The following is a 113027-nucleotide window of genomic DNA, read 5'->3' as shown; positions in this document are numbered from 1 at the left end:
CAAAGGGTTTTGTGGTAGAAAATAAGGGAATGGGGTGCCCAACCAGGACCGGGCCCCTTGTAAACGGCTAGCCCGGCCCGCAGTTGCTGTGCCATACCGCGCCACCCAACAAAAAATTTCTGCTTGATTGCTAATTTTTTAACCGCTACCAAGGCCATCCACGCGCATTTTTTGCCCCCCTACCATTGCCAATTCAAAAAAACCGTGCACCTTTGCAATCCCAAACGGGAAAAGCCCTTGGGAGATTAGCTCAGCTGGTTCAGAGCATCTGCCTTACAAGCAGAGGGTCACTGGTTCGAACCCAGTATCTCCCACCCTTGATTAATAGCCACTTAGATGTAAGTCTGAGTGGCTGTTTTGCTTTTGGTGCATACAAGACGTTAACTGGTTTTTATCCTGTCGCCGGATTCATAGCAACTCTTTCAAGCGAGTTCGAGCCTCGTTTCCCGCTCATTCAGGTTCAGCCACTTGGCCGCAAGGCTGTTCTGTTTTTAGTTTAAACGCCGGTTTAAACAAGTTGCTGGCTTCTCATCATCTATCAGCCATAGTTGTCGTTTATCATTTAAGTTCTTCCCCGTGAAACTGGCATTGTCTATGGGGAAATATGCCGCGGGTAGTCAGCAAGCGGTACAGAGTAGGTGCAGCCAATAGGTACGAGGTCAGCCAGTAATGAGAATAGCGCTGTCTCCAATTAGGCGCAATTTGCGCTGGCCCTAGCCGCCTGGCGAAGTAGCACGGCCAGTTGGTAACGTAGTCTGCTTGGTAGCTTGTCAGCATGAAGTTGCCCACTTCCCCTTTGCAGCTAGTAAGCCACTACTTCCAGCGTGGCTACTTCCCTTTGAACGCGCAGGAAGCGGAGGCACTGGCTGCGTACTGTACGAGGCGTCAAATCAAGCGCCGACAGCTGCTCCTGCAAACCGGGGAAATATGCCGGCACGTGTACTTCGTGGTAGCCGGCTGCCTGCGGCTGTACGCCGTCGATACGGGCGGCAAGGCGCACAACCTGCAATTTGCCGTTGAAAATGAGTGGCTAAGCGACCTTGCCAGCTTCTATGCCGAGCAGCCTAGTGGGGTATTTATTGAAGCGCTGGAGTCAACGAGCGTGCTGCAAATCAGCCACGACGACTTGCTCGACCTGTTTGTGCGCTTCCACAAGTTTGACCGCAACTTCCGCATCCTTATCGAGCGCCAGTACCTGCAGCTGCAAGACCGGTTGCTGCAAAGTATCAGCACCCCGGCCGAGGCCCGCTACCGGGCTTTCCTTGCGCAATACCCCCACTGGGCCGCCCGGCTTCCTAACACCCAAATTGCGGCTTACTTGGGCATTACCCCGGAGTTTTTAAGTAAGATTCGCCGTGACCAGGCCAGCGCGCACCGCCGCCAGCCCTAATCCAGCGCAAGGCTATTCCTTAAGCTAGGTTAAGGGTCCTGAGCTGACCAGAACCGGACCTTTGCAGCTTGTTACTGCAAGCGCAATGAACCGGCTACTCCTCTTTTTTTTGCTACTGACCACGGCGGCCTTCGGCCAGCAGCGGCCCCCGCTGCCTCAGCCCGTGCGAGCCTTTGGGCAAGCTGCGCCCTCGCCCCCCGGCGAAACCCAGTACGGCAACAACCCCCAGGCCGGGCACTACGTGCAAGCCGGCGACGCGAAAATCTACTACGAGGTGTACGGGCAGGGCCGCCCCTTTCTGGTGTTGCACGGTGCCCTGTTCGGCTCAACCTACGAGCTGCACCAGTTGCTCGACAGCCTGCGGTTGCGCTACCAGGTCATTGCCGTTTCGACCCGCGGCTACGGCAAGTCGGAATTGGGCCATTCGCCCATCACGTTCGAGCAGAAAGTGGACGATGTGCTGGCCGTGCTTAACGCCGTAACCCGCGACAGCGCCGTCATCTTTGGCTTTAGCGACGGGGGCCACACCGGCTTCAAGCTGGCTAGCCTGCACCCCGAGCGCGTGCGTAAGCTCATCACCCTAGGGGCGGGCGAGCTATACCCCGGCATGCGCCAATTCGACTTCGACGTGCAGCACGCCCTGCTTCTGGATACGGCCTACTTCCGGCAGCAGCGGGCGCTGATGCCCGAGCCGCAGCGCCTAGGCGAGCTATTCGCCAAAACGGGCGCTTTTTACACCCTGCTGACCATCGATAAAACCATGTTTGGGGCCATCCGCTGCCCGGTACTGGTAATGGCCGGCGACCGCGACTAGGGCATGAGTGTCCCGCACGCCTATCACACCAGCCAACTGATTCGCCGCAGCCAGCTAGCTATTATTCCTAACGCGCCGCACCCGGCCTTCCTGGTCAATTTTCCGGCCATATGGGCCGACATGGTGCCCTTTCTCAAGTGATAAGCCAATGTACGCCTTGCTGCTGAGTTGCCTCGCTGTCCTGGCTAATGGCCGGCCGCCGGTCGCGGCGGCGCAGGCCCTCGATAAAGCCACCTATGCTCGCCTACTGGGCGGGTAGTCACTGCAGACCCTGCCCACTGTTGCCTTGCAAATTTGCTTTTGACCCAGCTTTATTCTTCGTAATTATGAAAGCTGCCGTTTTGTTGTGCCCCGGCGCAGCCACCGATTTTCACTTGGAAGAGCGTCCCGTGCCCACGCCCCAGGTTGGGCAGGTCTTGGTGCGCGTGCGAGCATTCGGACTGAATCGTTCGGAGCTGATGACCCGCAAAGGGCTGTCGCCCGGCGTGCAGTTTCCGCGCGTGCTGGGCATTGAATGCGTGGGGGAAGTGGTGGCGGACCCCTCGGGCGACTACCTGCCCGGCCAGCAGGTAGCGGCCCTCATGGGCGGACTGGGCCGCGATTACGACGGTAGCTACGCCGAGTACGCACTGGTACCGAAACGCATTCTCTATCCCTTCCACAGCCAGCTGCCCTGGGCCCAGCTCGGGGCCATTCCGGAAATGTTCCAGACCGTGTACGGCTCCTTGCACCTAGCGCTGAAAATTCAGGCTAGCGAAACGCTCCTGATTCGCGGCGGCACCTCGTCGGTGGGGCTGCTGGCGGCGCAGCTGGCCCAACAAGCCGGCCTGACGGTGCTGGCTACTACCCGCCAGGCCGCCAAAGCCGAACTGCTCCGGGCCAGCGGCGCGGCGCACGTGCTGCTCGACGGCGGCCAGGTGCACGACCAGGTGCGGGCGCTTTACCCGGCGGGCGTAGACAAAATGCTGGAGCTGGTAGGCACCCCCACGCTCCGCGATTCCCTGACCTGCCTCAAGCCCGGCGGGCTGGGCTGCATGACGGGCATGCTCTCGGAAAGCTGGTCGCTGCCCGACTTCGCCCCAATGGAGTTTATTCCGGCCACAGTGGGCCTGACTATCTACGACAGCGGGCAGGTCACGGCCCCAGCGGCGGCTATGCAGGACTTCATCAAATCAGTTGAAGCAGGACGGGTGCAGCTGCGCATTGGCCGGGTATTCCCACTGGCCGAAATTGGGCTAGCGCACCAACTGATAGAAGCCAACGCGGCCGGCGGCAAAATTGTCGTGACGACGTGAAGCATCTGGTTTCAGGTTTCTATTCTGCCAAGCAGAACGGCTGCTTTGCTGATGCCGGTTAGCCCCTGACTGAGAAGCTAAGTGGTGCTCGGTCAACTACTTTATTATCTCAGAGGCTGTTTAGAAAGTAGGCGCTTATCCCCTAAACCGTCATGCTGAGCTTGCCGAAGCATCTCTACCGCTTACTCAGACGGCGTGGTAGAGATGCTTCGGCAAGCTCAGCATGACAGACAACTACACTTGCATGACTTTCTAAATAGCTTCATAGCTTCTCAATTGCTTGATTGTTATAGTAAATGGTTTGATTCTTTTTTTCAAGTAGAGCCTAGAGAGCAGGAATTTTGCGGTGCAGCCAGTACCTGACCGCTTGGCGAGCAGCTTGGCCTCGGGCCTGACTAGCAAGAATGCTGACACTGACCGGCTGGTAGGGTGCTTACCCATTTTACCAGCAACCCCCCACATGAATGGCTTTCGAATTTGCCAGCTTGATACCACGGCTGGCGCGGTACCAACGTACAGCCGCCGCGATTTTTACACGGTGTGTCTGCTGACCAGCCCGTACTACTGGCCGCAAGCCGACCAGCAAACCAAGCTGGACGGGACGGGCCGTGCCTGCTCATCGGCAATCCGGCCGGGGCGGGGCTAGCCACCGGCGCGGCAACCCACCACGCGGGCTACGCCTGCCGCTTTACCGAGGCGTTTTTCAAGGCGCGCAGTCCGGTCGTTAATTCGGCGCAGTGGGCGCTGCTCAGTAATCCTGCGCCGCGCGTCTTCGCGCTCGGCCGCGAGCAGGCCGCGTACCTGAATGACCTGTTTGCTAAGATGCTGGTCGAGCAGCAGGCGACTTATATATTCAAGCAGGAGCTGCTCGGCGCTTATCTCAACCTGGTGCTGCACGAGGCCATGCGGCTGCGCACGTCCACCCGCCTCTTCCATTATTACTGCCGGCTGGTCGGTACGCAGTGCGAGCTGCGCATGGCGCGGCGATGCTGAAACCGCCAATGTCATCAAAGCCCCGCCGGGGGTACACTAGCACGGGGCCACGCCGGGGCAGGCCATGACGCCCGTGGCCCTGGTGCCCAACGCCCGGCAGGGCGCGGCAGTCTGGCTGCAGCCTGTAACCGAGCCGCAGTACCGCGGCTTGAATTGAATAGTTGAGCTAACGCACGAACGGCAGCCGGCCGCGCGGCCCTGGCCCACCTAAAGGTGTTTGAATTGTATACTAATCCGTTTGATTCTCTTTTTCTGGCTGAGTTAGGCAAGCGGACCTTTGTGCCGGTAAATGGCCGCACTTGGTACCGCGCCCCGACGCGCTGCCTACCGGCCCTAGGCTGCCTTTCGCCACGCGAGCGTTCCCGCGCCGGCGGGTAGCAGTCGGGTACTACCAGCAAACTCTTTTTCTCAAGTAAGCAGCATGCAGACGGTTGAATTGAACAACGGCGTGAAAATGCCCATTCTGGGCTTTGGCGTATTCCAGGTGCCCGACCCCACTGAGTGCGAGTCCAGCGTGCTGGCAGCTATCAAGGCCGGCTACCGGCTCATCGACACGGCGGCCTCGTACATGAACGAGGAGGCCGTGGGCCGGGCTATCAAGGCCAGCGGCGTACCGCGCGAAGAGCTGTTTATCACCACCAAGCTCTGGGTGCAGGATGCCAGCTACGAAGGGGCTAGGCAGGCGTTTGAGACTTCGCTGCGTAAGCTGAACCTCGACTATCTCGACCTCTACCTCATCCACCAGCCCTACGGCGACGTGCACGGCGCGTGGCGGGCGATGGAGGAGCTGTACCACGCCGGCCGCATCAAGGCCATCGGGGTGAGCAACTTCCCGCCCGACCGCCTGATGGATTTCTTGGTGCAGCACGAGGTGAAGCCGGCCGTGAATCAGGTCGAGACCCACCCCTTTCATCAGCAGGTGGCCGAGCAGCAGTTTATGATGGACAACGGGGTGCAGATTGAGGCCTGGGGGCCGTTTGCCGAAGGCAAGAACGACCTGTTCCACAACGAGGTGCTCAGCGGCATCGCGGGCAAGTACCACAGATCGGTGGCGCAGGTGGTACTGCGCTGGCTTACGCAGCGCGGGGTGGTGGCTATTCCCAAGTCGGTGAAGCCTGAGCGCATGGCCGAGAATTTCAACAGCCTGGACTTCGAATTAAGCCCGGAGGACATGCAGGCGATTGGCAAGCTCGACACCAAAGCCAGCCTCTTCTTCGACCACCGCGACCCCCACATGGTGAAGTGGATTAGCGAGCGCAAGATTCACGACTAGCCCGTACTGGCGGGGGAACGGCGGTTTTTTCACCCTGTTCGATACCTCCTTTGGCACCCTTTGCGTAGCACCTTTATGCAGCCCCAAGCAACTTCGCCGGCACCAGCCAAGGCCATCAGCTCCCACCAGGAAATCACCGCTCAGGAGCTGAAGCTTAGCGGTTTCAAGGCATATGAGGTGGACACGGCCGCTGGCCCAAGTCACCCCTACCGGCGCCGCGACTTCTACAAAGTAGCCTTGGTGACCAGCCACTGCACGGTGCACTACGCCGACCGCAGCATCGAGCTGAACGGCACGTGCCTGATGTTTGCCAACCCGCACATTCCTTATGCTATTGAACTGCACGAGCCGCGGCTGATGGGCTACTCCTGCCTGTTCACCGAGGCCTACATGCGCGAGAACGACCGCTCGGAAAGCTTGCAGCAGTCACCGCTGTTCAAGGTAGGGGGCACACCGATTTTTCACCTTAGCGCCGAGCAGACAGCCTACGCCAAGGGCATCTTCCAAAAAATTCTGGCTGAGCAAAGCACCGACTACTTGTACAAGGGCGACTTGATTCGCACCTACCTGCAACTACTCATTCACGAGGCGCTGCGGATGCAGCCTACGGAAAGCTTCGTGCAGCATAAGAATGCCTCGTCGCGCATAACGTCTCTGTTTCAGGAGCTGCTGGAGCGGCAGTTTCCGATTGAAAGCCCCGACCAGGCCATGCAGCTCAAGACGGCGCAGGACTTCGCCGGCCAGCTGGCCATGCACGTCAACCACCTGAACCGGGCCGTGAAGGAGGCTACCGGCAAGCCCACCACGGCGCACATTGCCGAGCGGGTCATCGGCGAAGCCAAGGCCCTGCTGCACCACACCTCGTGGACGACGGCCGAAATTGCCCATAGTCTAGGATTCGAGTACCCCACCTATTTCAACAGCTTCTTCAAGAAGCATACCGGCACCACGCCGCTAGCCTTCCGGCGCGACACCTAATGGGATTAGATGGCCGTTCGTTATAAAGCGTTTTTTACTAATAAGTTACAGTGGTGTAGCACTCGCCCACCGGGCGGCCTTTCGCTTCTCCTATTTTTCCGTTATGCAGTCTGACTCACTCCCCGCGGCGAATACGCCCCAGCCGGCCGACGACTCGCGCCGCTCGTTTATGAAGCAGGCCGGGGGCATCCTGGGCTTCGCGCTGGCCGTGCCGCTGGCTGGCCCGGCCGAGGCACTGGCGGCCCGCACCCAGGTGGCCGCCGGGCCGGGCAGCGTGACGCTGCGCCTCAACGGCCAGCCCACGACCCTGACGCTGGAACCCCGCACCACCCTGCTCGACGCGCTGCGCGAGCACCTGGATTTGACCGGCACCAAGAAGGGCTGCGACCACGGACAGTGCGGGGCCTGCACCGTGCACGTGGATGGCCGCCGCACGCTGGCTTGCCTGACGCTGGCCGTGGCCGCACAGGGCAAGGAAATTACGACCATCGAGGGCCTGGCCACCGGTAGCGAACTACACCCCATGCAGGCGGCTTTCCTTAAGCACGACGGCTTCCAGTGCGGCTACTGCACGCCCGGCCAGATTATGAGCGCCGTGGCCTGCGTGAAGGAGGGCCACGCCAGCACCGACGACCAGTGCCGCGAATGGATGAGCGGCAACCTCTGCCGCTGCGGCGCTTACCCCAACATCCTGGCCGCCGTGCGCGAGGTAGCCAGTCAATCTGCTAAAGGATAAGGCCATGAACGATTTTAGTTACGTGCAGGCCGCCTCGGCGAAAGAAGCGACCACCTTGCACAAAGACACTCCGGCCGCCGCCTACTACGCCGGCGGCACCACCCTGCTGGATTTGATGAAGTCCAACCTGGCCGCCCCGCCGCAGCTTATCGACATCAACCCCCTGCCGCTGGCCACCATCGAGCAGACGAGCGAGGGCTTGCGCATCGGGGCGCTGGCGCGGATGAGCGATGTGGGCGAGCACCCGCTGGTGGTGCAGGGCTACCCGGCCGTGTCGCAGTCGCTGCTGCTGGCCGCCTCGCCGCAGCTGCGCAACATGGCTAGCATCGGTGGCAACCTCTTGCAGCGCACCCGCTGCGGCTACTTCCGCGACGCGGCTTTCCCGTGTAATAAGCGCGTGCCGGGCTCGGGCTGCCCAGCCATCGCCGGCGATAACCATAACCTAGCCATCCTAGGAGTAAGTGAGAGTTGCATTGCCAACGCCTACCCCGGCGACCTGGCGGTAGCGCTGGCCGCGCTCGATGCGGTGCTGACGCTGGAAAACCAAAAGGGTAAGCAGCGCCGCGTGCCTATCACCGAGTTTTACCTGCTACCGGGCAAGACCCCGCAGAAGGAAACGGTGTTGGAGCCGGGCGAATTAATTGTGGCCGTGACGATTCCGGCCGCTGCTCACGCCCGCCAGTCCACTTACTTGAAGGTGCGTGAGCGGGCCAGCTACGCCTACGCCCTGGCCTCGGCCGCCGTGGGGCTCGACGTGCAGGGCGGTACCATCCGCGCCGCCCGGGTGGCGCTGGGGGGCGTGGGCGCGCAGCCCTGGCGCTCGCGCGAGGCGGAAAAGGTTCTGGTGGGCCAACCCGCCAGCGAGGCCACGTTCCGCGCTGCCGCGGCGGCGGCGCTGCGTGGGGCGCGGCCCCAAAGCGAAAATGCCTACAAGGTGGAGCTGGCGCAGAATACGCTGGTGCGGGCCTTACAGCAGGTAGCGGCCTAGGGCCAGGGGCTGCCACTTTCCTATCTCTACCAGCAAGCGCAAGCAATCAGCATGGATACTGAAACGCAATTCTCCGATACCATTCCCCAGCCCGGCGTAGTGGGCCAGCCGCTGAGCCGCGTCGATGGCTGGGCCAAAGTGACCGGCCAGGCTAAGTATTCGGCTGAGTACAACCGGCTGCCGGGTCTGAGCTACGCCCTCATTGTGGGTAGCGACGTAGCCAAGGGCCGCGTGACCAGTATTGACGCCGGCGCCGCCCAGCGGCAGCCGGGTGTACTGGCCATTTTCACGCACCAGAATTTGCCCAAGCTGGCCAAGTCGCCCAACAACCCCGACGACCGGAGGGCCCTGGCCTCGTCGGGCATGAGCTTCTTCCCGCTGGAATCCGACCAGGTGTACTACGCCGGGCAGCCGGTGGCCGTAGTAGTGGCCGACACGCTGGAGCACGCCCAGGCCGCCGCCGCGCTGCTGCGTGTCAGCATCGCGCCCGAGGTGCCCGTGTCCTCCTATGAGGCCAAGAACGCCGAGCTGTACGTGCCAAAAACCATTCGGGGCTACGCGCCGGGCGTGACCAAGCGCGGCGAGGCGCAGGCGGCCTTTGCCAGCGCCCCGGTGCAGCTTACGGCCACCTACGTCCACGCCACTACCCACCACAACCCGATGGAGCCGGGCGCGACCACCGCTCACTGGGAAGCGCCCGACCGCCTCACCGTGTACGATACCACGCAGGGCGTGTCGGAAACGCAGAAGACGCTGGCCGCCATGCTGGGGCTGGCCCAGGACCAGGTGCGCGTCATTACCAAGTACCTGGGGGGTGGCTTCGGCTGCAAGGCCTGGGTGTGGCCCCACGTGGTGCTGGCCCCGCTGCTGGCCAAGGCCGTGGGCCGGCCCGTGAAACTGGTGCTCACCCGCCCGCAGCAGTTCACGGGCATGGGGCTGCGCGAGGAGCAGACGCAGACCCTGAAGCTGGGCGCTACCCGCGAGGGCAAACTGCTGGCGCTGGTGCACGAGAAAACGTCCACTACCTCGCCCTGGGAGGACTGGGCCGAAACCAACGGGCGCATCATCAACATGCTCTACGCCTGTCCCACCTTCGAGGGCACCTACCGCCTGGCCCATGCCAACGTGATGACGCCCACTTCGACCCGCGCCCCCGGCGACATGCCCGGCTCGTTCGCCATCGAATGCTCGATGGACGATTTGGCGGCGCAGTTGAACCTAGACCCCATTCAGCTGCGCCTGCTTAACTACGCCGAGGTGGACCCCACCACCGGCCACGCCTGGAGCAGCAAGAGCCTGAAGGAATGCTACGCCCGCGGGGCCGAGCTGTTCGGCTGGAACCGGCGCAACCCCAAGGCCGGTCAGACTCGCGAGGGCCACCTGCTGGTGGGCTACGGCATGGCCACGGCCAGCTACCCCGTGCACGGCTCGCAGGGCACGGCCCGCGTGCGCCTCTACGCCGACGGCCACGCCGTGGTGCAGGCCGGGGCCACCGACCTGGGCACCGGCACCTACACCATCAATACGCAGGTGGCGGCCGATGCCCTAGGGTTGCCGATGCAGAACATCCGCTTCGAGCTGGGTGACACCAACCTGCCCACCACGCAGTGGTCGGGCGGCTCCACGGCCGCCGGGCGGGTGTCGTCGTCGGTGTACCTGGCGTGCCAGGAGGTGTGGCAGAAGCTCCTCAAGGTGGCCGTTATTGACAAGAAGTCGCCACTTTACGGGGCGAAGCCCGAAGATGTGGCCGTGGAAAAGGGCCGCTTGCAGCTCAAAGCCAACCCGGCCAAGGGCGAGGGCTACGCCGACATCATGCAGCGCGCCAGCCTGAGCGACGTGGAGGGCAGCGCCCTCGGGAAGTACGGCGCGGGCTACGAGGCCCCCAAAGCCACGGCCAACGCCAACATGAACAAGAAGGAGGATGCCGCCCCGCATTCGATGCACGCCTTCGGGGCGCACTTTTGCGAGGTGCACGTGGACCCCGAATTGGGCACCGTGCGCGTCACGCGCTGGGTGAGCGTGATGAGCGCCGGCCGCATCCTCAACCCCAAGACGGCCCGCTCGCAAGTCATTGGGGGCAGCATCTTCGGCATCGGCGCGGCCCTGATGGAGCAGACTGTGCGCGACCCGCACCTGGCCCGCTACACCAACGCCACGCTGGCCGACTACCACGTGTGCACCAACGCCGACATCCCGAACATGACGGTGGACTTCATCGACGAGCACGACCCCTACGTGAACGCGATGGGCGTGAAGGGCATCGGCGAAATCTCCATCGTGGGCGTGACGGCGGCCGTGGCCAACGCCGTGTACCACGCCACCGGCAAGCGGGTGCGTTCCCTGCCCATGACCCCGGCTAGGGTGCTGGCCACCCTGCACGAACCGGCCTAGCGCGGTGGCTTTCGCTATAGCTACTTTCCAACCTGACCCGTTAACAGCCCTAAATCCGGCAGGAACAATTCCTTTCTAACTCTCAAACATGGAAAAGCGACAATTAGGCACCAGCGGCCTGGAAGTATCGGCCCTTGGCCTGGGCTGCATGGGCCTGAGCTTCGGCCTGGGTCCGGGCGTGCCCCTCGAAGAAGCCATCCGCCTAATCCGGGCGGCCTACGAACAGGGCGTGACGTTCTTCGATACGGCGGAGGCCTACGGCGAACTCAACGAAACAATGGTGGGCCAGGCGTTGGCCCCGATGCGCGATAAAGTGATTATTGCCACCAAGTTCGGCTTCAAAGATGGTAAGCCTCAGCTGGGTATGGACAGCCGCCCCGAGCGCATCCGGGCCGTTGTGGAGCAGTCGCTCCAGCGCCTGCGCACCGACTACATTGACCTGTTCTACCAGCACCGGGTAGACCCCAACGTGCCGATGGCCGACGTAGCCGGGGCCGTGAAAGACCTGATTGCCGAGGGCAAGGTGCGGTACTTCGGCCTCTCTGAAGCCGGGGCTACGGCCATTCGCCAAGCCCACGCCGTGCAGCCCGTCACGGCCCTGCAAAGCGAGTACTCGCTGTGGTGGCGCGAGCCGGAGCAGAGCGTGCTGCCCACGCTCGAAGAATTAGGCATTGGCTTCGTGCCCTTTAGCCCCCTAGGTAAGGGGTTTCTGACGGGTAAGATTGACGAGCATACGGAGTTCAGTCAAAACGACTTTCGCAACACGGTGCCCCGTTTCTCGCCCGAAGCCCGCCAGGCCAACAAGGCGCTGGTGGAACTGCTCGGCACCATCGCCGCCAGCAAGCAGGCCACGCCGGCCCAGATTGCGCTGGCTTGGCTGCTGGCCCAGAAGCCCTGGATTGTGCCCATCCCCGGCACCAGCAAGCTGCATCGCCTGGCAGAGAACATCGGTGGGGCCGCCGTGCAGCTCACCCCCGACGATTTGCACCGCATCGAGCAGGCGCTGGCCCAGGTGGAAATCCAGGGTGCCCGCTACTCGGCGCAGGCGCAGCAAGCTATCAATCGCTAGCGGTTGCTGGCTATTCAGCGTAGCTTTGGGGGTAGTCCACTACCCGCGAAACTACGCTGAGTGCGCACGGGCTGGGGCAGCAGGTTGGCTAAGCAATTACTTCTTGCTTAGTACTTTATCCTGCCGACAGCCCCAGCCCAAGCGGCGACCACTCCTGCAAACGAACATCTTGCTGCCCCATTCCTATGCGACCTGATACCGTACTACGCCTGGCCCTGGGATTGGGAGTTGTGGGCATGCTCGCAGCCCTTGGCAGCCAAGCTCAAACTGAGCACTCAACCCCCAGCCCTATTTTTACGAAGGGCCAACCGGGACCGGCGGCCAACTTCACAGGCCACGCCTGGGTGCAGGGGCTAGTGGGCAAGGCGGATAAATATTCCTGCGGGGCCGGCAGCGTGCAGTTTGCGCCGGGAGCCCGCACCCACTGGCACACTCACCCCGCCGGGCAAATCTTACTGGTGGTGGAGGGCACGGGCCACTACCAGGAAAAAGGCCAGCCCCTGCGCTTGCTGCACAAGGGCGATGTCATCAAGGCCCCGGCCGGTGTAGAGCACTGGCACGGCGCCGCACTCAAGTCCGCCATGACCCACGTCGCCATCAACCCCGACCTCGCGGCGGTGCCCGTGATTTGGGGCCGGGCCGTGACGGAGGCCGAGTACCTCGGCCAGCGGTAGGCGCCCCTCAGGTCGCAGCCCAGCGTCGCTGAAACCCTGGTCGCAGCCAGTTACTAACTACCATTACGCCATGACCATCAGCCCGCTGTTTTCCAAGGCGCTGCTCGTGGCGCTAACTACTTGCCTTGCTATGACTACTCACGCGCACACGCCGCTGGCTGAAACTCTCTCGGCCCGGCAGCAAGCCCTTGTGTCAATTGCGGCACTCACGGCTAAAGGCGACCTGCCCCACCTGCACGACGCCCTGGCTCAAGGACTTGACGCGGGTCTGACCGTGAATGAAGAGAAGGAAGAGCTAGTGCACCTGTACGCCTACTGCGGCTTCCCGCGCAGCATCAACGGTCTGAATATCCTGCTGAAGGTGCTGGACGAGCGTCAGGCACAAGGCAAGAAAGACGTTATCGGCAAGGCCGCCTCACCCATCACCAGCACTGCACCCAAGTACGAGCGGGGTAAAAAGGTATTGGAGCAGCTGACGGGCCGGCCTGAAAAAGAGCCTAAAACCGGCTACGGTGCCTTTAGCCCCGAAATCGACCGCTTTCTGAAAGAGCACCTCTTCGCCGACATTTTTGAGCGCGATGTGCTCACCTATCAAGAGCGGGAACTAGTTACTATCGCGGCGCTCGTGAGCCTGGGCGGGGTAGAACCCATGCTACAGGGTCACCTAGATATTGGCCTGCACACCGGTCTCACAGCCACACAGTTGCAGCAGCTGATGCGCGTGATGGAAGCTGCCGTTGGCAAGCAAGAGGCCGACGCGGGTCGCGCCGTGCTGACGAAAATGCTCGCTACCAAGCCGAAGTAGCAGCGGTCAACAAGTTAAGTTAGGCAGCCTAAACCCTAGTGTTGCGGCGGCTGGCTGTTAGCAGCCAGCTTCACGGGCCGGGCCAGGTGCGAGAAGGTGAGCGAACCCATTTTCCACTTGCCGTTTTCCTTCACGTACACTTCCGTCACCATGAAGGGGTTAACGACCTCGCGCCCCCCCACCACGGCCACCAGGTCGATGTCGTTGAGCAGGATGGCGGTCGCGCCGAAGAAATTCACGGCCGCGCCGTACACCTCGGCCTTCTTGTACCAAATCATACCGCCTTTGATGGTCGTCAGCTCCTGGTTTTTGCCCCAGCTGCCGCCCATGTGCACGAACACGCAGTTTTCAGCAAACAGCCCGCCGAGCGCCTCCACGTTTTTGTCGGCCATCCAGGTCCACTTCGTTTTCGAGATGGTTAGCAGTTCCTGTTCGTCCTTGGTTGCGGAGGCGGGAACAGCATCGGGCAATTTGGCTTGCGCGTGGGCCAGGTGCATGGTGACCAGGAAGAACCCTAGGAACAATAGATGTTTCATAATTAGCAGAAAATTAGCCTGTTATTAGGCAGGGCAGACAGCCGTGAACAGCTAGTTGCCGCCGGCGTACTCCTGCGGGGTTACCCGCTTAAACCAGACAGTTTTACCCAGTTGGGTTGGAGTCGTGGCCAGGTAGGCAAAGGTGCTCGTGGGAGCGGCACCGTGCCAATGCTCTACCCCAGGCTGACACTTAATAATCTCTCCTTTGTGCACCGTTTGCCGAGGTTTACCCCGTTCCTGGTAGTAACCCACGCCTTCCGTAATCAGCAAAATTTGCCCACCTGGATGCGCATGCCAGTCTAATTTGGCACCGGGAGCAAACGTGGCCATCGCAATGCTGTACGTGAAGACGTTATCCGGCGCGCTGAGTTCTTTGAGCCAAACCGTTCCGGTGTGATTATCGGTGGTGGCTACTTCCCCCTTCGGAAAAATGGGCGCTTCTTGCGCGGCCACCTGCTTGGTTAGCGCAAGCAAGAATAGAAAAATGACAGGTAGCTGTTTCATGTTTTCTGCTTAATTGACAAGCCGGGTTGGCTTAGTGTAGATTGCCCGTTGTAACGGCTTTTTCAATTACGTCCAGGCGAGCCTTCCGCGGGTCAGCTTCGCCAACGGCCGTGCCATCGGTGCGGATTTCGAGCAGCCCGTTTTTGCTAGCGTCATAGGCGGGCCAGTTTGGCAAGCCCTTGCCATTGGGATTGCCGGTTTTGGCGAAGTTGGCCCAGTAGCTATTCAGTAGCTTGCCAACCTCCTGGTCCTTAGGTGCTACGGTAGCACCGTTGGGGCTACCCAGGTTGTCGAACACGTAGGCGATTTCGGAGGCGTGAGCCGCGCCGTACCGCATCCGCTGCTGCATGGCGGGCGAGACGTAGGAGAACAGGTAGAGGTAGGCTGGTGCGCCCTTGGCGACGAAGGCCCGCGCCGTCATCCGGGCCGGCTCGGCCCATACCTTGTCAGTGTTGACCAGCGTGAGCATCCTGGCAAGCTCCGCGTTGCCGTCCGGGTCATACACCGCGGCAGCCTCACTTTTCAGGCTGCCAAACAGCGCCAGCAGCTGCTCCTTGGACGTGGCGTTCACGAAGCCCGTCGGCACCTCCGCGCTGTTCGACCCGATAAGGAGCGGCACCTTCGCCTGCCGACCGGCCTGGTAGGCGCTCTGCGCCGTTTCCACTACCAGCTTCCCGTCGAGAATTGGCCCCGAGAGCGTAACCGCCCCCCCCGGCCCGTCGCTCTCCTGGCCGCCATCCACGATGTCGGCCACTGGCAAGGCCCGCAGCCGGGCCAGCGCCGCCGCGTCGGTGCCCTCGATGTGGTGCTTGCGGGTGAAATTCATGCCGATGGTTTCGGCCGACACGGGGTAGTACGGGTCGGCATTGTCTTTCTGCAGCGGCCGCCCCGTCAGCACGCCATCGCGGCCCCCACCCGATTCGCTGATGGCCTTGTGAAACAAGCCTTTCGCCGCCGGGATGGTGAGCAGCGAATGCACCGAAACGCCCCCGGCCGATTCCCCGAAAATGGTCACGTTGCCGGGGTCCCCACCAAAGGCGGCGATGTTTTGCTGCACCCAGCGCAGGGCGGCAAGCTGGTCCATATAGGCGTAGTTGCCCTTCGGCTCTTCCGGGTGCTCCTGGCTAAGGGCCGGAAACGCAAAAAAGCCTAGCCGCCCTACCCGGTAGTTGAAGTTGACCAGGATAACCCCCTGCTGGGCGAAGTGCTCGCCCGCGTAGCCAGGCGACGCGCCGCTCCCAAACACGAAGGCCCCGCCGTAAATCCAAACCATGACGGGCAGCTTCGCGCCCGGCTTGGTGCCGGCCGGGGCCCAAAGGTTAAGGTACAGGCAATCCTCGGACGACGTTTTGGCGATGGGGTTCGCGCCGGGCGGAAAACCAGCCTGCGCGCAGTCGGCCCCGAACTGGCTGGCATCGCGCACGCCCACCCAGGGCTTGGCCGGCTGGGGAGGCCGCCAGCGCAACTCACCCACCGGCGGCGCGGCAAACGGAATACCCTTGAAGCTGGCTACGGCACCAGCCGTCACCCCGCGCACGGGGCCAGCGGCCGTGCGCACGGTAGGCCCGGCCGCCGCCGCTTGCCGCGCCGTTGGCTGCGCGTGCAGGGAACAGGCAAGGAGAGCGGCTGCGGCTAGTAGTCTCACGGGTGGGGCTGGTAAGTAATGATGATAGGTGAAGGGTAGGCAGCAAGAAATTCGATACCAGCAAAACCGTTGCTGGCGAGCTGGTTGCGGGGGTAAGAGCGGCGGATTATTTTGGGCCGGCCCAGCCCAGCGGGCACCTACCGAGACTGCTGCCCCCGGCCCGTCTGCGTGCCCTTGTCCGGTGCGGGTAGCGCCCTGGGTGGGCAAAGTTCAGGCAGGGTAGCGCGGCTGAAAAATGCTAATCAAACAGGTTAGTATACTATCCAAACAATTGCGCCAGCATCTCGGGGCCAGGGGGCCAGTGGGATTACCCCTGCTTTTCTGCCAGCCGAGCGAGTAGCCCTGCGGCCTTTACCGGCCCAGCCAGTCCTTGAAATCCAGTACCCGGTCGCCGCTCACGAATACTTCGTGGCGCGGGGCGGGCCGCAGCTCCAGCTTGAGGCGGCCGGCGCTGTAGGCGTGCACGCTGGTGATGGCCGGCAGGCCCACCAGGTACTGCCGGCTCACGCGGAAGAACTGCCGGGGATTGAGCAGTTGGGTGAGCTTATCAAGGCTGTACTCCAGCGGCAGCGCCGGCCCGGTCTGGGGGGCCAGGAACGTGACCTTGCTTTCGGAGAAGAAGTAGGCGATGTCACCCACCTCGATGCTGCGCAGCTTGCTGCCCGCGCTTACCAGAAAACGGTCGCGGTAAGCCGGCTCGGCGGGACGGGCCACGAGCTGGAGCAGCGCTGCCAGGTCGGGGGGCGGGGTGGCCAGTTGCTGCCGCAGGACGCGGTAGCGGTCCAGCGCCGCCGCCAGCTCCTCGTACCGGATGGGCTTGAGCAGGTAGTCAATGCTATTGACCTTGAAAGCCTGCACCATGTACTCGTCGTAGGCCGTGGTGAAAATGACGGGCGGGCGCACTGCTACCTGCTCGAAGATGCGAAAGCCCACGTCGTCGCCTAGGTGAATGTCGAGCAGCAGCAAGTCGGGCACCGGGTTGGTTTGCAGCCAGGCCACGGCCCGCGCCACCGAGGGCAGCCGGTCGAGCACCTGCAGGGTGGGGTCGTAGCGCAACAGCTGGCTTTCGAGGCGGCGGGCGCTCAGGTTTTCGTCTTCGATAATCAGCACTCTCATGGCAGCAGGGGCAGGCGCACCACAAACTCGCCGGCCTCCTCGACCAGGCGCACGGGCAGCGGGGTGACGAGGCGGTAGCGCTTTTGAATATTGAGCAGCCCGAGGCCTGTAGAAGCCAGGGCCGGGGCGGGTCGCCGGCGTAGAGTGTTGCGTACCACCAGCTCCCCGTCCTCGCAGGCGATGTGCACGCGCAGCGGCTGCTCGCTCGACATCTGGTTGTGCTTCACCGCGTTCTCTACCAGCAGCTGCAGGGTCAGCGGGGGCAGGTGCCGGGCCCGGCTGGCGGCGGGCACCTCCACGGCCAGCTCAAACTGCTCCTCGAAGCGAATCTTCAGCAGAAAAGCGTAGGCCTCGATAAACTTCAGCTCGGTGGCCAGCGGCACCAGGTCGTGGTCCTTTTGCTCCAGCACGTAGCGGTAGGCCTGAGCCAGCTGCTCCACAAACTGCTCGGACAAGTCGGCATCTAGGTGCACGAGCGAGGTGAGGATGCTGAGGCTGTTGAAGAGGAAGTGTGGGTTCACCTGGTTTTTCAGGGCCGCGAGCTGCGCCTGTAAGTTCTCGGTTTCGAGCTGCTCGGTGCGGCGGTGAAAGTCGCGCGCCCGCAGCAGGGCCCGGCTGGTGGCCAGCAGGTAGAACGTGGCGAGCATCAATTGCAAAAAGAAGCTCTTGTTAGCCCGGTGAAACAGCGCCAAAAAATCGGGACCGGGCAAGGTACCGGGCGGCAGCTCGGGAAACAGGGGCAGTACGTGGTTGAGCAAACCCAGAATACTGCCCAGCGCCACCAGAAAGGCCACGGCCAGCACCAGCGAAAACCCTAGGGTCAGCAGCAGGGCCGGCAGCTTCAGCTCCAGCAGAAAATCCTCTCCGAACCAGCGCAGCAGCCGGCTCTGGAGCCACTCGGCCGCGTAGAGCCAGCCGAAAAGCAGTCCCATCCCCACGCCAAGGGCCACGAATAGCAAGGGCAGATTGCGCCAAAGGGAGGCCCAGCTGTGGTACCAGTCGTCGAGGTAGAGCAGGATGGGCAGGTAGAGCAAACTCAGGCTGAGCGTGAGCCGCCATTTCTGGCGGCGGCTCAGGAAATCGGTCACCACCGGGAAGGCAGACGCGGGCATAGTCAGAACAAGAAGAAAGGCAGGCGCGAAGCGCTCGTCCCAATCCCGGCGCGCGGCTTCAGCTAACCGCCAGGAGTTTATCGAGCGTGATGGGCAACTCGCGCACGCGCCGGCCGGTGGCGTTGAACACAGCGTTGGCCACGGCGGCCGCGAAGCCAATCAGGGCAATCTCGCCCATGCCCTTGGCTCCCATCGGGTTGAGCAGGTAATCGGGCTTGTCGATGGTGATGGTTTCAATCTCCGGCACGTCGGCGTGTACGGCCACGTGGTAGTCAGCCAGGTTGTTGTTGACGTAGCGCCCGAAGCGGTGGTCGAGTACGGCTTCCTCGGTGAGGGCCATGCCGATGCCGCCGGCTACCCCGCCAATCATCTGGCTGGCGGCCGTCTTGGGGCTGATGATGCGCCCGGAATCGGCCACGCTCACGGTCTTGGTCACGCGCACCACGCCCGTGCGCGGGTTCACCCGCACCCGCACGAAGTGCACGGAGTAGGAGTAAAAGGAGTATTTCTGCTGCTCCGGCCCGCCCTTCGACTCGGTTGTCTTGTCGATGCTAGCCAGCTGGTTCTGGCGCAGCAGTTCGGCCACGGCCACCTGCGTGGCCAGCTTGGCTTCCACGAACAGCTGCCCGTCGGCTAGGGCCAATTCCTCGGCCTGGTGGCCTGCCAGCGGCGCGCCGGGGCGGGTAGCCAGCTCCACCAGCGTTTGCTTTACGGCCGAGCAGGTATCGAACACGGCCGAGCCCACGGTGGACACTATCGCCGAGCCGCCCTGCGTGGGGGCGGGCGGCAGCGACGTGTCGCCGTACTGCACCTTGATGCGGTCGAGCGGCACGCCCAGCACGTTGTGGGCGATGATGGTCAGCGCCGTGCCGGTGCCGGGCCCGATGTCGGTGACGGCGCTTTGCACCAGCAGCGACCCGTCGGCTTGCAGCACCACCCGCACGGTGGCCTGCCAGCGCATGGCGTTGAAGGTGCCCGTGCTCATGCCGTAGCCCACCAGCCACTCGCCCTCGCGCTGGCTGCCCGGCGTAGCCGGGCGGTTGCGCCAGCCAATGGCCGCGGCCCCGCGCTCGTAGGCCTCGCGCAGGTTCTTGCTGGAGTAGGGCCGGTTGTGCTCGGGGTCGGTTTCCGAGTAGTTGCGCAGGCGAAACTCCAGCGGGTCGAGGTGCAGCTTGTGGGCCATCTCGTCCATGGCCGACTCCAGGGCAAAGGCCCCGGTAGCCTCGCCCGGCCCGCGCATCCAGATGGGCACGCCCCGGTCGAGGCGCACGAGGCGGTAGCGGGTCTGCATGCTGGGGCAGGCGTAGAGAAACTTGCTCATGTTCACGGTGCCCTCCGTGAAGTCCTCGTAGGTGGCCGTCTCGGCCGTGGCCTCGTGCACGAGCCCCACGAGCTTGCCCGTGGCATCGGCTCCCATGCGGATGGTTTGCCGCGTGTGGGGCCGGTAGCCGACCAGCTGAAACATCTGGCTGCGGGTCATCACCAGCTTCACCGGCCGGCCCAGCTGGCGGGCGATGGCCACCACGGCCGTTTCCTGGGGCCAGGTGCGCAGGCCCATGCCGAAGCCGCCGCCCATGAACTCAGTGTGCACCTTCACATTGCGCGGGTCAAGCTTAAAGGCCTGGGCCATGGCCCGCTGGGTGGCGTTCACGCCCTGCGTCTTGGCGTAGAGGAGCAGGCTGGTGGGGCTGGTCCACTGGGCCAGGATGCCGTGCATCTCCATCGGGTTATGCACCTCGGTGGGGACGACGTAGTCGGCTTCGAGCACCACGGGCGCGGTCTTGTAGGCCTCGGCCTGCCCGCGCGAGTAGTCCTTCATCCACGGTATGCTGGGCGCGATGGCCGCCGCCAGATGCTTGTTCAGGTCGGTCTTGGGCGTTTGCCGGGTGTAGGTGGCCTTGACCAGCGAGGCGGCGTAGGTGGCCCGCTCGAAGGTATCGGCCACGACCATCGCAATCGGCTGCCCGTCGAAGAGAATCTTGGTGCCGCGCAGGATGCGGTAGGTTTCGGCCGTGGGCTGGGGCGGTGGCCCATCGGCCTGCCCGCCCACGGGCGCGTCCCAGCCCGGAATGGCGGGCATGTTGAGGTGGGTGAACACGCCGAGCACGCCCGGCGCGGCCGCCGCCCGCTTGGTATCGAGCTGGTCGAGGGTGCCGCGGGCGATTGTGCTGCCCACGATGACGCAGTAGGCCGTGCGCGGCAGGGCAAACTCGGCGAAGTACTTAGCCGAGCCGGTGACTTTCTGCCGCCCGTCCACCCGGTCCACGGGCTGGTTCTTGGGATTAATGTCCATAAGAATTAAGCGGGGGTAGTGGCCAGGGTGAGGGCCTCCACGAGGGAGTTGGGGGCCAGCGTGAGCTTGAAGTCGTTTTCGCCGTAGCCCTTGGCCCCTTTCATGGCCAGCGTGGCGGCCTGCTGAAACGTGGCCAGCGTGGCGGGCTTGCCGCGCAGAAACTGCTCGGCCTCAAACAAGCGCCAGGGCTTGTGGGCCACGCCGCCCATGGCTAGCCGGGCCTGCCGGATGGTAGTGCCTTCCAGTTGCAGCCCCGCCGCCACCGACACCAGGGCGAAGGCGTAGGAGGCCCGGTCGCGCACCTTCAGGTAGGTCGAGTGCGCGGCCAGCTCATTGGCGGGCACTTCCACGGCCGTAATCAGCTCGTCGGCCCCGAGGGTCGTGTCCTGGCGCGGGTTGTCGCCGGGCAGGCGGTGAAAGTCGCGGAAGGCAATCCGGCGCTCCCCTTTCGGCCCCACCACCACCACGGTAGCTTCCAGGGCGGCCAGCGCCACGCACATGTCGCTGGGGTGCACGGCAATGCACTTGGGCGCGGCCACGCCCGCATCGGCCCCGAAAATGGCGTGCATGCGGTTGTAGCCCCCTAGGGCCCCGCAGCCGGTGGGACCGTTGGGCTGGCCCTTGTCAGGGCCGGCCTGCACGGGCACGCGCTTGTTGCAGGGCAAAGAGGTATCGTAGAAATAAGCACAGCGGGTGCGTTGCAGCATGTTGCCGCCTACCGTGGCCATGTTGCGCAGCTGGGCCGAGGCCCCGGCGTTCAGGGCCTGGGAGAGCAGCGGAAACTGCCGGCGCACCAGCTCGTGGTCGGCCACGGTCGAGTTCTTGGCCAGCGCTCCGATGCGCAGCCCCGTCGGGGTCGCCTCGATGGCGGTGAGCGGCAGGCGGGTGATGTCCACGAGCTTTTCGGGCACCACCACGCCGCGCTTGAGCAAGTCCACCAGGTTGGTGCCCCCGGCCAGGAAGTAGCTGCCGGGCTGCTGGGTGCGGGCCGCCACGGCGGCCGGCGGGGTCGTGACCCGCGCGTAGGAGAAGGGGTTCATACTTTCTGACCGCTGGCTTTGACATCCAAAATGGCCGCCACGATGTTGGCGTAGGCCCCGCAGCGGCAGATATTGCCGCTCATGTACTCGCGCACCTGCTCGGGGGTGTCGGCGTGGCCTTCGCGCACGCAGGCCACGGCGCTCATTATCTGGCCCGGCGTGCAGTAGCCGCACTGGAAGCCGTCGTGCCTGAGAAAAGCCTCCTGCATGCAGTGCAGCTTGTCCTCGCTGCCCAGGCCCTCGATGGTCGTTACCTCGCGCCCCTCGGTGGTGAGGGCCAGCGTCAGGCAGGCGTTCACTCGCTGCCCGTCCACGTGCACAGTGCAGGCCCCGCACTGGCCGTGGTCGCAGCCCTTCTTGGTGCCGGTCAGCCCCAACTGCTCGCGCAGCAAATCCAGCAGCGTCACGCGCGGCTCCACGCTCAGCTGCTGGGCCTGGCCGTTGATGCGCACCTGCAGCGGCAGCTGCTCGAAGGCGGCGGCCAGGCGCTCGTCGAGGCTGTGGTCGATGGCCGTGAGTGCCACCGGCGGGGTGAGCGCCAGCGCGGCCAGGGCCGAGGAGTGCTTGAGGAAAGCGCGCCGGGAAGGGTCGGGCTGGCCCGGCTCCGGGAGCGGCTGGGATTCGTCACGCATAGATAAGAGTGGTTAAGCAAGAGTAAGTTACGGCGGGCCGTTGGTGACTCGTCTCACAATTCCTGGCGGGTGGGGCGGAAGATAATCTCGTTGATGTCCACGTCCGCGGGCTGGCTGCTGGCGGGAGGTATTCTGCTGGCGGTCAGCTCCTGAATGCGGGCCCACGTGGTTCGGCGGCTTTCTTCCAGCTCTGCCGCGCTTAGCGCCGGCGGCTCATCCTGGTCCAGTTGCCGTTGCCACTGCTCCAGCACGTGCCTCGACTGGTTTGGCGGCAGCTTGCCTGCGAAATAGCAGTCCAATAAGCTTTCAAACTCCGCTTTGGTAAGCATCTAGGCAGGGCTACGTAACTGTACCGAGGAACAAGGCGGCCAAGACTACTGCCCGTATCCTGGTAGTAGTGAGCCATGTGCGAAGGTCAGCGTATGGCTAGGGCCTGCCTAATAATCTTGGTTGAATGCCCAATTCGAGCAGATGAGTAGCCGTATAGCGTGACGAATCCGACAGCCTGCTGTTAATTACTCCGAACCTGCCCAGTCGGGTTCTCAATTAATTTGAGGTGGTCCGGTTAAGTGGGAGAATTTAGAATAGTATTTTTAAGTTGTTGAAGGTAAAAAGATTGTGGGGTTTAATAGGCGAGCGCCGAGTGCCGGCGCTCGTGGTTGTAGTAATCAAAATAAGTGGCCACGCTATGCTGCGCGTCGGTCAGGTCGCGGAACACGGGCCACTCGCGGGACCCTAATTCCTCCGTCTTCAGCCGTGACCACAGGCTCTTGGCTTGCGCATTGTCGAGGCATTCGTCGCGCCGACCTGGTGGGCGTAGGCAGTCGTGCTGGTCGAGCAGGGCGCGGTAGGCGTTGGCGCAGTACTGCCCGCCCTGATGGGAGTGAACGAGCAGGCCGGATGGCGGGTCAGCAGGGCTTGGCGTAAGGCGCTAGTGACCAACCCTTCGGGTATAGCGTCGAGTACCTGCCAGCCCACCATCGCTGCCCCAGACTTGATTAGGGTAGCTTGGCTTGGACTGGTTGAGCAGCCGGTTCGGAGCACAGCGCAGCCCGTGGGTCGAGTCGGTCGTGCGCGGGGTATTGAGTGCGGGGCTAAATAGCCCGCAGCCCGTGGCAGCGAATGGCTGAGCGCAGGCGCTGACGGCCTATGCGGTAGCCCTGAGCCTGCAACTCGACCCGCAACCGGCGCGTGCCGTAGCAGCGCTTGTATTGTCCAAAGGCTTCTGGCAGGGCCTATTTCCACGGCTCAGCCACCGGCTGCGTCAAGGCCGGGCGCTGCTGCTTGCGCCAGGTATAATAGCGGGCCGATGACACGTTCAGTATCCGGCAAAGCAGCTTGACGGAGTAGCCACTGCGCTGTTGATCAATAAACTGCCAGCAGCTCATCGAGTTGGCGGAATCGAAAATATGGTGATGGCTTTTTTAAAATTTCTAGCTCCTGTTCTAGCCGCCGGTTGGTGGCCCACAGCTAGCGCACCTCAGCCGCCTCCGTAGGGTCGGCCGGCAGCGGGACCTGGGCTTAGCGTTGTCACTGGTAGATATGCTTGGGGTCGATGTTTAAGGCCCGGGCGGCCGCCTGGGTAGAGCTGCTCTCGCGGGCCAAGTGCAAGGCTTCGGCTTTAAAGGCCTCGTCGTATTTGCGCCACTTGTTTAGTTTGTCCATGAGGGGAAATTACCACCCTAAACTCTCTTGTCTACCTGGACCACCTCAGTGTACATCCTCTTCCATCCATTATTCCTACGACTAGCTTAATGCAAACTACCCTTGCTTTACATAGCCATTTCATTCATTGAAGCTAAAATAGAATAGTACTATTTTTTAACTCGCAAATACGCTGCGAATCGCTAAAAACAGGTTTTTGCAACCTTTTGAAAAAGGTGTTGCAAAAAGACGCTAATTTCCGCGATTTCCCTGGCGGAAATAGCAAAGTCGTAGCCCAAAAAACGTCGCATTTAGCGTCTTTTTATAATTCCGAAGACGCTAATTAGCAAATATTGACTTTGTTCAAAAAACTTGATTCTACGACAGTGTTATCGAAGGAAACAGGACTAATGAATTGGCTATGCAGTGTGCCACATGAGGCAAAAAATCCTCCGCACTGCGCTTGTAATGCGCAGCTTTCGCAGGCCGGCAGATAGATGTTCTTCCAATCAGAAATGGAGCGGCGGGCGAAGGGCCACAGTACTTGGGACAATACGCATAGCTGCTGATTATAAATAGATACATGCAACCGATGAGCAGCCAAGAAATTTACAGCTTCGGTCAGCTCGTTAGCATAGTTAGCTGGGTCGAGCCAGAGCTTGGAGCGGTTGTGCGGGGTATAACCTATATTTTCTAGTCCCACGAACGTCACATGTTCAACGAAGGGAAAGTTGCGGTAGATAAAGCGAGCTAACTTGCTTAAGCGTAATATCGTAAGTTGATGTAGAGCTACTCTAATCTTTATTCGTTGGCCCACGGCTGCTAGCTCATGCAGCCCGCGCACGGTTTGGTCGAAGGCCCCGCGTGCCTGTAATACATAGTCGTGCAGTGAGGCGTGGTCGGCATAAAGCGGAATGCCTAGCATCAGCTGGTCGAGACCTAACGCACCCAGTCGTTCGGCAAAAGCTCGCCAGGCGAAGCTGCGCCCATTGGTAAGGCAGTGCAGGTCAGTGTAAGGCAGGTAGTGTTGGCACAGGCTCAGCAGTTCAGAGAATCTTTCCCCCAGCAGCGTTGGCTCGCCGCCAGTGATACCCAACGCAGGGCAACTAGTTGGAATCAGCAGAATGACTTGGCGGTAAAGGTCAAGCAAGTATCCTGTATCGTCTCGGTCCTTGGATGGCTGCGAGCACATCAGGCAGTTGCTGTTACAGCGCTCGGTGGCCAGCAAGAAGTTTTAGGGTGAATCAGCCCGGTACTGATGCGTGAGTTGTCCAGCGGGTGTAATGGACACTACGTCGCCCGCAACCAGCTGTACGGCATCAAGTACGTGCGTTAGGCCCGGCCCCGTCCAGTGGGCGGGCAACGTAGGGTTAGCCGTAATAATGCCAGCGTAGGGCAAAGTAGCTTGGTACTCAAGCCTAAAGCACAGGCCATTGCGGCCGCGCCTTAACTGGTGTGCAGCAGCGGAGCCTTGGCCTCGGTGAACATGCGCCCGGCCAGGTGGACGGAGGTAGTCTTGCCGATTTACTCGCGCACGGTGCAGTTTAGGTGGCTGAGCTGGTTGGCACAAAGGATGCTGACACATACCGAAGCTATCTAAATCAAGTCCGCGCACCACCTCGTGCAATCGGTGGCTATCAGACTTTAGTTTCGGAATACCATCCGTGGCATTGGGGTAAAGTAAGACCCTAGGCCCTACATTAGCGAGGCTTTCTACCAATGCGCACTATGGCTGCTACTCCTCTCAAAATCGGCTCCTACGCCGGCCTCGCGGCGGCTCTTTTTGGCCTCGCTTCCTACCGGTTCTATGAGCGCCAAGCTGCGCAGGAGCCGCCCACCAAAGAGCAGGTGCTGGTGGGCACCATCGTGCAGGGCCTCTCGCAGGCGCACTACCAGCCCGAGCGACTCGACGATGCCTTTAGCAAGCGCGTGTTTGACCTCTCGCTCAAGCGCCTGGACTACCGCAAGAAGTTTCTGCTGCAACCCGACGTAACCCGGCTGGCCCAGCTGCAAACCGATATTGACGACGAAACCAAGCGCGGCACCCACGAGTTTCTGGACCTCAGCACCAAGCTGCTGGCCGAGCGCACCAAGCAGGTGCAGGCCCTCACGCGCGAGCTGCTGGCCCAGCCCTTTACTTTCGACGCCGACGAAACTATCCAGACGGACTTCGAGCAGGCCTCTTTTGCGGCTACTGCCGCCGAGCAGCGCGAGCAGTGGCGCAAGCTGCTGAAGTACGAAACCCTGGTGCGCGTGGCCGAGCTGCTGGACGAGCAGGACAAGCGCCGCGACCGAGCCCGCGTGGCTAGCCTGCACCACCTGCCCCCGCCCGCCGCGCCCGCCGACCGCACCGTGGCCCAGCTGGAAGTGGCCGCCCGCCAGCGCGTGCGCGCCTACTACGACGAGCAGTTTGCCGACCAGCCCAACGCCGAGGAAGTGCTGGCGCGCTACGCCAACACGCTGGCCAACACCTACGACCCGCACACCGACTACCTGGCGCCCCAGCGCAAAGAAGACTTCGACTACCAACTGACGGGCCGCATGGACGGCATCGGGGCCCTGCTGCACGAGCGCGACGGGCTGATTTACATTGAGGACATCGTGCCCGGCTCGGCTGCCTACCGGCAGGGCGAGTTGAAGAAGGGCGACGCTATTTTGCGCGTAGCCCAGGGCGCCGCCGAGCCGGTGAGCATCGAGGGCTGGCACGCTAATAAGGCCGTGACCCTCATTCGGGGCAAGAAGGGCACCGAGGTGCGCCTAACGGTGAAAAAAACGGATGGCTCGACCAAGGTGGTGGCCCTAACCCGCGACGTGGTGGTGAACGAGGCCACCTACGCCCAGTCGGCAGTGATAAATGACCCGAGCGGCCTCAAAATCGGCTACCTCCGCCTGCCGGTATTCTACGCCGACTTCAACGGCGAAGGCGGGCGCTCATCGGCCGCCGACGTGCAGAAGGAGTTGGCCAAGCTCACGGCCGAGGGCGTGCAGGGCATTGTGTTCGACCTGCGCGAAAACGGGGGCGGCTCGCTGCGCGACGCCGTGGAAATGGCGGGCTTATTCTTGCCCAGCGGGCCGGTGGTGCAGGTGCACGACAGCCGCGGCACCACCACCGTGCTCAACGACCGCGACCCTAGGGTGCAGTACGCCGGCCCGCTGGTGGTGCTGGTGAACAAGCATAGCGCCTCGGCCTCCGAGATTGTGGCCGCCGCCATTCAGGACTACAAGCGGGGGCTGATTATGGGCACGACCAGCACCTACGGCAAGGGCACGGTGCAGCGCATCATCGACCTGGATGCCACGCTGCCGGCCACTTTGGGCGCCTACAAGCCCCTAGGGTCGCTGAAGTTCACGATGCAGAAGTTTTACCGCGTCACGGGCAGCTCGACGCAGTTCAAGGGCGTGGCGTCCGATATTGTGCTGCCCGACGTGGCCTCGTACCTGGATGAGGGGGAGAAAGACGCCGACTACCCGCTGAAGTGGGACGAGATTAAGTCGGCCAGCTACCACCCCTGGGACAACCAGCCGGACTACGCCAAGCTCGAAGCTAACAGCAAGGCCCGCGTGGCCGCCAACCCCAGCCTGCAGCAGCTGGCGGCCATTGTGCAGCGCCTGCGCAAGCGCCAAGCCGAAACTGTGGTGCCGCTGCAGCTAGCCAAGTACCGCGCCTGGCAGCGGCAGCTGCAAGCCGAGTCGGACAAGTACGAGGCACTGCAAGCCACAGCGAAGCCCTTAAACTTTAGCCAATTAGCAGCTGACCGCCAAGCCCTGCAAAACGATTCGGCGCTGACCAAGCGGGCTATGCGCTTCACCAGGGGGCTCGACAAAGACCTGACCCTGGGCGAGGCCGTGGCCGTGCTCAAGGACGAGCAATAAGCTTGCTGGGTTCCACTGACCGGCCAGTGGGGCCCTAGGCCCCGCGCGGCCAGTGAGCTGGTAGGCTACGATTTATCTTTTCAGCCGTAGCTGGCGCGCAGCCAGGCCGCCGGGGCTGCGCGCTGGCACCCACTTTTCTTTCTTGTCCGCTATGCTCTTGCTTGCCCGCCTAGGCCTTGCTTTTTGGCTGCTTGCAGCCCTAGGGATGGGTTTGCCGGCGCGGGCGCAAAAGCTACCGGCCCTCGGCCGCGTGCCGGGCGCCCAGCCGCGCAACGTGGTGTTTATTCTGACGGACGACCATCGGTATGATTTTATGGGCTTTACGGGCAAGCTGCCCTGGCTAAAAACCCCCAACCTGGACCGCCTCTACCAGGGCGGGGCGCACCTAAAAAACGCGTTCGTCACCACGTCGCTCTGCTCGCCCAGCCGGGCTTCCATCCTGACGGGGCAGTACTCGCACGTGCACAAGGTAGTGGACAACCTAGCGCCCGTAGCGCCCAACACCATCTTCTTTCCGCAATACCTGCAGCGGGCGGGCTACCAGACGGCTTTCCTGGGCAAGTGGCACATGGGCGAGGAGGACGACGCCCCCCGCCCCGGCTTCAACCACTGGGAGAGCTTTAAAGGCCAGGGCGAATACTACAACCCGACGCTGAACATCAACGGCCGGCGCGTGGCTTATCAAGACTCTACTTACATCACGGACCTGCTGACCGAGCACGCGCTGGGCTGGCTCAAGGGCCGCGACAAGCGCAAGCCGTTCTTCTTGTACTTGTCGCACAAGGCGGTGCACTCGCCCCTAGCCCCCGCCCGGCGCCACAAGGGCCGCTACCGCTACCAGCCCTACCCCCTGCCGCCCACGTACTACCAAACGCTGGCCGACGACTACAAGGCCCTCGGCTGGCCCGAATGGGTGAAGCAGCAGCGCTACAGCTGGCACGGGGTAGACTACCCCTACCACGAGCACATCAGTATCGAGCAGCTAGTGCAGACCTACTGCGAAACCCTGCTGGGCGTGGACGACAGCGTGGGGGCGGTGCTGGACTACCTCCAGCAAGAAGGCCTGGATAAGAATACGCTGGTTATCTACATGGGTGACAATGGCTTTGCCTTCGGCGAGCACGGCCTGATTGACAAGCGGCAGTTCTACGAAGAGTCGGTGAAGGTACCGCTGCTGGCCTATTGCCCCGCGCTGTTTGCGGGCGGGCAAACCATCACCAAACTGGTGCAGAACACCGACATTGCCCCGACCGTGCTGGCCGCCGCGGGCTTGCAAGCCCCGGCCTATATGCCCGGCCGCTCGCTGCTGCCTTTGCTGCGCAACCCGAACGTGGCCTGGCGGGACAAGATTTTTTACGAGTACTACTGGGAGTATGACTTTCCGATGACCCCCACCGTTTTTGGCGTGCGCACCGACCAGTACAAGTACATTCGCTACCAAGGCATTTGGGACACCAACGAGCTGTACGACATTCAGAAGGACCCTAACGAAACCACCAACCTTATCAGCCGGCCGGAATACGCGGAGCGAACGCAACAGATGGCCAATTACTTGTATGACTGGCTGGAGCAGACGGGTGGCATGGCCATTCCACTCAAGCGCACCGTGAAGCAGCCTTTCGGCGACTATCGCCACCCCTACAATGACTAAAGCCGCCCGCGCTACCCGCGCCGGGCGGCCTATTACCCATGAGCCGCGCGGTTAATACATTGGTAATGCAGGGATTGCGGAACCTGCCGTTGCTGGCGCTGGTGGCCTGCTCGCCCGGCACGCCCCCCGCCGCGGGGGTCATGGCCCAGGCCACCGCGGCCCCTAGGGCGGCGAATGGGGCTTGCTGCGCGAAGCTGCCGGCTCGCTTCGCAGTGGCGCCTGCGGGCTCGCACGTAAAAAGAGCCGGGCCGCCGGCCGCTGGGGCAGCTTCGCACGCGGGCATGGTGTGGGTGCCGGGCGGCACCTTTGCCATGGGCGCGGCCGACCGCCTGGGCCGGCCCGACGAGTACCCGCGCCACCAGGTTGCCGTGGGTGGCTTCTGGATGGATGCCACGGAGGTGACGAACGTCGAGTTTGCCCGCTTTGTGGCGGCGACGGGCTACGTGACGACGGCCGAAAAGACGCCCGACTGGGAGGTGCTGAAGCAGCAGCTGCCGCCCGGCACCCCTAGGCCCGCCGATAGCCTGTTGGTAGCGGCCTCCCTGGTATTTGCGCCGCCGGCCGGGGCCGTGCCGCTCGACGATGCCAGCCAGTGGTGGCGCTGGCAGCCGGGCGCTAGCTGGCGGCACCCCACCGGGCCGGGCAGCAGCCTGCGGGGCCGCGAGCACTACCCGGTAGTGCAGGTGTCGTGGGACGATGCGCGGGCCTACGCCCGCTGGGCCGGCAAGCGCCTGCCCACCGAGGCCGAGTGGGAATGCGCCGCCCGCGCCGGCCGGCCGGGCCAGCCCTACACCTGGGGCAGCGAGCCCATCGACCAGGGCCAGCCCAAGGCCAATACCTGGCAGGGCCACTTCCCCAACCAGAACACCACCTGGGATAAGTTTGCGCGGCTGGCGCCCGTCAAGTCGTTCGCCGCCAATGGCTACGGCCTCTACGACCTGGCCGGCAACGTGTGGGAGTGGTGCGCCGACTGGTACCGGCCCGACTACTACCAGCAGCTGAGCGGCCGGGTGGCCCGCCACCCGGCCGGCCCCGCCACCAGCTTCGACCCGCAGGAGCCCGCCACGCCCAAGCGGGTGGTGCGCGGCGGCTCGTTTCTGTGCGCGGCCGCCTACTGCGCGGGCTACCGCGTGTCGGCGCGCATGAAATCGGCCCCCGATACGGGCTTGGAAAACACCGGCTTCCGCTGCGTGGCCGATGCGCCCCAGTAAAGCGCCCTAGGGGGGGTGGAGGACGCGCAAGTGGGTGCGGGGCCGCCAGCCCCGGCCCGGCTGCTAGTACCAGCGGGGCGGTTGCCGGCGCTGGCGGCGCGCGCGAAAAAAGCAATTGGCCACCGAGGTTGTTTAGGTTGCTCGCAGCGGCACGAGGCCGCGGCGCCAACTTTATACTTCACGCCAGATGAACATTGGAATTATTGGGGCGGGCCACATTGGCAGCGCTCTGGCTACCCGGCTCACCAGCCTGGGCCACACAGTATACATTGCCAACTCGCGCGGGCCCGAGACGCTGGGCGACGTGGCTCAGAAAACGGGGGCTAAGCCCGTTACGGCCACGGAAGCCGCCCGCCACGGCGAGCTTATCGTGGTGACCATTCCGCTGAAAAATATCCCCGACCTACCCAAAGACCTATTCAACGGCGTGCCCGCCAGCGTGCCGGTGGTAGACACTAGCAACTACTACCCCTTGCTGCGCGACGGCCGGATACTCGAGCTGGAAAGCGGCGACCTAACCGAGAGCGAGTGGGTGCAGCAGCACCTAGGCCGGCCGGTGGTGAAAGTGTTTAACAATATCTACGCCGCGCACCTCGAAAAATTGGGCCAGCCCGTCGGCACGCCCGGCCGCATTGCCCTGCCCGTGGCCAGTGACGACGAGGCTGCCAAGCGCCAAGTGATGGCCCTAGTCGAGGAGTTGGGCTTCGACGCCGTGGAAGATGGCAGCCTGCGCGAGTCGTGGCGGCAGCAGCCCGGCACGCCGTGCTACGGCGCCGACCTGTCTGAACCGGAATTGCGCGAGCAACTGCGCAGCCTGGGCCACGAGCGCACCCCCGAGCAGCGCGCGCAGTTTGCGGCCAACCACGCGGCCCAAGAAAAGGCCATAATGAAGCAGGCGCAGTCGTAAGCTACGAGGATAATAATAGGGTGGTCAGGCTGCGCAAGCGCAGCCTGACCACCCTTACCTTTCTAACTGCGTTAGTTGCCCTAGGCCGTGGGGCCGCTGCTAGCAAGCGGAGGCATTAGTTATTGTTGTTGGGCGCCCGGAAGGTGTAGTACACGCCCACGGTAAAGAGGTTACCCAGCGTGTTGGCGTTGAGCCCGAAATTAGTAGTGGTTATTTTATTGTCGGTACCCTTCTCTTTGGAGGTGGAACTCTGGTAACCAAAGGTGCCAAACGAACCCACTACCGTCAGGCGCTTGGTGAGGCCGTAGCCAAAGCCGGCGTTGATATTGGCGCCAAAATCGAGCGTGCTAGATTCAGTAGTGACGGGGGTAACTCTACCAACGGTTTCTATGGTGCTGTTGCCGGGCAATAGCGACACGTTCACGCCCACAAAAGGACGAAAATTGCCTTCCCCAAAGAAGTAGCGGCTGTAAACCGTGCCGCCGTAGCGATTAATCGTGGTGCTGAGCGTAGTGCCGATTACCGTGGCGTTCGGGTTTTCCTGCTTCGAGCCGCTGAAGGTAAAGCCAACCCCAAACTGCACCTGATTGGTGAAAAAGGTGCCCACCTCGGGCGAGAAGCTGTAGTTGTTGAGCTTGCTGGTGGTAGCGCTCGTGCCGCTGTTGTTGGCGGTGGTGGTAGTCGAGTTAAAACCCGCCTGGCCGCCAACATAAAAGGAACCCTGCTGAGCCTGGGCCGCCAAAGCCCCTAGGGCAAGCGCCGCCGTAAGGAAAATGTGTTTCATAAAAAGCTGAAGATGTGGCAATACAACTGAATTATTTCAACTGGAACGCCGCACCTTTACGCGAATGGCACCCCCTGCGTTGGGCTGCTAGTGGCTGCCCCCATCCGGCGGCCAGCCAGCTAGGGGTGCCTGCCCCCTGCCCCACCCCGCCAACTCCCTGGCTATACGCCGGCTAGCTATTTCCTCGGCTGGCTAGCCTCGCTTAAACCTACCGCGACCAGCAGCAACCAACTGCGCTGCTCTAGGGTCAGTGCTTGCTTACGGGCGTCGTCCAGCAAGGCTAGCAGTCCATCTACAATGCTGCTTTCGGCGCAACCGAGCTGGGGAGGCGCGACAACATCACCTCGAAGGTGTAGTGGCTGAAAGCGGCATCGTTGGGAATGTAGTTTATTGCTGATGTCCTCGCCGCGCTTGGCGTAGTCCTGCACCCGGATTTCGCGCAAGTCGTAGGTTTGCTGAAAGTAAGCCGGGTTCTGGTCGCCCTCTGCCCCGTCGACCACAAAGCCATCACCTGGCTATCAAACGAGTTCTTGCTATAGCGCGAGGCCGCGCCCAGCACGTCGGCGCTCAACAGGTCGAGCTACCCGCTAATGACGGCGTGTATGGCGTAGTTGTAGTACACATGGGCGCCCCCGCCGGCGTTTCAAACTGCAGTACGGCCACCGTTTTGTCGGACGGCCCGTCGTAGTTGGGGCTTTCCCGCCAGCGGGGCGTTTGGGGGGCCATTAAGTTGCGGTTGGCGTTGGACTACGCCACGCCCGTGCCGTAGCCCATGCGGGCGGGTTGCAGCCGCTGCTAGGCCAGCTTCACCACCGCTACTACTGGGTCGGCCAGGCTGGCGTAGCGTACGCAGGGCGCGCTGTGTGAGTGGGTGGCCGTGAGCAAAAGGCTGGTGGCCGGAATCTTCAGCTCCCGCTCGACGCGGCTGCTCACGCTTTGCCACAGCGCCTCCAGAATGGCAATGACATCGACCGACACCAACGCCACGGTGGCCGCGCCGTTGCGCACCACAATGGCCCGCGCGTAGAGCGGGTCCAGCACGCCCGTGAAACTCGAGGGTCGCTCGGTTGCTGAGGGGGTAGCCTCGACCTTGGCGGCGCCCACGCGCAGCGCCCGGGCCGGGCTGGCCTGGGCCCAGCTGCCGGGCCTAGGGCCAGCCAGCAGCAGTGAGACAAAAACCAAAAAGTGTTTCATACAAAGGAGGTTACGCGGGGCGGCACCACCCGGCGGCGGGTCTAAAAGCAGTTGACTTTGCCCCACCAGCGGCCTAGGGCGGCTGGGGCCGCAAGCGGTGGTAAGGCCGGAAGTGGGTAGCTTTACCGACCTCCCCGCGCCGACGCCGGGCGTTGCGGGGCTGCCTGGTGGTCCTGGTGGCGGCGGCCGGTTATTGTGGTGGTCTTTTTTGCCTTTCCTTATGCGCTCTCTTTCCCTGACCTGCCGGCGCGCGGCCCTACTGCTGGGCCTGGCCGGCGCCATCTTGCTGGCCCCTACTACCGCCGCCGCCCAGGCGTTTGCCAAAGGCGCCGACGTGGGCTGGCTGCAGCAGATGGAAGCTACCGGCTACGTGTTTCGCAACGGGCAGGGCCAGCCCCAGGACTGCTTTTCGCTGCTCAAAGCCCGCGGCATCAACTCGATACGGCTGCGCGTATTCGTCAACCCATCGGCCGATAAAACTAGCGGGCACTGCAGCCCCGCCGAGGTGGTAGCCATGGCCAAGCGCGCCACCGACCTGGGCTTCCGAGTGATGATTGACTTTCACTACAGCGACACCTGGGCCGACCCTGGCAAGCAAGCCAAGCCCGCCACCTGGGCTAGCCATTCCTTCGCGCAGCTGCTGACCGATGTGTACGACCACACCTTCAGCACGATGACGGCCCTGAAAGCCAGCGGCGTGACGCCCGAGTGGGTGCAGGTGGGCAACGAGATTCCGGGCGGGATGCTCTGGCCCGAGGGCAGCACTAAAAATCCGGCGCAGCTCGCCCAGCTTATTACCAAGGGCTACGAGGCCGTGAAGGCCGTGAGCCCCACCTCGAAGGTGATAGTGCACCTCGACCGGGGCAACGACAACGCGCTGTACCGCAACTTCTTCGACACGCTGACCAAGAACGGCGGCCGGTTCGACGTCATTGGCATGTCGTACTACCCCTACTGGCTCAAGCAGGATTACACCGCCTCCATCGCCAACCTACGCGCCAACCTGCTCGATATGGTGAGCCGCTACCCCGGCAAGGAGGTAGTGGTAGCCGAAGTGGGCGGCGACTACACGCTGGTGCAAAACACCTACGACCTGCTGGCCGCCACGCTGCAAGCCGTGCGGGCCGTGCCCCAGGGCAAGGGCCTGGGCGTGTTTTACTGGGAGCCGGAAGGCGCCAAAAGCTGGAGCGGCTACCAGCTCAGCGCCTGGACCGACGACGGCCAGCCCTCGCCCGCCCTGCGGGCCTTTCTGGAGGAGGAGCCGGCTAAGCCAGCCCCCACCGTGCCGGCCAAAAAGCCCGCGCCCGGCACCCGTAAAAAGCCCGTCCGGTAGGTGCGCTAGCGGCGCGCACGGCCCTAGGGGCGGTTGCGGGCGCAGGCTTGCAGGAGCTACTGCCAGCTTACCACCAGCGGGGCGGCCAGGCGGCGGGCAAAGTCGGCCAGGTAGGCATCCCAGGCGGCGGCCGAGGCGAACTGCCCGCTTTTCTGCCAGCCAAAGCCGGCGTAGAAGATAACGGTGCCTTGCTCTGGCTTGGTGACCATGTACAGCTGATTGCTGTCCTTCTCGGGGCTGCGGTGGTCTTGGTAGTCAAGCAGGTAGCTGGGGGCCACTACCACGCCGGTGCCCAGGTTCGAGTCGTCGGTGGGCTCCCAATAGCGAAACCAGCCGGCGGCGCGGTCGGCCCGCACCTGGCCCTTGGCCTCGTGCAGCGTCAGGCCGATGGTGCAGTTGGGCAAGGGCTTATCGGCGGCCAGGTACTCCTCGTAGCGCGTCAGGTTCGAGCCCAGGTCGAGGCTGATAACTTTCTTTTCCGTCACGGTCTGGCCGGCCGCGGGCCAGGGCGCGTAGCTCAGCTCAAACACCGTGCGGATGGGCCCTAGGGCCCGGATTTTGTAGCTGCTGAAGTTGCGCGACACGTAGAGCTTTCCCCCTGCGAGCACACCGGTGCCGCCGGTGCCGCGGCTGCTGCCCACGTGGTAGGGGTCGTGCCCCTCGCCCTGGTCGGTGTGGTAGGCAAAGGGCTTCTCGTACTGGTGGCGCCCGTACCAGCGGTCGATAATGGGGTAAGGCACGCGCTTCAGCCAGCAGTCCATGCCGCTGCTTAGGGTGCCGGCGGGGTCTTTCTTGTCGTACAACTCCTGCGCATTAGGGCCGTAGGTGCGGAACGCCACCCGGTCGTTTTCCCAGGCAAAGTCGTCGGTGCGCTCGGGCACGAAGCGGGCGTAGGTGGTGAGCGGGGCCGGCGGCATATCGCCCAGGCCGGGCCCTAGGGTAAAGGTTTTGGTGCCCTTGGCCGGCAGGGCGGTTTGAAACAGCAGCTCGTCGGGCTGGCCGTTACCGTCGCTGTCCAGCAGCTGGCTCACCAGCACGGCCTGGGTGGCCGCGTCGCGCACGCGCAGGCTGGTGGCATCGAGGCCGCGCACGGCCGCCGGCAGCTGGGCCAGCGGCAAACTCACGGTTTCGGCGGGGCGCGCCTGCCCTAGGGGGTTGCGCACCGTAATGGTAGCCGTGGGGGTTGGCGCGGGCGCCAGGCCCAGCCCTAGGGTAGCCAGCGCGCCAAGCAGCAGGAGTTTCATAGGGGCATGTAAGATGTCAAAAGCTTATAGTATCAAGAGGGGCGGTCATGCTCATCTGGCGTCCGCTTGTCGAAGCATCTCTACCGTGTCGCCTGACGAAGCGATAGAGATGCTTCGACAAGCTCAGCATGACCGCCCTTTTATGCTGTTTGCTAGCCCTTAGCGCAAGTCGGCCAGGGCCACGGCGTCCATGTCGGTGTACTCTAGGTTTTCGCCGGCCATGCCCCAGATGAAGGCGTAGGCGCTGGTGCCGCAGCCAGTGTGGATGGACCACGGCGGCGACAGAATAGCCTGCTCGTTGCTCACCCACAGCGGGCGGGTTTCGTGGGGCTCGCCCAGCATGTGCAGCACCCGCTGGCCGGCCGGCAGGTTGAAGTAGAGGTAGGCCTCCATGCGCCGGTCGTGTACGTGGCTGGGCATGGTGTTCCACACCGAGCCGGGCTTGAGCTGGGTGAGGCCCATCACGAGCTGGCAGCTAGGCAGGCCCTCGCTGAAAATGTACTTGTAGATGGTGCGCTCGTTGGCGGTTTCGCGGGCGCCCATCTCCACGGGCGTGGCCTCGGCCTGGGTGCGGCGGGCGGTGGGGTACTCCTTGTGAGCGGGGGCCGACAGCAGGTAGAATTTGGCCGGGTTGGCGGCGTCGAGGCTCTCGAAGCTCACCTGCTGGCTGCCGCGGCCCACGTACAGGCAGTCCTGCGGGCCTAGCTCCCAGCCTTGCCCATCTACCACCACGCGGCCGGGCCCGCCCACGTTCAGGGCGCCCAGCTCGCGGCGCTCCAGGAAGTACTGGGCCTTGAGGCTATCGGGGCAGGGCAGGGCCAGGGGCGCGGCGACGGGCTGCGCGCCACCCACTATCATGCGGTCGTAATGGGTGTAAGTCAGCTCGATGGCGCCGGGCGTGAAGATATTTTCAATCAGGAAATGCTGGCGCAGGCCCGCTGTATCCAGCTGGGCAGTCTCGCGCGGGCCAATGGCAAATCGGTTCTTCATAAATCGCAGATTTAACGGATTTAACGGATTTCGCGGATACGCTGCTTCGCAGCTGGCTACGCGAATGACTTTTAGCTACGAATAGCTAGTAACTCGTTGACTATTAATCACTAGTCACTAATCACTATTACCGCCCCAGCCAGCCGCCGTCTACCAGTAGGATGGTGCCGTGCACGTAGGCGCTGGCTTCGGAAGCTAGGAAAACGACGGGGCCTTGGAAGTCGGCGGGCTCGCCCCAGCGGCCGGCCGGAATGCGGCCCAGGATGCTGGCGGCGCGGTCGGCATCCTGGCGCAGGGCCTCGGTGTTATCGGTAGCGATGTAGCCGGGGGCGATGCCGTTCACGTTTACGCCTTTACCGGCCCACTCGTTGGCCAGCGCCTTCACCACCGAGCCGATGGCGCCTTTGCTGGCGGCGTAGCCCGGCACGTTGATGCCCCCCTGAAACGTGAGCAGCGAGGCCGTGAAAATAATTTTGCCGCTGCCCTGCGCAAGCATTCGCCCCCCTAGGGCCCGCGCCAGCCGAAAGGGTGCGTCGAGGTTGATGGCCAGCACGTTGTCCCAGTCCGCGTCGGAGTGCTCGGCGGTCGGCGCCCGCCGAATGGTGCCGGCGTTGTTTACCAGGATGTCGATGCGGGCGAAGTCGGCCAGCACCTGGGTGGTAAAGGCGTCGGCGCTGGCGCGGTCAGCAAAGTCGGCCTGGTAGGCGTGAAACTGCCGGCCCAGCGCCCGCACCAGCCGGCCGGTTTCGCCGCCGTCGGGGGCCAGGCTGGCCGATACGCCGATGATGTCGGCGCCGGCCTCGGCCAGTCCCAGGGCCATGCCCTGCCCAATGCCGCGGTTGCAGCCCGTTACCAGCGCCGTTTTGCCGCTGAGGTCGAAAAGTGAAGGCATATTTTAGGGTGGTGTATTTAGTAGAGAATCAAAAGGTGGTCATGCTCATCTGGCGTCCGCTTGCCGAAGCATCTCTCCCGCGCCGCCTCGCATCGTTCAACGACGTGGTAGAGATGCTTCGGCTGCGCTCAGCATGACGTTCTATTAACTCAATCATTAGTTAGTTACAGCGCATGGTCGAGGTGCACCTCCTGGCCCGACCAGAGGCGGCGGGCGGTCCAGTCCTGGGCGGGCTCTTGCCAGAAGGCGTGGCCGGCGGGCAGCCCTAGGGGCAGAAAGGCGGTGGTGCAGAGGTAAAGGCTGCCCGTCGAAATATAATTTTCGCCAATGCCCGGCTGGTGGCCGCAGAGCCCGATTTGGAGCCAGCCGCGCGCGTCGAACGTGCCGGGTGCCTCCAGCGTGCGCCGGATGACGGCTGCCAGGGCCGCGCGCGCCTGCCCGGCCGGCAGGCCCTCGGGCAGCAGCCCCTGCAAAGCGCACTGCGCCAAGTGCTGAAACGCGCCGCAGCGGTAGGCCAGCGAGCGGCCGAAAGCGGCAAACGAGCCGTCGGGCGCCACCAGCCGCTCCTGCACCTGGGCGTAGCGCCGGGCGCGGGCCTTCAGGGTGTCGAGCAGCTCTTGGCGCTCCTTGCCGGCCGCTGCCAGCGTGCCCACCACGTCGAGCAGCATGGGCTGAATGACGTAGCTGTTGTAGTAGTCCCAGTGGTACTGCGGGCCGTCGCCGTAGGTGCCGTCGCCCACGTACCAGGCCTGGTGCTCCTTGATGGCGTAGTCCATCCGCATGAGGTCGCCGCTACCGGTAAACTTGAGCAGCGCCGCTTCGATGATGGCGCTGAACAGCAGCCAGTTGCTAAACACGGGCTTGATGACGCGGGTGCTTTGCAGGGCCGCTACCAGCTGCTGCTGGGCGGCGGCGGGCAGCTTCTCCCACAGCTGGGTGGGCGCCCGCAGCAGCGCGTGGGCCAGGAAGGCGGCATCGACCACCGGCTGCCCGCCCTGGGTGAAGTTGAGGAAATCGGGCGACTGCGGGTTGACGGCACTGGCAATGGCCTGGCGGGCCTGCTGGGCGGCTTCGGCCTGGCGCGCGGTTTCGTTGGCGGGGGCGTCGGCCAGCTCCAGCCAGGGGGCCAGGCCAGCCAGCGTGCGCCCTAGGGCTTCGAGGTGCGTCACGGCGCGGCGGCCCTCCTGCTGGCCGGGGGCGGCCTCCACGGGCAGGTCGGCCCGCAGGCGGCCGGCGGCGGCGCTGGTCAGCACCGGCCGGGCCACGCGCAGCAGCTGGCTTAGCCAGTAGGCGCGGTCGGTGGCGGGGGCTTTGGGCGGCGCGGGGGGCCTAGGGGCCGCCGAAGCCGCCAAGCCAGGTGCTACCCAACTGGCTAGCCCCGGCAGCGCCAGCGCAGCCCGGCCTAAGAAGGAGCGGCGTATCATGGGCGGCGAATGCTAGCGCGTGGCTTTGAGCTTGATAACCTCGGAGCCAGCCAGCAGGTAGGCGCCGGTGCCGTACACCTCCCAGCTATCGGCTGAGAAGTCGCGGCGCGGGTCGGCGCCGATGGGCTGCACCCAGCCCACGCGCCCTTCCGCATTCACGCAGCCGTTGAGGGCCACCCAGGCCTTTTGCACGGGCGGCAGGTAGGTGGCCGGGTCAAGCAGGCCCTGGTTGAGTCCCCAGGCCAAGGCGTAGCAATCGAAGCCCGAGCCGCTGGCCTCGCCGCCGGGGTAGGCGGCCGGGTCGAGCAGGCTGGCGCGCCACAGCCCATCGGGCTGCTGCAGCTGGATGAGGCGGGCGGCCATTTCCTTAAACAGGCTCACGTAGAACGGCCGCGTAGGGTGGCCTTTTGGCATCTCTTGCAACAGCTGCACCAGCCCGCCCATCACCCAGCCGTTGCCGCGGCTCCAAAACACGCGCTCGCCGTTGCTTTCCTTCTTGCCCTCGCCGGCTTCGCTGAGTAGGTACGAGGCATCGCGGGCAAACAGGTGCTGCTGGTGGTTGAAGAGGCGCCGGTAGGTTTGGGCGTAGAGCGTGTCGTTGAGCACCAGCAGCTGCGGCTGGTTGGCAATAGCGGCGGCTTTCGCCAGCACCGGCGGGCCCATAAATAGGGCGTCGCACCACCACCAGGTGATGCCGTGCTGCTGCACCTCGGGGCCGGGCGTGGTGCGCAGCTTATCCAGTACGGCCAGCGTGGGCACTATCATGCGCTGGTCGTGCTTGAGGCGGTAGAGGTTGAGGTAGGTTTGGCAGATGGCGATGTCGTCGGCGTGGTCGTAGCGCTGGTCGGGCTGCCAGTGCGTGCGCTGCCCTAGGGCCATGAGCGAGTCCAGAATCAGCTTTGACTTAGTGGTTTGGTAGGCCGCGAACACCCCGGAGTAGAAGGCGCCGTTGGTCCAGTCGGTGGGCTTGTGCTTGGGGTGGGCCAGCTGCCACTGGGTGGCTTTCAGCAGTTGGGCCTTGATGAAAGCGGGCTTGAACTGCGCCTGCTCGGCGGCCGAAAGCGGGGCTTGGGCCGAGGCCAGGCGGGCGGTGAGCAACAGGCCGCCGAGCAGCCAAGCGTTCCGGAGGGTACGGAGCATACCAAAACGAAGGTGGGTGGGAAAACCGGCGGCCGCCCCCTAGGGGCTTCGCCGCTGCAATAGTAGGGCCGCCCAGCGCTTGGCAGCGGGGGCGTTTTCGGGAAGAACGGGGGGCTTTTTATCGGGTGCGGGGCCTAGGGCGAAGCAGGCAGCAAATCCAAGTTGCTAAATCTGAAATACATAAACACCTAAAAAGCACGTCATGCTGAGCTTGCCGAAGCATCTCTACCGCTTACTCAGACGGCGTGGTAGAGATGCTTCGGCAAGCTCAGCATGACGTTCTTTTTACTTTATTCCCTTTTCAGCTCTCTTCCCTACTCCACCTCCGAGGTGGCCTGGGCGGCGCGGTGCTGCTTGGCGTAGTCGGAAGGCGTGGTGCCGTAGAGCTTCTGGAACACCTGGCGGAAGTACTTGGCGTTTTCGATGCCCACCTCGAAAGCCACTTCCGACACCCGCAGCTGCGACTGGGCTAGCAGTTGGGCCGCCCGCTTCAGGCGCACGTCGCGGATGAACTCGACCGCCGTTTGGCCGGTGAGGCTTTTTACGCGGCGGTAGAAGACCGAGCTGCTCATGGCCAGCTCGCGCACCAGCACCTGTACGCTGAAATCGGTATCGCTGAGGTGTTGCTCCACCACGGCCATGGCTTTTTCGAGGAACTCGCGGTCGGCGTCGGCCACCACTATTTCGGTGGGCTGCAGCAGGATGCGACGCTGGTAGAACTCGTGCAGCTTGCGGCAGTTGCGCAGCAGGGCGTCGGCCTTGGCGTGCAGCAGCGTGGGGTTAAAGGGCTTGCTTACGTAGTCGTCGGCGCCCAGCCCCAGGCCCTCCAGCTCGTGGGTTTCGGCCGTGCGGGCCGTGAGCAGCAGCAGCGGAATGTGGCTGGTTTTGGGGTGCTGCTTGAGGCGCTGGCACAGCTCCAGGCCATCGGAACGCGGCATCATCACGTCCGAGATAATGAGGTCGGGCAGCTGGGCCAGGGCCGCGTTCCAGCCCACGGCGCCGTCCTCGGCCGTCAGCACCTCGTAGTCGGCCGCGAACAGCTCGCGCAGGTACTCGCGCACCTCGTCGTGGTCTTCCACCACCAGCAGGCGCGGGCGGCCCCCGGCGCGGCTGGCGCTGTCGCTGGCTTCGGCTTCGGGCAGCTCAGCTTCTTCGGCTGGCAGCGCTGCTTGGGCCCCTAGGGCCGCGGCAGCGGGCGCAGCCTCGGCGGGCAACAGGTCTTCGGCGTGTAGGTGCTGCTGGCCGAAGGGCAGGCGCAGCTCGAAGGTGGTGCCCTGCCCGAGGGTACTCGTGACGGTGAGTTGGCCGCCGTGGCGTTGGGCAAACTGCCGGGCCAGCGACAGCCCAATGCCGGTGCCCATCATGCGGAGCGTGGTGGTGTGCGAGGCCTGGTAGTAGGGGTCGAAGATGCGGCCCAGCTCGCCGGGGCTGATGCCCACGCCGGTATCGGCCACCGTGATGCGCAAGTAGTTGCCCGTCAGCTCGTCGGGGGCGTACACGGCGTTGCCGCCGGGGCTGCCCACCACGGTGGCCGCCAGCTCCACGCGTCCGCCATCGGGGGTGTACTTGAAGGCGTTGGAGAGCAGGTTGGTGAGGATAATTTCCAGCTTGCCCTGGTCGAAGAACAGCCCCACCGGCTCGGCGGGCAGGTCGAGCACGTAGCGAATGTGCCGCGCCTCGGCCTTGAGCTGGAAGGCGGCGTACTGCTCGGCCAAAAAGGCGCCCGCGTCGCGGTAGCCGGCGCGCAGCGGCACGTTGCCGGTCTCCACCTTGCGGAAGTCGAGTAGCTGGTTCACCAGCTCCAGCAGCTTGCTGGCCTGGCGGTGCACCAGCTGCATCTTGCCCGGCAGGTTGGGTACCGGTCCGGGGCTGCTCATTATCTCCTCCACCGGCCCTAGGATGAGGGTGAGCGGGGTGCGCAGCTCGTGGCTGATGTTGGTGAAGAAGCCCAGCTTGAGGTTGGTCAGCTCCTTCTCCTTCTCGGTCTGGAATTGCTCCAGTACCAGCTTGTTTTTCAGCGCCTGCTGGCTGATTTCGAAGCGGCGGTAGAGGGCCACCAGCGCCAGCAGCCCGAGGGCGTAGAGGCCGTAGGCCCAGCCGGTTTTGTACCACGGCGCCAGCACCTCGAAGGTGAGCGGGGCCACCGGGGCGCTCCAGGCGCCCTCGCCGTTGCTGGCCCGCAGGCGCAGGCGGTAGCGGCCGGGCGGCAGGTTGGCAAAGCTGGCCGTGCGCTGCCCTAGGGCCGGGTACACCCAGTCGGCGTTGTAGCCTTCGAGCTGGTAGGCGTAGCGATTTTTCTGCGGGTTGGCGTAGTTCAGGCCCACAAACTCCACCGAGAAGTCGTTCTCGCCGGGCTTAAGGGTGACGGTCTGGGGCTGGGCCAGGGGCTGCTTGAGCACCACGCGGCCGCCAAAGGGCTGGCCCACGGCCACGGGCTGGTTGTTCAGGCGCAGGCCCGTGACTTGCACCACCGGGGCGTAGGGATTGGGCTGAATGGTGGCCGGCTGGAAGTAGCTTACCCCGTTTACGCCGCCGAAATACAGCGTGCCATCGGCCCCGCGGTCGGCGGCCCCAATCTTGAAGGCATTGCTTTGCAGGCCGTCGGCCACGTCGTAGCGCAGGTACTGGCGGGTGGCGGGCGTGTAGCGATAGAGGCCGGTGCCGCCCAGCCAGAGGTTGCCCGCGTCGTCGGCCAGGATGCTTTCCACGTCGGTTTCGGGCAGCCAGCGGCGGTCGCTGCGCAGCACCTCGCGGCCCCGGGCATCGCGCGCCAGTTGGTGCAGCCCCCCGCCAATGGTGCCAATCCAGAGCGTGCCCTGGCGGTCGAGCAGCAGCGGCCACACGTAGTTCACCCGCAGCCCATCCCTAGCCCCCGGCTGGTATTTATACTGCTGCAGCACCCGTAGCTGGCCGGGGCCCACGCGCAGCTTCAGCAGGCCGGCGTTGGTGGTGCTGGCCCACAGCACATCCTGGGCGGGGTCGTAGAGCAGGAACGAGAAGTTGCTGGTGGGCAAGCCGTTGGCGCCGGCCTGGTAGCTGCCCAGCAGCTGGCCGCTGGGGCTGAACTGGTAGAGGCCCGCGCTGAAGGTGGCCACCCACACGTTGCCGGCCCCGTCCACGGCCAGGCGCTCGATGCTGGCCTCGCGCAGGCTGCGGCCGCCAGGCAGCTGGTCGTAGGTGGTGAGCACGGCCTGCCCGCCGCGGCGCACCAAACTCACGAGGCCGCGGTGGCGGGTGCCAAACCAGAGCGTGCCGTTGCGCGTCTGGCAGATGGCCGACACGTCCACGCCGTTGGCTGGGCTGGTGTCGGGGCGGGCCAGGTAGTTCTGGTAGGTGTGGCGGGCTAGGTCGTAGGCCGACACCCCGTTGCGGGTGCCAATCCAGAGCGTATTAGTATCCTCTTCCTTATACAGCGCGTTGACGTAGTTGTTGGTGAGCGTGGCCTGGCTGCTGAGCTGGCGGCGCAGCTGCCCAAACGGCTTCTGCAGCAGGTCGACCCGGTTGAGGCCGCCGGCAGAGGCGCACAGCCACAGCACGTGGGTGCGGTCCTCAAACAGCTGGTGCACCCGCTCCGAGTTCAGCCCGTCGGGGTTGCCGGCCTGGGGCAGCAGCAGGGTGGGGGCGGCGCGCAGCGGCGGGGCAGTGCCCGTCACGGCCCCCGCCTCCCACACGTAGAGGCCGTAGAGCGTGCCCACCCACAGGCGGCCCTGCAAGTCGAGGCGCAGGGCCTGCAGCTGCGGGTAGGATTGGGGCTGGGGGTTGGCGGTTAGCTTGCGCACGGCGCGGCGGTTGGCAGCGCTCACCCAGAACACCCGCTGCTCGGCCCCCGCCCACAAGTCGCCGCGCCAGTCGAGGTGCAGGGCCCGCACGGCGTCGGTGAGGGCGGTGGCTTCGGCGCGCGGCTGCTGGCCGGGCCGCACCAAACACAGCCCCCGGTCGAGGGTGCCCACCCACACGTTGCCCTCGGCATCGGCGGCTAGGCTGCTGATGCTGCCGGCCGCAGTGGGCAGCGGCACTTGCCGCAGCTCGCGCAGCGCGCCCAGGCTGTCCAGCGTCAGCCGAAACAAGTGGCCCTGCTCGGTGCCCGCCCACAGGTGGCCCTGCGCATCGGTGTCCAGAGTGCCCACAGTGGCCTGCGCCAGCTGCCGCAGCAGCGCCTGCTGGGCGGCCGGCAGGCTGGGGGCGCGCAGCACCACCAGCTGGTCGCGGGCGGGGCTGTAGTAGCTGAGGCCCGCCCGCTGGGCCCCCACCCACAGGCGGCCGCCGGGCGCCACGTGCAGCACCTTGATGCGGTTGCTGGCAATGCCCTCGGGGGTGATAGGGCGCGTGTACTGGCGTAGCTCGTAGCCGTCGTAGCGGTCGAGGCCGCGGTTAGTGCCTACCCAGATGAAGCCCGCCTGGTCCTGGGCCACGCACATGGCATCGGAGTGCGAGAGGCCCTGGTCGACGGTGAGGTGCTCGAAGCGAAAATCGGCCGGGGCAATGCGCTGCGCCCGGCTGCCTAGGGGGAGCAGCGCCAGCAGGCCCGAGAGCAGGCCGTAAAGCAGATGGCGCATGGGTGGGATGGAGTAAGTGCGCGGCGCCGGGCGCCGCTAGGGTAGGGACACTAAGGTAGCAGCATTTGGCAACAAGCCGGCGGCCGGGCCTTAGCCAGCGGGAGCGCCCTAGGGCTGCTGCCGTACCCACCCCCGCTTTCTGCCGAAAAAGCCCCCCTAGGCGGCTAAACCAGCCCGGTAGTTTTGCCTGGCTACCAACTTCTTCCCTAGGCCCCACCCCCGCATGAAACCTCTGCTGCTTCTCGGCGCGCTGGCGCTGGCCGGCTCCCTGGCCCAGGCCCAAACGCCCAGGCGCACCGCCTTCGAGCCCGGCCAGCCCTGGCCCGACAACCACGGCGTGCACCTGAACGCCCACGGCGCGGGCGCCCTCTACGACCATGGCCGCTACTACCTGTTTGGCGAGCACAAAATAGCCGGCCCCAAAGGCAATAGTGCCCAGGTGGGCGTGCACTGCTACTCGTCGAAGGACCTCTATAACTGGCAGGACGAGGGCATTGCGCTGGCCGTGGCGCCGGCCGGCTCGGGCTCCGAAATCGAGAAAGGCTGCGTGCTAGAGCGGCCCAAGGTGGTGTACAATAAGAAGACCGGGCAGTACGTGATGTGGTTTCACCTGGAGCTGAAAGGCCAGGGCTACGCCGCCGCCCGCACGGCCGTGGCCGTGGCCAGCCGGCCCACCGGGCCCTACCGCTACGTGCGCTCGTACCGGCCCGGCGCCGGGCAGTGGCCCCTAGGGTTTTGGGAGGAGTGGAAGCAGCCCCGGCCCGGCGAGGCCGACCTGAAATGGTGGACGCCCGCGTGGCGCCAAGCCGTGGCCGAGGGCCTGTTCGTGCGCCGCGACTTCACCCCCGGCCAGATGGCGCGCGACATGACCATTTTCGTGGACGACGACGGCCGGGCCTACCACATCAGCGCCTCGGAGGAAAACCTGACGCTGCACGTGGCCGAGCTAACCGACGACTACCAGGGCTTTACGGGCAAGTGGAACACCATTGCGCCAGCCGGCCACAACGAGGCCCCGGCCCTGTGCAAGAAAGACGGCAAGTACTACCTCATCACTAGCGGCTGCACCGGCTGGGCGCCCAACGCGGCCCGCTCGTTCGTGGCCAGCTCCATCTGGGGGCCGTGGCGGCAGCTCGCCAACCCCGCCGTGGGCCCCGAGGCCGACTCCACCTTCCGCTCGCAAAGCACCTACCTGCTGCCGGTGGCCGGCCGCAAGGACGCCTTCATCTTTATGGCCGACCGCTGGACGCCCAAGAACCCCATAGCCGGCGGCTACATCTGGCTGCCCCTCGGCTTCGAAGGCGACCAGCCACGCCTGCGCTGGGCCGACCGTTGGACCCTAGGGGCCTTCGACCAGCCCAAGGCCAATTCCTCAGTAAGCCAATAAGTTATATTGGCGGCGCAACTAGTGGCGAGTTTGTCAAGTCGTGAATTTGCCCCCCTTTTTTGCCGCAAAAAGCCCCGGCTCGCCCCCAAACGAATGCGGTACTTTGAGCCAGTAAGCAGCCCGGCCAATAAGCTGCCCGCCCCCGCACACAAACGTTTGTCTTAGCTACCTGGCAAAAGCAATTTTTCCCACCCCCGGCGGGCGCCTGCCCGCTCTTATACCCTTACCTTATGCAGGTAAAACCTTTACTCTTGTGCGGAGCGCTGCTGCCACTGGCCGTGGCTGCTGCGCCGGCCGGCCGCCCCGCCCTTCCCCACCTGGCAGCCCTAGGCCTGCACCGCCCGGCGGCCCCCATCACCGTCACGGGCAAGGTGCTCGATGAAAAGCAAACCGGCCTGCCCGGCGCCACGGTGGTGCTGAAGGGCACCACGCTCGGCGCCAGCACCGACGCCGACGGCAACTTCATGCTCACCGTGCCCGACGGCACGGCCGCGCCCACGCTCGTTATCTCGTCGGTGGGCTACGTGAAGCAGGAAGTGGTGCTGAACGGCCGCACCAGCGTGACGGTGAACCTGGTCCAGAACACGCAGGACCTCAACGAGGTAGTGGTGGTGGGCTACGGCACCCAGAAGCGCTCCGACGTGACCGGCTCGGTGGTGTCGGTGCCGCAAGACCGCCTGGCCAAGATACCCGTTTCGAACGTGGCGCAGGCACTGGCCGGCGCGGTAGCGGGCGTCAACATCACCACCGCGTCGTCGGTGCCGGGCGCCCAGCCCAGCATCAACATCCGGGGCGTGCGCTCGATTACGGCCAGCACCAGCCCCTACATCATCGTGGATGGGCTGCCCTTTCCGGGCAACCTCAACGACGTGAATCCCAACGACATCGCCTCGATTGAGATTCTGAAGGACGCCAGCTCGACGGCCATCTACGGCACGCGCGGCTCCAACGGGGTTATCCTCATCACCACCAAGCGGGGCAAAACGGGCAAGCCCGAGATTCGCTACAACGGCTACGCCGGCCCCGAGTACCTGGTGTATAAGCTGCACCCGCTCAGCCCCGAGGCCTACGCCCAGAAGTACCAGGACTTTGCGGTGCAGCGCGGCTTCACGCCCACCCAGCCGCTGCCCAACACGGCCGAGGTGGTGAACCTGCAAGCCGGCAAAACGGTGGACTGGATGCAGGAAATCCGCCGGCAGGGCGTCATTCAGGACCATAACCTGTCCATTTCGGGCGGCACCGACAACGTGAAGTACTTCGTGTCGGGCGAGTTTTTCAAGCAGCTCGGCACGCTCAAGGGCTTCCAGTTTCAGCGCGTGAGCTTGCGCTCGAATATCGACGCCACGCTCACGCCCTGGCTGCGCATCGGCACCTCGTCGTTTTTCTCGACCAACAACGACGACGGCGGCCGGGCTGACCTGACCCTAGCCCAGGTAGCCAGCCCCTACGGCAACGAGTACAACGCCGACGGCAGCTACACGGTGTATCCGCAGCTGCCCGAGCTGCTAATTAAGAATCCCCTGGCCTCGCTGACCAACACCCGCCAGAGCCGCGTCAACCAGCTCATCGGCACGGGCTACGCCGAGGTTGATTTTCCCTTCCTCAAGGGCCTGAAGTACCGCCTCAACGCCACTTACGGCTACCGGCCCTACCGCTACGCCTACTACGAGGGCCGCTCGTTTGGCAACCTCTACGGCGCGGCGCAGCTGCTCAACGACGAGCGCCACAACTACACGCTGGAGAACGTGCTGAGCTACGCCCACAACTTCGGCAAGCACCACCTCGACCTAACGGGCCTCTACAGCGCCCAGCAGAATACGTACTTCACGACCACCGAAAACGGCAGCGGCTTCATCAACGACAACATCGGCTTCAACGGCATCGGGGGCGGCTCGCTCACGCCCACCATTAGCTCGTACAGCGAGCGCCGGGGGCTGGTGTCGCAGATGGCGCGCATCAACTACAACTACGACAGCCGCTACCTGCTGACCTTGACGGCCCGCCGCGACGGCTCGTCGGTGTTCGGGGCCAACACCAGCAAGTACGCCATCTTCCCCTCGCTGGCCGTGGGCTGGAACGTGGCCAATGAAGCTTTCTTAAAGGATAACAGCGTGGTGACGGCCCTGAAGCTGCGCTTCAGCTACGGCACCACCGGCAACGAGGGCATCAACCCCTACCAGACTATTACGGGCCTGGCCCAGTTGCAGTACGCCTACAACGGCGTGACGACCGTGGGCCTGCGGGCCAACACCCTCGGCAATGCCGACCTGAAGTGGGAGCAAACCACCAGCGCCAACTACGCCGTGGACTTCGGCTTCCTGCAAAACCGCATCACGGGTACGGTAGAATACTACGACGCTAAAACCACCGACCTGCTGCTGAACCGCCAAATTCCGATTATTTCGGGCTACGGCTCCATCCTGGACAACGTGGGCTCGGTGCGCAACCAGGGCGTGGAGGGCGTGCTGACCACGGTAAACGTGCAAAGCTCGAACTTCACCTGGGAAACGTCGCTCAACGCCTCGGCCGTGCGCAACCGCGTGCTGCAGATTTACGGCACCGGCGGCGACGACATCGGCAACAACCTCTTCATTGGCCGGCCGCTGTTTGGCATCTACGACTACGTGAAGACCGGCGTGTGGCAGCAGGGCGAGGACGTGAGCAAGCAGGACGCCAGCGCCAAGCCCGGCGACTTGAAGTTTGCCGACCTCAACGGCGACGGCAAGATTGACAGCAACGACCGCACCTACCTGGGCTCAAATATTCCGAGCTGGCAGGGTGGCATCACCAACACCTTCACTTACAAGGGCTTCAGCCTGCGCGTATTCTTCCAAACGGTGCAGGGCGTGCTGCGCAACAACGGCAACCTGAACTTTGTGGACCTGGGCGGCCGCGTGAATCTGCCGCAGGAAATTGGCTACTGGACGGCCCAAAACATGAGCCAGGACCGGCCCGGCCTCAACTTCACCAACCCCCGCGGCTACGGCTACGCCAGCAACGGCAGCTTCACCCGCCTCAAGGACGTGACCCTGACCTACAACTTCCCAGCCGCGCTGGTGGAGAAGTGGCGCCTAGGCACCCTGACCGTGTACGTGAGCGGCCGCAACCTCTACACCTGGACGCCCTGGGTGGGCTGGGACCCCGAGCAAACCTACACCGTGGGCAACGGCACCGGCAACGGCGGCACCAACTTCCCGCAGGTGCGCACCGTGGTGGCGGGCCTCAACGTGAGCCTACGCTAATGGCCCTAGGGGTCGCCTTACCCCAATTCTTCCCACCTGCTTTTACTATCTTGATTATGAAACGCCTCGCGTTAGCTTTTGTGGGCCTGCTGGGTACGGCCCAACTGCTCAGCTCCTGCAAAAAAGACTTCCTTGACGAAACTCCCCCCTCGCTCTACACCCCCCAAACCGTCCTCGTCGATTCCCTAGGGTTCGAGGCCGCCATGGCCGGCTTGCAGTCGGTGGTGCGCGAGCAGTACACCTACGACGGCGCCCAGGGCCTGCTGGGCGCCATGCAGGAGGGCACCGACGTGTGCATTCCGGGCCAGGTGCAGGGCATTGAGGTGCCCTACTACAACTACACCCTGATGAACTCGCAGGATGGCGCCGCTGCCTACTGGTGGAGCTGGGCCTACCGTACCATCAACAACTGCAACCAGATTATCAGCGGGGCGGCCGCCGCGCCCACCACGCTGCGCCAGGGCTACAAGAACCGCATCTCGGCCGAGGCGCGCTTCTACCGGGCCTACGCCTACGACTTTCTGGTTACGCTCTGGGGCGACGTGCCGCTGGTGGATGCGCCCGTGACCTCGCCGCGCACCGACTTTACGCGCACCGCCGTGGCTACGGTCAACGACTTCATTGTGGCGGACTTAACCACGGCCATCCCAAATCTGTTTACGGCCAGCAAGGTGGCTTCGGGGCGCATTGCGCAGGGCGCGGCCCAGCAACTGCTGGGGCAGGTGTACTTGCGCATGGGCAAAAACGACCTGGCCCAAACGGCCCTGCAAAGCGTGATTAACGGCGGCCAGTACAAGCTCATTACGGCCCGCTACGGGGTAAATACCACCCAGCCCGGCGACTATTTCTCCGACATGTTTGTGGTGGGCAACCAGCGCCGCGGCCAGGGCAACACCGAGCTGATTTGGGGCATCGAGCAGCAGTTGAACGTGCCCGGCGCCCAAACCAGCGCCCAGCAGCGCCGCATGTGGGTGCCGGGCTACTACAACATTAAGGGTATGGTGATTGCCGATAGCCTAGGGGGCCGCGGCATCGGGCGCATGCGCCTCAGCAACTGGGTAGATTACCAGCTGTACCCGGCCGACCCCGGCGCCGATATGCGCAACTCAAAGTACAACTTGCACCGCCGCTTCTACTACAACGATGCCTCGCAAACGGCCCTGTACGGCAAGCGCGTCACGGGCCTCAAGGGCACCGATACCATCTACTACATCACGCCTTACACCACCAAGTGGAATCAGTATAACCCGGCCGACCCCTTCGGCTACGGCACCATCAAGGACCTGCCCATGATGCGCCTGGGCGAAACCTACCTGCTGCTGGCCGAGGCCCAGTTTAAGCAGGGCAACACCAGCGGCGCCGCCACGAGCATCAACGTGCTGCGCACCCGCGCTAAGGCCGCCCAGGTAACGGCCGGCCAAATGACGCTCAACTTCATTCTAGATGAGCGCGTGCGCGAACTGATTGGCGAGGAGCAGCGCCGCCTGACGCTGGTGCGCACCGGCACGCTCATCGACCGCGCTACCCGCCTCAACGGCGCTTCCATTACGGGCCTCACCAGCAAGAACCTGCTGCTGCCCATTCCGCAGTCGAGCATCGACCTGAATACCAACGGCAATTTGGCCCAAAACCCCGGCTACTAGCGCCCCCTTGCCGCAGCCGCTTAGGGCCGGAGCGTGTCGGTGGGACGACAGGCTTCGGCCCTTTGGCGTTACGTGCAACCCTAGGGCTTGCGCTGCTACTTTTTCATCCATCCGCCCCTCTATGCGACACGCGCTGATAGTACCCGGCCTGCTGGCGGCCACCCTGGCCCTAGGGCCCGCCCGCGCCCAAACGCCCGCCGCGCCCTACTTCGATACCTACGTGGCGCCGGCTGCTACCAAGCTACCGCTCTTCGCGGTGCAGCAGCCCGACCGGCAGCTGAGCCCCTTTACAGGCATGACGCGTCGGCACTGGCAGGATGCCGCCCGCTACCTGCTGAGCGGCGCCTTCAGCTACGTGCACGGCCTCGACGACCCCATGCAGTTTCCGAAGCAGCCGGGCAAAACCTACCCGCGCACGGCCAGCCAGGTGCCCACCGAGAAGCTGGAGGGCCTGTGCCGCACGCTGTTTATGGCCGCGCCGCTGCTGAAGGAAGAGCCGGACCTGACGCTGAACGGCGTGAAAGTGGCCGACTACTACCGCCACCAGCTGGCCCTGCTGGTAGACCCGCAGAGTGTCAGCTACATCCAGCCCCGCGCCAAGGACGGCGGCCCCAGCCAGAACCTGGTGGAGTTTGGCGGGCTGAGCGTGGCGCTGTTCGCGGCGCCCGAAATATTGTGGGACCCGCTGCCCCAGGCCACCAAGGACCAGCTGGCCGCCACCATGCTCAGCTACGGCGACGGCCCCACCGTGCCCCAAAACTGGCGCTACTTCAACATCTTCATCCTCAGCTTCTACCAGAGCCGGGGCTACCAGGCCAACACCAAGCTGCTAGAAGAATACCTGCAAAAGCAGCTGACCCACTACCGCGGCCAGGGCTGGTACGACGACGCGCCCACCTTCGACTACTACAGCATGTGGGCGTTTCAGCTGTACGGCAAGCTCTGGAGCCACTACTACGGCCAGCAGCACTACCCGCAGGTAGCCAGCCAGCTGGCCGCCAACTTCGCCCCGCTCCAGGACACGTACCCCTACCAGTTTGGGCGCGACGGCACCATGCTGATGTGGGGCCGCAGCATCAGCTACCGCTTCGGGGCGGTGGTGCCGTTTCCGCTGATGGGGCTGGCGCCCACGGTGCCCGGCACCAACTTCGGCTGGATGCGCCGCATTGCGTCGGGGGCGCTGCTGCAATTTTTGCAAAACCCTGACTTCTTGCAGGATAACGTGCCGACCCTAGGGTTCTACGGCGCCTTCGAGCCGGCCGTGCAGGCCTACAGCTGCCGCGGCAGCGTGTACTGGCTGGGCAAGGCCTTCCTGGGTTTGCTGGTGCCGGCCAGCTCGCCCTTCTGGACGGCCACCGAGAACGAGGGGCCCTGGGTTAGCGAGTTCAAGCCCGGCACGGTGTTCAACAAGTTCGAGGCCGGCCCTAACATTCTGGTGACGGACTACCCCAACGTGGGCGCGGCCGAGCTGCGCGACGCCCCCCACCAGCCCGCCAGCGACCCCTACCGCGGCAACGAGAGCTACGACCGGCTGAGCTACAACACTGCCTTTCCGTGGCAGGCCGACGGCCCTAGGGGCGAGGTGGCCATGAACTACGTGTTTAAGCAGGCCGACAAGTGGGAGCCCTTGCGCTTCTACACGTTTAAGAAGTACGCCGACGGCGTGTACTACCGCACGGCCGAGCTGGAAACCAATAAGAACATCCGCCTGCGCCTGGCCGACATGCCGCTGCCCAATGGCATATTGCGCGTGGACCAGAACGCCAGCACCGAAGCCACCGCCCTGCGCCTGGGCCACTATGCCCTGCCCAACCTCACGGGCACCATCAAGCGCACGACGCGCAAGGTGAAGGGCCACCAGGCCAGCATCATCGACAACGGCACCTACCAGCTGGCCCTGGTGCCGCTGGCGGGCTGGGACCGGGTAGAGGCCGTGGATGCCACCGGCCTGCACCCGGCCGCCAAAACCAGCACCGTGCTCGACGCGGTGGGCAGTACCGCGCCCGCTACCAGGCTCTACGCCACGCTGCTGCTCTGGAAAAAATCGGGCGCGCCCTTCACCGATGCCGAGCTGCTGCCCGTGCGCCAGGTGGCGCCCGGCGCCAGCGGCGCCACCGCCACCCTGGCCGACGGCCGCCGCCAGCTAATCACGTTTAGCGAGTAAGCCTTGCCCCCGCTGGGCCCTAGGGGGCTGGGGCTGCTTAAGCAGTTTTAGCCCCCTAGGGCCCAGCGGGTGGCCATCGCCTAAATCGATTTGCCCGGCGCAGTGGGCCCTTACGCAGGCCGGCTTGAGCGACGGCTTTTTCGACAGCAGTTGCGAGGTCAGCGCACCGTAGGGGCGGGGCTGGTCCCCGCCCCTACGGTGCGCCCCCTGCGTTTAGCTTGGGCAATTACCCGCTGGCCCGTGCCCATTGGCGGACTGGTTGTAGCTTAGCATCATTGCACAATCGTTTGTGTAACTTAGTATCCATTCGCAACGCCGTTTACTTCACCCACCCATGTCTGTTTTTCGTTTTTTAGCTGCCCTCGCCCTCGCCGCCCCGCTGGCCGCCGGGGCCCAACCGCAGGAAGGCGCAAGCCAGACCGTGCAGCTCACCGTGCAGCCCGGCGCCCCCAAGCTCCTTATCAGCAAGCATATTCAGGGGCAGTTTGCCGAGCACCTGGGGCGCTGCATCTACGGTGGCTTTTGGGTCGAGCCCAGCTTGAACGTGCCCAAGCAGGGGCGCATTCGGATGGACATCGTGGAGGCGCTGCGCAAGATTCACGTGCCCAATTTGCGCTGGCCCGGCGGCTGCTTTGCCGACACCTACCACTGGCACGACGGCGTGGGGCCCGCCGCCCAGCGCCCCAAGATGCTGAATTTGTGGTGGGGCAACACCTTGGAGGACAACAGCTTCGGCACGCACGAGTTTATGGAACTGTGCGGCCTGCTGGGCACCGAGCCCTACCTGGCGGCCAACGTGGGCAGCGGCACCGTGCAGGAGATGAGCAACTGGATGGAGTACCTCAACTCGAACGAGGACACGCCCATGGTGCAGGAGCGCAAAAAGAATGGCCACCCCGAGCCCTACCACGTGAGCTGGTGGGGCATTGGCAACGAGAGCTGGGGCTGCGGCGGCAACATGACGCCCGAGTACTACTCCGACGTGTACAAGCGCTACGCCACCTTCGCCCACGACTACCCCGGCACGCCCCTCAAGCGCATTGTGAGCGGGGCCAACGGCGACGACGCCAACTGGACCGAGGTGTGCATGAAAAACATCGGCCCCGGCCGCATGTGGGGCCTCACGCTGCACTACTATACCCTGCCCACCGGCAGCTGGAGCGGCAGCAAGGGCAAGGCCACCGGCTTTGGCGAAGACATGTACTTCAGCACCCTGCGCAACGCCCTGAAGATGGACGCGATAGTAACCCGGCACGCGGCCATTATGGACAAGTACGACAAAGCCAAGAAGGTGGCGCTGCTGGTGGACGAGTGGGGCGTGTGGACCGACGTGGAGCCCGGCACCAACCCCGGCTTCTTGTACCAGCAAAACACGCTGCGCGACGCCCTGGTGGCCGGCACCACCCTCAACATCTTCAACAACCACTGCGACCGGGTGCGCGGCGCCAACCTGGCCCAGGCCGTGAACGTGCTGCAAGCCCTGGTGCTGACCGACAAGGAGAAGATGCTGCTCACGCCCACCTACCACGTGTTCGACCTCTACCAGGTGCACCAGGATGCCGAGTACCTGCCCCTGCAATTCCAGAGCCCCGACTACGCGTTTGGCGGCGAGAAAATTCCGGCTCTGAACGCCTCGGCTTCGAAGGACAAGAACGGCGCGGTGCACATTTCGCTGGTCAACCTAGACCCCAAAAACGCCCTGACCCTGGAAACGGCGCTGCCCGGCGTAAGCTGGAAAACCGTGACTGGCCGCCTCCTCACCTCGGCCAGCGTGAGCGACTACAACACGTTCGACAAGCCCAACAACATCAAGCTGGCCGACTTTAAAGGGGCGAAGAAAAAGGGCGATAAGCTGGCCCTGACGCTGCCGCCCAAGTCGGTAGTGGTGGTAGAGCTGAAGTAGGCTCGTCGCTCGCGGCAGGGGCCTAGGGTAGTTTTAGGGCCCGTGTGCCGGAGGGGTGGGGGCTGGCCCCCACCCGTCGTTGAACGCCCGTCGTGGAGCTGGCGCGGCCGCCGGGCGGGAACCAGCCCCGCCCTTACTGTAGACGGGCTACAAATCCGCCGTAGGGTAGCGGCGCCGGCGAGTATGGCCCCGCATTTCCCTGAAAATGCCCCCGGCTTCGCCGCCGGTGCGGAAGTAGTATTGCCCCAGCGTTGGCCGGGCCCTAGGGCCGCGGTGGCCTCGCTTGGTGCTGCCCTTCCCACCTCGTTGCTCATGCCCGATTTCCGTTTACCGCTTGCGGCGCTGCTGCTCGCCACCGGCGGGGCTGCCGCCCAGGCCCCCGACCCCGCCGAGTGGCAAACCCCCCAGCTCACGCAGCAGGGCCAGGAGGTGCCCCGCGCTAGCTTCCATCTCTACGCGCAGCCGGCCGACGTGGCCGCCGACGACTACGCCCGCTCGCCCTGGCACCAGCCCCTGAACGGCACCTGGAAATTCAACTACGTGGCCCGGCCCGCCGACCGGCCGCTGAACTTCTTCCAGCCCGGCTTCGATGATGCTGCTTGGCAAACTATTCAGGTTCCGAGCAACTGGGAAGTGCAGGGCTTCGGTATTCCGATTTATACGAACATCACCTACCCTTTTCCGCGCAACCAACCGTTTATCGACCCTGGCAGCAACCCGGTGGGCACCTACCGGCGCAGCTTTACGGTGCCGGCCGGCTGGGTGGGGCGCGAGGTGCTGCTGCATTTCGGCAGCATTTCGGGCTGCGCCTTCGTGTATGTGAACGGGCAGCGCGTGGGGCTGAGCAAGGCGGCCAAGTCGCCAGCCGAGTTTGACGTGACGAAGTACCTGCGGCCCGGCGCCGACAACCAGCTGGCCGTGCAGGTGCTGCGCTGGCACGACGGCTCGTACCTCGAAGACCAGGACTTCTGGCGCCTCTCGGGGCTGGACCGCGACGTGTACCTGACGGCGCTGCCCAGGCACACGATTTGGGATTTCTTCGCCCACGCCGACCTCGACCCGAGCTACCGCAACGGGCAGTTTAGCGCCGACGTGACGCTGCGCAGCTTCGGCAGCGCGCCCGCCGCCCGCCTCACGGCCGAAGTCATTGACCCTAGGGGCCGGGTGGTGCTGCGCCAGCAGCAGGCCGTGGCCGCGCCCACCGGCGCCGGCACGCAGGAGGTGAAGCTCGGCGGGAGCATTCCGAAAGTAAGCCCCTGGAGCGCCGAGGTGCCCACCCTCTACCAGCTGCGCCTGACCCTGGCCGACGCTCAGGGCCACGTGCTGGCTGCCACGGGCACCAAAATCGGCTTTCGCAAAATCGAAATCAAGCACGCGCAGCTGCTGGTGAATGGCCAGCCGGTGGAGGTGCACGGCGTGAACCGCCACGAGCTGGAGCCCACCACCGGCCGCGTGGTGACGGACGCGGGCATGCGCCGCGACCTGGAGCTGATGAAGCAGCACAACATCAACGCCATTCGCAGCTGCCACTACCCCGACGACGAGCGCTGGCTGGCTTTGTGCGACGAGCTGGGCTTTTACCTAGTGGACGAGGCCAACATCGAAACCCACGGCTACGGCGCCGAGCTGCAAGGCTGGTTCGACAAGAGCAAGCACCCCGCCTACCTGCCCGAGTGGAAGGCCGCCCACCGCGACCGCATCAGCCGGCTGGTGGAGCGCGACAAAAACCACCCCAGCGTCATCATCTGGAGCATGGGCAACGAGTGCGGCAACGGGCCGGTGTTTCACGAGGCCTACGCGTGGCTGAAGCAGCGCGACCCCTCGCGCCCGGTGCAGTTTGAGCAGGCCGGCGAAGACGTGGACACCGACATCGTGTGCCCGATGTACCCCGGCATGGAGTCGATGCGCCGCTACGCCGAAGCCACCGACAAAACCCGGCCCTACATCATGTGCGAGTACTCGCACGCCATGGGCAACAGCAACGGCAACTTTCAGGAATACTGGGACTTGATACGGGCGCACCCGCGGATGCAGGGCGGCTTTATCTGGGACTGGGTGGACCAGGGCCTGGCTACGCGCACGCCCGACGGGCGGCCCTTCTTCGCCTACGGCGGCGACCTAGGGGGTTACCACCTCCAAAACGACGAGAACTTCTGCGCCAACGGCTTGGTATCGGCCGACCGCACCCCGCACCCCGGCCTGCTCGAAGTCAAGAAGGTGTACCAGGATATTCGCTTCGGGGCCGCCCAGCCCGCCAGCGGGCGCGTCACGGTCGTCAACGGCTTTTCCTTCAAAAACCTTGCTGGCTACGCTTTCCGCTGGGAGTTGCTGCGCAACGGCGCGGTAGCCAAAACCGGCACCTTCCCGGTGGGCCCACTCGGCCCGCGCCAGCAAAAGGAAGTCAAGCTGCCACTGCCCACTTTCAAGCCGGAAGCCGGCGCTGAGTACGTGCTCAACGTATTTGCCACCACCAAGGCGGCCGCGCCGCTGGTACCGGCCGGCCACGAGGTGGCCCGCGAGCAGTTTATGCTCACGCCAGCCCCGGCTTACTTCGCGGCGGCGCCGGCCCCGGCGGGCACCCTGGAAGTGACGCGCGACGGCGACCGGCTAACCTGGGTGGCGGGCGAGGTGCGCGGCGAGTTCAATACCCGGCAGGGCCGCTTCACGGATTGGCGCCGCGGTGCGCAGCGCCTGCCGGGCTCGTTTCCCGAGCCGTACTTCTGGCGCGCGCCCACCGACAACGACTTTGGCAACGGCATGCCCCAAGCCCTAGGGGTGTGGCGCACGGCCTACGCCAACCGCCCGGTGCAGCGCGTGACGGTGGGCGAGCAGTCGGCCGCCGGCCTGCCCCTCACCGTGGAGTACCTGCTGGCCGACCTGGGCGTGCCCTACACCGTGGCCTACCTGGTGCAGTCCGATGGCGCGGTGCGCGTCACGGCCAGCCTCGATATGCAAGGCAAAACCCTGCCCGAGCTACCGCGCTTCGGGATGCGGCTGGAGGTGCCCCGGCGCTTCGACCAGCTGCGCTACTACGGCCGCGGGCCCCAGGAAAACTACGCCGACCGCAACTCGGCCGCGCTGCTCGGCACCTACCAGGACTCGGTGCGGCGCGCGTTTCCGGACACCTACATCCGGCCCCAGGAGTACGGCTACCACACCGACGTGCGCTGGCTAACCCTGACCGACGCCGCCGGGCAGGGCCTGCGTGTGGAAGGCGCTGGCCAGCCCATCTGCTTCAGCGCCCTACCCTTCCGCACCGAAGACCTAGACCCCGGCCTGAGCAAAAAGCAGCAGCACCCCACCGACCTGAAAATGCACAGCCAAACCTGGCTGCACCTCGACCTAGCCCAGCGCGGCGTGGGCGGCGACAACAGCTGGGGCGCCCTGCCCCACGACCCCTACCGCCTGCTAGCCAAGCAGTACAGCTACAGCTACACTCTGCGGCTGGTCGATGAAAAGCAGCCGCAGCCGTAAAGAATCAGCAGGGGCAGCGAAACCCAAAAAACGTTGGTCATGCTGAGCCTAACGGCCAACTTCTAACGTTCGCTGCCTCAGGAAAAAAGCCTTCTTGCCATGCGTGCTCCCCTCATTATTTCGCTGCTGCTTGCCACCGCCTGTTTGCTGGCCGGGCCCCTAGGCTGGGCGCAGCGCCCAGCCGTGGCGCCGCTCATGCCGGCAACCCCGGTTGTAGTCTTGCCCACGCCCAAGCTGGGAGTTGAGATTCAACCTAAAAAGCCGGCCGCACCAGCCTCTACAGCAGCTTCGCCGCAGGCGCAGCCTGGGATTCTGTGGCCGTTGTGCATCATAAACGGGCGCTACCTCACCAGTATGAGCGTACTAAACGCCATAAACCCGCAGCAAATAACCAAACTTGACATTTATAAGCAGGGAAGCGGGCCAATGCAGTGGCGTAGCCTGACGGCGGCGGGCCTCGTCAGCCTTGCCCTCAAGACCAAGCCTAGGATAAAACTGCAGGCCAGGTCGCTGGCGGCCATCAAACGCGGGCTAAAGCTGCGCGGCCCGGTCAGGTTTGAGCTGAACGGCGCGCCCATTCAGGATGAGTCGCTGCAACTGGTGGCCGACGCCATTGCGGGCTTTGACATAACGCGGGCCGCGCCGCAAACCGCGGCCGCTACCGTCGTCAATATTCGCCTGGTGCCTTATACAAGCCAGCCTACCGTGCACCCGCCCGGCACCATTATGATTCGCGGCCTGGCGCAGCACTAATTCTCACGCGTCATGCTTCTACCCTACTTTTCCCGCTGTTTGCTACTCGTGCTGCTGGCCGGTGCCCTAGGGGCCCGCGCCCAAACTATGGCGCGGGTGGGGCTGGGCTGGGCCAAGAACAACGTGAACGGCGCGGTATTTCGCAAGAACTCGGTGGTGAGCCTAGGGCGCGACCAGTACGTGGCCTACTACGACTCGCTCGGGTACGTGACGCTGGCCAAGCGCCGCCTGCCGGCCGGGCCCTGGCAGGTGCGCCGCACGCCCTACCAAGGCCACGTGCAAGACGCCCACAACGTTATCAGCCTGATGGTGGATGGCGCGGGCTACCTGCACCTGAGCTTCGACCACCACAACGACCCGCTGCGCTACTGCCGCAGCACCGCGCCCGGCGCCCTCACCCTAGGCCCCCTCGAGGCCATGACCGGGCAGCAGGAGCAGAAAGTCAGCTACCCCGAGTTTTACCGCTTCCCCACGGGCGACTTGCTGTTTCTGTACCGCGACGGCGGCTCGGGCAACGGCAACCTGGTGCTGAACCGCTACGCCGTTAAAACCCGAAAATGGACGCGCCTGCACACCGTGCTCCTCGACGGCGAGGGCCAGCGCAATGCCTACTGGCAGGCTTGCCTCGACGCCCAGGGCACGCTGCACCTGGCCTGGGTGTGGCGCGAAAGCCCCAACGTGGCCTCCAACCACGACATGGCCTATGCCCGCTCGCGCGATGGGGGCCGCACCTGGCAAAAAAGCACCGGCGAGGCGTACCAGCTACCCATTACGGCGGCCACGGCCGAGTACGCGGCCCGCATTCCGCCGGGCAGCGAGCTAATCAACCAAACCAGCATCACGGCCGATGCCCAGGGCCGGCCCTACATTGCCAGCTACTGGCGGCCCCAGGGCACCCAGGTGCCGCAGTATCAGCTACTTTACCTGGCTGGCAACAGCTGGCAAACCAGCCAGGTAAGCCAGCGCACCACGCCCTTCAGCCTGAGCGGCGCCGGCACCAAGAAGATTCCGATTTCGCGCCCGCAGCTGCTGGTGGCTAATCAGCGCGGCCAAACTGCCGCCTACCTGCTCTTTCGCGACGCCGAGCGGCAGGACCGGGCCTCGGTGCTGAGCTGCGCCAACCTGGCCCAAAGCCAGTGGGTAGCGGCCGACCTCACCACTACGCCGGTTGGCAACTGGGAGCCGAGCTACGACACCGAGCGCTGGAAAAAGGAGCAGGTGCTGAGCCTCTTTGTGCAGCGCACGGGCCAGGGCGACGGCGAAACCCTCGAAAACCTGCCCCCGCAGCCAGTGGGCGTGCTAGACTGGCGGCCGGGCCAGCCCGTGCGGCCGGTGGCCCTAGGGCTGGCGGCGAGGCCAACTGGCCCGGCCCCGGCCAGCCCCGCCGCTACCCGCCCTGGCGGCGCGCCGGACCCTAGGCCCACGGCCACCCCCGAAGGCTACCACTTGGTGTGGGCCGACGAGTTCAACCAGCCCGGCCGGCCCGATTCAACTAACTGGCGGTTTGAAACTGGCTTCGTGCGCAACCACGAGGCGCAGTGGTACCAGCCCGAAAACGCGCATTGCGAAAACGGGCTGCTTGTACTGGAGGCCCGGCCGGCCAGCCGCCCCAACCCCACCTACCGGCCCGGCAGCCCCGACTGGCGCACCAGCCGCCCCACCATCACCGCCACCTCGGCCAGCCTCAACACCCGTGGCCGGCACCAGTGGCAGTACGGCCGCTTCGAGCTGCGGGCGCGCATCCCCACCGCCCCCGGCCTGTGGCCCGCTTTCTGGACCCTAGGGGTTAGTAAGCCCTGGCCCTCGAATGGTGAAATTGACATTATGGAGTACTATCGGGGCAAGATTTTAGCTAACGTGGCCAGCGGCACCGCCCAGCTCTATACCGCCAAGTGGCACTCTGAAACTAAGCCCCTGCGCAGCTTCGCCGACCCAACCTGGGCCAGTAAGTTCCACGTCTGGCGGATGGACTGGGACGCGCAGGCCGTGCGCCTGTACGTAGATGAGGAGTTGCTCAATGAAACGCCGCTCAGCCAGGCGGTGAACCAGGATGGCAGCGGCTTCAACCCCCTGCATCAGCCGCACTACCTGCTGCTCAACCTGGCCCTGGGGGGCGACAACGGCGGCGCGCTGGCCCCCACCAGCCTGCCCGCCCGCTACGAAATCGACTACGTGCGCGTGTACCAGCGCTAGCCGGCGGCCTTATCGGGCTGCGACTTGGCCACTACGTCGTCTTCGGCATCGGTCACCTTGCGCTCCTGCTCCATTTCCTTAGATAAGAAGAAGTTGAGCGCCGTGCGGATAACGGCAATGGCGCCGAGCTTACCAATTTCCTGCCAGCTGGGGGCGATGGCCGTCGAGAGAATGTCGGCACCGAGCTGAAACTCCAGCGCCAGGGCCAGGTAGCGCGCCAAGGAGAGGCGGATGGCCGTGAAGTTGGCCGTGCGCCGCGCCGCCAGCGCCTGCACCAGCAGCACGCCCGCCACCACAATGCCCAGCCCGATAACGAGGGCGCCCAGCAGCTCGCCGCCCAGCTTAAGCCACTGCACGGCCGCTACCACCGTGGCCTCGGTGCGCGAAAAAAGGGTGTTAATGGGTTCGGGCATGCCGCTGGCCTAGGGGGTAAGGGGAAAGAAAACGCTACTGGGCGCCGGCCGCCGTGAAGCGGGCCAGCAAGTACGCCGAGCCGCGCTGCACGGCCAGCAGCACCAGCACCAAACCCACGGCCAGCCCAAACAGCAGCAGGTTGGTTTCGCCGCTGCCGCCGGCCCGGAAGGCGAAGCTCAGGGCCGTGCCCACCGCCGGCGGGTGCATAGTATTGGTGAGCAACATGAAGGCGATGATGCCCACCAGCGCCAGCGCCGCGCTAACGTAGCTTGGCCCCAGCCCGGCGTGGCAAACGTACCCTAGGCCTGCGGCGGCTAGCTGGCTCACGGCCAGCGTGCGGGCGCTGTTGGCCGGGTGGCTGGGGTCGAGGTAAATAAGAAAGCAGCTGCTGGCCAGCGAGGCAAACAGCAGTTGCTGGTTGCTGAGCAGCTTAAGCAAAAACAGCAAGCCCAACACGGTGACGGTGGGCAGCAGCGCCAGCAGTACCTCGCGCCGCAGCCCCAGGCGCGGGCGGCCCAGGGGGGCGGCTGGAGTGGAAGCAGGCGCGGGCGGGGGCATTGGCGGCAGTTGGGCGGAGGCTTGCCTATACGCACAGTGACCGCACCTGGGTTAAGCAGCCGATTTGTAGCAACGCTTCGGGGTAGGTTTTCGTCCCTTGGGAGCCCCGTTCCCAACGGCTCGGCGATGGCTGCTTGGGCCGGGCGCAGCCGGAAAAGTAGCTTTGCCCCGCTAACCTACCTGCGGCGCCCTTACCTACCCCGGCTTTGGGCGGCGTGGGGCCTAGGGCACTGGTAGGCGGCAAGGCAAGGGTCCTGTCAATCTGCTGTTTGGATGGCTTGGTCGGCACAATGGCGGGGCCGGCCGATGAATCGAGAAAAATTAAAGCTTAATCGTGCAACCTGCGTTAGCTATTCGCGCACTTTGGCCGTTATGATTTTTATGCAAAAAACTACTTTTTCGGCGCTTTCGCTGCTGACGCTGGGGCTGGCTGTCAGCCCGTACCTGGCTCAGGCCCAAGGCGGTGGCCGGCCCGCGGGCGCCGCGCCCGCCGCCCCGGCCACCCGCACGGCGGGCCGCCTCACGGGCACGGTGACGGACGCGGCCGGCGGCAAGCCGGTTTCCTACGCCACGGTGGCCGTCATCAACCCTGCCACCAACAGCCAGGTGAACGGCGGCGTGGCGGGCGACGACGGCAAGTTTGTGCTGCCCGTGCCGGCCGGCACCTACCGGGTCGAAGTCAGCTTCATCGGCTACACTACCCAGACGCGCACCGTGACGGTGCCCGCCACCGGCGGCAACGTGAGCCTAGGGGCCATTGTGCTGAAGGGCGAGGCCCAGAAGCTAGGCGAGGTAGTGGTGACCGGCCGCAAGCCCCTAATTGAGGAGCGCGTGGACCGCACCATCTACAACGCCGACGTGGACAAAACCACCCAGGGCGGCGATGCCACCGACGTGCTCAAGCGGGTGCCCCTGCTGAGCGTGGACCTGGACGGCAACGTGAGCTTGCGCGGCAGCCAGAACATTAAGGTACTGATTAACAACAAGCCCAGCACCATCTCGGCCAGCAGCGTGGCCGATGCGCTGAAGCAGATTCCGGCCGACCAGATTCAGACGGTGGAGGTGATTACCTCGCCCTCGGCCAAGTACGACGCCGAAGGCTCGGGCGGCATCATCAACATCGTGACCAAAACCAACGATTTGCGCGGCGGCTCGCTGGGCGTGAATGTGGGCGCCGGCAACCGGGGCACCAACCTGGGCCTGAACGGCAACTACCGCACCGGCAAGTTTGGGGTGAGCCTGGGGGGCTTTGGGCGCGCCAGCTACAACCAGCCGGGCAGCTTCGACAACCTCCAAACCAGCACCAACCTGCAAAACGGCTACCGCACCACCGTGGAGCAGAACGCCGCCACCCGCCGCAACGACGCCTTCGGGCGCTTTACGCTGGGCATGACTTACGACTTCGACAAGCAGAACTCGCTGGCGGGCTCGCTGGCCTACGGCGTGCGCAACGGCACCAACTACCAGGATAACCTGCTCAGCACCACGCTGGCCAGCACCAACCCCAGCGCTACCCTAGGCACTACGTCGCTGCGCAACGTGAAATCGACCAACAACTCGAACACCGTTGACGCCAGCCTCAACTACACCCACACCTACGCTGTGCCCCAGCGCGAGCTGAGCGTGCTGACGCTGTTTAGCCGTAACAACCAAGTCAACGATTTCACCAACGGCGTCTTCGCGCCCAGCGACCGCTCGTTTATTGGCAACCTGGGCAACAACAACGACAGCTACAACCAGGAGATAACCGGCCAGCTCGACTACGCCACGCCCACCGTCAAAAACCAGCTGCTGGAAGTGGGCGTGAAGGACATCGTGCGCAAGGTGTCGAGTACCTACAATTACTTCTACGACCCGGTGCTGACGCCCGCCACCGGCGGCACGCTCAACAACTCGTTCTTATACAACCAGAACGTGGCGGCTGGCTACGCCACCTACACCGTGGGGCTGCCCAAGGGCTTCACCGTGAAGCCGGGCGTGCGCTTCGAGTACACCACCATCAACGCCAGCTTCAGCAACAGCCAGGGCGTGCTTACGGGCACCAACATTCCCGACTATGGGGTGCTGGTGCCGAGCATCAACCTGTCGCGCAAGTTCGAGAACGGCAACATCATCAAGCTCTCGTACAACCGCCGCATTCAGCGCCCCTCGCTGCAGTTTCTGAACCCCAACGTACAGGCCAGCAACCCCTTGAACGCCTCGGCCGGCAACCCGCTGCTGCGTCCCGAATACACCAACAACTACGAAGCTGGCTACAGCACCCAAATTAAGCAGAAGGTAAACGTGAACCTGACGGCCTTTGTGCGCAACACCACGGGCGCCATCCAGTCGGTGCGCGTGCCGCTGCCCGACTCGCTGAACCCCACCCGCGCCGTGGGCGGCCTGCTGACTACCTACCGCAACGCGGGTACCGAAAACGCCTACGGCGGCAGCCTGTTCCTAGGGGTAAATTCGGGTAAGCTCAGCCTAAACGGCAGCACCGACGTGTACTACGCCGTGCTGCGCAACAACGACCAAACTAGCATTTATAACTCTAGCAACCAAGGATTTGTGGTAAACGCGCGGGCGTTTGGCTCGTATGATTTGGGCAAGAACTACTCGCTGCAACTCTTCGGCTTCTACCGCGGGCAGCAGGTGCAGCTGCAAGGCTACCAAAGCGGCTTCGGCATCTACAGCCTGAGCTTGCAGAAGAGCTTTGCCGAGAAGCGCGGCAGCATCGGCTTCGGGGCCGAGAACTTCTTCACGGGCCAGATTCGCATCCGCAACGAGGTGTCGACGCCCTACGTGGACAGCTACAACGGCGTGGTCCTCAACGGCCCGGTGCTGCAGCAAAGCAGTACCAACGTCATTCACAACCTGAACTTCAAGATTAACTTCAGCTACCGCATTGGCAAGCTCACGGCCGGTCCCTCGCGCGCCAAAGGCGTAAATAACGACGACCTGAAAGAAGGCGGTGGGGGCGACCTCGGCGGGGGCGACCTCGGGGGCGGCGCAGGGGTAGGTGGCGGCCAAGGCGCCGGTGGGGCGGGCGGCCAGCGCGGCGGCGGAGCCGGCCAGCGAACCGGCGGCTACCCCGGTGCAGCCGGCCAGCGCCCGGCGGGCCAACGCCCGGCCAGCGCTACTGACTCGACGCGCCGCGCTATTCCGGCCGATTCGCTGCAGCAACTGCGCAACCAGGGCGCCCGGCCCGATAGCACCGGCGCCCGCCCGGCCACGCCCGGCACGGCGGCTCCGGCGGCGGTGCCCGGCACTACGCCCGCCGTGGCCACACCCGGCCTGGGCACGCCCGCCCAGCCGGCCGACAGCTCGGCTACCAAACCCGCCGTTACCCCGGCTAGGCAGCCCACCCCTACCAACAAGGCGGTGGGCCCACCCTCGCCGGGCACCACCTCGCCCAGCGGCATCGTGCCGGCCGGCCAAACCGGTGGGCGGCCCTAGGGGTAGTCTGGGTTAGCAAAGCGTTATCATCCTGGCTATTTCGGCCCGGTCGGCAACTGCCGGCCGGGCCGTTTGCGTTGGAGGACGAGCGGCCGGCCGGGCATCTTCCTAGCGGTAGTAGCCCGGCCGCCGCCTGCACCTTGCCCTACCTTTGCAGCTCTATGCCAATGCCTAGCCCCCCGCCGCCCGCCCCCCCCGACGTGCAAGCCGCCGAAAGCGACCTGCTGCGCCAGTTGCGGCCCAGCCGGCTCATCTGGCCGGTGCTCATCGGGCTGGGGGTGGTGGGCTTCCTATTTTGGCGCTCGTACACGCCCGGCAGCCTGGCCCCCCTGGCCGATGCCAAGTGGGAGTGGCTGCTAATAACGCTGCTGGTGCTGTGGGCCCGCGACCTAGGCTATATCTACCGCATCCGCCACATTGCCGAATGCGAGCTGAGCTGGGGCCAGGCCTTCGGGGTTATCGCCATCTGGGAGTTTGCCTCGTGCGTGCTGCCCTCGGCGGCGGGCGGCACGGCCGTGGCCCCGGTCATCCTCACCAAGGAGGGTATCCCGCTGGGCAAGTCGCTGGCCTACACCATCGTAACGGCCCTGCTCGACAACCTCTACTACGTGCTGATGGTGCCACTGGTGGTGGTGCTGGCCCGCAAGGAGTTGTACCCTAGGGAGCTGGACTCGGCCTTCGTTGAAACGCTGCGGGTGCTGTTTATCGTGAGCTACCTGGCCGTGTCGGCCTACGCGGGGCTGCTGCTGTATGCGCTGTTCGTCAACCCGTTTGCGGTGCGGCGGCTGCTGGTGCGGGTGTCATCCATTCGGGCGCTGCGGCGCTTTCGGCGCACGGCCTACCGCCACGGGCAGGAGATGGTGAACGCCTCGGTTCAGCTGCGGGGCGCCGGCTGGCTCTACTGGTGGCGGGCCAGCATCAGCACGGTTTTCGTCTGGACGGCCCGCTACGCCGTCATCGGCTGCCTCATTGCAGCCTTCGTGCCGGCCATGACCAGCCACGAGTTCCGGTTCATCTTCGCCCGCAACCTCACCTACAAGGTGCTACTGCTCATTGCCGTCACGCCCGGCGGCTCGGGCATTGCCGAGGGGGCATTTCCCACGTTCTTCGGCCGCTTCATCGGCACGGCTGCCATGACCAGCTTCATCGTGCTGCTCTACCGCATCGTCACCTACTACTTCTACCTGCTAGTGGGCCTGTTGTACCTGCCCCGCTGGGCCGGGCGCCGCCGCTAGCCGGGGCCTAGGGCTTTGCGCTACGGTAGGGCCGGCCGTTGGTAGCTACGCCAGAATTCGGGGCGGTCGGGTACCGCTGGCGCGGGAGTTCGTGGTTGGTTTCTTGCGGGGAGCAGCGGCGGCGGTCCGGCCTCGGGCAGGATGGTGAAGAAGTGCGCCGTATAGCTCTGCATATTAAAAGGTTGTCCTTTCACACTGCGGCCAGCGTTAGCCGTTTGCCCTACGCTGCGGCGCACGTAGTAACGGCCGTTGGCCGCCTTAGCGTAGGTAACGACGTGGGTTGTGCGGTCGGCGCTGAATAGCAGGCTATAAAGCGACGCCACCTGCGTAGGGCGCCCGAAGTTCTTGCGGGCCACGCCGTTGTAAGTGGCCGTGTCGAGCTGCCACAGCGCCTCGTAGCGTAGCACGGCGTAGTCGCGCCGCCGCACCACTACTCGGCCCTGGTATACGCCCGTCAGGTAGGTGCCGGTGCTACGGTGGTTGGCGTTGCGAGCCGCAAAGCTGAGCACGTACAGCGTATCGGCCCCGCGGTAGCGCACGCTATCGAGCTTCAGCTGGAAGCGCCGCGCCCCGCGGTTTTTAAACAAGGGCGAAGTGCGCACCGGGTCGGCCGCCCACAGGTCGTGGCCCTGGGGGTCGCCGTAGCGCCCGCCGGGCTTGTAGCGGAGGGTGTCGGGGCCGCGCCGCAGCACGTGCAGCTGCTGCAGCTGCCGGCTGGGGTAGTCGCCGCTGCCCATGAAGTTACCAGTAAAATGCTGATAGCCAGCCGGCACTCGAAATCGGCTCACGTATTCGTCTTCCAGCTGCAAGGTGTCGAAACTGGTGACGCGCTGGTAGGTGTACACCTCGGCGGCGTAGTCCTGCTGCTCGTAATTGAGGGGAATGCGCTTAACCGCGTTCTGCAAAATGGCCTCGGCCGTGGGCAGCGGGCGGGCCGCCACGCGCACTTCTTCCAGGGTGTAGGCGGCGGGCGTCAGCAGCACCGTCAGCTCCTCGGTGCCGGCCGGCGAGCGCACGGTGGCCGTCGTGTAGCCTAGGCTGCTCACTTGCAAGGGCGTGGGCCCTGGGAGCGCCACTGTAAAGCGGCCTTGCCCATCGGCCACCGTGCCGCGCCCCAACTCGGGTAGCTGCACTGAGGCGTAGGGCACCGGCTGCCGCGTGCGTTGGTCGAGCACCACGCCCCGCACCGGGCGCACGCCCGCCACGTTGGCCACCGCCACCGTGCGCCGCAGCACCGTACCGCCCCGCCCCGGCGCCGGCGACAGCGAGCCCGGCGGTGCAGCCTGCGCGGCGGCCGGTGCCCCTAGGGCCGCCGTGTCGGGGGCAGCGGCGCTGGCCGTGCTGTCGGCCGCCACCCAGTGCGGCGGCTCCACGCTCCGGAAAAACACGAAGCCATCCACCACCTCGCTCCAGGGGCCGGCAATGGGCTGGTAGTCGAAGGCGTAGGTGGTGAGCTGCCGGCCGGGCGCGTCGTGCTTCAAGCTGACGAAGGCGTAGGGCGTGGGCACGGCCGCCAGCAGGCTGGCCTCCAGGGTGCCGGGCGCGGGGGCGGGCACGGGCGTGCCGGCCGTGCCGCGCATGCCGTGGCTGCCCCCGCCGGCCAGCGTGCCCAGAATGTACACTTGATTGGGCCCTAGGGCCGTTTTCACGGCCCGGCCCATGGGGCGGTAGTCGCGCAGCTCGTCGTTTTGCAGCACCTCTACGTGGTTGGCGAAGTGCGGCAGGGCACCCCAGCAAATTACTTTTTCGGTCGGGTGCTGGCGCAGGTACCACAGCAGGTTGTCGGCCATTTGGGCGTCGCGCGGGTTGCTGTCAGCGGCCACGAAGGTGTCGGCCGTTTTGGCGTTGGGGTCGTGCCGGGCGTAGTCGCGAGCCAGGGCGCCCAGGCTACGCAGGCACTGCTGCCAAAACGCAGCCTCGGCGCGGCGGCTGGCCTGGGGGGCATTGGCGGCACGCGCCAGCAGCGGGGCAGCTTTAGCCAGCTCGGCCTCGTAAGCCCCTAGGGTAAGGGTAGCCGGAAAAGCGAAGTGCTCTTCCATGTAGCCCGCCACGTCATCGAGCAGGGTATAGTTCAGGTTTTTGGCGCCTTTCTCGGACTCTAAAAAATCCTCCAGGTCATCGGTCAGGTCGTCGCTGTAGTCGCCGCTTAGCTGCGGGTCGAAGCCCATCAGGCGTAGGCCGCCGCCGTCGGGCCCCACCAGCGGCAGCACCGTCTGAAACTCCTGCGTCTGCATCCAGATGGGGAAGATGCTGGCCGCCATGTTCTTGGCCACCGACTTGCCGGTTTCAATTTCCTGCTGCGCCTTGTGTAAGCTGAAGAAGCCGCTCTCCATGGCCAGCGTGGTGAAGCCCAGGCGCTGCTGCAAGTACGCTACCAGCCGGGCCTTGGCGGCCAGCACGTTGCCTTCGCCGTGGGTGGGCTCGCCCAAGAAAACCACGCGCGCCCCATCCAACTCGCCGCGCAAAAACTCCAGGTCGGCAAACGTGGTGTCAGGCGGGCTGAGGTGGGCAATGGGGCGGGCGGGCACCAGCGGGCCCGCCACCGACTGGGCCCGCGTCTGCGTTAGCCCCAGCCCAAAAATCAGCAAGCTGCCCAGCAGCCACGTAAAGCAACGCATACCTAATAAGGTGCAAGTAATTCTGCCGAAAGTTGCATCGCCCGCAGCATACTCGGGACTGCGCAGGATGTTCGGAGCGCATTGGGTACCCTAGGGCCGAGGCAGCTGCGCCAAAGCTTGCGGCACGCCAAGCTGGGGTTAGCCGACATAAAAAACCCCGCGCCTGACTAGACGCGGGGTTCATCAAAGGTGCGCTTAGCTACGGGCTACTCGGCTTCCAGCATCAGCTTGGCGCCGCTGGTACCCACTAGCGTCAGCTTGTTATCGGTCAGCGTTTCCACGTTGAACGTATTCGAAGAAGTACTACCGTCGGGGGTCAGGGTCAGCGTTTTAGCTCCCTGGTCGAAAGAGAACTTGCCGCTGGTGGCGCCGCCAGTCCCGGTCATCGAGTAGGTATTGTTCGAGAATATGTGCAGGGTTTCTTGCTGCTGGGCATCGGTTTGTTTCACTTTGTCGCCCGCCGCATCAGTTTCCTTGGCGGTTTTCCACACCTTGCCATTGGTGCCGTATAGCATATTAGCGCCTTCTACCTTGCCCTTGTCGCTGCACGAGGCAGCGGTGAACAGCAGCGCGAAAGCGCAAAGCAGCGTAGCCAGGTAAGGCCGGAATGAGAGTGCGAAAGGAGTCATGGTGAAAATGAAAGAGTGAGCGAATGAAAATGACCGCCTAGCGGTGTTGCCGGGCTGCTTTACGCGGCCGGTTTTTTTTAGTTCCAGGCTCAACCCCCGCCCCGCAACTGCGTATAGCAGCCCGCTACCAGCCACCTGCCTCGGCCTACCGTTCAGCTGGCTATCCAGGCTTTATTTTTACCTCTAACTACTTCGCCGCCATGGGCCTACTTGATTTTCTCAGCAACGAAGGCGATAAAAAGCCAGTCGAAAATCCGCAGCCTGCAGCCAATGCTGGCACCGATTTTTTCGGCAACAAGCCCGCCGATGCCACCTCGGGCACCAACGGCGATACCTACACAGTAGCGAGCGGCGATACGCTCTCCAAAATTGCTCGCAACCACTACGGCGACGGCGCCAAGTGGCACCAGATATACGAGGCTAATAAGGCCACCATCGGCAGTAACCCCGACCACATTGAAGTGGGCCAGGTGTTAACCCTACCTAGTCTCTAGGTACTTTTTGCAGAAAAAAGGTGAGAAAAGCCGCTCCAGCGTTGGGGCGGCCTTTTTGTTTTAAGTAGAAGCTTCGTGCACCAACCGCGCCTAGCCGGCCATGCAAATTGTTGCGGAAATAAAATTCGCTTCTATCTTTGCCAGCACCAACCGGTACTCCTTTGCAGTAGGCAAAGCAGTTTTTTGAATTGATTTATACAGAAGCGGCGAGAGAATAGGCTCGTTGACCCGCTGGCAACCCTCCCTTCACGTGGAACGGTGCCAATTCCTACCTCGGCCCACCGGCCGGGGGTATATAAACCGAGTACCATGCCAACCCCTTTGTATTTTCCGTTTTCCTCCGCTGCCCCGGCTTTCGCCGCTGGGCGTGTAGCTGTCGTGTCTTCGCCCGTAGCCGCTGGCCTTGCGCCAGCCGCCCCCCTGCGAATGCGACCGCGCCGCGACTGTTGTCGCCGGCGCTAACCGCTCTGCCCGGCAGCGTTCCTTATTCTTATTTCGTGGGTTTTGCAGCGTGGACTAGGCAGCATTGCTGCTGCCCAGCTCACCTGGGCCGAACAGGCATCGGTCCAATTGTTAATTTACTGACAATCAAGAACACAACGAAGACAAGCGAGTATAGTGCAACGTGCGACCGGGAGTTTTTGCTACCAATCTTTCTTAAACTCCGCTACCGCTTACCATCATGGCTGCCACTCAAACCACTGCTTTCCAACACGACCTTGCCGCTACTGCCCAACACCTGAATACCGTGTTGCCCACCGCCGCTTCAGCTGCCATCGACCGTGGCATTTACGAGGTAGCTGCCTCCGGCCTGCTAAACCAAGTGCGGCCAGCCGGCCAGCAAGCCCCCGATTTCACCTTGCCTGGTGCTGACGGCCAGCCCGTGCAGCTAAGCCAGCTGCTGGCGCAGGGCCCGGTGGTACTTACTTTCTACCGCGGCAACTGGTGCCCCTATTGCAACGTGCAACTGCGGGCTTACCAGCTGCTGCTGCCCGAGCTAGCGCGCCTAGGGGCTACATTGGTGGCCGTATCGCCCCAAACGCCCGACTATACCAGCCTCACGGCCAGCGAGAAAGCGCTGACTTTCCCGGTACTGAGCGATGTGGGTAACCACGTGGCCCGGCAGTACGGCCTGGCTTTTGGCGTAGGCCCGGAGGTAGCTACCACGCTCCGCGCGCTGGGCATCGACCTGGCCGAGTTCAATGGCACTACCGCCGACGAGCTGCCCCTGACCGCCACCTTCGTTATCGCCCCCGACGGCACTATTGCCTGGCAGTGGGTGGACGCCAGCTTCAAGCACCGTGCCGAGCCGGCCGAGATTTTGGCGGCCGTGAAGCAGGCCGCCGTGGCCCAGGTGGCCTAGGGCACCGCAGCCCCCCAACCCGCAGTTACTCACCAACTAACAAATTCGTAACCTCCCCCATGGCGCTTCATTTCGAAACCCTGCAACTGCACGCCGGGCAGCAGCCCGACCCCACCACCGGCTCGCGCGCGGTGCCCATTCACCAAACCACCAGCTACGTGTTTAAGAACGCGGAGCACGGCGCCAACCTGTTTGCCCTCAAGGAGTTCGGTAACATCTACACCCGCCTGATGAATCCCACTACCGATGTGTTCGAGCAGCGTATTGCGGCGCTTGAGGGCGGCGTGGCGGCGGTGGCCGTGGGCAGCGGGCAGGCGGCGCAGTTTATCGCTCTCAACAACATCCTGCAGCCCGGCGACAACCTGGTGAGCAGCTCGTACCTCTACGGCGGCACCTACAACCAGTTCAAGGTGGCCTTCAAGCGCTTGGGCATCGAGGCGCGCTTTGCCGAGGGCGACGACGTAGACAGCATCGAGAAGCTGATTGACGACAAAACCCGCGCTATTTACGTGGAGACGATTGGCAACGGCGCCTTCAGCGTGCCCGACTTTGAGAAGCTGGCGGCCGTGGCCCGCAAGCACGACCTGCCGCTGGTGGTGGACAATACCTTCGGCGCGGGTGGCTACCTGTTTCAGCCCCTCAAGCACGGCGCCAACATCGTGGTGGAGTCGGCCACGAAGTGGATTGGCGGCCACGGCACTAGCATCGGCGGCGTAATTGTGGACGGCGGCACCTACGACTTCGGCAACGGCAAGTACCCGCAGTTCACCGAGCCCAGCGAGGGCTACCACGGCCTGGTTTTCAACGACGTATTTGGCAAGGGCGGGCCGTTTGGCAACATCGCCTTCGCCATCCGCGCCCGCGTGGAAGGCCTGCGCGACTTCGGGCCCGCCATCAGCCCCTTCAACTCTTTCTTGCTGCTGCAGGGCCTAGAGACGCTGAGCCTGCGCGTGGAGCGCACCGTGAGCAACGCCCTGGAAGTAGCCAAGTGGCTGGAGCAGCGCCCCGAAGTGGCCCACGTCAACTACCCCGGCCTGGCCAGCAGCCCCCACCACCAGAACGCAGCCAAGTACCTGCAGCGCGGCTTCGGCGGGGTGCTTTCGTTTACGCTGCACGGCAGCAAGGACACGGCCACGGCCGTAATTGATAACCTCCAGCTTATCAGCCACCTGGCCAACGTGGGCGACGCCAAGACGCTCATCATTCAGCCCTCGGCCACCACCCACCAGCAGCTGAGCGAGGCCGAGCAGACCGCCGCCGGCGTCACGCCCACGCTGCTGCGCCTCTCGGTGGGCATCGAGCACATCGACGACATTAAGGCCGACCTGGCCCAGGCCCTGGAAGCCGCCGGTGCCAGCAGCAAAGGCGGCGACGAGGAAATACCGGAGCCGACGCCCGAGCACGCCCAGCCGCTGGAAGTTTAATCGCAGATTTAACGGATTGCGCAGATACGCTTGCCGGTGGCAAGCTGACTACGCTGACGATTCTTATGTAGTGCTGTTAGTAGTTAGCTAAGGCCATTCGCGTAGTCAGCTTGGCGCAGCCAAGCGTATCTGCGCAATCCGTTAAATCTGTTAAATCTGCGATGCTTTTTGACCTCCCCAATCCCTTCCCACTTGAAAGCGGCGAAACGCTGGCCGGCGCGCGCGTGGCCTACCGCACCTGGGGCCGGCTGAATGCCACCCGCGACAATGTGGTGTGGGTGTGCCACGCCCTCACGGCCAATGCCGACGTGCTGGACTGGTGGCCGGGGCTATTTGGGGAAAGCTGCTTTTTTGACCCCGCCGACTGGTTTATTGTGTGCGCTAACGTGCTGGGTTCGTGCTACGGCAGCACCTGCCCGCTCGACGCCGACCCCGCCACCGGGCAGCCGCGCTACAGCCAGTTCCCGCTGTTGACCGTGCGCGACCTGGCCGCCGCCCATGAGGCCTTGCGCCAGGAGTTGGGCCTAGGGCAGGTGCATACGCTCATTGGGGGCTCGCTGGGCGGGCAGCAGGCGCTGGAGTGGGCCGTGCAGCAGCCCGACGTATTTCGGCACCTGGTGGTTATTGCCACCTGCGCCCGGCACTCGGCCTGGGGCATTGCCTTTAATGAGGCGCAGCGCCTAGCCATTGAGGCCGACGCTACTTACCACGAAAACCGCCCCGGCGGCGGCGATGCCGGCCTGGCCGCCGCCCGCGCCGTGGCTCTGCTTAGCTACCGCGGCTACGAGGCCTACAACCACACCCAAACCGACCCCGACGATGCGCGCCTGCGCGACTACCGGGCCGGCAGCTACCAGCGCTACCAGGGCAACAAGCTGGTGGCCCGCTTCGACGCCTACAGCTACGTGGTGCTTACGCGGGCCATGGACTCGCACCACCTGGGCCGGGGCCGGGGCGGCGTGGCGGCGGCCCTAGGGCGCATTCGGGCGCGCACGCTGGTGCTGGGCATTACCTCCGACGTGCTATTCCCACTCGGCGAGCAGCAGGAGCTGGCCGCCGGCATTGCGGGCGCAGTGTATGGCGAGTTGGAATCCAGCTTTGGTCACGACGGTTTTTTGCTCGAAACCAGCAAAATAACGCAGGCCCTGGAAGCCTTTTACGCAACTGAGCTGGCCGAATAGGTTGGCCCGCCGGCCCTAGGAAATCCTGCGCCGGCTGCTTTCTCTTACCTCCTTGCTTACCCATGCTTTACAACTTTCTGCCATATTCTCCCGCCGCGAAAGTCCGTGCTCTTGTTCCGCTGGCGCTGCTGGGCCTGCTAGCGGGCTGCGGCGGCGCGGGCAGCGGGGCCACGGCCGAAGCGCCCACCACCGTCCGGCTCGATTATGCCTACTACAACCCGCTGAGCCTCGTGCTGAAGCAGCAGGGCTGGCTGGAAAAAGACCTGACCCAGCAGCACGTGCAGGTAGAGTGGGTGCTGAGCCAAGGCAGCAACAAGGCGCTGGAGTTTTTGAACGGCAAGAGCATTGACTTTGGCTCGACGGCGGGCGCGGCGGCGCTTATTGGCCGGGCCAATGGCAACCCGCTCAAGGCCATCTACATCTACTCGAAGCCCGAGTGGACGGCCCTAGTCACCAGCGCCAACTCGCCTATTAAAACGGTGGCCGACCTAAAGGGCAAGCGCGTGGCCGCCACCAAAGGCACCGACCCCTACATCTTTCTGCTGCGGGCCCTCGACCAGGCCGGACTAAGCGAAAAGGACATTGAGCTGATACCGCTGCAGCACGCCGACGGCCGCGCCGCCCTGGCCACCGGCGACGTAGCCGCCTGGGCGGGCCTCGACCCCCACATGGCCAAGGCCGAGCTGGAATCGGGCGCCCGCCTCTTCTACCGCAACCCCGACTTCAATAGCTACGGCGTGCTCAACGTGCGCGAGGAGTTTGCCCGGCAGCACCCGGCCTTGGTGCAGCAGGTGCTGGCCGCCTACGAGCACGCCCGCGCCTGGGCCCAGCAACACCCCGCCGAGCTGCAGCAAACCCTGGCCACCGAAGCCAAGCTCAGCCCCGCCGTAGCCGCCAAGCAGTTGGGCCGCACCGATTTTAGCAATGTGCAGTTTGGGCCCCAGCAGCGCGCCACCATCGCCGCGGCCGGCAACGTGCTCAAGCGCAGCGGCACCATCGAGGCCAGCGTGGACGTGCAGCAAACCCTGAATGACCTCATCGACCCGCAGTACGCGGCCAAGCTCGCGGCCGAGCCGGTAGCCGTTAAGTAAGCATGGCCGCCTCTACTTTAGTTGCTCCGCTACTAGCCCCGGCGGGCCCCACCACGGCCAGCCCAACCCAACGGCCCCTAGGCCCCCGGCAGTGGCCCTTGGGTGCTGTGCTGCCGGTAGCGCTACTGGCGCTGTGGGAGGTGCTGGCCCGCCTGGGCGTGCTGCCGCCCAACCTACTGCCCGCACCTTCGCGGGTGCTAACCACCATTGCCGAGCTAGCGCGCACCGGCGAGCTGTGGCCGCACCTGGGCTTTACGCTAGGCCGGGTGGCGCTGGGCTTTGGGCTGGGCGCGGGGCTAGGCACAGGCTTGGGGGCGCTCACGGGCTACCTGCCGCTGATGCGCCGGCTGCTCGACCCGCTGCTGCAAGGGCTGCGCAATATTCCGTCGCTGGCCTGGGTGCCGCTGTTCATCCTCTGGCTGGGCATCTACGAAACCTCGAAAGTGGTGCTGATTGCGGTGGGCGTGTTTTTTCCGGTGTATTTGGGCGTCATGACGGGCATTCAGCAAGTAGACCGCAAGCTGGTGGAGGTGGGCCGCGTGTACGGGCTGGCGGGGTTGGCGCTGGTGCGGCGGGTGTTTTTGCCGGCCACGCTGCCCGCCTACTTTGTGGGCTTGCGCAACGGCCTAGGGCTGGGCTGGATGTTTGTGGTGGCCGCCGAGATTATGGGGGCCAACAAGGGCCTAGGCTTCTTGCTGATAGATGGCCAGATGACGGGCCGGCCCCAAACCATCCTGGCCAGCATCCTGCTGTTTGCCGTGCTGGGCCGCTGCACCGACTCGCTGCTGGCGCTGCTGGGCCGCCGCCTGCTGCACTGGCAAGACACGCACGGCACAAGTTTTAGTTAAATACTTATCAGTCATCAGTTACGCCGTCCTACTAACTGGTGGTTGAAAAGTTGATAGGCAGCAGGTAAGAATTAGTAATTGAATGCTTCAGTTAGAGCACATCGGCAAGCAGTTCGCCAACGGGGTGGTGGCCCTTCACGACATCAGCCTGCACCTGCAAGCCGGCGAAATCGTGACCCTGGTGGGGGCTAGCGGCTGCGGCAAAAGCACGCTGCTGCGCCTGGTGGCGGGCCTGGAGCCCCCCAGCACCGGCCGCGTGGCGCTGGCTGGCGAGCCGCTCACGGCCCCGCACCCGGCGGTAGGCGTCATCTTTCAGGAGCCTCGGCTGATGCCCTGGCTCACGGTGCGCGCCAACGTGGCCTTTGGCCTGGCGCAGCTGCCGGCCGCCGAGCAGATGGCCCGCACCGACGCCGTGCTGGCGCGCGTGGGCCTTAGCAACTTTGCCGATGCGCTGCCCCGGCAGCTGTCGGGCGGCATGGCGCAGCGGGTAGCCATTGCGCGGGCCCTGGTAACCCGGCCGGCGCTGCTGCTGCTCGACGAGCCCTTCAGCGCTCTCGACCCCTTTACCAAGGCCAGCATGCACGAGCATTTGCTTGACATTTGGGCCGATACCCGGCCCACGCTGCTGCTCGTAACCCACGACGTAGAAGAAGCCCTCGTGCTCAGCGACCGGGTGGTGGTGCTGCACGGCCACCCCGGCCGCCTCAGCCAAACGCTGACCCTGGACCTGCCCCGCCCGCGCCGCCGCACCAGCCCCGAGTTTCAAGCCTGGAAGCAGCGTGTGCTCGACGCCCTGGCAGTAGAAGTTGGCGCCTAGCAAAAGAGCCCTGGCGAGGCGGCCAGAGTTCTTTTTATGGACACCCACGAGGCGGCCAGTAGCCTGGCAGTACGCTGCGTATCGTCCCCTAGGGGGATAGTAGGGAAGCACCTTGGGCTTTTACTCAAACACCACCCGCACTGGCGCTTGGCCGGCGAAGCGCAGCGCGTACAGGCCCGCCGGCAACCCACCGCGCGGCAGCTGCTCGGTGGGCGCCTGCGGGCGGAAGCGGCGCACTACGCGCCCGGTTACGTCAAGCAGCTCGGCCTCGCCCAGGTGGGCAAAGTCAGCGGGCAGGGCCAGCTGCACCACTTCGCGGGCAGGGTTGGGATAGGCCTGGAATACGGCCGGGGCGGCCGCAGCGCGGGCCGCCAAAGCCACGCCGCTCCGCTTCAGCAGCGGGCGCAGAAAATCGCGCACCGTCCAGAACACCGTATCGGCGTAGGCCTGGCTGGCTTCGAAGGGCACGTGGCCGGCCTTGCTGAAGCGGCGCAGCACGTTGGTAATGCCCAGGGAGGCAGCCCGCGGGTTGAGCCGGCCGCTGCCGTACACGTACTTGGGCGGCAGCAGCGAGCCGATGCGACCCTGGAAGTACGGCACCGTGGTATCGGCCGTGCCGTGGGCGCTGCACAGCGGCGCGTTGCCGGCCTCGATGATACTGGGGCTTTCGGTGGCGCCGCTCAGGTTGATGACGGCGGCCACGGCGCTGCTGTAGCCAGGGCTGCCGCTGTTGCCCTCGATGCCCCCTAGGGCCGCCAGGTCGAGGTAGCTGGGCACCTCACTAGCCTTGTCGAGGTAGCCGGTTTCGAGCGCGGCAAACGCCCCGGCCGACGAGCCCGCCGCCACGACGTAGCTGGGCTGAATGCGGTACGTTTTGGGGCCGGCCGCATCCTGGCGGAAGTAGCGCACGGCCGCTTTCATGTCGAAGCCCCCGCGCAGGGCGGCAGCGGCAATCTTGGCCGTATCGGCCGCCGCGCCGAAGCCGGTGGCCGCGTAGCCCAGACGGTACTCGATGCTGGCCACCACGTAGCCCAGCCGGGCCAGCCGCGTGCAAAACGCCACTGGGTAGGCATCAGCCTTGGTGCCGGCGATGAAGCCCCCGCCGTGGGCAAAGATGATGAGCGGCCGGCGCTGCACCGTATCGCCGGCCGGCTGGTACACATCCATGAGCAGGGTTTGGGTGGCGCCGGCGTAGGTGGTGGCCGAGCCGTAGGCCACGTCGCGCGTCACGCTAGCGCTGGCAAACACCGGCTGGTAGTAGCGCCCGCGGGTGGTATCGAGGCCGGCGGTTTGGGCGCGGCCTAGGGTTGGCAGGGCCAGCAGTAGCCATAGGTACAGGTACTTCATAGCACGGCAACGGGTAAAAGGTGAATATTCAAAAATAGCACTCAAGCCCAGCCGACTGGTTAGCCCTAGGCCATTATTTTAACTTTAAACCCCGTCTGGGCCGCGCGGCCGCGTTATTTGTGCCCGCATTCCGTTCCTCGATGTCGACTATCGCCCCCCCTCCCCTTCGGCCCGGCCAGCGCGTGGCGCTGGTAGCCACCGCCCGCAAAATCACCGCCGCCGAAGTTGATTTTGCCGTGCAAACCCTCAGCGGCTGGGGCCTCGAAGTGGTGCTGGGCACTAGCATTGGAGCCGCGAGCCACCAGTTTGCCGGCACCGACGACGAACGTCGGCGCGACCTGCAGCGCCAGCTCGACGACTCCAGCGTGCGGGCCATTATCTGCGCCCGCGGCGGCTACGGCACCGCCCGGCTGCTCGACGAGTTGGATTTCAGCGGCTTTGCCGCCAGCCCCAAGTGGGTAGCGGGCTTCTCCGACATTACGGCCCTCAACTGCCACCTGCTACGCCTGGGCTATCAAAGCATTCACGGGGTGATGCCAGTCCTATTTGGACAGGCTGCGGGCGAGGCCGCCGTAGCCAGCCTGCGGGCGGCCCTAGGGGGTGCGCCCATGCCCTGCGAGGCCCTTGCCCACCCCCTCAACCGCCCCGGCACCGCGCAGGGCGAGCTAGTGGGGGGCAACCTCAGCCTGCTGCACACCCTGACGGGCACCCGCTCCCAAGTTGATTTTACGGGCCGCATCCTGTTTCTGGAGGACCTGGATGAGTACCTCTACCACATCGACCGCATGCTGCTGCACCTGCACCGCAGCGGGCAGCTGGCGGGCTTAGCGGGCCTGGTCGTGGGGCACTTTTCGCAGATGCGCGACAACCTGATTCCTTTCGGCCAGTCGGCCTACGAAATTATCGACCAGTACGCCCAGCGCTATCACTTCCCGGTGGGCTACGGCTTCCCCATCGGCCACGAGCCCAGCAACCATGCCGTAGTAGTAGGCCGCCAGGCCACGCTCGATGTAGCGGCCACTGGCAGCCAGCTACACTGGTAGCCGCCTGGTACCTCGGCTGTGCCTTGGCTGCCGGGCGGTGCCCCTAGGGACGCCGACGCGGGTAACGGCGCTGGCGCAGGGCCCGCGCCACGGCGCCAGCTACCAGGCCCCCCACGGTGTACCAGGTTACCGTCATGGCCTGGGTTTGGGGCGTGCGGTTGCTGGGGGCGGTGCCCAGGCCCAGTGGCCCTGGCAGCACTACGCCGCCCACGCCCGCCAGCACCCCTAGGGCCACGCCGCGCCCCAGCGTGTGCCGGCCACTGCCCACCAGGCTATAGTAGAGGCCATTGCTAAGCACATCGCCCAGCATGGTGGCCGAGTAGGCGGTTTGCGGGCAGGGTTGAGGCAGGTCTTCCAAGCGCAGGAGTTTGCGTAGGCCCCGTTCGCCCAGCACATCCATACGGGGCGCATCGTGGGGGCGCAGGCGACGCACGGTTTCGTGCAGGGCGGTGAGGGCAATGGCGCCGGCAAAGCCAGCAGTGAGCGAGGCGAGTAGTTTCATATCGGTTGGCCAGCACCAGCCAGGTAGCCAGCGCGGCTTGGATTGTACGAAAATTCCGGCCAGGGTTGCGCTGGGCCGGCTGCCTCGCGTATCTTTGCAGCCCCAGCGCCGAAAAGTGCGTCGGGAAACGCCAACTTAGCTCAGCTGGTAGAGCAGCTCATTCGTAATGAGCAGGTCGCAGGTTCGAATCCCGTAGTTGGCTCATACTTACCCTCCCGGTACGCCCGGAAAACTGCCCTCTCGCGCTGCGAAGGCCGTTTTCCGGGTTTTTTGCGTTTGGAGGAATCGGTACTTCCGGGCGCGAATCTTTCACTTTAAGGCGGGAGCGACGCTACCCTACACGCTACCCTTATGGTTACCCAATTCGTGCTGCGAAAGCAGAAGAAGAATGCGGCGGGAGAATGCCCGGTGCAGTTAATCGTGTACTTCGACGGGGCGCGGCTGACGTGCGCGACGGGCGAGAAGTGCCGGCCGGCCGACTGGAACGACAAGCGGCAGCAATTTCGCGGCAGCTACCCATTGACTGAGGAAGCCAACAACCTGCTGAACCGCATGGCCACCGACGTGCTGACGTGGTGGCGCAAGCTGCGGGCGGCCGGCGAGCAGCCCACGCTGGCTAGCCTAAAGGCGGTGCTCAAGCCGGCAGCCGAGCCGGGGCCAACGGCCCCGGTGCTGCGGCCCATGACGGAGCTGTATGAGGAGTACCGGCAGGCACTACGGGCGCGGGGCTACTCTAAAGAAACACTGCGCCAGCGGCTGGTGGTGCGCAACTGGCTCGGCGACTTCGAGCGCGACACGGAGGAGCGGCTGCACCCGACTACCTACGAGGTAGCTACCCACGACAGGCTGCTGGCTTACCTGCGCTTCGAGCGCAAGCTAGCCGAGAACACGGTGGCTACCCTCGTGCGCAACGTGAAGGTGTTTCTGCGCTGGTGCCGCGAGGAGCGCGGCATGGCCGTGCCGGTGGAGCTGCGCAAGCTCCAGGGCAAGGCGGTGGACGTGGTGAAGATGTGGCTCACGGCGGCCGACCTGGATGCGCTGGCCGCCACGGTGCTGCCCGACTACCTAGTGAAGGTGCGCGACGTGCTCTTGTTCTGTTGCTATACGGGGCTGCGCTACTCGGACGTGCAGGCCCTGCAGCCGGGCAATGTGGAGCAATGGAATGGTAACCGCATCCTGCGGCTGGTGCAGACCAAGACGAGGGCCGGGGTGAGCATCTACCTAACGGAAGCGGCGGGAGCCATTATCGACAAGTACGCAGCGCGGGCGGACGGGCAGCGGGCGCGGCTGCTGCCGGTGCTGGCCAACCAGGTGATGAACCGTTTTTTGAAGCGGGTGGGCAAGTACGCGGGCCTCACGGCGGAAGTCGTATTGGCCGAGCGCGTAGCCGGGGAGATGGTGAAGAAGTCGGTGCCCAAGTTTGAGCTGCTGACGATGCACACGGCTCGGCACACGTTTGCCACGCAGAGCTTGCTGCGCGGGATGCCGGTGGAAGTGTTGCAGAAAGTGATGGGCCACACGCGCATCCAAACCACACTGGTATATGCCAAAGTGGTCGAGGACTTACAGCACCAGACTATGCAGCGCGTGTGGGAAGGCCAAGCCGGGGGCCGTGAGCAGGAAACCACCGGCGCGGTGTGCCGGGTGCTGCCTGGTGCGGCGGCCTAGGGCGGCGGAGCCGGGGCCGCCGACGGGGCGGCTCCGGTCTTTGCAGCAGCGGCCGGGCGGCCGTACCGTTGCTATACTCCAGCCATGCTTTAGCTATACTCTAGGCATGCCCAAGCTAGGCGCTAGCAGCGGGCCAGGGCGCGGACTACCTCGGCTTCGGGCAGGCCGGTGAACTGGCAGAACTCGCCCACTGATACGTAGGCGCCGGCGGGCTTGCCGAGCTGGGTTCGGATACGCTGGAGCAGGCGCTTGCCGGCGCTGTACTGGTTGCCGGTGAGCTGCGCCGCCTGCTTGGGGTAGATGCAGACCTGGGGCATGTGGGGGCCTTTGGGGTATAGTTGGCTAGGCGAATATACAACCCGGTAGGCGGCGGCCCTAGGTTCGGGGTATGATTCGCTACCACGCTTTTTTACGGCTAACCACTGCGGCCCTGCTGGGCCTGGCGGCGGGTGGGCAGCAGCTATTGGTTGGGGCCCAGCCGTCGGGCCGGGTGGTGCTGGAAACGGCCCGCGTGGTGCGGGTCATCGATGGTGATACCTACGTGCTACTGGCTGGGGCTACCACGTTTAGGCTGCGGCTGCGGGGCGTGGATGCGCCCGAAACCGACCAGCCCTTTGGAGTACTGGCAGCCGATTCGGTGCGCCGGCTGCTGCCGGCCGGGCAGCTGGTGCTGGTGCGCCGGGCGGGGCTGGACTTGTACGGCCGCACGCTGGGCGACGTGCTGCTACTGGCCGCCCCGGCGCGGCCGATGGCGCTGGACTCGGTGCTGGTGGTGCGGGGCTGGGCCTGGGCTTACGACCCTACCCATACCGTGGCGGGCCGGGCGCAGCAGCAGATGCTAGCCCAACGGGCCGGTCGGGGATTGTGGCGCTGCGGCACCCTAGGGCCGGTGCCGCCAAAGCTGTGGCGCTCGTTTGCGGCGGCCGTGAAGCGGCGCTACGCCGGGGGATGCGCCTGGTAACGAATTGTCTAATAAATGTTTTCTATCACTTTTTCCCTTTTCCACTTTTTCTTATGGCAACCCAAACTGGTATTCTGGGCCTGAAGGGCACTGTTGGCGGCCTCGTGTTCGCCAAGGACGGCTCGGTGCGGCAGAAGCCCGCCTCGAACAAGGCCGCGTTTAACTCGGCCGCCTCGCTAGCCCGCACCCGCGAGAACGCCTCGGAGTTCGGCCGCGCCGCCGCGGCCGGCAAGCTGCTGCGCGACTCGCTGCGCGTGCTGATTGCCGCAGCCTCGGACTCGCGTATGGTGTCGCGCCTGACGCAGGCCATGCGCACCATCATCGGCCTGGACGAGGCCAACGACCGCGGCGAGCGGGTGGTGGATGCGGATAACGCCCGTGACGAGTTGATTGGCTTCAACTTCAACCTGGGGGCGGGCATCGGGCAGACGCTGTTCTTTCAGTACGGCATTGCCGGCAGCGGGGCGGATGTGACGCTGAGCATCCCGAGTCTGAACCCGCAGACTGACATTGTGGCCCCGCAGGGCGCCACGCACTTCGAGGTGCTCTACGGCGTGTCGGCGGTAAACTTCGAGGCGGGTACCTTCCGGGTGGCCACCGTGGCGCAGCCGCTGGGTGTGCTGGCCCTGAACTCGGCGGCGCTGCAGAACCGCGACGTGGTGGCCACGCTATCCACGGCCCCGACGGCCGACGAGCTGGTGGTGGGCGCGGTGGGCATCAACTTCTACCAGATGCTCAACGGCAAGCTCTACCCGCTCAATAACAATAGTACCAACCCGCTGGCTATCGAGTACGTGGGCTAAGTGCCGGGCGGCGTCGGCGGCTAGCTGCGACCCTAGGGCCTGGGCCAGGCATCTCTTCTTCCTTTTCCACTTTTTCTTTTTCCCTATCTGTGGCCACCAAGACCGCTTACCAGATTCAGGCCGACAAGCGCACGAAGGCCGCCCTCAAGCTGCGGGCCCGCTTCGACGCCAAGGCCCGCAAGTACGCCACCGCCCTGGTGGCAGCCCTGGCCGGGGCGGCCGACGCCCGCGCCCGGCTCGACCGCATTAACTCTCTTTACGGGGTGGATGTCTCGACCGAAACGCTGCTGGTGCACGCGCTGCGCACGGCTGGGCTGAGCGACATGCTCACGGCCGCCACCGGCGGCAGCTCGCCGGGCGAGGAAGTGCAGGTGTTCAACCCTACGGCAAACGGCAACGGCGGCGGGGCCTTGGCGGCTGAGCCGCTGTTTGGCGAAGCCGTGTCGGTGGTAGCCAATATTCCGGGCGGCAGTGAGGCCGCGCCGGTACGCAGCTACGACACCACGCTGAGCGGGCCCAACCAGGACGGGGCCGGCGTGACGCTGGCCGCTTCGGCGGGTGACACGCTGCAGTTCAACGCCCTGGCCAGCGGCGGCGCGGCCCCGGCCTCGATGGACATTTACCTCGGGGGCGCGCAAGTGGCCTCGGTGGCCTACCTCGACCGCTACGCTGGGCAGCCGTTCCGCTTCACCCACGCTGGCGTGGCCCACACGGGCAGCTTCGCCGCCACGGTGAACTTCTAGGTCTGACGGCCTAGGCAATGAGTGGGCCGGCCCTGGTGCGCAAGCCGGGGTCGGCCTTTTGCTTTTTTCCATTTTCATTTCCCTAGGGTATGGTACGGATTGCCGGAGTGCGGCCGATGGCGGCGGTAGGCGCGGTGCGGGCGCAGGTGGCGCTGGGCGACTGGCTGCTGGCCGAGGTGCAGGCCCCGGCGGGCACGGCACCGGCCGAGCTGGCGCGGGTGTTCGCCGTGGGCGAGGCTTGGCCGCTGGTGGGCCTGCCGGCCGGCTACCGGCTACTGGGTTACCTCGACCCGCGGGAAGACTGTATTTTCTAACTTTTCTACTTTCTACTTATGAGTCTGATTAACAAAGCCCTGGTGGGCATTCTGTTTAGTGGAGCAGCCCTGCCGCTAGCCTCGGCTGCCTGGAAGAACCAGGTGCGGGCCATTTACGGCTTCAACGCCGCCGGCACCGGCTACACGGTGTTCAAGCCGGCCAACACCTTCAACTCGCTGCAGCAGCTTGTGCCCGAGGGCAGCTACATCCTGGACGTGGCGCAGCCGGGCTTTGAGCTGCCGGGGGCGGTACTGACGGGCGCGGACGCCGCCGGGCCGACGCTGACGGTGAGCGAGCTAACCAGCGGTTTGGATGACACTGGCCGCTTCTACGTGCGCTGTCGGCTCACGTCGAGCCAGCCCGGTGACGCGACGGCCAGCGTGCTGCTGGCCCTGCCCACCCGGAGCGGCAGTGCTGACTGCGCCGGCGCGACCTGGGCTACGGGCGTGGCCCTAGGGCATTTGGTGGACCTGCCGATTGACGCGCTGGTGAACTCGACCAACGGCCTCAACCAGGATGACGCGGTGGAGCTGTTCGCCGTGACTTCAAGCGGAGCGCAGGCCTACCAGCAGTTCGAGTTTGGGAACAACCCGGTCGATGTGGTAGCAGCCTAAGGCCACGAGGCTATATGATTCTGGCGAAGGCCGGCTCCTGGACGGGAGCCGGCTTTTTTAATGGGCTGCCGGGCTGGCTCAGGCGGCCTGCAGCTCATCTTCGCGATAGCAGTCCCAAAAGCCGTCGCGGAGCTGGTAGACCGGCACCCGCTGCACCAGGCCCGTGGTGGGGTGGCGCTCCTTGAGGTAGCCTTGCCAGACAACGGGGTGAGCCTGCTGCTGCGTGAGTGGACGCACGGCCTGCCCTAGCGCGTAGGTGAAGCCCGCGGCCGGGGCGGGCGGGGGCGGTGAGCCGGGCGCTTCATCGGTCCAAGAAACGGCCGGCTCGTCGCCGTAGTCGGGGTCGGCGGGCGCGGGCTCGTCGTAGGTAGGCTGCCCTGCGTCGTCATAGTCGGGGTCAGCGGGCACCTCATACTCGCAATCGATTACGTCATCGAAGCCGGCTGGCGCGGCCTCGTTGTAGTCGGGGTCGGGACCGGTTTCCCAAGTGGCGAGGTGCTGGTCTTCGTCGAGTGAATAGCGTAATTTTTTAGCAGTCGCCATCGGGCCCGGGCAGCTAAGGTGATAGAAACGGAATACTAAGTTACATAGCAAGTCTAAGTACTAGCAAGGGTCGCGGGGCTTTCAGGCTGTTCTTTATGAGGCCACTAGTGGGTGAGTGGACTTGACACTAGAATATTTTTAGGCTTGATATTCAGGCGTTGTTGCCAAATCAGCTAGGCAGAAGATGGCCTAATCAGGTTAGTTTGCGTTTATTTTGGTGTCCAGCTATTCGCTTTTATTATGCACGACGTGTTACTTATTCCGGTGGTAGAAGCGCCGATGCCGCTGCTGCTGCCGGTGTTCGCCTGCCGGGTTTCGGCAGGCTTTCCCTCGCCGGCCACCGATGAGTTGGAAGGGCTGTTCGACTTGAACAAGCTGCTGTTTCGCCACCCCGATGCCACGTACCTGGTGCGCGTGATGGGCGAGAGCATGGCCGGCGCGGAGATTCACGCCGGCGATTTGCTGGCGGTGGACAAGCACATTGAAGCCGACCACGGCCACATTGTGGTAGCCGTGCTGGAAGGCGAGTGCACGGTCAAGCGCTTGGAGCGGCGGGGCGAGGACTGGTGGCTGGTGCCGGCCAACCCGGCCTTTCAGCCCTACCGGGTGCGCAACACCGAGGAAGTGCACATCTGGGGCGTGGTGACGCACGTGGTGCACGAGCTGCTGCCGGGCAAGCTCACGGCCCTGATTCAGAGCTACGACTAGGGTTCATTTAACAAGTAACAATTATCATTTAACAGCCAGTTATACAATTCCATAGGTTGCCTATTTGAGTTTGCGCCTGCTTGTTAAATGCTACTTGATAACTGACCTATGTTCGGCCTGGTTGACTGCAACAATTTCTACGTGAGTTGCGAGCGGGTCTTTCAGCCGCGGCTGGAAGGGCGACCGGTGGTGGTACTCTCGAACAACGACGGGTGCATCATCTCGCGCTCGCAGGAGGCCAAGGCGCTGGGGCTGAAAATGGGCGACCCGTACTTCCAGGTCAAGGGGCTGCTGCGGCAGCACGGGGTAGCGGTGCTCAGCTCGAACTACACGCTGTACGGCGACATGAGCCGGCGCGTGATGCACTACCTGGGGCAGACGGTGCCGGGCGTGGAGGTGTACTCGATTGACGAGGCCTTTCTGGACCTGGGCGGGCTGGAGGCGCACCTGGGCCGGCACATCGGGGGCAGCCTCACAGCCTTTGCCGGGCGCATCCGGGCCGATGTGAAGCGGCGCACGGGCATCCCCACCTGCGTGGGGGTGGCCCCGACGAAGACGCTGGCGAAGCTGGCCAACCGGCTGGCCAAGCAGGACGCGGCCCTGGGCGGGGTGTTGCACCTGGACTCGGACGAGCGGCGGCGCTGGGCGCTGGGGCAGGTGGCGGTGGGCGACGTGTGGGGCGTGGGCCGGCAGTACGCGCAGAAGCTCACGGCGGCCGGCATCGACTCGGCGGCCGACCTCTCGCGGGTATCGGAAGCGTGGGCGCGCAAGCAGCTGGGCGGCGTGGTGGGGGCGCGGCTGGTGCGCGAGCTGCAGGGCTACCCGTGCGCGGGGCTGGGCAGCAGCGAGGACGGCAGCCTGCGGCGGCAGAGCCTGACGTGCTCGCGCACGTTTGGCCGGCCGCTGCGCGAGCGGGCGCTGGTGGCGGGGGCCGTGACCTCGTTCGTGGCGCGGGCGGCGGAGAAGCTGCGCCGGCAGGGCGAGCTGGCGCACGTGCTGACGGTGTTCATCAGCCAGAACCGCTTTGCGCCGGGGGCGGAGCCGGGCGGACACTCGCGCTCGGCAGTGCTCACGCTGCCCGTGCCCACGAGCGACACGCGGGAGCTGGCGGCGCGGGCCGGGCAGCTGCTGGGGCGCATCTGGGAGGAGGGGGCGGTGTATGTGAAGGCGGGCGTGGTGCTGGCCGGGCTGGAGCCGCCGGGCCGGGGGCAGCAGCTGGGGCTGTTCGGGGGCGGGCCGGCGGCCCCGGCTCCGGTAGCCGCGCCGGTGGGGCCGGCTCCGGGCGCGGCGCTCATGGCGGTGCTCGACGGGCTGAACGAGCGCTTCGGGCGCGGGACGGTGCAGCTGGCGGCGGCGCTGGGGCCGGCCGGGAGTGGGCCGGTGCCCTGGCAGGGGCAGGCGGCGTGGCGCACGCCGGCTTATACGACGCGGCTGGAAGACCTGTTGATTGTCAAGTAACCCTCTCCTCTTTACACATGGCTTTTCCAATACCGCCGGCCCACCTGCCCGGTGCCCAATTACCTTGTCAGACAACCAATAAGGGCATCATGCGGCGGCTGCACAACCGGCGCATCGTGATGGCCCGGCTGCCCGATGGCAACTGCTATATCCACATCTCGCTGGCGCTGAAGCCGGGCGAGGCCGATGAGCTGCGGCAGCAGGAGGGCCATGTGGACTGCGCCAGCGACTACATCCTGCGCGACCGGGTGCGGTACTCGGTTATCATGCTCACGGGCGAGGCGATGGACGCGATAGTGAACGGCTGGGGCCAGTTGGGGGAGCTGACTGAGCAACGCAGGAAGCGCAGGCGGGTGTAAGCTGCGCTCGCGCTCCCAACTAAAAAGCCCCGGCCGGCGTGATGCTGGTCGGGGCTTTTTTCGTGGTGATAATCTCAGGCGGCGGCTAGTAGGCGGGCGGGCGCGGGGCTGGTGGGCAGGAGAGGCACGGGCCGCTGGCTGGCGGTGGCCTGCTCGGCGTGGGCGCGTAGCAGGCGGGCGTACTTGCGGCGGCCGTTGGCCAGCTGCTCGGCGGTCAGCTCCACCACCCACACGGCCGGCTCCTGATTCTTAGGCGGGTTCTTCTGCACGGCAATCAGCAGGGCGCGGTGGGCCTGGAGCACGTCGGCGTAGAGGGCCTGCTGGCGGTCGTAGCCGTACTGCTCGACGGTGGCCAGGAACTGGGGCAGGTCGCGGCAGCTGGTGGTCTTGAAGTCCACGAGGGTGCGGCGAAGGCCGGCGGGGCTGTCGATGAGCAGGTCGGGGCGCACCTTCACCGTCAGGCCGGTGGCGTCGTGGGTGGCGGTGTAGCTCTGCTCGGCCTGGCCGCGGTAGAGGACGTGGCGCGGGTAGCGCTGGCGGCGGATGCGGCGGGCCAGGGCGGCGGCGCGAGCGCGGGCCTGCTCGTCGGCGGGGTCGTGGGGGTTGGTGGGCGTGAACAGGTGCGGCTCCAGCGTGGCGGTGTGGAAGTGGGAGCCGAAAGCCAGGGCGGCGGGGCTGCCGGCGTGGCGCGGGCGGCCGAGCAGTTGGTCGGCCAGGGCGGAGAGGTCGGTATTGCTAAGGCCGGGCAGGGCGCGGTGCTGGGCCTGGGTGAGGCCGGCGTGGTGGGTAAGGTTGGTGAACATAGTGTAGGGGGTTATTGGTGACGGTCAAGGATGAAGGCGAGGCGCTGGGTTTCGGTGGTGCGGTGCAGCCAGATGTGGGAGCCACCGCAGCCGACCTCGTAGGCGGGGGGCGGGAAGAGCTGGCGCACGGCGGGCGCGAGGTCGCGCAGGTCGGGCAGCGGGGCGGTGGTGGCGACGAGCTGGGTCAGCTCGGCGAGGCGGGCGGCCTCGGCCGCGTCGGTGGCAGGCAGCTCCTGGCGCAGTTCGGGGGTTTGCAGCATGGCAGCAGGGGGGCGCTAGGGCTGCGCCGCCCGCCCCGGTGGGTGGCGGGGCGGGCGGGCAGCCAGTGGGGGGCTAGGCGGCGGGCAACTGGGCCGGCTCCGGCTCGGCGGGCAACTGGTAGCGGTCGGGGACGCGGTAGCCGGTGAGGATGCGCAGCTCGGCCGTGGTGGTCAAGGTTTCCTCACGGTAGAGGTCGAAATCCTCGGCGAACTCGCGGCGGGCCTGCACCTCGGCCGGGTCGGCGGCCTGGAAGCTGAACTCGGCGATGAAGTAGCTGCCGCCCACCTTCTTGTTCTCCTTCTTGACGGCGGTGGCCGTCAGCTGCACGTCGGTCAGGTGCAGGTCGTCGTAAAACAGGTCGGCGTTGAGGTGTTGCAGGTTCTCGGCGCTGTAGCCGTGGAAGAGCACCCCGCACACGATGCCCTTCTCGTCCGCGTAGAAGAGTTCGGCCCACACCTTGCGGCCCATGTTGAACAGGTCGTCGGCAAACACGCGCAGGGCCAGGGGGATGAAGGTGAGGCTCTTGCCGAGGATGTCGCCGCCGCCGATGTTGAAGCAGCCGGCCTTGCCATCGAAGCGAATCTGGCGGGGGTGGCCGGGCAGGTACTTGAAGCGGGGGCGCTCCACGACCTCGCCGCTGGCCTCGTCCACGGTGGCGGTGAGGTAGGCGCGGCTGGGCACGGGCAACTGGGCGGTGAGGGTTTCGGCGGCCGGGGCTACGGGGGCGGGGGTATTGGCTTTGGTAGGCATAAATAAGGAAATGGAAAATGGTGGGGGCCGCTTGGCGGCGCAGCCCTCGTTGGCCGTTTGGGAATGGTGCTAGTGGGGGCTGTCGTCGTAGCCGTGCGGGTCGTCCGGGTCGGGCCGGGCGTTCAGCTCATGGGTGTGCTGCTCGCGCTCGCAGGCGCAGTGCGCGGCGGCGGCAATGGCCTCGGCGCGGGTCAGCACGGCGGTGCTGGGGCTGAGGGCGCAGGTGGTGGTGCTATGGAGCTGGCGCACGGCGAAGCCGAAGCCGGCGGGGGTGCGGTGCACGTAGGCGCGGAAAGTTGGGGCTTTCATGGGCTAGCGGAATTGCTGGTCGTGGCAGAGAATGGCGCGGCCGACAATGGCATCCACACCCCGCGCCTGGGGTTGGTAGCTGTGCCAGAGGTAGGTGGCCAGCAGGTTGAGGTAGGCGGGCTGGCGGAATTTGCCGTCGTCGTCGATTAGCAGAATCAGCTCGTCGGTGAGGCGCACCACGTCCACCAGGGAGCAGTCGAGCAGGCGGTACAGCTCGGGCAGCTGGAAGTGGCGGCCGTTAGCCGGGGTGACGGGCTGCGGCTCGGCGGCGTGGGGGTCGAGCAGGTGGGGCTGGTAGGTGGTAGGGGCCGGCATGGTGGTGCTTGGTTTGGTAGGTAGGGCCGACCTCGGCGGCCGGCCCCTGGGTGGGTTAGTGGTGGGGGTGGTACTGCTCGTGGGCCAGGCGCTGCTCGTGGCGGTACAGGCGCTCGGCCTCGTCCTCGTGGTGGTCGCCGCTGCTGGCCCAATTGCCGCTGTCGTGCTCGCGCAGGTCGTCAGGGTCGGGGTCGTCAGCCTCCTCCTGGCCGGCATCGGCTGGCAGTGTATCGGCGGCGCGGGCGGCGGCCTCGGCGGCGGCAAAGCGGGCGGCTACGGGCTGGCCGGCGCTGGCGGCCCACGCCGTGCGGTAGGCCGTGCGGGCGGCGGGGTGGTCGTAGCAGTCCAGCGCGGTCTGCCGGGCCTCGTACTCGTGCAGCACGGCGGCGACGGCGGCCAGGGCGGCGTAGGGGCTGGGGTGGTCGCGCTCGACGTGCTGGCCGCACACGGTGGCGCAGGCCTTCCAGTAGCCGCCCCGGCTGCGGCAGAAGTAGAGGTAAGCGCCCGCGCCCAACAGGGCCAGGGCAAGCTGATTGAGGGAAATGGTGAGCGAGGCGGGCATGGCGAAAGGGGGAGTAATGGCCCGCGCCGCTGGTGGGGGCGCGGGCTTGGTGGGGACTTAGCTTCGCTGACTTTCAGTTCTCGGCGGCGTGGGTGGGCGGGGCAGCGGCCAGGCGGGCGGCCTCGGCGTGGGCGCGGTGGGCGGTGGCGTGGGCCTGGAAGCTGCCCACGGTGTCGATGTCGGCCGCGCCGGGTAGGAAGCGGCGCACGGTAAAAAGCCGGGGGCTGGCGCGGTCGTACTGCTCGCTGGTGACGAAGTAGATGCCGCCCGGCCCCTGGTGCACCCGCTCGCTGGCGCGAGAGCGGAAGTAGCGCATGGTGTCGGGGCTGAAGAAGTAGCGGCCGGCGGCGCGGTTGGCCGTCTGGATGTCGGAAAGGGTGTAGGTCTTGGGGTGCATGGCGAAGGGGGGGCTGGTGGCCCGCGCCGCTGGTGGGTGGGCGCGGGCCGGTGGCTGCTAGTGGTTGAGGTAGCCGGCAGCCCGCTGGGCGGCGGCGTAGGTGTGGCCCTCGGGGCTGGCCCAAAAGGCGCGGGCGGCGGCAGCGAAGGCCTCGCGGGCCTGCTGGTAGGCAGCCTTGGCGGCGGCGAGGCGGGCGCGGCCACCGGGGGCGTACTTGCCGTGCCGGGCGGCGAGCCACTGCTCGCGGGCATCGGACTGCGCCCATTGGGTGCGGGCCAACTCCTGGCCCGGCGTGGGGGCCGCGCCCGTGCAGGGCGCGGCCGGGGCGAGCACCGGGCTAGGCATGGGCGAGGCGGGCGCAGCGGTGGCGACGGGCACGGCAGGCGAAGCCGGCGGCGCGGGGCGGGCGGCCGGCAAGCTGCCCGCCCACGGTGGCCAGCACCCGGCGGGTGTGGCGCGTGGCGGCCTGGGCGGCGGCGAGCTGGCGGGCGGCCTGGGCCTGGATGCCGGCCACGTAGTGCTGCACGGCGGCAGCCACGGCCTCGAAGGGGCAGGCGGCCCGGCCGATATGGCACACGCCGCCCACGTGGTAGGACACGGCGTAAGTGGTAGCGGTGTAGTCGCCGACGGCGGCCGTGTAATGCTCGATATTGGCGAACACGGCGGCGCTGGGGCCGGACCAGGCGGCGGTAGCCAGTTGGGCGAATTGCAGAGTGGTAAGCATGGCTGTATGGGTTAGCCGTGGGGTGCGCCGCGCCGTAGGCCTCCGGGCAACGCTGGCGCGGGGGCCTGTCCCCCGCTACTACACAAATATACGCTAAATATGCACTACTTGATGCACTAAAATGCGAAATACATACGCACTTTATGCACTTTTTTACGCGCACATTTTGTATCTTTGCATATGAAAAATGTACAAATAGGCACTGCCGGAATAGTGGTAGCGGTAGTAGGGAGCCGGGGTGTGGACGGGGAGCCGGCGGCGGGGCAACTAGCGGCGCACCTGGCCCGGCTGCGGCCGGCGCTGGTGGTGAGCGGCGGGGCCGCCGGGGCCGACGCACTGGCAGCCGGCTGGGCGCGGGCCAACGGGGTGCCGCTGCTGGAGCTGCGGCCCGACTACCGGCGGCACGGAGCTGGCGCGACGCACGAGCGCAACCGGGCGATAGCCGAGCGGGCCGATGTGGTGCTGCTGCTGTGGGATGGGGCCAGCACGGGCACGCTGAGCACGGCCCGCGCCGCCGCCCGCCTGGGCCGCCCCTGCTACTGGCTGCTGCACGGCCCCCCGGCCGCCGGGCCGGTACCGGGCGGGCTGGGCCTGTAGCGCCGGCCACCGGCGGCCCCGGCCGAGCGGCGCGGACGGACGCGGCCGACCTGACACCCCTTGCTTGCCCTCGGCCAGGGGGCTTGGGGGCCGGCCGTGAGGCCCCCAATGGACACCCTGCGAAGCAGACCTTAGACTTAGATGCTGGCCGGAGGCCGGGCATGAATACCGGGGGTTTGGGGGGCCGCCCCCAACAGACACCGTGCGAAGCACACCGCTTTCGGCATCCGCGGTGGTAGGCTGGCTGACTGTAGGGAAGCGAGCCGTGGGGCCGGTAGCAGAGGCGGCTGACTATAGGGAAGCGGCCGGCGCGTGGGGCGGCCTAGTGCTGCCGCTGTATCAGCAGTGGGTGCGGTGGGGAGAGGCTGGCACCCGGCGGGAAGGAGCGTAGGCGGCCGGAATGGAGCGTAGGCGCAGCGTGAGCGGAGCCGGAGCGGAATGCAGACCGTCCGGAGCGACTGGCAGCCGGGGGCGGGCCGGGGCGGTGGGCTTCGGTAGCGGAAGGCGGGCCGCTGCGCGGGGGAGTTGCAGATGGGGAAGCGGCTGGCCTGGAGCGCTGGGGGCGGGCGTTGGGGCGCGGTGGGCCGCTGGCCGACCAACGGGAGGCGGGCGGGGGCGGGGGCTTGCGTCAGGGCCTGCTGCTGAAGTGTCGGGGGTCGGGCGGCGCGTCCCGTAGGGCGGGCGGCACGGCCCAGTGCCGGGCAGTATCAGCGGTGACGCGCTAAGGATGGGAAGGGAGCGACCAGCGGGAGCTGTGCGAAGCACCGGAGCGAAGCGTAGCCCTGTACAGCCTGGGCCGAAGGCAGCGCCCAGAATAGCGAGCACTTTAAAATACTATTTATCCGCCGTAAGCAAGCAACTTGGAAGGGGCGGCAACTGTATATACTTTTGTACAATAATTATTACCCTTTTTTACAGTAAATTGTCATGCTTTTCAGCACTAGTAAGACGGGGCACTTTGCCCAGATTCTCATGTCGGGTTTGTTGGGCGATGCGGTGGTGAACCAACTTACGCCCCCCTCGCCCGACCAGATACAGGCCTGGGGGTCGATGGTCATTCAGTTTCTGGTGGCGGTGGTGACTATCTGGGCCACGATTCGCAAGGCCCTGCAGAAACCGGAGGCGGTGGTGAAGGTGCCGGTGTCGCCGCCAGCTACCGTCACGGTGGCTTCCTGCCCGCCGGAGCCGGACGCTGGGGCAGGTGCCGGGGCTGCGCCGCTGCTGCTGCTCCTGGTGCTGCTGGGCTGGGGCTGTGCCTCGCACCAGCGCGGGGCTACCGGGCCGGGGCCGGTGGAGGCCGCGCCGGAGCTGCCGTTGGCTCGCGTGGACAGCGTGGTAGTGCAGGAGCCGATAGCAGGCAGCAGGGTATCGGGCCGGGCAACGGGCAGGTTTGTTGTTGCGTCGTCGGCCCGTGGTGAGCGCATCGTGGTGGGCAAGAAGGCAACGGTGAGTGTGTATTACGGAGCAGCTACCGTCAGCTCGTCGGCGGTGGCGAAGAAGGGGCAGGCGGCCACCGCGCCGGGGGCCGTGCTCACCAGCGTGCAGCACCCGCAGGCGGCGGTGGGCCTGGGGGCGGGCGCCACGGTGCAGGACTACCGGAAGCAGGGGCAGCGGGGCGGGGCGGCGGCCTCGGGCGCGGGGGCCACGGCCACGGCCACCACGGCGAAGGGCAGTAGCTGGTGGTGGCTGCTGGTGCTGGCGGTGGGGGGCGTGGGGTACGCGGCCTGGCGGGTGTGCCGGCGCAAGGGCTTTTTCAGCGCGTAACCGATGCGGGCGACTATCACCCTCACTGCCGCGCAGCAGGCCAGCCAGGCGGCGCGGCTGGCGCAGGTGCGGCCGGAGCTGGCGGCGGCCTACGGCACGGCGCTGGGGCGCTGGATAGACGACCCGAAGCTGCTGCTGCTGGGGCTGCCCATCGTGACCGAGGGCTACCGCAGCCCGGCCGAGCAGGATGCACTTTACGCACAGGGCCGTTACGGCCTGCTAGCGCTGAATCGGCTGCGGCTGGCGGCGGGGCTGCCGGCGTTTCCGGTGGGGTCGGCCGAGGCGCGGCGCATCGTGACCTATAAGCGGGGCGGGCAGAGCCACCACAACCACCAACCGAGTTGGGCGCTGGACGTTGCGCACCTGCAGGCGGACGGGTCGGTGAAGTGGGACAACGCGGCGCTGCTGCTGTTTTCGCACCTGCTGCTGGCGGCGGATGCGCGCATCGTGTGGGGCGCGGACTGGAACCACAACGGGCGCACCGACGACGAGCACTTTCAGGACTGGCCGCATTTTGAACTGGTGGGGTAGCGACGGTTACCCAAAAAGCTCGCTTCCTGTGCCCGTTGGTTGAACGGGTGCGGGTAGCGGGCTTTTCTTTGCAGGGCCGCGAAATGCGCTGCGCATTATGCTGGAACAACTCCCCTACTCCGCCGGTATGCCCGCTGAGCCACCCTTCATTCGTAAAGCCCGGAAAGCAATTGAGCAGGAAGCGGAAGGGCGACCGGACGCGGCCACTTACGCGGAAGCCGGCAATGCCGCCCTCAACATGATACTGGCGCACTACCTGGCCACGCCGGTGCTCAACCCTGGCCTGGTGGCCGACGAGCGCCTGGCCCGCCAGCGCGAGCACTACGAGCGTCAGCTTCAGAGACTGGCCAACCAACTGGCCGGGGAGCAGCAGACGGTAGCGCGGCTGCAGAAGGTTGCCAGCGAGGTGGATGCGGAAACCGGCCTGCCATTGGCCGAGGCCCTGCGCCGCGCCCGCGACCAAGTGAAGACGGCCCGCTACCAGCAAGAGGTAGCTGAGGCGGCATTTCGGACTGGCCTGCCGCCGGTGGTGGGCAAACGCACGGCCAACGCCCGGCACGAGCGCACGCTGGCGGAGAACCTGCGGCTGGCAACGCGGGTGCGGGAGTTGGAAGCGCTGCTTGCTTGCGCTGGGCCGACTGGTGATAGACGGGCTACTGGGGCGGTGGAGTGAGGCCGTTCTTATGTGACGGCTATGTGACTGGCGGTAACAAAAACGGCCTTCCTGGTAGTGGGAAGGCCGTTTTTTTATGTGACGGTTATGTAACTGAACGCTGTTTAGCTGCGCCGCCCTTATTTAGCATCATGTTGAGGTACAGTTTCGTTCTCGCGGTTGCGCTCACGCTGTCAGTATGTGGTTTATTATTTGTGCCGCAATGGTTTATTGGTCAATACGACTCGTCAATTAACATTGGCTATCTGGTATTTGGCATACCAACTGCTGTACTGGCACTGCTCCTGGGACTTCACATGTGGGAGCGGCACACTACCCAGCGGTTACGTGGTGAAATTGCCAAGGGCGTGCATGAGCGGTATACCAGGCCGAATGTTAGAATGGCTCCGTCTGAGGTACTTGATTCGTTGCACATCTACAACGAGATTTCACTGCGTAACTATTGGGCGTATCGGGTACTTGGTGTAGTAAGCTTGGCTTCTTCGCTATTTCTAGCTGTTGCGCTGGGCACCAAAGTATCAGTGACTGTTACAAAAATATTAGCCTTCGTTTCCTCTCTGTCAACGGGCATTATATTCTCGTTCAGCTTAGTAGAAAAGTCGAACCGTGCCCGCCGCGCCTTTCGCACTCTGCACTATGCCGTAATGCTTTACCAACACGGAGAAATTGAAATACGAGAGCTACTTGACCTGTACAGCCAAGCCGAAGACCAATTAGGTGACGATGAGTTCAAGGGTGGCTCGGTCAGCAATTCAGCGACTGCCAAATAATTAGTTTGAGCCTAATCGGGGGTTGTGGGCAATAATGAAATCGTAGAGCGTCTTGGTAAACTTTTGGGCGGCGGGACTCATCTCGCTCCAACTGAGTCCTGGCACAATGACTTCGGCCAACTTGCGCTTGTTTTTGATGGTACCACTGTCGGCGGTGAAGCTGGCCGGGAAGCCGCCATACTGGGTGCGGAGGTAGGTACCGATGTAGGTAGTGCGGTAGTCGGCCTGGGTAAGGCGAGCGGGGTCGAAGTCGCGGTTAGGGTAAAGCTTTTTGAGGCCTTTGGCAAGCAGGGCTGGTGACAGCAAGTTTTCGACTTCACGCACGGTTAGCACCTCGTATTTGAAACCGTTGTGCTGCTTGGATTCGGTGGCCTGATGGCGGGTGTTTTTACCAGCATCCTGGTCAGCGACGAGTAAAATGCGGTTGGAAATGGACAGGGCTTTGATATCCTCAATAGTTTGCGAGGTGAAGCGGCCGTCCTGGGCGGTGAAGTCGAAGTGGGTAACGTTGCCGCCCGCGTATTCGAGGAAGGTGTAGTGAAGGCCTTCGAGCAGGGAGACGGTTTTGCTTTGCTTGGTAGCCAGCTCGACTATGTAGGCGTGGAGGTAAGCGCGGAAGTAGAGACGGTCGGAAATACCTTCGACCCAGATGCTGCAATTGGCGAGGAAAACGGAAGTATTCTGTACGCCCAAGGCGTTGAGGTTTTCGATGTCGCGCTGGCTGCTGAGCTGAATCTGGTAGGTGGACTTGTTGCCGGTACCCTCGCGGCGGCGGAAGGTGAAGATGCTGACGTGGCTGGGGTCGTCGAGGGCAAAATCGAGCAGATGGTTGGAGTGGGTGGTCAGGAATATGGTGAGCTGCTTGGCTTGCAGGACGGGGTTGGAGGTAATGGTTTCGATGAATAGCCGCTGGAAGCCGGGGTGAAGGTGTACTTCGGGTTCCTCGATGAAGAACCAGGCTTTTTCGGGGGCAATAAAGAGGGGGTAGAGCAGCATGATGATGGCCTGGATGCCATCGCCGAGGTGGTGAATGTCGCGCTCTACACCCTCGACGGCCACGATGATGTTACCGCCGCGCTGGTCGCGGACTCGCTCGGCCACCACCTCAACGTCCTTACCGTTGAAGAAGGTAGCGGATAGGAACCGCTCGAAGTCCTTGAAGCTGGTGCGGCCTTCATGGCGGGCGTTGCGGGTGGTATCGATGGCATCGTAGAGGCCGAAGCCAGTATCTACTACCACGCCGGTTTCTTTCAGGTCGTAGTCGTGGATGGTAGTGTGCAGGAAAATATCATTGGTGCTTTCCAGACGGCCACCTTCCTGAGTGATAAGTGTACGGGCGGTGCGGAGAGTGGGAATGTATGTGCGGTGCGTGGGCTGAGCTTTCCCTTCTAATCTAGCCTGCAAATAATTACCAATTATTTTAACCTGACTACTTATCAAAGCCATAAACCTTGAAGCTGCTCTTGCATAGATATCTAATAAATCACCTGCTTTATTAAAATTAGTAATATCCCAGTGATATTTACTTAAGGTTAATTCTCCTACATTTGTTCTAAAAACAGCATCGCGTTGATAGTGTTTACCTACAAAGCTTTCGCGTCTAAGGCTGTCGAATATATTTGACAAATAGGTGAACTCTTCGCTCTTTTTGCTAATACTGGCTAGTACTTCCTGAATATCGTTAGTAAAAAACAGTTCGACTAAATTTTTATTAAACACAATATTTTTCTTTAATTCGGAAATTATATCCTTGAGTTCTTTTGTTATTTTTGGCACAGAAATAGTTAAGTTTTCAACTCTGTTCGGCACTCTTTCAGTACGCCAAAATAACTTTATAATTTCATTAACTCCCTCATAACGAACATCAATAGAAGACTGAACTTTGAATGTAAATTCAATGTCACTATGCCCAATCGTTTGTACCAAGACTCCTTCCATGTTTTGTATAAGGCTTAGGACACTTTCAACAAATCCAGAAAACTCAATTGTCTGAAGTTTACTGTCGCGCATTATATAGCGCATAAATCTACTTTTTCCAGAATTATTTTCTCCCAAAAAAATATTAATATTCGCAATTGCACCGAAACACTCAGGCAGCAATTTCGCTCCAGATAATTTATAATCTTCAACTAAACCGAGTTTTTGTTGGCCTTCTGAAAAGTTGATATAACGTGGCATGGTTTCTATTATCTGTAGTCGTCTTTGAAGGCACGGACGGCGCGGATGAAAGTGGCGACGGTATCGACTAGGCGCTGGGCTTCTTTTGGGGGTAGCTGGTCTAGGTCGGGTGAGGCGGGGCAATGGAGATAGGTGCCGCCGATGCGGTAGTAGCTGCTGTCGTCGTCGGGCCGCAGGAGTTCGTGGCGCACGTCGCGGCTGGTGAAGTGCTGGGTGCTTTTGCGGTCGTAGCGGTTGGCCTCGTTGCCTTTGATGATGCCCTCCAGATGGACTTGATTGCCAGGGAGGGCTATGTACAAGGAGAAGCTGTTGCGAAGGGCCAATATGCTTAATTCGGCGGGGTTTTCCCACTCCACGTAGGCATCCTCATCTACGCGGGCGCACAGGTGCTTTTCGAGCAGTTCGTCGAAGGGGGTGCCGGGCGGGGCGGGGGGCGCGACGTGGGCTGGGGCGGCAGGCTCGGGGGCTTTGTTGGGGGCCAGGAACTGCTGCACGATGCGGCGCAGGTCGGCCAGCTCGGCGGGGGTTTCGATTTGGCTGCCGATTTCGATGGAGTTGCTGTTGGAGGAATGCAGCAGGTTCATCGAGGTGACGATGCCGGTGGTTTCGTTGTAGTAAATTTTGGCGTGCAGGTTCTCGACCAGGATGGGGGTGATGCCGAGCTTTTCGACGTAGGCCTGGCCGGTGTCGCGGCCGGGGTCGTGGCGGATGTAGAAATCTACTTTAACGCCGCGGGCCAGGGCTTGCTTGATGGCCGTGACGGGGCGCTGCCAGTAGCTGAAATTGACGTAGGGAGAGACGATAACCAGCTCTTTCTCGGCTTCCTGGATGATGTCGAAGAGCTGGCCGCTGACTTGATTGGGGTGGATAAGCTTCATGTGAACTGACGGGCCGCTACAGGCAGGCGGTAGCGCGACAAAGTAATTGCCGAAATACCGTTGAGGTGGTCAGTTATTATGAGAGTTTCAGCACATGGAAGACAGAAATTGATTGCTGGCCAGTGTAAACCACAGAACCAAGTTGGTAAAGCACCCGGAAGCCGTTGCAGAAGCGGCAGTATGCTTTGCGTTCTCCAACCTGGAACTCAACTACGTCCGTTGGCTTGGGATTAGTAGCGATTTGCGTAAAGAGCGGCATCAGTTGCTCGGAGCCGTATTCTGTGAAAACGCTTTGGTAGATGGCATGGTCAACTGAAAGGCTTGCCTGGCTGCGAACATCGATAACCGAGCCACCTTGCTCGCGCTGGGCAAGGTGGCGCTCGAAGATGCCCGTTAAAACAGCCAGGTCTTGGGGGCTAACCTCTTGGCAGCCGGTTATCTCAACAAAAGGTAGCTCTTTGAGCAGGTCGAGGAGCTTGCTGGCCTTTTGATTGTCGGAGATGGTGAGCGAAACACTGAGCATAGGTGGGTATCAGTAGCGAGTTGATAGACTAGCGCCTGAGCGCCAAAGGGTACCTGGGCAAACGCTGGGTGGTGATGCAGGCCGAGCCAGCTTCCTGGTTTGCGGGACTACCGGCCGGTGATGGCCATGAGGATGAAGCTGGACTTGCGGGCACCCGTGGTGGTATGCACGGTGGTGAGCTTGACCATGCTGCCCTGACACTCCTGGCCGACGTGCAGCGACTGGATGGCGGCCAGCAGGGCCTCCTCGGGATAGCGGGCTACGATGCGGCCCTGGCGCTCGTCTTGCACCTCGATGAAGCCTTTGAGGCTGAGGACCAGGCCGGCGAAGCTGAACGACTCGGGGGCTTCCTCGCGCATGTGGCCGAGCTGGGAGCTGAGGCTGACGAGGCGGTTGGTGGTGCCGGCCCAGGTGCGGTATTGCTTGGTGGGAGTGTCCCAGCGCATCTTGACTTCGAGGCGGCAGTGGTGAATGCCGCGCAGGAAGTGCTGCATGGCCATGATGCCCTGCTGGCCCACGGCGGGCACCTGCTCCATCACGGTCTCGTCGCCGTCGGCATCGAGCAGGTTGAAGGTGCGGTCGAGGGCGGTGCCGAGCAGGCTGTTGCCGAACAAGTCGGGGCTGGTCTTCCCTTCCCGTACTTGGTTCAATAACTCGACCAGCAGTTTCTCGGCTTTCTCGCGTTTCACGAATAGCATTGCGTAGGTCAGGGCTAGTGTGCAACCTAACCACACTAGCTCATGCTACTTTATTTTAATAACATGCGTGGTTCTGAATCTTAAACAGCTCAATTGCACCAGTGCTTTGACAATGCGAGCGGCTTTGACCGGCTTAAAATTTCATCAGTCAATTAATCGATTCGCTGCTGAACTCGCTTTGCTGGTTAAAAATATCCCGAATATGCAGGACGAGGTGGCCGCCAATGTGAGTTGATTGGTTTCAATCTTTAAGAAAGATATAAATCAAGCGATTGGTGCCGGCTCATCAATTTCTGGCAACGCAGCTGCACTCAGTCGCTCATGCTGTGCGTAAGGCCTGATGATTTCGGTGATATTCAAATCAGCTCTCACTTCGTCAGCTTGGCCAGGCTGAATAGGGGCCAAAAATTCGATTGCTTGGTCGCTAAAGTCCTCTAGAACCGCTAATAGACTAGCTTGGCTGGTGACGAGCCGGGGCAAAAAATTTGGAACAATAGTATTAGAAAAACGCAGTTCAATTCGTCCAGAATGTATATCCGCTTCCTTAACTATTTCTTGTAGTTGATTTTTTAATGCATTACCCAATAAGGAGAGTTGCTGCGATGCTAAATCCTCCTGCTCGGCAGTCCAAAATCGCGCTACCAGTTGATTGAACTGTTCAACACCTACGTCAAACTTAGTGCGTGTCACCGACGAAGAGCGGTTATGCATGACGTTGTTACGGTGATAGTGAAGCTTTTCAAGTGGTTCTTTGACTGCATTGATAAAATCTTTATGGCGTGGATTACCAATTCCCCAATGGTCTAAAAATGTGCGTAATTTACTATAAGAATCGGCTCTATCGATTAAATCTATTATCTTTTCGGGATGAGGTAATGACAATGGTTTAAGTTTCTTATAATCGTCAAACATCAAATAAAATAACTCGTTTTCATAAGATTTACGCTCACTGCCCTGATTACTTTTAAGCATAGCCCCTAAGACACCTGTTAGATGATTAGCAATATTCTCCTTGCCCTGCTTATCAGTTTCGAACTTGTCATTGACAATCAGAATATGGTATAATATTTCTCGAATCTGCATTTCGCAGCGATAAATAATAGCTTGGTCAACTTGAGCGGCTTGGCGCATTTCCAGATTATCAATACAAACGACCTTGTCGATACGAGCCGGTTGAAAATCAGGAAGATTAGTAAGAAACACATCAGCAAAATCGTTGCCGTTAGTTAAGCTGACTATATCACACCTTAATCTGATGGTGGACAAAAGCCGACCCGTAGGTAATCGATAGGAGTGCTCTACTTCAAACCAATCTTCTGCATCGTTTTCGTTGAGACCAACTCCGTTTAATTCTTCCTTGAAATCTTGGTAAAATTTAGCTGCCAATTCTTCAAGACGGAATCCTGAGCGGTGGTGCAGTTGAAAACGGATATCCATGATGTCGGCTATTTATCAGTCCCCAGAATCATTACCTCTATTTGCTGCCGGGCATTGGCCAACGTGGCTTGTGCCGCTTGTTGCAACCGTTTTGCTTCAGCCCGGATAGCGTCGAGTTGGTCAGCTAGTTCTTGCTGACGAGCCAGCGGAGGCAAGATGATAGACTGGCTCAGGTACTGGCTCATTATGAGGTTGCGGATACCGTTGGTCTGACTTTGCATAGCATCGGTAAGGCGGATGTTGTGCACAAAGCGCAGGAAGTTGAATAGATAGGCCGGTAGTATCTGGGTTGGGTCAGGACGGAACTTGAAAATGAAATTGGAAAAGGCCAACGGGTAATTATTAAGCAGCTCTGGCGTGAGCAGTGCCACCCGGCCCACAGGCTGGTTTTCGCTGCCACCTGATTTCTCAAGGAGTAAGTCATCGGCACGTACATCTAGCTGCCGAGCTTTTTCTTTGCGCAATATGCGGTACTTGGCCCGCTCGCCGTCCACGTTCAGATTGTAAAAATTGTCGAACTCAGTGGCCCGAACTACAAGCCGCCGTACATATGCAGCAGGCGCAGCCAGGACATCTGGGTCTTCAGCGTCGTAACCCCAGTCTCCGGAGCTAGTATGCAAGAGCAAATCGCGCAACGGCACTTTTGGAAAAGGCGAGGCCTCAATCGCCTGCCGCAAAGCCTGTGTGCGAGGGTCGTACCATTTCGGGTCAAGGCGTTGGCCGGCTACCTGCCGGAAACGAACTTGAAACTCACGCTCCGCCAGCGGCACTGACCCTGTGGAAGGCAGGGTCAAGCCTAATGCCGCTACCAAGTGCGTGTCAAGGCTGGTGAGGTGAGTTCGGGCCTGTGCTTTGGCAGCATCAGCTTCTTCCTGAGCTTGTTCACCCAACTTGGCAATAGTCGCCTGCATTTCGGCATTGCAATTTGGGATAAGCAACCCCTCAACATCTGCAGTTTGCAAGCGGGGCAATGTGTTGCCCGATGTCAACCATTTTGTTTGGTTAAGTACTAGGCCCGTGCGCAGATACAAGGCCAAAAAGGATGGGGTGAACCGGACTGGGTCTAAAACGTGGAATTCTGTTGAGCATATTCCTGCGAAATCAGCGAGCAACACCTTATTCAGATACGGCCGAAGCTTGGGAAACAGAATTTGACCAGGCCGAAAGAGAAAGGCACTACTGATGGATTCTTTATCGCCGGTTGGCAAGTAAACTCCAGTGTTACTTTCCACATTTTCAAGACCCACATAGGGCAGTCCTCCGTCATTGTTCGTTACCTGAGCCCTGGCAAATTGTACGCTGTCGCTCAGCCGCACGGTGCCATTAGGTTGAGCACGCAGGGCGTCTAGTGTCCGACGCCGTTGGGGATGGTAAGCGCTGGGGTCTAAGCGTCCTTCTATGGAGCCCCGCCGCAGCAGAAACACGTTTTCACGTTCCTGCCAGGCGGGGCTTAACGAAAAAGCGCGCTGCCGGTGCCGTGGATGTGGTGGTCGATGAAGCGGTTGATTTCTGGGGCTAGCTCTTTGAGGTCGTTGCGACCGGTGGGCTTGCCGGTGGCGTCGTAGCCAATGTCTTCGGCAAGGGCCATGAAGATGTCGTAGTCTAACAGTTCATGGCGTAAGGCTTGTTGGCGGGCTTCGTCGAGTTGTTCCGCTAGGCGTTGGCGCTGCTCGGTGTATCCGTCGGCCAACTGCTTTTTCCAAGTACGGTACTCGGCGGTTTGCTCCAGTAGGCGACGCTGGGCGGGGGGTAAAGCCACGGCGCGCACTGCCGCCACGCTGAGGCCCAAGTCGGCGGGCGTTAGGTCGGGATAAGCGTTCAGAAAAGCGCCCCAATCGCGCTGAGCAAAGCGCTGTGCGTCGTCCAGGGCTGCGAGTTGAGCGTGGTAGTTCTGCTCGCGTAAGAGGCGCTGCTCTAATTCGCGCTGGCGCTGGCGCTGGGCTTCGGTGGCTTCGTCGGGGTGCTTTTGAAGGAATAACACAGAGCTTTTTACCCCGGCGCCGTTGGCCGTGAACGCTGTTTGGGGCAGGCTCACCACAACTAATATGCGGTAGCGCAGAGCTAACTCGTCGCGCACATATTGTAGGCTGCTATTAGTTAGAATACCGTCGGGGATGACTATGGCCAACACACCGCCCGGCTGCAGAAACTTGTGGCACTGTTCCATGAACAGTACTTCTGTGCTCTGGGTCAGGCGCGGGGCCTGTGGTTGGGTCACCGCCGCCTTCCAATCGGACTCTTTGAAGCCCAGCTGATAATTTTTAAGATATGCTTGTTCCGTCTGTTTGACGATAGAACCAAACGGAGGATTGGTTAGGATGAAATCGAAGCGCCCGTACCGGAACCCACTGTTACCTGATTTGCGCTGCAATTCCTCATCCGTTAACAGGCCATCAGCGGCAATTACGTTGGTGTGGCCGTCGTCGTGAATAATCATATTCATCTTGGCCGCCCGCGCAATCTGCTCCGATATTTCAATACCATAGAGGTTCTTTTCTGCGAAATCATGCCAGTGACGATAATGCTCGGCTGCTTGCCGCTCTTTATGGTAAAAATCATCTGCTTGCTTGCGCACCTTATCCAGGGCATACAGCAGGAAGCCACCGCTACCGCATGAAGTATCAAGCACCAGTGACTCGTGGGTGAAAGGCAGGCATTCCACAATGAACTCCACAATGGCACGGGGCGTGAAATACTGCCCAAAGTCGCCGCGGAAGTACGAATCCAAGAACGTCTCAAACGCCCGCCCCTTACTGTCCAAGTCCGACGCAGACAGATTGGCTCCCTCCAGATAGCCCACAACGGTACGGAGCTTGGCCGCTGTCAGGGTAATATCGGCCTTGAAAACCTCGGGCGCTTTTTTTCGGCCCTTTTCGTAGATGCCCTTTACACGCTTGAGCAGTTCTTCGGGGTCCTCATTGCGGTACACTTGGAAGGCATAAGGCTGATTGGGCCTACGCGGCTCTTTCTCGTCCCATATTTTGCAGAAAATGAGCTTATCCAATTCATCAAACGCATCAGATGGGTTCAATTCGCCGCCGCCCCAAAGCGTGTTGTGAGCCAGTTTAAAGCGACGTGTTAGCTCACTTTCGCTCAGCTTTTGAAGCTCGAAGTAGGGCTGCACTGGTTCAGCGTCCGTTGGGGCTTCATCGGTGCTTAGCAGACCCTTATAAGCATATTTGAATACCGGCGGTTCATTTTCGCCTGCCCGCGGAATGTTTGGGAGACGGTTTTTGCTGCGCTCGCGTGGCGCGTCACTTAGTACCTCATAGTATTCATTTGTGGTACCACTTGTTATCCATGCAAAGCGGGCACCACTGGCCACGGCGTAGCTAAAAGCCTGGTCCACAGCCAGTACAAACTCTTTGCCGCTAGTATCGGGCTTTTTGCATTCTACCACCAAATAAGGCTTGGCACGGCCCGCATCGACAAATACTACAATGTCAGCTTCGCGGGTGCTAGCCCCCATCTGCACGGGCTCAAACAAAGCAATTTGTTGCTCCCCATAGCCATAGTGATAGCGCAACTGTAAGTATGCATCGAGCTGGGTTGCCTCTTCAGGATTATCAAAGTTGCGACGCTTATTACCGTGATTAGTGTAATAGAGATACTTACCGTCGGCCGAAAAGGAGATAAGGCCGTCGCGTTTAGCTTGGTCAATCAAGTTCATTCTCAAAGGAACAAAAGCCACCGCTTGTAAACCAATTTTACCCTACTTCACCAAGCACAGTTTTTTGCGTTCTTTGCCCGCATGTACACGTGGGTTCCCTTCTTCGAAGAGCTAGGCCAGAAGCTGGCCGACTATGAAAACGACCAGCCGCAGCTCGTGACGCTGCTGCAACAGGCTGGGGTTAAGGTTGGTGACGACCAGTACCCGGACGGCACCTCGGGGGTGCTCCAGGTACTGGACCCATTCACGTTCTTCTCGCTGTGCATGAAGCACGGCAAGGACAAGCAGCTAAAGTTTCTGGCGGCGCTGAAGCACTCGATGGGGCTGGCGGCAGCGGCCCCGACGGATACCGATGGCGTACCTACCGCTCCAGCGCAACGGGCGTGGCTGTTTCGGTACGCCAAAGACCGGGAAGCTGGCGACGTGCCGCTGCTGTGGCAGCTGTACCACCAGGTGCAAGCCCGGCAGGTAAGCGACGACACGTTTGGGCAGGCGCTGGCGCTGCACGGGGTGGCCTGGCCGAAGCTGACGCAGGGACTGAGCTGCCTGCTGCCGAAGGAATACCTGCCGCTGAACAAGCAGACGCGGCCGTACTTGGCAGAAGCGGGGCTAGACTACTCGTTTGACTCGTTTGGGGAGTACGAGGGCTACCAGGCCGACATTCGGGCGCACTTTGGGAAGCCGTTGTACGAGGTGTCGTATGAGGCTTACTTGGCTAATCAGGCGGCCACAAGTGATATTAGTGAAACAGACCCACTAGATACCGGGGTTGAGCCAGATACGTCACCGTCACCTGTGAGTGCTGCACCAGCCTTCTATTGCGTAGGGGCTTACTGGGAGGGAGACGACCAAACTAATCGCTTTGTGAAGGAAGGTATCTGGCTGAATGGCTACGATGACAAATTTCTGGACAAAGTAAAGGAGGTGCCCGTAGGTGCGGGCATCGTAATAAAGTCGGCCTACACACGGAAAGTGAAAGGCACCTACGTGTCGGCTATGATGATAAAGGCACGGGGGCGGGTCACGGCGAACCCGGAGAATGGGCGACTGCTGGAAGTTGATTGGGAGCCGGATTTTGCGGCTTTTGAGTTGATAGGCAAAGGCAGCTATCGGCTTACGATTCATGAGCTGTGGCGGCCGGAGCACATCGCAGCTATGTTTGAGTTGCCGATAGTGGTAACGCCGCCCGCAGAGCCGGACTTAATTGACCCTGGAGCAGAAAATAGAAAGGTGCCCGCAGCAGTACCCTACGCGCTGAATACCATCCTGTACGGGCCGCCCGGCACGGGTAAGACGTACCGGACGATTGAGATTGCCGCCCACATTGCGACGGGCAAGGAGCCAGTGGGTGATAGCGCAAAGGAGAAGCACGCAGCAGCCAAGGCCACGTTTGACGCGCTGCGGGGCAAGCAAACCGACTTCGTGACCTTCCACCAGAACTACGCCTACGAGGACTTCGTGGTAGGCATCAAGCCAAGCCTGACGGGGGGCAGCCTGGGTTTTGAGCGGCACGAGGGGGTATTTTATCGCATCTGCCAGCGGGCGCGGGCCAACTGGGCGCACCCGACCGAACCGCTGCTCAACTACGTGCTGGTGGTGGACGAGATAAACCGGGCGAATATGTCGCGGGTGCTGGGCGAACTGATAACACTGCTGGAAGAAGACAAGCGGCTGGGCGGGGCCAACGAGCTAACCGTGACGCTACCCCTGCCGGCAACGGCTGCCGACGGCAGCACGGCGCTGGAGCAGCTGGCGGTGCCGCCGAACCTGTACATCCTGGGCACGATGAACACGGCCGACAAGTCGATTGCGCTGCTGGACGTGGCGCTGCGGCGGCGCTTCGAGTTCGTGGGGCTGTACCCGGACTACGAGGTGGCGGGGCTACAGCCGGTGGCGCGGCAGGTGCTGCGTAGCCTGAACGACCAACTGCTGGAGGCCAAGAAGTCAGCTGACTTTCTGATTGGCCACGCGCTATTTCTGGACAAGGACGAGCAAGCGTTGCCCGACGTGCTGAACCGACAGGTGCTACCGCTGCTGCTAGAATACTATGGCGGCCGGCAGGACCTGGTGAAAAAGGTGCTGAGCACGGCGCTGCCCGCCACGATGGAAGTGGACGAGGCGAACTACCAGCTGCGGGTGAAACCGAAGCAGGTATGAGTGCAGGGCTGACCATTCGGCTGGAAGAGCATCGCACGTCGGAGCAGCAACTGCCGGCTGGCTTCGACGTGGCGGGGCTGCGGGCCTACCTAACGGAGGTGTGGCAGAGCCGGCAGCTGCTAGCTGACACTGCTGAAGGGGTAGAGCCGGCGGGCCAGCACAAGGCCCAGCTGCTGGAGGTACTGGCCGACGGGCGGGTGCGGGCACGGAACTACGTGGGGGTGGTGCAGTGGGACGGGGTGCGAATTGAGGTATACCCAAAGCTGTTTGCCCACGACGCGCCCGAAAGCGAGCGCTGGTTTGCGCACGTGCTGTGGTGGCTATCGTACTGCCGCCGGCTGCGGTTTCCGTTTGCGGGAGTGATGTCGGAGCTTGCTACGGTGCGGCAGTTCCCGGAGGCGTTGATAGCGCAGTTCGCGCGGCTGGCTTACCACCTGGTGACGACGCAGCCCTACTCGCAGTACCAGCCGGTAGAGGAGCCGCTAACGTACCCACGGGGCCGGCTGGAGGTGGCGGCCTCGGTGCGGGAGAGCTTGCGGCATGGGCAGTACCAGCGGCTGGTGTATGCCCACGAGCCATTTGCCCACGACAACCGCCTGAACCGGCTGCTGCGGTACGTGGCGCGGCAGTTGCACGGGCAGTGCCGCTTTGTGGAAACGGCCGAGCTGCTGCGGCAGGTGCTTTTCGTGCTGGACGAGGTAAGCGACCAGGTGGCGACGGTGGTCGACTGCGACGCGGTGCTGCTCACGCCCTACTTCGCCGACTACGCGCCGTGCGTGGCCATGTGCCGCTTTTTTCTGGCGCATAGCTACCTGGATTTGGCTACGTGGTCGGGCCGGGCGAACAGCTGCCTGCTAGTGCCGATGGAGTACGTGTTTGAAGACTTTTTGCGGGGCTTCCTGGAAACGCACCTGGGGCAGGCCTACGCGGTGGCCTACCAATCGACGGAGTGGCTGACGGACGAGGGCGTGTTTCAGCTGCGGCCCGACCTGGTGCTGACGTGCCGGCAGACGAAAGCCCAGGTGATACTTGACGCGAAGTACAAGAAGCGATACGGCGACGAGCAGACGCGCAAGGCGGGCATCGGGCAGGCCGACTTGTACCAGCTGGTGAGCTATACCCTGCGCCGGGCGTGCCCACGGGCGGTGCTGCTGTACCCGGCGGCGGATGGCAAGATGCCCCCGAAGCCACGGAAGTTTACGGTCAGCTCGAAGCTGATGCCGGTGGACAAGCTGATGCTTTGGGCAGCGAGCGTACCAGTGTCGGGCGATGTGGCGGCCGAGGGGCAGTTGGTTGAACAACTCACCAAGAGTCTGCGGGAGCTGCTGGAGCAGGTGCTGGGGGCGTGCCCGGCGGCCGGGGCGACTTAGTTACTGGTGGCCCCAGTGTTTAAGCGGCTTTTTCCCGAACCCTATGTAGCGCGGGTGGACATTGAATACAGTGCAAGTTATCCCGCGTGCGTATTTGGACCGGTGTACGCGATGGAGATTAGATGTCTGGGCCGACATGGGAGACACTAACGTAACCTGGCTTGGTGTCACATTATGATATACCTAGTCATTATTAATCAGACCAGCCTAAGCTGTTACACATATCCAAGTGGATGACCTTAGTTTTTCTGTTATTAAAATATAAGGTTATAATAACATCATCTAGACACCCCCATCCACTATAAGCACCGGAGAAGTTTGTTTCAAGCCCTTCTTCTCTACTCAAACGTAATATCCCGTTGTACTCATTGAATGTAGGGTGGTTCCAGAAGTAGGTAACACTGTCAACATGGGTAATCACCCTCTCGATACCTCTAAGCTGAATTTCAAAATCATATTTATTGTTTGTTGCTCTGTTTCGTATTCTACCAAGTGCCCTTCTCGCATAGGCAACATGAGTTGCCGTGACATATGGGATTACATTGACTATGGAAGGGTCAGCCAGTGAGCTATTTGCAGAGCGTAGAATATCACAACCATCAAAGCTGATATTAATGATTGAATCGTTAGCCAGTTGTAATGAGGCCGTCATAGCTGTTAAACATTCTTTGACGTCGAAAGCCCCCGAAAAGTATGGCTGCTCCCTCGAGGTGAACCGAATAACGGGGAAGCCGGGCAGCTTGTATATATAAGTGACCTCTTTAATTGCAGCCAGAAGCTCAGGTTTAGCAGCAACGCTAAAAGTATAATGGGATAATCCACTGGCGCCTTTGATAGCAGTCTCTTCGCTCCGCACCGCAAAGTCCTCGGGTCTGATACGCATTACGGTTTTAACTCCCAGCGAGCTGTGCCCTGTAGCAGCCGCGCCCGGCGCATCTTGCTCCTTCGAACGGTCAGTAATTTTTGGTGTAGTTAAGGAGGTGGCTGATAAGCTTTTTGGTTCCTGAACCATTATAAAATTTTGCCTGACCATGGCGATGTAACTCTCATAATCTATCCATCCGTAACCACGCTTGCCCCAGGAATCACCATGAGAATTTAGTATCCTAAATGCGTGTAAGCTGTCATTATACCCAATGACAACCATGGCATGGGTGCCAACGGCTGGGCCTTTCCACTGATACGGTCTGTTGTCGAAATTGTCCCTATAATCCATAAATTTCCTATCCACCTCAATGATTGAGATAATCGGTATATCGACGGAAATGTATGATTTGATTTCCCGTGGATTATTAACCGCATACAGGCGATGCCAAGTGGATGGGATTTTGTGTTTCAAGGCAGTTTCATTGAGTTGCTGCTCGTTAGGAGGGGGAAAGGAATAGGGAATAGGGTAGGTAGGATAAAATTCTATTGGCACAGTCCCAAAATCTTGTAGATATTGCAATGCTAAGTCTGCCCTAATGCCGCATTGCCCAAGTCCCTGGCACTGCCTAGGCATGCGTACCTCCTGCCTATCTACTGCTAGGTATAGATACCATGGACTGAATACCGTTCCGGTAAATGATTTAGGCGGCACCAAACTTTTAGGGACACTCATGTACCCCATCATGGTGTAGCCCACTGCCCAACCAACGCAAGACTCAGTGGAGCCCTGAAAGCCTGGTGGCGGGAAATAACTAAGTGGTATCGTGTAAATCTTGCTCTTGTCAGCAGCCGTTCCCGGTGTGGCACCTGCGTCTAGAGGCGGGGGCTCAATTGCCCTATAAACACTATCGGGGGTTAATTCGACCCCCTGGCAGAGACCAGCGTCTGCATAACTAGCTATTGCTGCAGCTATAATTCCAACTCTGCAGACCTGTAGTAAGGAGTTCATACGGCATACAAATGCTATACTGGCTGGCGCATCTCGGCACACACCGATGATTACCTATCACTTTCTAAGGTCAGAAGCTTTCACATTGGCAAGTCTTTCTGGACTAAACCGGACAGTCTTGGATAAGGCCTCATCACCCAGTATATTCTGAATGCCATCAATAGATGATTGGATAATGGCAAATCCTTCCACATCAAACGGCTTATTGACAACGGGCTTAAAAAAACGGACTAGAGGCTGGCCGCTGATGCCATATGTCTGCAGGCTATACAATACCTGCGTCTTATTTCCCTCCAACTGCACTGATGCCGCTACATAAGGTAGGTTAGTGACGCTGACACCTTTTCGCACCTTTTTAAACAGGTAGTGTACTGAGTAGCCTACCCCATACACCGCAGTATCACCAGGAGCCGCTACCACCGTTTTGGTCTCTATATAATAAGCGCTCACGCTTGATTCGTCCTTACCAAACTTCACCCCCCCGAAGCCTGGCACGTCAAGGCCAGCGCTTGTTTTTGAGTCATAAATCTTGACAACTGAGCGCATACTGCGCAGTTGCTCTCGCATTGTTGGCACAGCGGAATCGTAGCCCCCATTTCCTGAAAGGCTAGCAACGGTATTTGAGGCGCCGGCGAGGACATCGGTTTTGAGTGAATCAGATAAATCTTTTAGGGAAAGTGAACTACCCAAAACGGATGAATTTGCCGTTAACCCTTCATCATTT

The 113027-nt window shown here is 63.4% G+C and carries 101 protein-coding genes, 2 tRNA genes, 1 pseudogene and 1 riboswitch (1 of these 105 running past the window's edge); of the genes and pseudogenes, 55 read left to right on the top strand and 49 right to left on the bottom strand.

Going from position 1 to position 113027, the window contains the following annotated elements; all coding sequences use genetic code 11:
* Positions 1-239: 239 nt before the first annotated feature.
* From HHL22_RS12375 to HHL22_RS12305, 15 genes are all read left to right on the top strand, one after another.
* Positions 240-314 (top strand) — tRNA-Val (locus HHL22_RS12375).
* Positions 315-317: 3 nt separating this feature from the next.
* Positions 318-500: a hypothetical protein gene (locus tag HHL22_RS12370; protein ID WP_169531659.1), complete on the top strand. Its 183-nt coding sequence runs from the start codon at positions 318-320 to the stop codon at positions 498-500.
* A gap of 275 nt (positions 501-775) precedes the next feature.
* Positions 776-1390: a Crp/Fnr family transcriptional regulator gene (locus tag HHL22_RS12365; protein ID WP_169531657.1), complete on the top strand. Its 615-nt coding sequence runs from the start codon at positions 776-778 to the stop codon at positions 1388-1390.
* A gap of 85 nt (positions 1391-1475) precedes the next feature.
* The gene (locus HHL22_RS12360) at positions 1476-2204 is read left to right on the top strand and encodes an alpha/beta fold hydrolase (RefSeq protein ID WP_169531656.1); all 729 of its coding nucleotides are present in this window, start codon (positions 1476-1478) and stop codon (positions 2202-2204) included.
* A gap of 3 nt (positions 2205-2207) precedes the next feature.
* Entirely contained in the window at positions 2208-2345 is a 138-nt protein-coding gene (locus tag HHL22_RS12355) for a hypothetical protein (protein ID WP_169531655.1), read from the top strand.
* Between the two features lie 185 nt (positions 2346-2530).
* A complete protein-coding gene (locus HHL22_RS12350) occupies positions 2531-3499 on the top strand; it encodes a zinc-binding dehydrogenase (protein ID WP_169531653.1) in 969 nt (322 codons plus the stop codon).
* Between the two features lie 540 nt (positions 3500-4039).
* Complete coding sequence (locus HHL22_RS12345; protein WP_169531652.1) at positions 4040-4492, top strand: hypothetical protein; 453 nt, start codon at positions 4040-4042, stop codon at positions 4490-4492.
* A gap of 421 nt (positions 4493-4913) precedes the next feature.
* On the top strand, positions 4914-5765 hold the full coding sequence (locus tag HHL22_RS12340; RefSeq protein ID WP_169531651.1) for an aldo/keto reductase: 852 nt from the start codon (positions 4914-4916) through the stop codon (positions 5763-5765).
* 75 nt (positions 5766-5840) lie between these two features.
* Positions 5841-6743: a helix-turn-helix domain-containing protein gene (locus HHL22_RS12335; RefSeq protein ID WP_169531649.1), complete on the top strand. Its 903-nt coding sequence runs from the start codon at positions 5841-5843 to the stop codon at positions 6741-6743.
* Between the two features lie 103 nt (positions 6744-6846).
* Positions 6847-7479 (top strand): (2Fe-2S)-binding protein, encoded by a 633-nt coding sequence (locus HHL22_RS12330; protein ID WP_195809280.1) that lies wholly within the window; start codon positions 6847-6849, stop codon positions 7477-7479.
* Positions 7480-7483: 4 nt separating this feature from the next.
* Positions 7484-8467, top strand: coding sequence for an FAD binding domain-containing protein (locus HHL22_RS12325; protein ID WP_169531647.1), 984 nt, complete (start codon positions 7484-7486; stop codon positions 8465-8467).
* A 51-nt stretch (positions 8468-8518) separates the two neighbouring features.
* Positions 8519-10858 carry a xanthine dehydrogenase family protein molybdopterin-binding subunit gene (locus HHL22_RS12320; protein WP_169531645.1) on the top strand — a complete coding sequence of 780 codons (2340 nt, stop codon included), beginning with the start codon at positions 8519-8521 and terminating at the stop codon, positions 10856-10858.
* Between the two features lie 88 nt (positions 10859-10946).
* Positions 10947-11927 (top strand): aldo/keto reductase, encoded by a 981-nt coding sequence (locus tag HHL22_RS12315; RefSeq protein WP_169531644.1) that lies wholly within the window; start codon positions 10947-10949, stop codon positions 11925-11927.
* Positions 11928-12112: 185 nt separating this feature from the next.
* A complete protein-coding gene (locus HHL22_RS12310; RefSeq protein ID WP_206680720.1) occupies positions 12113-12601 on the top strand; it encodes a cupin domain-containing protein in 489 nt (162 codons plus the stop codon).
* 130 nt (positions 12602-12731) lie between these two features.
* Entirely contained in the window at positions 12732-13406 is a 675-nt protein-coding gene (locus HHL22_RS12305; RefSeq protein WP_241738095.1) for a carboxymuconolactone decarboxylase family protein, read from the top strand.
* 35 nt (positions 13407-13441) lie between these two features.
* Here the strand turns inward: HHL22_RS12305 and HHL22_RS12300 are convergent, their stop codons facing one another.
* The 14 genes from HHL22_RS12300 to hxsC all read right to left on the bottom strand — a co-directional run bounded on the left by HHL22_RS12300 (position 13442) and on the right by hxsC (position 25156).
* The gene (locus HHL22_RS12300; protein ID WP_169531642.1) at positions 13442-13942 is read right to left on the bottom strand and encodes a nuclear transport factor 2 family protein; all 501 of its coding nucleotides are present in this window, start codon (positions 13940-13942) and stop codon (positions 13442-13444) included.
* A 51-nt stretch (positions 13943-13993) separates the two neighbouring features.
* Positions 13994-14446 (bottom strand): cupin domain-containing protein, encoded by a 453-nt coding sequence (locus tag HHL22_RS12295; protein WP_169531640.1) that lies wholly within the window; start codon positions 14444-14446, stop codon positions 13994-13996.
* A 31-nt stretch (positions 14447-14477) separates the two neighbouring features.
* On the bottom strand, positions 14478-16091 hold the full coding sequence (locus HHL22_RS12290; protein WP_169531639.1) for a carboxylesterase/lipase family protein: 1614 nt from the start codon (positions 16089-16091) through the stop codon (positions 14478-14480).
* 351 nt (positions 16092-16442) lie between these two features.
* Positions 16443-17207: a LytR/AlgR family response regulator transcription factor gene (locus tag HHL22_RS12285; RefSeq protein ID WP_169531638.1), complete on the bottom strand. Its 765-nt coding sequence runs from the start codon at positions 17205-17207 to the stop codon at positions 16443-16445.
* Complete coding sequence (locus tag HHL22_RS12280) at positions 17204-18319, bottom strand: sensor histidine kinase (RefSeq protein ID WP_169531637.1); 1116 nt, start codon at positions 18317-18319, stop codon at positions 17204-17206. The genes HHL22_RS12285 and HHL22_RS12280 overlap by 4 nt, the downstream gene beginning before the upstream one ends.
* A 58-nt stretch (positions 18320-18377) precedes the next feature.
* A complete protein-coding gene (locus HHL22_RS12275; protein WP_169531635.1) occupies positions 18378-20612 on the bottom strand; it encodes a xanthine dehydrogenase family protein molybdopterin-binding subunit in 2235 nt (744 codons plus the stop codon).
* Between the two features lie 5 nt (positions 20613-20617).
* Positions 20618-21652 carry an FAD binding domain-containing protein gene (locus HHL22_RS12270; protein WP_169531634.1) on the bottom strand — a complete coding sequence of 345 codons (1035 nt, stop codon included), beginning with the start codon at positions 21650-21652 and terminating at the stop codon, positions 20618-20620.
* The gene (locus tag HHL22_RS12265) at positions 21649-22284 is read right to left on the bottom strand and encodes a (2Fe-2S)-binding protein (protein ID WP_169531633.1); all 636 of its coding nucleotides are present in this window, start codon (positions 22282-22284) and stop codon (positions 21649-21651) included. The genes HHL22_RS12270 and HHL22_RS12265 overlap by 4 nt, the downstream gene beginning before the upstream one ends.
* A gap of 53 nt (positions 22285-22337) precedes the next feature.
* Positions 22338-22613, bottom strand: a complete 276-nt coding sequence (locus tag HHL22_RS23625) for a hypothetical protein (RefSeq protein WP_195809279.1) — start codon at positions 22611-22613, stop codon at positions 22338-22340.
* A 296-nt stretch (positions 22614-22909) separates the two neighbouring features.
* Positions 22910-23125, bottom strand: coding sequence for an integrase core domain-containing protein (locus HHL22_RS24485; protein WP_394354460.1), 216 nt, complete (start codon positions 23123-23125; stop codon positions 22910-22912).
* A 253-nt stretch (positions 23126-23378) separates the two neighbouring features.
* On the bottom strand, positions 23379-23516 hold the full coding sequence (locus HHL22_RS24480; RefSeq protein ID WP_169532420.1) for an IS3 family transposase: 138 nt from the start codon (positions 23514-23516) through the stop codon (positions 23379-23381).
* A 3-nt stretch (positions 23517-23519) separates the two neighbouring features.
* The gene (locus tag HHL22_RS24475) at positions 23520-23672 is read right to left on the bottom strand and encodes a transposase (protein WP_169531631.1); all 153 of its coding nucleotides are present in this window, start codon (positions 23670-23672) and stop codon (positions 23520-23522) included.
* Positions 23673-23814: 142 nt separating this feature from the next.
* Positions 23815-23949, bottom strand: coding sequence for a transposase (locus HHL22_RS24245; protein ID WP_262888380.1), 135 nt, complete (start codon positions 23947-23949; stop codon positions 23815-23817).
* A 322-nt stretch (positions 23950-24271) separates the two neighbouring features.
* The gene (gene hxsC / locus HHL22_RS12240; protein ID WP_169531630.1) at positions 24272-25156 is read right to left on the bottom strand and encodes a His-Xaa-Ser system radical SAM maturase HxsC; all 885 of its coding nucleotides are present in this window, start codon (positions 25154-25156) and stop codon (positions 24272-24274) included.
* 500 nt (positions 25157-25656) lie between these two features.
* Between hxsC and HHL22_RS12235 the strand changes: the two genes are divergently transcribed.
* The 4 genes and pseudogenes from HHL22_RS12235 to HHL22_RS12220 all read left to right on the top strand — a co-directional run.
* Complete coding sequence (locus HHL22_RS12235; protein WP_169531628.1) at positions 25657-27801, top strand: carboxy terminal-processing peptidase; 2145 nt, start codon at positions 25657-25659, stop codon at positions 27799-27801.
* Positions 27802-27952: 151 nt separating this feature from the next.
* Positions 27953-29452, top strand: a complete 1500-nt coding sequence (locus tag HHL22_RS12230) for a sulfatase family protein (RefSeq protein ID WP_241738094.1) — start codon at positions 27953-27955, stop codon at positions 29450-29452.
* Between the two features lie 38 nt (positions 29453-29490).
* On the top strand, positions 29491-30663 hold the full coding sequence (locus tag HHL22_RS12225; RefSeq protein WP_241738093.1) for a formylglycine-generating enzyme family protein: 1173 nt from the start codon (positions 29491-29493) through the stop codon (positions 30661-30663).
* A 172-nt stretch (positions 30664-30835) separates the two neighbouring features.
* Positions 30836-31570 (top strand): annotated as a pseudogene (locus HHL22_RS12220) (NADPH-dependent F420 reductase); the annotation flags it as partial.
* A 115-nt stretch (positions 31571-31685) separates the two neighbouring features.
* Here HHL22_RS12220 and HHL22_RS12215 read toward each other — a convergent pair.
* The 3 genes from HHL22_RS12215 to HHL22_RS12205 form a co-directional block, all read right to left on the bottom strand.
* Positions 31686-32354, bottom strand: coding sequence for an outer membrane beta-barrel protein (locus HHL22_RS12215; RefSeq protein ID WP_169531624.1), 669 nt, complete (start codon positions 32352-32354; stop codon positions 31686-31688).
* A 176-nt stretch (positions 32355-32530) separates the two neighbouring features.
* Complete coding sequence (locus HHL22_RS12210; protein WP_169531623.1) at positions 32531-32854, bottom strand: hypothetical protein; 324 nt, start codon at positions 32852-32854, stop codon at positions 32531-32533.
* A 295-nt stretch (positions 32855-33149) separates the two neighbouring features.
* Complete coding sequence (locus HHL22_RS12205; RefSeq protein ID WP_169531621.1) at positions 33150-33548, bottom strand: hypothetical protein; 399 nt, start codon at positions 33546-33548, stop codon at positions 33150-33152.
* Between the two features lie 220 nt (positions 33549-33768).
* On the opposite strand from HHL22_RS12205, the gene HHL22_RS12200 reads away from it, so the two are divergent.
* Positions 33769-34881 (top strand): glycoside hydrolase family 53 protein, encoded by a 1113-nt coding sequence (locus HHL22_RS12200; RefSeq protein WP_169531619.1) that lies wholly within the window; start codon positions 33769-33771, stop codon positions 34879-34881.
* Between the two features lie 56 nt (positions 34882-34937).
* On the opposite strand, the gene HHL22_RS12195 is transcribed toward HHL22_RS12200, so the two are convergent.
* From HHL22_RS12195 to HHL22_RS12170, 6 genes are all read right to left on the bottom strand, one after another.
* Positions 34938-36125, bottom strand: a complete 1188-nt coding sequence (locus HHL22_RS12195; RefSeq protein ID WP_169531618.1) for a DUF4861 family protein — start codon at positions 36123-36125, stop codon at positions 34938-34940.
* 159 nt (positions 36126-36284) lie between these two features.
* Positions 36285-37115, bottom strand: a complete 831-nt coding sequence (gene kduI, locus HHL22_RS12190) for a 5-dehydro-4-deoxy-D-glucuronate isomerase (protein WP_169531616.1) — start codon at positions 37113-37115, stop codon at positions 36285-36287.
* A gap of 127 nt (positions 37116-37242) precedes the next feature.
* Positions 37243-38007 carry an SDR family oxidoreductase gene (locus HHL22_RS12185; RefSeq protein WP_169531615.1) on the bottom strand — a complete coding sequence of 255 codons (765 nt, stop codon included), beginning with the start codon at positions 38005-38007 and terminating at the stop codon, positions 37243-37245.
* A gap of 164 nt (positions 38008-38171) precedes the next feature.
* Positions 38172-39431 carry a DUF2264 domain-containing protein gene (locus HHL22_RS12180; protein ID WP_169531613.1) on the bottom strand — a complete coding sequence of 420 codons (1260 nt, stop codon included), beginning with the start codon at positions 39429-39431 and terminating at the stop codon, positions 38172-38174.
* Between the two features lie 12 nt (positions 39432-39443).
* The gene (locus tag HHL22_RS12175; protein WP_169531612.1) at positions 39444-40571 is read right to left on the bottom strand and encodes a glycoside hydrolase family 88/105 protein; all 1128 of its coding nucleotides are present in this window, start codon (positions 40569-40571) and stop codon (positions 39444-39446) included.
* A 314-nt stretch (positions 40572-40885) separates the two neighbouring features.
* Positions 40886-45127: a two-component regulator propeller domain-containing protein gene (locus HHL22_RS12170; RefSeq protein WP_169531610.1), complete on the bottom strand. Its 4242-nt coding sequence runs from the start codon at positions 45125-45127 to the stop codon at positions 40886-40888.
* 223 nt (positions 45128-45350) lie between these two features.
* Here HHL22_RS12170 and HHL22_RS12165 point away from each other — a divergent pair, with 223 nt between their 5' ends.
* The 8 genes from HHL22_RS12165 to HHL22_RS24385 all read left to right on the top strand — a co-directional run bounded on the left by HHL22_RS12165 (position 45351) and on the right by HHL22_RS24385 (position 61886).
* Positions 45351-46514: a glycoside hydrolase family 43 protein gene (locus HHL22_RS12165; RefSeq protein WP_169531609.1), complete on the top strand. Its 1164-nt coding sequence runs from the start codon at positions 45351-45353 to the stop codon at positions 46512-46514.
* Between the two features lie 230 nt (positions 46515-46744).
* Positions 46745-49756 carry a SusC/RagA family TonB-linked outer membrane protein gene (locus tag HHL22_RS12160; protein ID WP_169531607.1) on the top strand — a complete coding sequence of 1004 codons (3012 nt, stop codon included), beginning with the start codon at positions 46745-46747 and terminating at the stop codon, positions 49754-49756.
* A 56-nt stretch (positions 49757-49812) separates the two neighbouring features.
* Positions 49813-51399 carry a RagB/SusD family nutrient uptake outer membrane protein gene (locus HHL22_RS12155; protein ID WP_169531605.1) on the top strand — a complete coding sequence of 529 codons (1587 nt, stop codon included), beginning with the start codon at positions 49813-49815 and terminating at the stop codon, positions 51397-51399.
* A 121-nt stretch (positions 51400-51520) separates the two neighbouring features.
* On the top strand, positions 51521-53563 hold the full coding sequence (locus tag HHL22_RS12150; RefSeq protein ID WP_169531603.1) for a DUF2264 domain-containing protein: 2043 nt from the start codon (positions 51521-51523) through the stop codon (positions 53561-53563).
* 334 nt (positions 53564-53897) lie between these two features.
* Positions 53898-55466, top strand: coding sequence for an alpha-N-arabinofuranosidase (locus HHL22_RS12145; RefSeq protein ID WP_169531602.1), 1569 nt, complete (start codon positions 53898-53900; stop codon positions 55464-55466).
* Between the two features lie 312 nt (positions 55467-55778).
* A complete protein-coding gene (locus HHL22_RS12140; protein ID WP_169531601.1) occupies positions 55779-58940 on the top strand; it encodes a glycoside hydrolase family 2 TIM barrel-domain containing protein in 3162 nt (1053 codons plus the stop codon).
* A gap of 99 nt (positions 58941-59039) precedes the next feature.
* A complete protein-coding gene (locus HHL22_RS12135) occupies positions 59040-59693 on the top strand; it encodes a hypothetical protein (RefSeq protein ID WP_169531600.1) in 654 nt (217 codons plus the stop codon).
* Positions 59694-59741: 48 nt separating this feature from the next.
* Entirely contained in the window at positions 59742-61886 is a 2145-nt protein-coding gene (locus tag HHL22_RS24385) for a BNR-4 repeat-containing protein (protein ID WP_317172678.1), read from the top strand.
* Here HHL22_RS24385 and HHL22_RS12120 read toward each other — a convergent pair.
* Both HHL22_RS12120 and HHL22_RS12115 read right to left on the bottom strand, forming a co-directional pair.
* A complete protein-coding gene (locus tag HHL22_RS12120) occupies positions 61883-62299 on the bottom strand; it encodes a DUF1622 domain-containing protein (RefSeq protein WP_169531599.1) in 417 nt (138 codons plus the stop codon). The genes HHL22_RS24385 and HHL22_RS12120 overlap by 4 nt on opposite strands.
* Before the next feature lie 34 nt (positions 62300-62333).
* Positions 62334-62858, bottom strand: coding sequence for an HPP family protein (locus HHL22_RS12115; protein ID WP_169531598.1), 525 nt, complete (start codon positions 62856-62858; stop codon positions 62334-62336).
* Positions 62859-63239: 381 nt separating this feature from the next.
* Between HHL22_RS12115 and HHL22_RS12110 the strand changes: the two genes are divergently transcribed.
* Positions 63240-66296 carry an outer membrane beta-barrel family protein gene (locus HHL22_RS12110; protein ID WP_169531597.1) on the top strand — a complete coding sequence of 1019 codons (3057 nt, stop codon included), beginning with the start codon at positions 63240-63242 and terminating at the stop codon, positions 66294-66296.
* A 161-nt stretch (positions 66297-66457) separates the two neighbouring features.
* Positions 66458-67531, top strand: a complete 1074-nt coding sequence (locus HHL22_RS12105; protein WP_241738092.1) for a lysylphosphatidylglycerol synthase transmembrane domain-containing protein — start codon at positions 66458-66460, stop codon at positions 67529-67531.
* A 20-nt stretch (positions 67532-67551) separates the two neighbouring features.
* On the opposite strand, the gene HHL22_RS12100 is transcribed toward HHL22_RS12105, so the two are convergent.
* Both HHL22_RS12100 and HHL22_RS12095 read right to left on the bottom strand, forming a co-directional pair.
* The gene (locus HHL22_RS12100) at positions 67552-70149 is read right to left on the bottom strand and encodes an erythromycin esterase family protein (protein WP_169531595.1); all 2598 of its coding nucleotides are present in this window, start codon (positions 70147-70149) and stop codon (positions 67552-67554) included.
* Between the two features lie 206 nt (positions 70150-70355).
* Entirely contained in the window at positions 70356-70778 is a 423-nt protein-coding gene (locus HHL22_RS12095) for a hypothetical protein (protein ID WP_169531594.1), read from the bottom strand.
* 200 nt (positions 70779-70978) lie between these two features.
* Here HHL22_RS12095 and HHL22_RS12090 point away from each other — a divergent pair, with 200 nt between their 5' ends.
* From HHL22_RS12090 to HHL22_RS12060, 7 genes are all read left to right on the top strand, one after another.
* Positions 70979-71272, top strand: a complete 294-nt coding sequence (locus HHL22_RS12090) for a LysM peptidoglycan-binding domain-containing protein (protein WP_169531592.1) — start codon at positions 70979-70981, stop codon at positions 71270-71272.
* Between the two features lie 190 nt (positions 71273-71462).
* Positions 71463-71574, top strand: a riboswitch (SAM riboswitch).
* A 380-nt stretch (positions 71575-71954) separates the two neighbouring features.
* Positions 71955-72635 carry a peroxiredoxin-like family protein gene (locus tag HHL22_RS12085; protein ID WP_169531591.1) on the top strand — a complete coding sequence of 227 codons (681 nt, stop codon included), beginning with the start codon at positions 71955-71957 and terminating at the stop codon, positions 72633-72635.
* A 59-nt stretch (positions 72636-72694) separates the two neighbouring features.
* Positions 72695-74059 carry an O-acetylhomoserine aminocarboxypropyltransferase/cysteine synthase family protein gene (locus tag HHL22_RS12080; protein WP_169531590.1) on the top strand — a complete coding sequence of 455 codons (1365 nt, stop codon included), beginning with the start codon at positions 72695-72697 and terminating at the stop codon, positions 74057-74059.
* Positions 74060-74220: 161 nt separating this feature from the next.
* Positions 74221-75240, top strand: coding sequence for a homoserine O-acetyltransferase family protein (locus tag HHL22_RS12075; protein WP_169531589.1), 1020 nt, complete (start codon positions 74221-74223; stop codon positions 75238-75240).
* Positions 75241-75302: 62 nt separating this feature from the next.
* A complete protein-coding gene (locus tag HHL22_RS12070; RefSeq protein ID WP_169531587.1) occupies positions 75303-76331 on the top strand; it encodes an aliphatic sulfonate ABC transporter substrate-binding protein in 1029 nt (342 codons plus the stop codon).
* A 2-nt stretch (positions 76332-76333) separates the two neighbouring features.
* The gene (locus HHL22_RS12065) at positions 76334-77179 is read left to right on the top strand and encodes an ABC transporter permease (RefSeq protein WP_169531586.1); all 846 of its coding nucleotides are present in this window, start codon (positions 76334-76336) and stop codon (positions 77177-77179) included.
* 82 nt (positions 77180-77261) lie between these two features.
* Positions 77262-77996 carry an ABC transporter ATP-binding protein gene (locus HHL22_RS12060; RefSeq protein WP_169531584.1) on the top strand — a complete coding sequence of 245 codons (735 nt, stop codon included), beginning with the start codon at positions 77262-77264 and terminating at the stop codon, positions 77994-77996.
* A 120-nt stretch (positions 77997-78116) separates the two neighbouring features.
* Here the strand turns inward: HHL22_RS12060 and HHL22_RS12055 are convergent, their stop codons facing one another.
* Positions 78117-79343 carry a carboxylesterase family protein gene (locus HHL22_RS12055; protein ID WP_169531582.1) on the bottom strand — a complete coding sequence of 409 codons (1227 nt, stop codon included), beginning with the start codon at positions 79341-79343 and terminating at the stop codon, positions 78117-78119.
* 140 nt (positions 79344-79483) lie between these two features.
* Here HHL22_RS12055 and HHL22_RS12050 point away from each other — a divergent pair, with 140 nt between their 5' ends.
* Positions 79484-80386, top strand: a complete 903-nt coding sequence (locus HHL22_RS12050) for a S66 peptidase family protein (RefSeq protein WP_169531581.1) — start codon at positions 79484-79486, stop codon at positions 80384-80386.
* A 43-nt stretch (positions 80387-80429) separates the two neighbouring features.
* Here HHL22_RS12050 and HHL22_RS12045 read toward each other — a convergent pair whose 3' ends face one another.
* The gene (locus HHL22_RS12045; RefSeq protein WP_169531579.1) at positions 80430-80888 is read right to left on the bottom strand and encodes a hypothetical protein; all 459 of its coding nucleotides are present in this window, start codon (positions 80886-80888) and stop codon (positions 80430-80432) included.
* 129 nt (positions 80889-81017) lie between these two features.
* Between HHL22_RS12045 and HHL22_RS12040 the strand changes: the two genes are divergently transcribed.
* Together HHL22_RS12040 and HHL22_RS12035 are read left to right on the top strand one after the other, a co-directional pair.
* A tRNA-Thr gene (locus HHL22_RS12040) sits at positions 81018-81090 on the top strand.
* 149 nt (positions 81091-81239) lie between these two features.
* The gene (locus tag HHL22_RS12035) at positions 81240-82556 is read left to right on the top strand and encodes a tyrosine-type recombinase/integrase (RefSeq protein WP_169531577.1); all 1317 of its coding nucleotides are present in this window, start codon (positions 81240-81242) and stop codon (positions 82554-82556) included.
* Between the two features lie 122 nt (positions 82557-82678).
* Here the strand turns inward: HHL22_RS12035 and HHL22_RS12030 are convergent, their stop codons facing one another.
* A complete protein-coding gene (locus HHL22_RS12030; RefSeq protein ID WP_169531576.1) occupies positions 82679-82873 on the bottom strand; it encodes a hypothetical protein in 195 nt (64 codons plus the stop codon).
* 71 nt (positions 82874-82944) lie between these two features.
* Between HHL22_RS12030 and HHL22_RS12025 the strand changes: the two genes are divergently transcribed.
* From HHL22_RS12025 to HHL22_RS12005, 5 genes are all read left to right on the top strand, one after another.
* Positions 82945-83517, top strand: a complete 573-nt coding sequence (locus HHL22_RS12025) for a thermonuclease family protein (RefSeq protein ID WP_169531574.1) — start codon at positions 82945-82947, stop codon at positions 83515-83517.
* 53 nt (positions 83518-83570) lie between these two features.
* Positions 83571-84320, top strand: a complete 750-nt coding sequence (locus tag HHL22_RS12020; protein ID WP_169531572.1) for a hypothetical protein — start codon at positions 83571-83573, stop codon at positions 84318-84320.
* 89 nt (positions 84321-84409) lie between these two features.
* Entirely contained in the window at positions 84410-85063 is a 654-nt protein-coding gene (locus HHL22_RS12015; RefSeq protein WP_169531570.1) for a hypothetical protein, read from the top strand.
* 89 nt (positions 85064-85152) lie between these two features.
* Positions 85153-85377 carry a hypothetical protein gene (locus HHL22_RS12010; protein ID WP_169531567.1) on the top strand — a complete coding sequence of 75 codons (225 nt, stop codon included), beginning with the start codon at positions 85153-85155 and terminating at the stop codon, positions 85375-85377.
* Between the two features lie 18 nt (positions 85378-85395).
* Positions 85396-85992: a hypothetical protein gene (locus tag HHL22_RS12005; protein ID WP_169531566.1), complete on the top strand. Its 597-nt coding sequence runs from the start codon at positions 85396-85398 to the stop codon at positions 85990-85992.
* A gap of 78 nt (positions 85993-86070) precedes the next feature.
* On the opposite strand, the gene HHL22_RS12000 is transcribed toward HHL22_RS12005, so the two are convergent.
* The gene (locus tag HHL22_RS12000) at positions 86071-86535 is read right to left on the bottom strand and encodes a hypothetical protein (RefSeq protein ID WP_169531564.1); all 465 of its coding nucleotides are present in this window, start codon (positions 86533-86535) and stop codon (positions 86071-86073) included.
* A gap of 240 nt (positions 86536-86775) precedes the next feature.
* On the opposite strand from HHL22_RS12000, the gene HHL22_RS11995 reads away from it, so the two are divergent.
* From HHL22_RS11995 to HHL22_RS11985, 3 genes are all read left to right on the top strand, one after another.
* Positions 86776-87243 carry a LexA family protein gene (locus tag HHL22_RS11995; protein ID WP_169531562.1) on the top strand — a complete coding sequence of 156 codons (468 nt, stop codon included), beginning with the start codon at positions 86776-86778 and terminating at the stop codon, positions 87241-87243.
* 108 nt (positions 87244-87351) lie between these two features.
* On the top strand, positions 87352-88701 hold the full coding sequence (locus HHL22_RS11990) for a Y-family DNA polymerase (protein ID WP_169531560.1): 1350 nt from the start codon (positions 87352-87354) through the stop codon (positions 88699-88701).
* 17 nt (positions 88702-88718) lie between these two features.
* On the top strand, positions 88719-89060 hold the full coding sequence (locus tag HHL22_RS11985; RefSeq protein ID WP_169531559.1) for a hypothetical protein: 342 nt from the start codon (positions 88719-88721) through the stop codon (positions 89058-89060).
* A gap of 74 nt (positions 89061-89134) precedes the next feature.
* Here the strand turns inward: HHL22_RS11985 and HHL22_RS11980 are convergent, their stop codons facing one another.
* From HHL22_RS11980 to HHL22_RS11940, 9 genes are all read right to left on the bottom strand, one after another.
* Positions 89135-89863, bottom strand: a complete 729-nt coding sequence (locus HHL22_RS11980; protein ID WP_169531558.1) for a PD-(D/E)XK nuclease-like domain-containing protein — start codon at positions 89861-89863, stop codon at positions 89135-89137.
* 11 nt (positions 89864-89874) lie between these two features.
* A complete protein-coding gene (locus HHL22_RS11975; RefSeq protein ID WP_169531556.1) occupies positions 89875-90123 on the bottom strand; it encodes a hypothetical protein in 249 nt (82 codons plus the stop codon).
* Between the two features lie 73 nt (positions 90124-90196).
* On the bottom strand, positions 90197-90874 hold the full coding sequence (locus HHL22_RS11970; protein ID WP_169531555.1) for a hypothetical protein: 678 nt from the start codon (positions 90872-90874) through the stop codon (positions 90197-90199).
* 69 nt (positions 90875-90943) lie between these two features.
* Complete coding sequence (locus HHL22_RS11965) at positions 90944-91183, bottom strand: hypothetical protein (protein WP_169531554.1); 240 nt, start codon at positions 91181-91183, stop codon at positions 90944-90946.
* A gap of 3 nt (positions 91184-91186) precedes the next feature.
* Positions 91187-91498: a DUF3846 domain-containing protein gene (locus HHL22_RS11960; RefSeq protein WP_169531552.1), complete on the bottom strand. Its 312-nt coding sequence runs from the start codon at positions 91496-91498 to the stop codon at positions 91187-91189.
* Between the two features lie 55 nt (positions 91499-91553).
* On the bottom strand, positions 91554-92060 hold the full coding sequence (locus HHL22_RS11955; protein WP_169531550.1) for a hypothetical protein: 507 nt from the start codon (positions 92058-92060) through the stop codon (positions 91554-91556).
* A 73-nt stretch (positions 92061-92133) separates the two neighbouring features.
* Positions 92134-92457, bottom strand: coding sequence for a DUF7447 family protein (locus HHL22_RS11950; protein WP_169531549.1), 324 nt, complete (start codon positions 92455-92457; stop codon positions 92134-92136).
* Between the two features lie 57 nt (positions 92458-92514).
* Entirely contained in the window at positions 92515-92835 is a 321-nt protein-coding gene (locus HHL22_RS11945; RefSeq protein WP_169531548.1) for a hypothetical protein, read from the bottom strand.
* Positions 92795-93181, bottom strand: a complete 387-nt coding sequence (locus HHL22_RS11940; protein WP_169531546.1) for a hypothetical protein — start codon at positions 93179-93181, stop codon at positions 92795-92797. Before HHL22_RS11940 ends, HHL22_RS11945 begins: the two co-directional genes overlap by 41 nt.
* Before the next feature lie 180 nt (positions 93182-93361).
* On the opposite strand from HHL22_RS11940, the gene HHL22_RS11935 reads away from it, so the two are divergent.
* From HHL22_RS11935 to HHL22_RS11915, 5 genes are all read left to right on the top strand, one after another.
* Positions 93362-93778, top strand: a complete 417-nt coding sequence (locus HHL22_RS11935; RefSeq protein WP_169531545.1) for an SLOG family protein — start codon at positions 93362-93364, stop codon at positions 93776-93778.
* Positions 93779-94750: 972 nt separating this feature from the next.
* The gene (locus tag HHL22_RS11930; protein WP_169531543.1) at positions 94751-95542 is read left to right on the top strand and encodes a hypothetical protein; all 792 of its coding nucleotides are present in this window, start codon (positions 94751-94753) and stop codon (positions 95540-95542) included.
* 3 nt (positions 95543-95545) lie between these two features.
* Complete coding sequence (locus HHL22_RS11925) at positions 95546-96073, top strand: M15 family metallopeptidase (RefSeq protein ID WP_169531541.1); 528 nt, start codon at positions 95546-95548, stop codon at positions 96071-96073.
* A gap of 127 nt (positions 96074-96200) precedes the next feature.
* Positions 96201-96746 (top strand): hypothetical protein, encoded by a 546-nt coding sequence (locus HHL22_RS11920; RefSeq protein WP_169531539.1) that lies wholly within the window; start codon positions 96201-96203, stop codon positions 96744-96746.
* Between the two features lie 23 nt (positions 96747-96769).
* A complete protein-coding gene (locus tag HHL22_RS11915) occupies positions 96770-97516 on the top strand; it encodes a hypothetical protein (protein ID WP_169531537.1) in 747 nt (248 codons plus the stop codon).
* On the opposite strand, the gene HHL22_RS11910 is transcribed toward HHL22_RS11915, so the two are convergent.
* From HHL22_RS11910 to HHL22_RS11880, 7 genes are all read right to left on the bottom strand, one after another.
* Complete coding sequence (locus tag HHL22_RS11910) at positions 97517-99694, bottom strand: AAA family ATPase (protein ID WP_169531536.1); 2178 nt, start codon at positions 99692-99694, stop codon at positions 97517-97519. It lies immediately after the preceding gene.
* An 8-nt stretch (positions 99695-99702) separates the two neighbouring features.
* Complete coding sequence (locus tag HHL22_RS11905; protein WP_169531535.1) at positions 99703-100572, bottom strand: phospholipase D-like domain-containing protein; 870 nt, start codon at positions 100570-100572, stop codon at positions 99703-99705.
* Positions 100573-100648: 76 nt separating this feature from the next.
* Positions 100649-101095, bottom strand: coding sequence for a hypothetical protein (locus HHL22_RS11900; RefSeq protein ID WP_169531534.1), 447 nt, complete (start codon positions 101093-101095; stop codon positions 100649-100651).
* A 107-nt stretch (positions 101096-101202) separates the two neighbouring features.
* Positions 101203-101793: a hypothetical protein gene (locus HHL22_RS11895; protein ID WP_169531532.1), complete on the bottom strand. Its 591-nt coding sequence runs from the start codon at positions 101791-101793 to the stop codon at positions 101203-101205.
* A 264-nt stretch (positions 101794-102057) separates the two neighbouring features.
* The gene (locus tag HHL22_RS11890; RefSeq protein WP_169531530.1) at positions 102058-103230 is read right to left on the bottom strand and encodes a hypothetical protein; all 1173 of its coding nucleotides are present in this window, start codon (positions 103228-103230) and stop codon (positions 102058-102060) included.
* 8 nt (positions 103231-103238) lie between these two features.
* Positions 103239-104546, bottom strand: coding sequence for a restriction endonuclease subunit S (locus HHL22_RS11885; protein ID WP_169531528.1), 1308 nt, complete (start codon positions 104544-104546; stop codon positions 103239-103241).
* A 134-nt stretch (positions 104547-104680) separates the two neighbouring features.
* Positions 104681-106900 carry an N-6 DNA methylase gene (locus HHL22_RS11880; RefSeq protein WP_169531526.1) on the bottom strand — a complete coding sequence of 740 codons (2220 nt, stop codon included), beginning with the start codon at positions 106898-106900 and terminating at the stop codon, positions 104681-104683.
* 81 nt (positions 106901-106981) lie between these two features.
* On the opposite strand from HHL22_RS11880, the gene HHL22_RS11875 reads away from it, so the two are divergent.
* Both HHL22_RS11875 and HHL22_RS11870 read left to right on the top strand, forming a co-directional pair.
* Entirely contained in the window at positions 106982-109057 is a 2076-nt protein-coding gene (locus HHL22_RS11875; protein ID WP_169531524.1) for an McrB family protein, read from the top strand.
* On the top strand, positions 109054-110427 hold the full coding sequence (locus tag HHL22_RS11870) for an McrC family protein (RefSeq protein WP_169531522.1): 1374 nt from the start codon (positions 109054-109056) through the stop codon (positions 110425-110427). Before HHL22_RS11875 ends, HHL22_RS11870 begins: the two co-directional genes overlap by 4 nt.
* 193 nt (positions 110428-110620) lie before the next feature.
* Here the strand turns inward: HHL22_RS11870 and HHL22_RS11865 are convergent, their stop codons facing one another.
* Both HHL22_RS11865 and HHL22_RS11860 read right to left on the bottom strand, forming a co-directional pair.
* The gene (locus HHL22_RS11865) at positions 110621-112303 is read right to left on the bottom strand and encodes a C1 family peptidase (RefSeq protein ID WP_169531520.1); all 1683 of its coding nucleotides are present in this window, start codon (positions 112301-112303) and stop codon (positions 110621-110623) included.
* A gap of 57 nt (positions 112304-112360) precedes the next feature.
* A protein-coding gene (locus tag HHL22_RS11860; RefSeq protein WP_169531519.1) for a hypothetical protein crosses the window boundary here: on the bottom strand, positions 112361-113027 show its 3' portion. Its footprint extends 110 nt past the window's final position; only the last 667 of its 777 coding nucleotides appear in the window; its start codon lies beyond the right edge, outside the window; it ends in the stop codon at positions 112361-112363.

Source organism: Hymenobacter polaris, assembly GCF_012927305.1.
GTDB classification, from domain to species: Bacteria; Bacteroidota; Bacteroidia; order Cytophagales; family Hymenobacteraceae; genus Hymenobacter; species Hymenobacter polaris.
Note: the sequence above shows the minus strand (reverse complement) of the source record. Positions and strands in the feature narration are given on the sequence as shown.

Bases quoted from the DNA above. Each gene is read 5' to 3' on its own strand.
- HHL22_RS12365 (WP_169531657.1), top strand. From the start codon at position 776: ATGAAGTTGCCCACTTCCCCTTTGCAGCTAGTAAGCCACTACTTCCAG.
- HHL22_RS12360 (WP_169531656.1), top strand. From the start codon at position 1,476: ATGAACCGGCTACTCCTCTTTTTTTTGCTACTGACCACGGCGGCCTTC.
- HHL22_RS12355 (WP_169531655.1), top strand. From the start codon at position 2,208: ATGAGTGTCCCGCACGCCTATCACACCAGCCAACTGATTCGCCGCAGC.
- HHL22_RS12350 (WP_169531653.1), top strand. From the start codon at position 2,531: ATGAAAGCTGCCGTTTTGTTGTGCCCCGGCGCAGCCACCGATTTTCAC.
- HHL22_RS12340 (WP_169531651.1), top strand. From the start codon at position 4,914: ATGCAGACGGTTGAATTGAACAACGGCGTGAAAATGCCCATTCTGGGC.
- HHL22_RS12335 (WP_169531649.1), top strand. From the start codon at position 5,841: ATGCAGCCCCAAGCAACTTCGCCGGCACCAGCCAAGGCCATCAGCTCC.
- HHL22_RS12330 (WP_195809280.1), top strand. From the start codon at position 6,847: ATGCAGTCTGACTCACTCCCCGCGGCGAATACGCCCCAGCCGGCCGAC.
- HHL22_RS12325 (WP_169531647.1), top strand. From the start codon at position 7,484: ATGAACGATTTTAGTTACGTGCAGGCCGCCTCGGCGAAAGAAGCGACC.
- HHL22_RS12320 (WP_169531645.1), top strand. From the start codon at position 8,519: ATGGATACTGAAACGCAATTCTCCGATACCATTCCCCAGCCCGGCGTA.
- HHL22_RS12315 (WP_169531644.1), top strand. From the start codon at position 10,947: ATGGAAAAGCGACAATTAGGCACCAGCGGCCTGGAAGTATCGGCCCTT.
- HHL22_RS12310 (WP_206680720.1), top strand. From the start codon at position 12,113: ATGCGACCTGATACCGTACTACGCCTGGCCCTGGGATTGGGAGTTGTG.
- HHL22_RS12305 (WP_241738095.1), top strand. From the start codon at position 12,732: ATGACTACTCACGCGCACACGCCGCTGGCTGAAACTCTCTCGGCCCGG.
- HHL22_RS12300 (WP_169531642.1), bottom strand. From the start codon at position 13,942: ATGAAACATCTATTGTTCCTAGGGTTCTTCCTGGTCACCATGCACCTG.
- HHL22_RS12295 (WP_169531640.1), bottom strand. From the start codon at position 14,446: ATGAAACAGCTACCTGTCATTTTTCTATTCTTGCTTGCGCTAACCAAG.
- HHL22_RS12285 (WP_169531638.1), bottom strand. From the start codon at position 17,207: ATGAGAGTGCTGATTATCGAAGACGAAAACCTGAGCGCCCGCCGCCTC.
- HHL22_RS12280 (WP_169531637.1), bottom strand. From the start codon at position 18,319: ATGCCCGCGTCTGCCTTCCCGGTGGTGACCGATTTCCTGAGCCGCCGC.
- HHL22_RS12275 (WP_169531635.1), bottom strand. From the start codon at position 20,612: ATGGACATTAATCCCAAGAACCAGCCCGTGGACCGGGTGGACGGGCGG.
- HHL22_RS12270 (WP_169531634.1), bottom strand. From the start codon at position 21,652: ATGAACCCCTTCTCCTACGCGCGGGTCACGACCCCGCCGGCCGCCGTG.
- HHL22_RS12265 (WP_169531633.1), bottom strand. From the start codon at position 22,284: ATGCGTGACGAATCCCAGCCGCTCCCGGAGCCGGGCCAGCCCGACCCT.
- HHL22_RS23625 (WP_195809279.1), bottom strand. From the start codon at position 22,613: ATGCTTACCAAAGCGGAGTTTGAAAGCTTATTGGACTGCTATTTCGCA.
- HHL22_RS24475 (WP_169531631.1), bottom strand. From the start codon at position 23,672: ATGAGCTGCTGGCAGTTTATTGATCAACAGCGCAGTGGCTACTCCGTC.
- HHL22_RS24245 (WP_262888380.1), bottom strand. From the start codon at position 23,949: ATGGACAAACTAAACAAGTGGCGCAAATACGACGAGGCCTTTAAAGCC.
- HHL22_RS12235 (WP_169531628.1), top strand. From the start codon at position 25,657: ATGGCTGCTACTCCTCTCAAAATCGGCTCCTACGCCGGCCTCGCGGCG.
- HHL22_RS12230 (WP_241738094.1), top strand. From the start codon at position 27,953: ATGCTCTTGCTTGCCCGCCTAGGCCTTGCTTTTTGGCTGCTTGCAGCC.
- HHL22_RS12225 (WP_241738093.1), top strand. From the start codon at position 29,491: ATGAGCCGCGCGGTTAATACATTGGTAATGCAGGGATTGCGGAACCTG.
- HHL22_RS12215 (WP_169531624.1), bottom strand. From the start codon at position 32,354: ATGAAACACATTTTCCTTACGGCGGCGCTTGCCCTAGGGGCTTTGGCG.
- HHL22_RS12205 (WP_169531621.1), bottom strand. From the start codon at position 33,548: ATGAAACACTTTTTGGTTTTTGTCTCACTGCTGCTGGCTGGCCCTAGG.
- HHL22_RS12200 (WP_169531619.1), top strand. From the start codon at position 33,769: ATGCGCTCTCTTTCCCTGACCTGCCGGCGCGCGGCCCTACTGCTGGGC.
- HHL22_RS12195 (WP_169531618.1), bottom strand. From the start codon at position 36,125: ATGAAACTCCTGCTGCTTGGCGCGCTGGCTACCCTAGGGCTGGGCCTG.
- kduI (WP_169531616.1), bottom strand. From the start codon at position 37,115: ATGAAGAACCGATTTGCCATTGGCCCGCGCGAGACTGCCCAGCTGGAT.
- HHL22_RS12185 (WP_169531615.1), bottom strand. From the start codon at position 38,007: ATGCCTTCACTTTTCGACCTCAGCGGCAAAACGGCGCTGGTAACGGGC.
- HHL22_RS12180 (WP_169531613.1), bottom strand. From the start codon at position 39,431: ATGATACGCCGCTCCTTCTTAGGCCGGGCTGCGCTGGCGCTGCCGGGG.
- HHL22_RS12175 (WP_169531612.1), bottom strand. From the start codon at position 40,571: ATGCTCCGTACCCTCCGGAACGCTTGGCTGCTCGGCGGCCTGTTGCTC.
- HHL22_RS12170 (WP_169531610.1), bottom strand. From the start codon at position 45,127: ATGCGCCATCTGCTTTACGGCCTGCTCTCGGGCCTGCTGGCGCTGCTC.
- HHL22_RS12165 (WP_169531609.1), top strand. From the start codon at position 45,351: ATGAAACCTCTGCTGCTTCTCGGCGCGCTGGCGCTGGCCGGCTCCCTG.
- HHL22_RS12160 (WP_169531607.1), top strand. From the start codon at position 46,745: ATGCAGGTAAAACCTTTACTCTTGTGCGGAGCGCTGCTGCCACTGGCC.
- HHL22_RS12155 (WP_169531605.1), top strand. From the start codon at position 49,813: ATGAAACGCCTCGCGTTAGCTTTTGTGGGCCTGCTGGGTACGGCCCAA.
- HHL22_RS12150 (WP_169531603.1), top strand. From the start codon at position 51,521: ATGCGACACGCGCTGATAGTACCCGGCCTGCTGGCGGCCACCCTGGCC.
- HHL22_RS12145 (WP_169531602.1), top strand. From the start codon at position 53,898: ATGTCTGTTTTTCGTTTTTTAGCTGCCCTCGCCCTCGCCGCCCCGCTG.
- HHL22_RS12140 (WP_169531601.1), top strand. From the start codon at position 55,779: ATGCCCGATTTCCGTTTACCGCTTGCGGCGCTGCTGCTCGCCACCGGC.
- HHL22_RS12135 (WP_169531600.1), top strand. From the start codon at position 59,040: ATGCGTGCTCCCCTCATTATTTCGCTGCTGCTTGCCACCGCCTGTTTG.
- HHL22_RS12120 (WP_169531599.1), bottom strand. From the start codon at position 62,299: ATGCCCGAACCCATTAACACCCTTTTTTCGCGCACCGAGGCCACGGTG.
- HHL22_RS12115 (WP_169531598.1), bottom strand. From the start codon at position 62,858: ATGCCCCCGCCCGCGCCTGCTTCCACTCCAGCCGCCCCCCTGGGCCGC.
- HHL22_RS12110 (WP_169531597.1), top strand. From the start codon at position 63,240: ATGCAAAAAACTACTTTTTCGGCGCTTTCGCTGCTGACGCTGGGGCTG.
- HHL22_RS12105 (WP_241738092.1), top strand. From the start codon at position 66,458: ATGCCAATGCCTAGCCCCCCGCCGCCCGCCCCCCCCGACGTGCAAGCC.
- HHL22_RS12100 (WP_169531595.1), bottom strand. From the start codon at position 70,149: ATGCGTTGCTTTACGTGGCTGCTGGGCAGCTTGCTGATTTTTGGGCTG.
- HHL22_RS12095 (WP_169531594.1), bottom strand. From the start codon at position 70,778: ATGACTCCTTTCGCACTCTCATTCCGGCCTTACCTGGCTACGCTGCTT.
- HHL22_RS12090 (WP_169531592.1), top strand. From the start codon at position 70,979: ATGGGCCTACTTGATTTTCTCAGCAACGAAGGCGATAAAAAGCCAGTC.
- HHL22_RS12085 (WP_169531591.1), top strand. From the start codon at position 71,955: ATGGCTGCCACTCAAACCACTGCTTTCCAACACGACCTTGCCGCTACT.
- HHL22_RS12080 (WP_169531590.1), top strand. From the start codon at position 72,695: ATGGCGCTTCATTTCGAAACCCTGCAACTGCACGCCGGGCAGCAGCCC.
- HHL22_RS12075 (WP_169531589.1), top strand. From the start codon at position 74,221: ATGCTTTTTGACCTCCCCAATCCCTTCCCACTTGAAAGCGGCGAAACG.
- HHL22_RS12070 (WP_169531587.1), top strand. From the start codon at position 75,303: ATGCTTTACAACTTTCTGCCATATTCTCCCGCCGCGAAAGTCCGTGCT.
- HHL22_RS12065 (WP_169531586.1), top strand. From the start codon at position 76,334: ATGGCCGCCTCTACTTTAGTTGCTCCGCTACTAGCCCCGGCGGGCCCC.
- HHL22_RS12060 (WP_169531584.1), top strand. From the start codon at position 77,262: ATGCTTCAGTTAGAGCACATCGGCAAGCAGTTCGCCAACGGGGTGGTG.
- HHL22_RS12055 (WP_169531582.1), bottom strand. From the start codon at position 79,343: ATGAAGTACCTGTACCTATGGCTACTGCTGGCCCTGCCAACCCTAGGC.
- HHL22_RS12050 (WP_169531581.1), top strand. From the start codon at position 79,484: ATGTCGACTATCGCCCCCCCTCCCCTTCGGCCCGGCCAGCGCGTGGCG.
- HHL22_RS12045 (WP_169531579.1), bottom strand. From the start codon at position 80,888: ATGAAACTACTCGCCTCGCTCACTGCTGGCTTTGCCGGCGCCATTGCC.
- HHL22_RS12035 (WP_169531577.1), top strand. From the start codon at position 81,240: ATGGTTACCCAATTCGTGCTGCGAAAGCAGAAGAAGAATGCGGCGGGA.
- HHL22_RS12030 (WP_169531576.1), bottom strand. From the start codon at position 82,873: ATGCCCCAGGTCTGCATCTACCCCAAGCAGGCGGCGCAGCTCACCGGC.
- HHL22_RS12025 (WP_169531574.1), top strand. From the start codon at position 82,945: ATGATTCGCTACCACGCTTTTTTACGGCTAACCACTGCGGCCCTGCTG.
- HHL22_RS12020 (WP_169531572.1), top strand. From the start codon at position 83,571: ATGGCAACCCAAACTGGTATTCTGGGCCTGAAGGGCACTGTTGGCGGC.
- HHL22_RS12010 (WP_169531567.1), top strand. From the start codon at position 85,153: ATGGTACGGATTGCCGGAGTGCGGCCGATGGCGGCGGTAGGCGCGGTG.
- HHL22_RS12005 (WP_169531566.1), top strand. From the start codon at position 85,396: ATGAGTCTGATTAACAAAGCCCTGGTGGGCATTCTGTTTAGTGGAGCA.
- HHL22_RS12000 (WP_169531564.1), bottom strand. From the start codon at position 86,535: ATGGCGACTGCTAAAAAATTACGCTATTCACTCGACGAAGACCAGCAC.
- HHL22_RS11995 (WP_169531562.1), top strand. From the start codon at position 86,776: ATGCACGACGTGTTACTTATTCCGGTGGTAGAAGCGCCGATGCCGCTG.
- HHL22_RS11990 (WP_169531560.1), top strand. From the start codon at position 87,352: ATGTTCGGCCTGGTTGACTGCAACAATTTCTACGTGAGTTGCGAGCGG.
- HHL22_RS11985 (WP_169531559.1), top strand. From the start codon at position 88,719: ATGGCTTTTCCAATACCGCCGGCCCACCTGCCCGGTGCCCAATTACCT.
- HHL22_RS11980 (WP_169531558.1), bottom strand. From the start codon at position 89,863: ATGTTCACCAACCTTACCCACCACGCCGGCCTCACCCAGGCCCAGCAC.
- HHL22_RS11975 (WP_169531556.1), bottom strand. From the start codon at position 90,123: ATGCTGCAAACCCCCGAACTGCGCCAGGAGCTGCCTGCCACCGACGCG.
- HHL22_RS11970 (WP_169531555.1), bottom strand. From the start codon at position 90,874: ATGCCTACCAAAGCCAATACCCCCGCCCCCGTAGCCCCGGCCGCCGAA.
- HHL22_RS11965 (WP_169531554.1), bottom strand. From the start codon at position 91,183: ATGAAAGCCCCAACTTTCCGCGCCTACGTGCACCGCACCCCCGCCGGC.
- HHL22_RS11960 (WP_169531552.1), bottom strand. From the start codon at position 91,498: ATGCCGGCCCCTACCACCTACCAGCCCCACCTGCTCGACCCCCACGCC.
- HHL22_RS11955 (WP_169531550.1), bottom strand. From the start codon at position 92,060: ATGCCCGCCTCGCTCACCATTTCCCTCAATCAGCTTGCCCTGGCCCTG.
- HHL22_RS11950 (WP_169531549.1), bottom strand. From the start codon at position 92,457: ATGCACCCCAAGACCTACACCCTTTCCGACATCCAGACGGCCAACCGC.
- HHL22_RS11940 (WP_169531546.1), bottom strand. From the start codon at position 93,181: ATGCTTACCACTCTGCAATTCGCCCAACTGGCTACCGCCGCCTGGTCC.
- HHL22_RS11935 (WP_169531545.1), top strand. From the start codon at position 93,362: ATGAAAAATGTACAAATAGGCACTGCCGGAATAGTGGTAGCGGTAGTA.
- HHL22_RS11930 (WP_169531543.1), top strand. From the start codon at position 94,751: ATGTCGGGTTTGTTGGGCGATGCGGTGGTGAACCAACTTACGCCCCCC.
- HHL22_RS11925 (WP_169531541.1), top strand. From the start codon at position 95,546: ATGCGGGCGACTATCACCCTCACTGCCGCGCAGCAGGCCAGCCAGGCG.
- HHL22_RS11920 (WP_169531539.1), top strand. From the start codon at position 96,201: ATGCCCGCTGAGCCACCCTTCATTCGTAAAGCCCGGAAAGCAATTGAG.
- HHL22_RS11910 (WP_169531536.1), bottom strand. From the start codon at position 99,694: ATGCCACGTTATATCAACTTTTCAGAAGGCCAACAAAAACTCGGTTTA.
- HHL22_RS11905 (WP_169531535.1), bottom strand. From the start codon at position 100,572: ATGAAGCTTATCCACCCCAATCAAGTCAGCGGCCAGCTCTTCGACATC.
- HHL22_RS11900 (WP_169531534.1), bottom strand. From the start codon at position 101,095: ATGCTCAGTGTTTCGCTCACCATCTCCGACAATCAAAAGGCCAGCAAG.
- HHL22_RS11895 (WP_169531532.1), bottom strand. From the start codon at position 101,793: ATGCTATTCGTGAAACGCGAGAAAGCCGAGAAACTGCTGGTCGAGTTA.
- HHL22_RS11890 (WP_169531530.1), bottom strand. From the start codon at position 103,230: ATGGATATCCGTTTTCAACTGCACCACCGCTCAGGATTCCGTCTTGAA.
- HHL22_RS11880 (WP_169531526.1), bottom strand. From the start codon at position 106,900: ATGAACTTGATTGACCAAGCTAAACGCGACGGCCTTATCTCCTTTTCG.
- HHL22_RS11875 (WP_169531524.1), top strand. From the start codon at position 106,982: ATGTACACGTGGGTTCCCTTCTTCGAAGAGCTAGGCCAGAAGCTGGCC.
- HHL22_RS11870 (WP_169531522.1), top strand. From the start codon at position 109,054: ATGAGTGCAGGGCTGACCATTCGGCTGGAAGAGCATCGCACGTCGGAG.
- HHL22_RS11865 (WP_169531520.1), bottom strand. From the start codon at position 112,303: ATGAACTCCTTACTACAGGTCTGCAGAGTTGGAATTATAGCTGCAGCA.